General features: G+C 56.3%; 74 protein-coding genes, 5 tRNA genes and 2 pseudogenes. 41 read left to right on the forward strand and 40 right to left on the reverse strand.

The genetic code is table 11. The annotated features are described in order from the left end of the window. From HBA26_RS09765 to HBA26_RS09785, 5 genes are all read right to left on the reverse strand, one after another. Nucleotides 1-158 (reverse strand): GTP-binding protein (locus HBA26_RS09765; RefSeq protein ID WP_227507214.1); only part of this gene is annotated, 158 nt, incomplete at its 3' end. 118 nt (nt 159-276) lie between these two features. Then, a tRNA-Thr gene (locus HBA26_RS09770) sits at nt 277-352 on the reverse strand. 6 nt (nt 353-358) lie between these two features. Beyond that, nucleotides 359-433: transfer RNA gene (locus HBA26_RS09775), tRNA-Gly, on the reverse strand. 117 nt (nt 434-550) lie between these two features. Then, nucleotides 551-635: transfer RNA gene (locus HBA26_RS09780), tRNA-Tyr, on the reverse strand. Between the two features lie 8 nt (nt 636-643). Then, nucleotides 644-719: transfer RNA gene (locus HBA26_RS09785), tRNA-Thr, on the reverse strand. Nucleotides 720-1,036: 317 nt separating this feature from the next. On the opposite strand from HBA26_RS09785, the gene coaA reads away from it, so the two are divergent. Then, entirely contained in the window at nt 1,037-1,987 is a 951-nt protein-coding gene (gene coaA / locus HBA26_RS09790; RefSeq protein WP_032644951.1) for a type I pantothenate kinase, read from the forward strand. Nucleotides 1,988-2,031: 44 nt separating this feature from the next. On the opposite strand, the gene dppF is transcribed toward coaA, so the two are convergent. The 9 genes from dppF to HBA26_RS09835 all read right to left on the reverse strand — a co-directional run bounded on the left by dppF (nt 2,032) and on the right by HBA26_RS09835 (nt 12,455). Next, entirely contained in the window at nt 2,032-3,045 is a 1,014-nt protein-coding gene (dppF, locus tag HBA26_RS09795; protein WP_028015094.1) for a dipeptide ABC transporter ATP-binding subunit DppF, read from the reverse strand. Further along, a complete protein-coding gene (dppD, locus tag HBA26_RS09800) occupies nt 3,042-4,025 on the reverse strand; it encodes a dipeptide ABC transporter ATP-binding protein (protein ID WP_041911597.1) in 984 nt (327 codons plus the stop codon). Before dppD ends, dppF begins: the two co-directional genes overlap by 4 nt. 10 nt (nt 4,026-4,035) lie before the next feature. Next, complete coding sequence (gene dppC, locus HBA26_RS09805; protein WP_028015093.1) at nt 4,036-4,938, reverse strand: dipeptide ABC transporter permease DppC; 903 nt, start codon at nt 4,936-4,938, stop codon at nt 4,036-4,038. A gap of 9 nt (nt 4,939-4,947) precedes the next feature. After that, nucleotides 4,948-5,967, reverse strand: coding sequence for a dipeptide ABC transporter permease DppB (dppB, locus tag HBA26_RS09810; protein WP_028015092.1), 1,020 nt, complete (start codon nt 5,965-5,967; stop codon nt 4,948-4,950). Nucleotides 5,968-6,144: 177 nt separating this feature from the next. Next, nucleotides 6,145-7,752: a dipeptide ABC transporter periplasmic-binding protein DppA gene (dppA, locus tag HBA26_RS09815; RefSeq protein WP_028015091.1), complete on the reverse strand. Its 1,608-nt coding sequence runs from the start codon at nt 7,750-7,752 to the stop codon at nt 6,145-6,147. Between the two features lie 620 nt (nt 7,753-8,372). Beyond that, a tRNA-Pro gene (locus HBA26_RS09820) sits at nt 8,373-8,449 on the reverse strand. Between the two features lie 91 nt (nt 8,450-8,540). Beyond that, nucleotides 8,541-10,235, reverse strand: coding sequence for a kdo(2)-lipid A phosphoethanolamine 7''-transferase (eptB, locus tag HBA26_RS09825; protein ID WP_126345583.1), 1,695 nt, complete (start codon nt 10,233-10,235; stop codon nt 8,541-8,543). Between the two features lie 238 nt (nt 10,236-10,473). Continuing rightward, on the reverse strand, nt 10,474-11,676 hold the full coding sequence (locus tag HBA26_RS09830) for an MFS transporter (RefSeq protein ID WP_041911599.1): 1,203 nt from the start codon (nt 11,674-11,676) through the stop codon (nt 10,474-10,476). 236 nt (nt 11,677-11,912) lie between these two features. Continuing rightward, on the reverse strand, nt 11,913-12,455 hold the full coding sequence (locus HBA26_RS09835) for a lipase (RefSeq protein WP_028015088.1): 543 nt from the start codon (nt 12,453-12,455) through the stop codon (nt 11,913-11,915). A gap of 160 nt (nt 12,456-12,615) precedes the next feature. On the opposite strand from HBA26_RS09835, the gene tag reads away from it, so the two are divergent. Further along, nucleotides 12,616-13,197 carry a DNA-3-methyladenine glycosylase I gene (gene tag / locus HBA26_RS09840; protein WP_028015087.1) on the forward strand — a complete coding sequence of 194 codons (582 nt, stop codon included), beginning with the start codon at nt 12,616-12,618 and terminating at the stop codon, nt 13,195-13,197. After that, nucleotides 13,175-13,621, forward strand: a complete 447-nt coding sequence (locus HBA26_RS09845; RefSeq protein WP_028015086.1) for an N-acetyltransferase — start codon at nt 13,175-13,177, stop codon at nt 13,619-13,621. The genes tag and HBA26_RS09845 overlap by 23 nt, the downstream gene beginning before the upstream one ends. On the opposite strand, the gene HBA26_RS09850 is transcribed toward HBA26_RS09845, so the two are convergent. After that, complete coding sequence (locus HBA26_RS09850; RefSeq protein WP_243854835.1) at nt 13,584-15,863, reverse strand: molybdopterin guanine dinucleotide-containing S/N-oxide reductase; 2,280 nt, start codon at nt 15,861-15,863, stop codon at nt 13,584-13,586. The genes HBA26_RS09845 and HBA26_RS09850 overlap by 38 nt on opposite strands. A gap of 211 nt (nt 15,864-16,074) precedes the next feature. On the opposite strand from HBA26_RS09850, the gene HBA26_RS09855 reads away from it, so the two are divergent. From HBA26_RS09855 to ghrB, 6 genes are all read left to right on the forward strand, one after another. Beyond that, complete coding sequence (locus HBA26_RS09855) at nt 16,075-16,737, forward strand: OmpA family lipoprotein (RefSeq protein WP_008502762.1); 663 nt, start codon at nt 16,075-16,077, stop codon at nt 16,735-16,737. Between the two features lie 114 nt (nt 16,738-16,851). After that, a complete protein-coding gene (locus HBA26_RS09860) occupies nt 16,852-17,868 on the forward strand; it encodes a LacI family DNA-binding transcriptional regulator (protein ID WP_028015084.1) in 1,017 nt (338 codons plus the stop codon). 103 nt (nt 17,869-17,971) lie between these two features. Further along, nucleotides 17,972-18,721, forward strand: coding sequence for a sugar phosphate isomerase/epimerase (locus HBA26_RS09865; protein WP_126345585.1), 750 nt, complete (start codon nt 17,972-17,974; stop codon nt 18,719-18,721). 3 nt (nt 18,722-18,724) lie between these two features. Further along, nucleotides 18,725-19,663 (forward strand): sugar kinase, encoded by a 939-nt coding sequence (locus HBA26_RS09870; protein ID WP_126345586.1) that lies wholly within the window; start codon nt 18,725-18,727, stop codon nt 19,661-19,663. Nucleotides 19,664-19,780: 117 nt separating this feature from the next. Then, nucleotides 19,781-21,061: an MFS transporter gene (locus tag HBA26_RS09875; RefSeq protein ID WP_047366951.1), complete on the forward strand. Its 1,281-nt coding sequence runs from the start codon at nt 19,781-19,783 to the stop codon at nt 21,059-21,061. A gap of 26 nt (nt 21,062-21,087) precedes the next feature. Then, nucleotides 21,088-22,062 (forward strand): glyoxylate/hydroxypyruvate reductase GhrB, encoded by a 975-nt coding sequence (gene ghrB / locus HBA26_RS09880; protein WP_126345587.1) that lies wholly within the window; start codon nt 21,088-21,090, stop codon nt 22,060-22,062. Between the two features lie 58 nt (nt 22,063-22,120). Here the strand turns inward: ghrB and cspA are convergent, their stop codons facing one another. Further along, on the reverse strand, nt 22,121-22,333 hold the full coding sequence (cspA, locus tag HBA26_RS09885; RefSeq protein WP_003860775.1) for an RNA chaperone/antiterminator CspA: 213 nt from the start codon (nt 22,331-22,333) through the stop codon (nt 22,121-22,123). 247 nt (nt 22,334-22,580) lie between these two features. After that, nucleotides 22,581-23,291, reverse strand: a complete 711-nt coding sequence (locus HBA26_RS09890; protein WP_045260020.1) for a DUF3053 domain-containing protein — start codon at nt 23,289-23,291, stop codon at nt 22,581-22,583. A gap of 331 nt (nt 23,292-23,622) precedes the next feature. Here HBA26_RS09890 and HBA26_RS09895 point away from each other — a divergent pair, with 331 nt between their 5' ends. Further along, the gene (locus tag HBA26_RS09895) at nt 23,623-23,910 is read left to right on the forward strand and encodes an HTH-type transcriptional regulator (protein WP_028015078.1); all 288 of its coding nucleotides are present in this window, start codon (nt 23,623-23,625) and stop codon (nt 23,908-23,910) included. Nucleotides 23,911-23,948: 38 nt separating this feature from the next. On the opposite strand, the pseudogene HBA26_RS09900 reads toward HBA26_RS09895, so the two are convergent. Further along, a pseudogene (locus HBA26_RS09900) lies at nt 23,949-25,567 on the reverse strand (ABC-F family ATP-binding cassette domain-containing protein). Nucleotides 25,568-26,362: 795 nt separating this feature from the next. On the opposite strand from HBA26_RS09900, the pseudogene HBA26_RS23110 reads away from it, so the two are divergent. Both HBA26_RS23110 and HBA26_RS09910 read left to right on the forward strand, forming a co-directional pair. Then, nucleotides 26,363-26,587: pseudogene (locus tag HBA26_RS23110) on the forward strand (hypothetical protein); the annotation flags it as partial. After that, on the forward strand, nt 26,548-26,925 hold the full coding sequence (locus tag HBA26_RS09910; protein WP_284733502.1) for a hypothetical protein: 378 nt from the start codon (nt 26,548-26,550) through the stop codon (nt 26,923-26,925). The pseudogene HBA26_RS23110 and the gene HBA26_RS09910, both read left to right, overlap by 40 nt. A gap of 93 nt (nt 26,926-27,018) precedes the next feature. Here HBA26_RS09910 and glyS read toward each other — a convergent pair whose 3' ends face one another. From glyS to HBA26_RS09925, 3 genes are all read right to left on the reverse strand, one after another. Further along, complete coding sequence (glyS, locus tag HBA26_RS09915; protein ID WP_028015075.1) at nt 27,019-29,088, reverse strand: glycine--tRNA ligase subunit beta; 2,070 nt, start codon at nt 29,086-29,088, stop codon at nt 27,019-27,021. Between the two features lie 9 nt (nt 29,089-29,097). Beyond that, the gene (gene glyQ / locus HBA26_RS09920; RefSeq protein ID WP_003860141.1) at nt 29,098-30,009 is read right to left on the reverse strand and encodes a glycine--tRNA ligase subunit alpha; all 912 of its coding nucleotides are present in this window, start codon (nt 30,007-30,009) and stop codon (nt 29,098-29,100) included. 160 nt (nt 30,010-30,169) lie between these two features. Then, complete coding sequence (locus HBA26_RS09925; protein WP_028015074.1) at nt 30,170-30,475, reverse strand: YsaB family lipoprotein; 306 nt, start codon at nt 30,473-30,475, stop codon at nt 30,170-30,172. Between the two features lie 182 nt (nt 30,476-30,657). Between HBA26_RS09925 and HBA26_RS09930 the strand changes: the two genes are divergently transcribed. Beyond that, nucleotides 30,658-31,653, forward strand: a complete 996-nt coding sequence (locus tag HBA26_RS09930; RefSeq protein ID WP_049137198.1) for an acyltransferase — start codon at nt 30,658-30,660, stop codon at nt 31,651-31,653. Here HBA26_RS09930 and HBA26_RS09935 read toward each other — a convergent pair. The 4 genes from HBA26_RS09935 to xylA all read right to left on the reverse strand — a co-directional run bounded on the left by HBA26_RS09935 (nt 31,646) and on the right by xylA (nt 36,047). Further along, nucleotides 31,646-32,566, reverse strand: coding sequence for a helix-turn-helix domain-containing protein (locus HBA26_RS09935; protein WP_045260023.1), 921 nt, complete (start codon nt 32,564-32,566; stop codon nt 31,646-31,648). The genes HBA26_RS09930 and HBA26_RS09935 overlap by 8 nt on opposite strands. Then, entirely contained in the window at nt 32,566-33,105 is a 540-nt protein-coding gene (locus HBA26_RS09940) for an isochorismatase family protein (protein ID WP_028015071.1), read from the reverse strand. Before HBA26_RS09940 ends, HBA26_RS09935 begins: the two co-directional genes overlap by 1 nt. Before the next feature lie 103 nt (nt 33,106-33,208). Then, nucleotides 33,209-34,663, reverse strand: coding sequence for a xylulokinase (xylB, locus tag HBA26_RS09945; RefSeq protein WP_126345589.1), 1,455 nt, complete (start codon nt 34,661-34,663; stop codon nt 33,209-33,211). Between the two features lie 61 nt (nt 34,664-34,724). After that, entirely contained in the window at nt 34,725-36,047 is a 1,323-nt protein-coding gene (gene xylA / locus HBA26_RS09950) for a xylose isomerase (RefSeq protein WP_126345590.1), read from the reverse strand. Between the two features lie 371 nt (nt 36,048-36,418). Here xylA and xylF point away from each other — a divergent pair, with 371 nt between their 5' ends. The 4 genes from xylF to xylR all read left to right on the forward strand — a co-directional run bounded on the left by xylF (nt 36,419) and on the right by xylR (nt 41,396). Further along, nucleotides 36,419-37,411, forward strand: coding sequence for a D-xylose ABC transporter substrate-binding protein (gene xylF, locus HBA26_RS09955; protein WP_126345591.1), 993 nt, complete (start codon nt 36,419-36,421; stop codon nt 37,409-37,411). Nucleotides 37,412-37,483: 72 nt separating this feature from the next. Further along, nucleotides 37,484-39,025: a xylose ABC transporter ATP-binding protein gene (locus HBA26_RS09960; protein WP_041911620.1), complete on the forward strand. Its 1,542-nt coding sequence runs from the start codon at nt 37,484-37,486 to the stop codon at nt 39,023-39,025. Beyond that, nucleotides 39,003-40,184 carry a xylose ABC transporter permease XylH gene (xylH, locus tag HBA26_RS09965; protein ID WP_028015066.1) on the forward strand — a complete coding sequence of 394 codons (1,182 nt, stop codon included), beginning with the start codon at nt 39,003-39,005 and terminating at the stop codon, nt 40,182-40,184. The genes HBA26_RS09960 and xylH overlap by 23 nt, the downstream gene beginning before the upstream one ends. Before the next feature lie 33 nt (nt 40,185-40,217). After that, nucleotides 40,218-41,396 (forward strand): D-xylose utilization transcriptional activator XylR, encoded by a 1,179-nt coding sequence (gene xylR, locus HBA26_RS09970; RefSeq protein WP_047366943.1) that lies wholly within the window; start codon nt 40,218-40,220, stop codon nt 41,394-41,396. 39 nt (nt 41,397-41,435) lie between these two features. Here xylR and HBA26_RS09975 read toward each other — a convergent pair whose 3' ends face one another. Continuing rightward, nucleotides 41,436-42,260, reverse strand: coding sequence for a protein bax (locus tag HBA26_RS09975; RefSeq protein WP_045630274.1), 825 nt, complete (start codon nt 42,258-42,260; stop codon nt 41,436-41,438). 314 nt (nt 42,261-42,574) lie between these two features. Between HBA26_RS09975 and HBA26_RS09980 the strand changes: the two genes are divergently transcribed. Further along, a complete protein-coding gene (locus HBA26_RS09980; RefSeq protein ID WP_063155185.1) occupies nt 42,575-44,605 on the forward strand; it encodes an alpha-amylase in 2,031 nt (676 codons plus the stop codon). Between the two features lie 200 nt (nt 44,606-44,805). After that, nucleotides 44,806-46,062: a valine--pyruvate transaminase gene (avtA, locus tag HBA26_RS09985; RefSeq protein WP_048958461.1), complete on the forward strand. Its 1,257-nt coding sequence runs from the start codon at nt 44,806-44,808 to the stop codon at nt 46,060-46,062. Between the two features lie 4 nt (nt 46,063-46,066). Here the strand turns inward: avtA and yiaJ are convergent, their stop codons facing one another. After that, nucleotides 46,067-46,885, reverse strand: a complete 819-nt coding sequence (gene yiaJ / locus HBA26_RS09990; RefSeq protein WP_041911625.1) for an IclR family transcriptional regulator YiaJ — start codon at nt 46,883-46,885, stop codon at nt 46,067-46,069. 224 nt (nt 46,886-47,109) lie between these two features. Between yiaJ and yiaK the strand changes: the two genes are divergently transcribed. The 8 genes from yiaK to araD all read left to right on the forward strand — a co-directional run bounded on the left by yiaK (nt 47,110) and on the right by araD (nt 54,685). After that, on the forward strand, nt 47,110-48,108 hold the full coding sequence (gene yiaK / locus HBA26_RS09995; protein WP_041911626.1) for a 3-dehydro-L-gulonate 2-dehydrogenase: 999 nt from the start codon (nt 47,110-47,112) through the stop codon (nt 48,106-48,108). Between the two features lie 10 nt (nt 48,109-48,118). Then, a complete protein-coding gene (locus HBA26_RS10000; RefSeq protein WP_045630272.1) occupies nt 48,119-48,586 on the forward strand; it encodes a YhcH/YjgK/YiaL family protein in 468 nt (155 codons plus the stop codon). A 26-nt stretch (nt 48,587-48,612) separates the two neighbouring features. After that, the gene (locus HBA26_RS10005) at nt 48,613-49,539 is read left to right on the forward strand and encodes a DUF4862 family protein (RefSeq protein ID WP_045260032.1); all 927 of its coding nucleotides are present in this window, start codon (nt 48,613-48,615) and stop codon (nt 49,537-49,539) included. Nucleotides 49,540-49,581: 42 nt separating this feature from the next. Continuing rightward, a complete protein-coding gene (locus HBA26_RS10010; RefSeq protein ID WP_041911629.1) occupies nt 49,582-50,901 on the forward strand; it encodes an MFS transporter in 1,320 nt (439 codons plus the stop codon). Between the two features lie 76 nt (nt 50,902-50,977). Next, the gene (locus HBA26_RS10015) at nt 50,978-52,483 is read left to right on the forward strand and encodes an FGGY-family carbohydrate kinase (RefSeq protein ID WP_063155254.1); all 1,506 of its coding nucleotides are present in this window, start codon (nt 50,978-50,980) and stop codon (nt 52,481-52,483) included. After that, entirely contained in the window at nt 52,480-53,133 is a 654-nt protein-coding gene (gene ulaD, locus HBA26_RS10020) for a 3-keto-L-gulonate-6-phosphate decarboxylase UlaD (RefSeq protein WP_063155186.1), read from the forward strand. Before HBA26_RS10015 ends, ulaD begins: the two co-directional genes overlap by 4 nt. A 2-nt stretch (nt 53,134-53,135) precedes the next feature. Beyond that, complete coding sequence (locus tag HBA26_RS10025; protein WP_045260035.1) at nt 53,136-53,996, forward strand: L-ribulose-5-phosphate 3-epimerase; 861 nt, start codon at nt 53,136-53,138, stop codon at nt 53,994-53,996. Continuing rightward, complete coding sequence (araD, locus tag HBA26_RS10030) at nt 53,990-54,685, forward strand: L-ribulose-5-phosphate 4-epimerase (protein ID WP_041911632.1); 696 nt, start codon at nt 53,990-53,992, stop codon at nt 54,683-54,685. Before HBA26_RS10025 ends, araD begins: the two co-directional genes overlap by 7 nt. Here the strand turns inward: araD and HBA26_RS10035 are convergent, their stop codons facing one another. Further along, complete coding sequence (locus HBA26_RS10035) at nt 54,686-55,504, reverse strand: helix-turn-helix domain-containing protein (RefSeq protein WP_063155187.1); 819 nt, start codon at nt 55,502-55,504, stop codon at nt 54,686-54,688. Nucleotides 55,505-55,729: 225 nt separating this feature from the next. Between HBA26_RS10035 and HBA26_RS10040 the strand changes: the two genes are divergently transcribed. After that, nucleotides 55,730-57,130: an MFS transporter gene (locus HBA26_RS10040; protein WP_028015059.1), complete on the forward strand. Its 1,401-nt coding sequence runs from the start codon at nt 55,730-55,732 to the stop codon at nt 57,128-57,130. Nucleotides 57,131-57,140: 10 nt separating this feature from the next. After that, on the forward strand, nt 57,141-59,090 hold the full coding sequence (locus HBA26_RS10045; protein ID WP_126345593.1) for a glycoside hydrolase family 127 protein: 1,950 nt from the start codon (nt 57,141-57,143) through the stop codon (nt 59,088-59,090). 52 nt (nt 59,091-59,142) lie between these two features. Here HBA26_RS10045 and HBA26_RS10050 read toward each other — a convergent pair whose 3' ends face one another. After that, nucleotides 59,143-59,883: a MipA/OmpV family protein gene (locus HBA26_RS10050; protein WP_100171112.1), complete on the reverse strand. Its 741-nt coding sequence runs from the start codon at nt 59,881-59,883 to the stop codon at nt 59,143-59,145. A 117-nt stretch (nt 59,884-60,000) separates the two neighbouring features. On the opposite strand from HBA26_RS10050, the gene HBA26_RS10055 reads away from it, so the two are divergent. Beyond that, complete coding sequence (locus HBA26_RS10055; RefSeq protein WP_126345594.1) at nt 60,001-60,966, forward strand: LysR family transcriptional regulator; 966 nt, start codon at nt 60,001-60,003, stop codon at nt 60,964-60,966. On the opposite strand, the gene aldB is transcribed toward HBA26_RS10055, so the two are convergent. Next, nucleotides 60,963-62,501, reverse strand: coding sequence for an aldehyde dehydrogenase AldB (aldB, locus tag HBA26_RS10060; protein WP_041911639.1), 1,539 nt, complete (start codon nt 62,499-62,501; stop codon nt 60,963-60,965). The two genes, HBA26_RS10055 and aldB, sit on opposite strands and share 4 nt — an antisense overlap. A 165-nt stretch (nt 62,502-62,666) precedes the next feature. Between aldB and HBA26_RS10065 the strand changes: the two genes are divergently transcribed. Further along, nucleotides 62,667-63,551: an ROK family protein gene (locus tag HBA26_RS10065; RefSeq protein WP_166720896.1), complete on the forward strand. Its 885-nt coding sequence runs from the start codon at nt 62,667-62,669 to the stop codon at nt 63,549-63,551. A gap of 3 nt (nt 63,552-63,554) precedes the next feature. On the opposite strand, the gene selB is transcribed toward HBA26_RS10065, so the two are convergent. The 5 genes from selB to HBA26_RS10090 all read right to left on the reverse strand — a co-directional run bounded on the left by selB (nt 63,555) and on the right by HBA26_RS10090 (nt 69,073). Further along, the gene (selB, locus tag HBA26_RS10070) at nt 63,555-65,393 is read right to left on the reverse strand and encodes a selenocysteine-specific translation elongation factor (protein ID WP_126345595.1); all 1,839 of its coding nucleotides are present in this window, start codon (nt 65,391-65,393) and stop codon (nt 63,555-63,557) included. Next, nucleotides 65,390-66,775, reverse strand: coding sequence for an L-seryl-tRNA(Sec) selenium transferase (gene selA / locus HBA26_RS10075; RefSeq protein ID WP_126345596.1), 1,386 nt, complete (start codon nt 66,773-66,775; stop codon nt 65,390-65,392). The genes selB and selA overlap by 4 nt, the downstream gene beginning before the upstream one ends. A 103-nt stretch (nt 66,776-66,878) precedes the next feature. Beyond that, on the reverse strand, nt 66,879-67,487 hold the full coding sequence (locus tag HBA26_RS10080; RefSeq protein WP_126345597.1) for a glutathione S-transferase: 609 nt from the start codon (nt 67,485-67,487) through the stop codon (nt 66,879-66,881). 90 nt (nt 67,488-67,577) lie between these two features. Next, nucleotides 67,578-68,714, reverse strand: coding sequence for an HlyD family secretion protein (locus HBA26_RS10085; protein ID WP_028015049.1), 1,137 nt, complete (start codon nt 68,712-68,714; stop codon nt 67,578-67,580). 2 nt (nt 68,715-68,716) lie between these two features. Continuing rightward, nucleotides 68,717-69,073 carry a DUF3302 domain-containing protein gene (locus HBA26_RS10090; RefSeq protein ID WP_028015048.1) on the reverse strand — a complete coding sequence of 119 codons (357 nt, stop codon included), beginning with the start codon at nt 69,071-69,073 and terminating at the stop codon, nt 68,717-68,719. 634 nt (nt 69,074-69,707) lie between these two features. Between HBA26_RS10090 and HBA26_RS10095 the strand changes: the two genes are divergently transcribed. From HBA26_RS10095 to trmL, 9 genes are all read left to right on the forward strand, one after another. Beyond that, complete coding sequence (locus HBA26_RS10095; RefSeq protein WP_028015047.1) at nt 69,708-71,615, forward strand: PTS mannitol transporter subunit IICBA; 1,908 nt, start codon at nt 69,708-69,710, stop codon at nt 71,613-71,615. 102 nt (nt 71,616-71,717) lie between these two features. Further along, on the forward strand, nt 71,718-72,866 hold the full coding sequence (gene mtlD / locus HBA26_RS10100; RefSeq protein ID WP_166720897.1) for a mannitol-1-phosphate 5-dehydrogenase: 1,149 nt from the start codon (nt 71,718-71,720) through the stop codon (nt 72,864-72,866). Continuing rightward, entirely contained in the window at nt 72,863-73,453 is a 591-nt protein-coding gene (gene mtlR, locus HBA26_RS10105; RefSeq protein WP_028015045.1) for a mannitol operon repressor MtlR, read from the forward strand. Before mtlD ends, mtlR begins: the two co-directional genes overlap by 4 nt. Before the next feature lie 57 nt (nt 73,454-73,510). Continuing rightward, complete coding sequence (locus tag HBA26_RS10110) at nt 73,511-73,873, forward strand: YibL family ribosome-associated protein (RefSeq protein ID WP_008502724.1); 363 nt, start codon at nt 73,511-73,513, stop codon at nt 73,871-73,873. A 273-nt stretch (nt 73,874-74,146) separates the two neighbouring features. Further along, on the forward strand, nt 74,147-75,802 hold the full coding sequence (gene lldP / locus HBA26_RS10115) for an L-lactate permease (protein WP_045630254.1): 1,656 nt from the start codon (nt 74,147-74,149) through the stop codon (nt 75,800-75,802). Next, nucleotides 75,799-76,572, forward strand: a complete 774-nt coding sequence (gene lldR / locus HBA26_RS10120; RefSeq protein WP_028015042.1) for a transcriptional regulator LldR — start codon at nt 75,799-75,801, stop codon at nt 76,570-76,572. The genes lldP and lldR overlap by 4 nt, the downstream gene beginning before the upstream one ends. Further along, nucleotides 76,569-77,756 carry an FMN-dependent L-lactate dehydrogenase LldD gene (gene lldD, locus HBA26_RS10125; RefSeq protein WP_049137167.1) on the forward strand — a complete coding sequence of 396 codons (1,188 nt, stop codon included), beginning with the start codon at nt 76,569-76,571 and terminating at the stop codon, nt 77,754-77,756. Before lldR ends, lldD begins: the two co-directional genes overlap by 4 nt. Before the next feature lie 180 nt (nt 77,757-77,936). Beyond that, the gene (locus HBA26_RS10130) at nt 77,937-79,277 is read left to right on the forward strand and encodes an aromatic acid/H+ symport family MFS transporter (protein ID WP_041911649.1); all 1,341 of its coding nucleotides are present in this window, start codon (nt 77,937-77,939) and stop codon (nt 79,275-79,277) included. A gap of 45 nt (nt 79,278-79,322) precedes the next feature. Then, nucleotides 79,323-79,796: a tRNA (uridine(34)/cytosine(34)/5-carboxymethylaminomethyluridine(34)-2'-O)-methyltransferase TrmL gene (gene trmL, locus HBA26_RS10135; RefSeq protein ID WP_028015039.1), complete on the forward strand. Its 474-nt coding sequence runs from the start codon at nt 79,323-79,325 to the stop codon at nt 79,794-79,796. Here the strand turns inward: trmL and cysE are convergent. The 5 genes from cysE to HBA26_RS10160 all read right to left on the reverse strand — a co-directional run bounded on the left by cysE (nt 79,793) and on the right by HBA26_RS10160 (nt 82,903). Then, the gene (cysE, locus tag HBA26_RS10140; protein WP_008502718.1) at nt 79,793-80,614 is read right to left on the reverse strand and encodes a serine O-acetyltransferase; all 822 of its coding nucleotides are present in this window, start codon (nt 80,612-80,614) and stop codon (nt 79,793-79,795) included. The genes trmL and cysE overlap by 4 nt on opposite strands. 75 nt (nt 80,615-80,689) lie before the next feature. After that, entirely contained in the window at nt 80,690-81,709 is a 1,020-nt protein-coding gene (gene gpsA, locus HBA26_RS10145; protein WP_045630251.1) for an NAD(P)H-dependent glycerol-3-phosphate dehydrogenase, read from the reverse strand. After that, nucleotides 81,709-82,176, reverse strand: a complete 468-nt coding sequence (secB, locus tag HBA26_RS10150; RefSeq protein WP_003860835.1) for a protein-export chaperone SecB — start codon at nt 82,174-82,176, stop codon at nt 81,709-81,711. Before secB ends, gpsA begins: the two co-directional genes overlap by 1 nt. A 32-nt stretch (nt 82,177-82,208) precedes the next feature. Continuing rightward, entirely contained in the window at nt 82,209-82,460 is a 252-nt protein-coding gene (gene grxC, locus HBA26_RS10155) for a glutaredoxin 3 (protein WP_028015037.1), read from the reverse strand. Nucleotides 82,461-82,471: 11 nt separating this feature from the next. Continuing rightward, nucleotides 82,472-82,903: a rhodanese-like domain-containing protein gene (locus HBA26_RS10160; RefSeq protein WP_014882007.1), complete on the reverse strand. Its 432-nt coding sequence runs from the start codon at nt 82,901-82,903 to the stop codon at nt 82,472-82,474. Between the two features lie 246 nt (nt 82,904-83,149). Between HBA26_RS10160 and gpmI the strand changes: the two genes are divergently transcribed. Continuing rightward, nucleotides 83,150-83,977: 2,3-bisphosphoglycerate-independent phosphoglycerate mutase (gpmI, locus tag HBA26_RS10165; RefSeq protein ID WP_166720898.1), on the forward strand; the 828-nt coding region annotated here is incomplete at its 3' end.

The raw sequence follows: 83,977 nt of genomic DNA on the forward strand, positions 1-83,977 counted from the left end.
GCGTTATCGATCTGGTCGAATGCACGAGCAGAACCACCGTAGGTTTTAGCCAGAACGGTAGTGATTGCAGCGGTCAGCGTTGTTTTACCATGGTCAACGTGGCCGATAGTACCGACGTTAACGTGCGGTTTTGTACGTTCAAACTTTTCTTTAGACATCGATTGTCCCTCTAAGACACGGATAAATCGGTGATATCACCACATCAACCAGGCGAAATGCCTGAATTGTTGAATACAGTAAAATTGAAACAGAGAGAAACGGGAAGGAGAAGTGAAGTGGTGCTGATACCCAGAGTCGAACTGGGGACCTCACCCTTACCAAGGGTGCGCTCTACCAACTGAGCCATATCAGCACGTATTGGAGCGGGCAGCGGGAATCGAACCCGCATCATCAGCTTGGAAGGCTGAGGTAATAGCCATTATACGATGCCCGCATCCTGAAACTCGGCTACCCAGTTCTTTCTGTAACAAAAAAAGAGATTTCTCTCTTTTTCAGTTTGAGCTGGCTAATTTTTCCAACCAGCTCCGGCGGCATTTACGCTGCCAGAAAGTGGTGGTGGGGGAAGGATTCGAACCTTCGAAGTCTGTGACGGCAGATTTACAGTCTGCTCCCTTTGGCCGCTCGGGAACCCCACCGGACTTGATGGTGCCGACTACCGGAATCGAACTGGTGACCTACTGATTACAAGTCAGTTGCTCTACCTACTGAGCTAAGTCGGCATCAAGTAGCGCGCATTCTATGGATACCTGCGCGGTCATGCAACTAAAAATTTGCATAAAACGTTCTTTCGCTCACATTTTATGCGAACGCAGCGCTAAGCGATGTAAAAGTAGCCATTCCGGGTCAAATAATCAACATACAGGCATGATTTACATCGCATACACCGTAGCGTGACGGCTTCCGCGTAACGCAGCGCTTTCCATCTTTTTTCTTATTATTCCCGCCATCTGGTGTTAACCTCCTGCCCATTGTCCAAAATTAACTGTGTGATGAGCCACGTCCCGGCAGCATAGCGCTGGCTCACTGAAGCATGCTTATGAGCAAAAAAGAGCAAACGTTAATGACGCCTTATCTTCACTTTAACCGCAGCCAGTGGGCTGCCCTGCGTGATTCCGTCCCTATGACGCTGACGGAAGGTGAAATCGCACGGTTAAAAGGGATAAACGAAGATCTGTCCCTGGAAGAGGTGGCAGAAATTTATCTCCCCCTCTCTCGCTTGCTTAACTTCTATATCAGCTCCAACCTGCGCCGTCAGGCGGTGCTGGAGCAGTTCCTCGGAACCAATGGTCAGCGCATTCCTTATATCATTAGTATTGCGGGCAGCGTGGCCGTGGGTAAAAGCACTACCGCACGCGTGCTGCAGGCGCTGCTGAGCCGCTGGCCGGAACACCGCAGCGTTGAGTTGATCACCACCGACGGCTTCCTGCACCCGAATGAGGTCTTAAAAGAACGCGGGCTGATGAAGAAGAAGGGCTTCCCGCTCTCTTATGATATGCACCGTCTGGTAAAATTTGTCTCTGACCTGAAATCTGGCGTGCCGCACGTCACGGCGCCGGTCTATTCACACCTGATTTACGACCGCATCCCGGATGGGGATAAAACGGTAGTCCAGCCGGATATCCTGATCCTTGAAGGTTTGAACGTGCTGCAAAGCGGCATGGACTATCCTCATGACCCACATCATGTGTTCGTTTCGGATTTCGTCGATTTCTCTATCTATGTTGATGCGCCGGAAGATCTGCTGCAGAACTGGTATATCAACCGCTTCCTGAAGTTCCGCGAAGGGGCATTCACCGACCCGGACTCCTATTTCCACCACTACGCCCAGCTTTCTGAAGAAGAGGCGATTAATGTGGCCAGGGGGCTGTGGAATGAGATCAACTACGTGAACCTCAAAGAGAACATCCTCCCGACGCGCGAGCGTGCGAGCCTGATCCTCACCAAGAGCGAGAAGCACGCCGTCGACCAGATTCGCCTGCGAAAATAGTCAGGCAGACATAAAAAAACCGGCTTAGCGCCGGTTTTTTTTCGTTATGCGTGCGGCTTCTCGCCATTTTCATCCTGATCGACCGCAAAGCAGGCGACCAGCTGACCGCCATAATCCTTCAGCTGCGGCTGAAGCTGGGTGCACGGGCCAAAGCGGCGGCTGCAGCGCGCGTTGAAGGCACACCCCGGCGGCGGATTCAGCGGACTTGGCAGTTCACCCGTCAGCTTAATGCGCTCGCGACGATCGTCCGGGTTCAGACGCGGCGTCGCAGACAGCAGCGCCTGGGTGTATGGATGACGAGGATTACTAAAGATCTGCTCTTTGGTCCCCTTCTCCACGCAGCGTCCCAGATACATCACCATCACTTCATCGGCAATATGCTCCACCACCGACAGGTCATGGGAGATGAAGACATAAGACAGCCCCAGATCCTGCTGGAGATCCATCATCAGGTTCAGCACCTGCGCGCGCACGGACACGTCGAGCGCCGAAACCGGCTCATCGGCAATCACCACATCCGGATCGAGCATCAGCCCGCGGGCGATAGCGATACGCTGACGCTGGCCGCCGGAGAACATATGCGGGTAGCGGTCGTAATGCTCGGTTTTGAGGCCGACCTTCGCCATCATTGCCAGCGCTTTTTCACGGCGCTGCTCTTTGCTCAGATTGCTGTTAATCAGCAGGGGCTCTTCCAGGATCTGTCCCACTTTTTTACGCGGGTTCAAAGAACCGTACGGATTCTGGAACACAATCTGGATTTTCTGGCGGCGCAGCTTCTGCGCCTGCGGGTCGTGCTTGAGCAGATCCTGGCCCTGATAATAAAGCTCACCGCCGGTCGGGACTTCAATCATCGTCAGCAGACGGCCCAGCGTCGATTTCCCGCAGCCTGACTCCCCCACCACCGCCAGCGTTTTACCGCGTTCAAGGGTAAATGACACGCCGTCCAGCGCTTTCACCAGGCGCTCAGGGGCAAAAATCCCCTTTTTCACCGGGTAGTGTTTTTTCAGGTCGATGGCCTGCAACAGCGGTTGTTGCGTGGTGGCCTGTTGCGTACTCATAGTGTTGGCCTCCCGGCATCATCGAGTGGGTAGTGGCATTTTGACTGTCGACCGTCGGCCAGCAGATTCAGCTCTGGCTCCTCTACGCGACATTTGTCCGTGGCATACGGGCAGCGCGGATTAAGCAGACAGCCCTGCGGACGGTCGTATTTGCCCGGAACCACGCCCGGCAGCGACGCCAGACGCGCTTTGTCCTGGGCAAACTCCGGCAGCGCACGCAGCAGAGCCTGGGTATACGGGTGACGCGGCGCGCGGAAGATATCGTGCGAATTTCCGGTCTCGACCACCTGGCCCGCGTACATCACGATGATCTTGTGTGCCGCTTCGGCCACCAGCGCCAGATCGTGCGTAATCAGCACCAGCGCCATGTTCTCTTTCTGCTGCAACTCCAGCAGCAGCTCGATGATTTGCGCCTGAATGGTCACATCCAGCGCCGTTGTCGGTTCATCCGCAATCAGCAGCTTTGGTCGACAGGCAATCGCCATGGCGATCATCACGCGCTGGCTCATCCCACCGGAAAGCTGGTGCGGGTATACGTCCAGCCGCGATGCCGGATCAGGAATACCCACCTGGTTCAGCAGGTCGATCGCGCGCTGGCGACGGGTTTTCTTGTTACCACCCTGGTGCACCTTAATCGCTTCCATAATCTGGAAGCCGACCGTGTAGCACGGGTTCAGGCTGGTCATCGGGTCCTGGAAGATCATCGCCACTTCGGCGCCCACCAGCTGGCGGCGCTGTTTCTCAGAAATGCGCTTCAGGTCCTGACCGTTGAACTGCAGGTTTTCCGCCATCACGCGGCCCGGGTAATCAATCAGCCCCATGATTGCCAGTGAACTCACCGACTTACCGGAACCGGACTCCCCGACGATACCAACCACTTCGCCCTGATTGACGCTGTAGCTGATGCGGTCCACGGCGCGAAACGGGGTGCCTTCGTCGCCGAAGTGCACCGATAATTTATCTACATTTAATAACGCCATCTCGTGCCTCTTACTGCTTCAGTTTGGGATCAAGCGCATCACGCAGGCCATCACCCATCAGGTTAAATGCCAGCACCGTCAGCAGGATTGCCAGACCCGGGAAGGTGACAACCCACCAGGCGCTTTGTGCGAACTGCAACACGTCGGAGAGCATGGTGCCCCACTCCGGTGTTGGCGGCTGCGCACCCATGCCCAGGAAGCCAAGAGCGGCCATATCAAGAATGGCGTTAGAGAAACCGAGCGACGCCTGAACGATCAGCGGCGCAAGGCAGTTAGGGAAGATATTAACGAACATCTGGCGCATCGCACCGGCACCCGCCACGCGAGAGGCGGTGACGTAGTCGCGGTTCACTTCCACCAGCACCGCCGCGCGTGTTAATCGCACGTAGTGGGGAAGCGCCACAAAGGTCAGCGCCAGGGCGGCGTTACCGATCGACGGGCCGAAGATCGCCACCAGCACCAGAGCCAGCAGCAGGCTTGGCAGTGCCAGCATGATGTCGACGATACGCATAATTATGTTATCAACGATGCCGCCGAAGTAACCGGCAACCAGGCCGAGGATGATCCCCATAATCAGGGAGAGCACCACCACCAGACAACCAACCAGCAGCGACAAACGCGCGCCGTACATCAGACGCGACAGCACATCGCGGCCCACATCATCGGTACCCAGCAGGTGCGCCAGGCTACCGCCGTCCTGCCAGGCAGGAGGTGCCAGCAGCGCATCGCGGAACTGATCCGCCGGGTTATACGGCGCCAGAAAGTTCGCAAACACCGCAATCAGGATCATGATAGCGACATACACCAGCCCGACTACCGCGCCTTTATTGCGCTTGAAGTAGTGCCAGAACTCCTGCAGCGGCGTCATTGGAACCGGTGCAGCAACAGCTTTGTTTTCAGAAACCTGTGACATGATGGCCCCTTACTTCTTATGACGAATACGCGGGTTCACCACGCCGTACAGCAAATCGACCAGCAGGTTGACGAGGATAATCATCGTCGCGACCAGCAGCACCCCACCCTGCACCACCGGATAGTCACGGCGTTGCAGCGCATCAATCAGCCAGCGTCCGAGGCCCGGCCAGGAGAAGATGGTTTCCGTCAGGATCGCCCCCGCCAGCAGCGTACCCACCTGGAGGCCGATAACGGTCACCACCGGCAGCATGGCGTTACGCAGCGCGTGGACGATGATGACGCGCATGCGGGTTAAACCTTTGGCGCGCGCGGTACGGATGTAATCTTCACCCAGCACTTCCAGCATGGAGGAACGGGTCATACGCACGATCACCGCCAGAGGAATGGTGCCCAGCACCATGGCTGGCAGGATCATGTGCGCAACGGCATCAATGAAGTTGCCCTCCTCGCCCCAGATGGCCGTGTCGATCAGCATAAAGCCGGTTAACGGATTGGTATCATCAAGGAAGACCATATCGCTGACGCGTCCGGAGACCGGCGTCAGGTTCAATTGCACCGAGACCAGCATGATCAGCATCATGCCCCACCAGAAGATAGGCATGGAATAACCGGTCAGCGCCAGACCCACGGCGGTATGGTCGAAAATAGAGCCACGCTTAACGGCAGCCAGTACCCCAACAGGAATACCCACCGCAGTGGCGAAAATCATGGCGCAGATGCCAAGCTCCAGCGTCGCTTTAAAACGCGGCACGAACTCGTCCCACACCGGAAGACGGCTTTTTAACGAAATCCCTAAGTCACCGTGCATCACGCCCCAGATATAGTGGAGGTACTGCTGCCACATCGGCTTATCGAGGCCGAGTTCAGCCAGCAGCTGCGCATGACGTTCAGGGGAGATACCACGCTCGCCCGCCATAATCATTACCGGGTCGCCGGGGATCATATGGACGAAGGCAAAAGTGAGAAGGGTGATACCGATAAACGTCGGGATAACAAGTCCCAGACGTCGGAGGATGAACTGCAACATAACCCGGATTCTCTCTGATGACGCACGGCCAGTGGCGTGACGTCTGTATTGCTCACAAATCTTATTCCCTCCCCTTTCAGAGAGGCAATAAAGCACTGCTGCCGGGTGGCGCTACGCTTCCCCAGCCTACATACCGTAGGCCAGTGCAAGCGCAGCGCCGCCTGGCGTTGCTTTTAATTATTCAACCGATACGTTTTCGAAGTGGTGTTTGCCCAGTGGATCAACCACATAGCCCTTCACTTCTTTACGCACTGGCTCATACACGGTGGAGTGAGCAACAATCAGCGCCGGAGCCTGATCGTGCATAACAACCTGAGCCTGCTTGTAGAGTTCAATACGTTTGTTGTGATCGTCGGTCGCACGCGCCGGCTGGATCAGGTCTTCAAACGGCTTGTAGCACCAGCGAGAGTAGTTAGAGCCGTCTTTCGCTGCCGCACAGCTGAACAGGGTGGCGAAGAAGTTGTCCGGATCCCCGTTGTCACCGGTCCAGCCCATCATTACCGCCTGGTGCTCACCCGCTTTGGCGCGCTTCAGATACTCGCCCCACTCGTAGGTCACGATCTTGGCCTGAACGCCAATCTTAGCCCAGTCAGCCTGGACCATTTCCGCCATACGGCGTGCGTTCGGGTTGTACGGACGCTGTACCGGCATCGCCCACAGCTCGACGGTAAAGCCTTTATCCTGGCCCGCTTCTTTCAGCAGCGCTTTCGCTTTCTCAGGATCGTAACTGTAGTCCTTAACGTCGTCGTTATAGCCCCACATGGTTGGTGGGATCAGGTTCTTGGCAGCAACGCCCGCGCCCTGGTAAACGGCCTTGATGATCGCTTCTTTGTTCACCGCGTAGGTCAGCGCCTGACGTACTTTCACGTCATCAAACGGTTTCTTCTCGGTGTTGAAGGAGAGATAGCCTACGTTCAGGCCCGCCTGCTCCATCAGGTTGATGTTCTTGTCCTGCTTCATGCGCGCGATGTCTGCCGGGTTCGGGTACGGCATCACCTGGCATTCGTTTTTCTGCAGTTTAGCGTAACGTACGGACGCATCAGGCGTGATGGAGAAGACCAGACGGTCGATCTGCGGCTTGGTGCCCCAGTAGCCCGGGAAGGCTTTATACAGAATACGGGAGTCTTTCTGGTACTGCAGCAACTGGAACGGGCCGGTACCGATTGGGTTCAGGTCCACTTTTTCCGGCGTGCCGGCTTTCAGCATGTTGTCCGCATACTCTTTAGAGAGAATAGAGGCGAAGTCCATGGCCAGGTCAGCCAGGAATGGCGCTTCCGGACGGGTCAGCACGAACTGAACGGTTTTATCATCTACTTTTTTCACTTCGGCGATCAGGTCCGGCAGACCCATCCCTTCGAAGTATTCGTAGCTGCCGCCAGACACTTTGTGGTACGGGTTCTGGGCGTTTTTCTGACGGTCGAAGGAGAACACAACGTCGTCGGCGTTAAAGTCGCGCGTTGGTTTGAATTCTTTGCTGTCCTGCCACTTCACGCCCTGGCGCAGGTGGAAGGTATAGGTTTTGCCGTCTTCGCTGATGTCCCACTTCTCGGCCAGACCCGGAATCACTTCCGTGGTGCCGGTTTTGAATTCAACCAGACGGTTATAGATAGGTACAGAGCTTGCGTCGTAAGTCGTACCAGAGGTAAAGAGCTGTGGGTTAAAGCCTTCCGGCGAGCCTTCAGAACAGTAAACCAGGGTTTTTGCCTGTACGCTTGCTGCCACGGTCATAGCCACCAGGCTCAGACCAAGCTTCAGCATCCCTGACTTCTTCAAGGAAATACTCATTATTCTGCTCCAATGTGATGTTTTGCTTTGTTGTGTTACGCCGCCAGACCTTTATTTATTTTTTACCCGGTCCGGTCGGAGGTGCCCGAAGGCGTTAAAGGGATGGAGAATCCTTTCAGAAGAGCGTTTGAGTTGCAGCGCAGATCGTCCCTGAAATGCCCCTCATGCCCTACAATCTGTCAACAGAATGTGAAAACGTCAATACAGGTGACGGGGATTTGCGCCGAGTGTGAGAAACCGCAAACAAAGATTAAAAAAACCCTGAACGCCAGTTTTCAGCAGGGAAATTTATGCTACTCGCCAACTTGCAGCACAAATATCTTCATATTTCGCAACAATCAGTGATTAACTTTTATTCAGAATGGGTAAATTTTCTTGCAGAATGGTGATTATCTGAGCACTAAATACCGCGAACGTTAAAACGCACAGCGAAAAATGCTGAGGTTATCCATAAGCAACGCGAAAAAAGATCAATCTATATATAAAAAAATACAATGGATTATGTCACAAAATCGTTAACAGGCAGGAAGAAGCGGGGATAAGGGGCATTTTACTGAATCAGGATGAGTAAGCCGTTAATGCAAAAAGGGCTAACCTTGCGGTTAGCCCTTTTCAGAATGTGGTCGGCGAGAGAGGATTCGAACCTCCGACCCACTGGTCCCAAACCAGTTGCGCTACCAAGCTGCGCTACTCGCCGAATGCGGAGCGCATCTTACTGCTGAGGTGCGCCCCCGTCAATCCCTTATTTTCAAAAAGCCATTCAACTGGCGATATTCTCGCCAGAGCAGCTACTGCGAGGCTTTTGCGGTGTTATCAGGGAGTTTACACCAGTTGTTGTTTTCGTTAATCCCACCGTTCGGTGAGGTATAGCCGAGGCAACCCATAATGGTGTCGTACAGCTCAACGTGACGGCGCGGCACCTTCATTTCCGCCTCTTTCTTAAGCTGAGCAAACATCTTCGCTTTCTCCGGATTTTCAAGATACTTATCCGACATCCACATGATCATCGGCACGCGGAACTGCTCGGGCGGTGCCAGCTTGCGCGGCGTACCGTGCAGGTGCTCTTTCTCATTAATGGACTCACCGTGGTCTGCGGCGTAGATAACAATCGCTTTTTTATCACGCAGCTGGTCGATCACCCGGCTCAGGAAGGTATCCACATACAGTACCGAGTTATCGTAGGCGTTGATTAGCTCCTGCTTGCTGCAGTCTTTATTAATGCCTACACACTCAGGCTGCCATTTCGCGAAATCGCGCGTGTAACGCTGGTAATAACTGTAATGCGATCCTTTGGTATGCAGAATGACGAGATGTTTGCCCTGCGGGTGATTCTTCAGAGACTGGGACATCTCCTCAAGCAGCAGCATGTCGTCCACGTTTTTCCCGCGGTTGCGAGGCTCGGCACCAATCTGCTCACGATACGCGATGTTATCTGCCAGCGTGTTGGTGTAGAACCACATCTCACTTTGCATGGCGAACAGATCGGAGCTAAATCCAAGCTGCTTCAGCACGGCAAAGACGTTTTGTTCTTTCAGCGTACGTTGCGGGTTATCGCTCGCCCCGCCTTCACGCACAAACATACAGCGCAACGAGAGCTTCGTGGCGGTATCGCAGGAATAGCCGCGGTAAGCCACCAGATTCTTCTCCTGCGCCAGTTTCGGTGTGGTATCGCGGTCATAACCGAGGATACCCATATGATCCCAGCGCGTCGTTTCACCGATGACAAAGACTACGTAAGTATCATCCAGCCCGTCAGCCGGCGCCTGGTAGGTGAACTTTTTGGTCGGGTTAATCAGTGATTTCACATCGCTGGATTCGTCCGCCTGCGCCCAGGCGTAAAGACCTAACGCGGACAGCCAGTTGGACGGCAGATACGAGTTAGCCACCACGCCGCCATAGCTCGGCATATCCACGCCCGTCGCTTTTTCGATCCGTTTTTGCTGTTTTTCCATCAGGCGAATCGGCGCCCACACCAGCAGGCCCGCCAGCAGAACGACGGCGACGTTGCGGATGCGCTGTCCCCGGGTACGCAGCTGGCGTAACAGGGTATAACGGCAGGTATTACTCCAGATAAAGAAGAGCGGGATCAGGCAGGTCAAAATCGTCCATATGATGAACCCTTGACCCACCACCTCTTTCGAGAGGTCGATGTCCGTGGTCATCACCGAGGCGACAATACCGTAGCCAATGACCACGTTCATGAATGTCATGTAATAGCTTGCGGCGGCAGAGATAATCACCACCAGCGAGGCCAGAATTTGCCATGTACGTCGGCCAAAAAGTGAGAGCAGGCGTAACAGGAAGAAGGTTGCCAGGATAGAGCCAAACACTTCAATGACGGCAAAAATTCCATTTCTTACGCTGAGGTGTTCGAAATAACCTTCCACACGTCTGAACAGTACCGCGCCATTCAGAAACAAACCGATATAGACAGCCAGCATCAGACACAATCTTTGCTGGGTAAGAGACCTAATATATTTCATGCAAACAACCCTGGGGGAAGGGGTATAAAGACCCGCCGAATCTCAGTGAGAAAGCTGACAGAGTAAGTAGATGCGAGCGAAACCGTTATCAGAAACGTCTACAAGCGCGATAAGTAGACCACAGCGGGAAAGAAAAGTGGCAGCAGAGAGTGTGATCGAGGAAATTTTTTACAAAATAACAAGTCCGGAAGTGATGTTGAGATAAAAAAAAGAGGCCCTGAGGCCCCTTTTCATCGAATCATGCATGCGCTTCTTTATACACTTCGCGCTGCGGCTGACGAATCGTTGTGGACAGCGCCAGCGAGATAATCAGCAAGGCAAATATCACGCAGAAGGTTACGTAGAAGCCACCGAACAGCGAGGCAATCAGCGACCCGCAGATACTGCCGATACCGAAGCCGAGATAAATGACGCCGTAGTTTTTCGCCAGATTGTTGAGGCCGAAGAACTCGCTTACCAGCGACGGGAAAACGGTAATGGTGCCGCCGAAGTTAAAGGCGACGCAGGCAATCGCCGCAAAGAAGGTCGCCTCGTTCAGCGGTGCAAACAGCAGCGCCGCCATGCCTACCAGAGAGATGACCTGCCCCAGCGTAATCACGCGGATGCGGGCGATTTTGTCAGACAGGATACCGAGCACCAGACGACCCGAGAGGTTAGCAATGGAGATGACCGTCACCGCATTCGCCGCCGTCGCGGCATCCAGTTTTACCATCCCCTGCGCGATATCTTTTGCCACGCCGATGACATACAGACCGCTCATGCAGGCCGTCAGGAACATCACCGCCAGCATCCAGTACTGCGGTTTACGCATGGACTGCGCGAGGGTGAAATCATTCTCCACCACGCCGTTAACGGTTTTCACTTCCTGCTGCGGGGCATCTTTCATCAGCGTGGCACCAAACAGAATCATCACCAGGACAATTGCCCCCCAGATCATGAACGTTTTTTCGAGGCCAACGGACGCCAGCAGTTGAGAGTCGATAAATTTAAAGCCAAGGCTGCCCAGGCCATAGGAGCCGATAGCAAACGCGGAGATCAAGCCTTTACGCTCCGGGAACCACTTCACGCAGTTCGACAGCGTCAGCAGGTAACCTGCGCCGTCCGCCAGCCCCACCAGCACGCCGGCGCTCAGCCACAGCATCATCAGGTTGCTGGAATGCGCCGTCAGGAAAAAGCCCAGGCCCAGCAGAATGCCGGAGGCCATGGTCACGCGCTTCACGCCGAAGCGTTCCTGAAGTTTGCCCGCCACGGAAGAGGAAATCGCTAATCCAAGACTCAGTAAGCCGAAGGAGAATGCCACCTGGCTTATCGGCGCGCCGAGCTTATCAGACAAGGCGCTGTTAAACAGACTCCAGGTATAAACCGAACCCAGTGCGAACTGGGTAATGATGGTGCCGAATAGCGTCAGCCAGCGCGTGCGGTTATAGGTTGAGGTGTTCATGGCAGTATCCTGCAAGAGAAATTAAGGAAATTCGCTGAGGACACGATAAACAAAACCCCAAAACGCCAGGGGTAAAACGGCATGAAATGCAGGAGAAACGGAATGAAATGCCTGGAAGCGGGAATGAACGACCTTGCCGGAGAAGAAAACGTTTAAAGGTGAGTGACCACTATCACCACACCCCCCGCCGTTATTGTATTAAATATGTTACCGCAGCGTTTAAAAAAGTAACAACCCTAAAATTTGGCGCTTAAGCCCAGGGTATACAAATATTCTTCTTCCGACTGCTGGTTGTAGCTGATCTTCGCCCAGGGGTGTAAATCGCCGTACTGGGTATCAACACGCCACCCCAGCGAGTTCACGCTGGCATGCCAGAGGGGTTCGGTAAGCGACTGCGCGGTGGTTGAATCACTAAACGTATTTACCGTTGAGGGTGGAGTGCCCTCTGTGCGCCACGCCATGACCGGCCCGGTTGTGATATGCCCCGCCACGGGAAAATTCCAGCCAACGCTCAGAACGGTTTCCGCATCCGACCCGGATGGGTCGTTCAGCGCAAAGCCCGCAGCATTCTGCGAATGGTTAATACGCTCCGCGAGAATATCTTCATAACGAGGTTGGTGATCGGCGTCCCATGTATAGCGTTCTGTCGTATTACTTTGTGCATCTGAAACGATATATTCCTGTTGCCACGCAAAAGCGGTGTTACATATAAGCAGGCAGGCTGAAACGCCCACCAGGCCAGAAGCAGCATGGCGACCACTGATTTTTTTTATCATCATCAAAGCGACTCCAGAAAGAGCCGAGTTCGGCGATATATGTCATTGTTCGAAGAGGTATTGGGGCATATAGCCCTGTATTAACTATTGTCTCTTTAGCAGACACGTCAAGCCGGGCAGATTGAAATTTTTGCGTTTATCGTATCAGGAAGGGAGATGACCTATGCAACGTTGCGGTTGGGTAAGCCAGGATCAGCTTTATATCGATTATCACGACAAGGAATGGGGCGTACCGGAGACCGACGGTGAAAAACTGTTTGAAATGATTTGCCTTGAAGGCCAGCAGGCCGGTCTGTCGTGGATCACCGTTCTGAAAAAGCGTGAGAACTACCGCAATGCCTTCCACCGGTTCAATCCGGCTGCGGTGGCCGCCATGACCGACGACGACGTGGAAAGACTGGTTCTGAATCCCGGTATCATCCGCCATCGCGGTAAAATTCAGGCCATTATCGGTAACGCGAGGGCTTATCTGGCGATGGAGCAAAACGGCGAACCCTTCTCAGCATTTGTCTGGTCGTTTGTGGATAACGAGCCGAAGGTGACGCGGGCCGCCACGCTTGCAGAGATCCCAACCTCGACCCCTGCCTCGGATGCCCTGTCGAAAGCGCTGAAAAAACGCGGCTTCAAGTTTGTGGGTACCACCATCTGTTACTCCTTTATGCAAGCCTGCGGGCTGGTCAATGACCATATTACGGGCTGCATCTGCCACCCGGAGGGCAACCATGATCCGCAAATGGCACAGTGAGAATACCGCTCAGCTCCTGAGACTGTGGCTTGAGAGCACCACCGAGGCGCATCCGTTTATCGACGCCGACTACTGGAAAGCGAACGAAGCGCTGGTGCGGGATGAATACCTGCCCGCCGCCGAAACCTGGGTCTGGGAGGAGAACGGCACGCCGCGCGGTTTTATCAGCGTCATACAGTCGCAGTTTGTGGGGGCGCTGTTCGTTACGCCAGCGTATATCGGAAAAGGCATCGGGCGCGCGCTGCTGAACCATGTTCAACAGCGCTTTCCGCACTTAACCCTGGAGGTGTATCAGAAAAATGTCCGGGCGGTGAATTTCTACCATGCTCAGGGCTTTCGCATTGAAGACAGCGCCTGGCAGGATGACACCCAACACCCGACGTGGATCATGAGCTGGCAGGCGGATCAAACGCCGTTAAGGTAAGCTCGGGCCCCTCATATTTCTCGACCCAGGCCAGCGCCGTGTTCCCTGCGCAACCATTCCCCAGCTTCGAGCTGGGGAGATCTTTGGTCAGCACGTTAACCGCCCCGTTTTTACAGATCCCACCTTCGGTGGGCTCAAGGTCGGGCCAGGCTCCCTGATGAATACAGATCACGCCTGGCTTAATCCCGTCGCTGACCACCGCCCCTGCCAGCACCTGTCCACGCTGGTTCCAGACGCGCACCACGTCACCGTCCGCAATCCCACGCGCTTTGGCGTCTAAAGTATTCAGCGTAATTGGCTCCCGCCCGGCGACCGCATACTGCTCGCGCAGAGAGGTGTAATTAAGCTGACTGTGCAGACGATGCGCCGGATGGGCAGACAGCACCTGCAGCTGCTCCGGCTGAGCGTTGCCGTGCCACTCGTCCGGCTCCAGCCACGAAGGGTGTGGCGGACAATCGGCATATCCAAAGCTGGCGATGCGCTCGCTGTAGATCACAATCTTGCCGCTCTCGGTTTTCAGCGGATGGTTTTCCGGGTCGCGACGGAAATCGGCGAAACGGACAAATCGGGCGTTCTGTTCGCTTTCCGGCATTTCGAGAATCTGGTTCGCCTCCCAGAATTCAGCAAATGGCGGAAGCGTCACGCCCTGCGCCGCACCACGCTGTCCGGCGATCTGGTAGAAACTCTCCAGCCACTGCAGGTCATTTTTCCCTTCGGTAAAGCGTTCGCGACCGCCCGCTTCCCAGAGCTCGCTCAGTTCAGCAAACACGTCAAAATCATCACGCGCTTCATCACGCGGGGCCACCACGCGCTTCATCGGCACCATATGCTGGTTGCTGTAATCGCCGGTCATGGTGAGATCGTTACGCTCAAACGACGTGGTCGCCGGCAGCACGATATCGGCATGTTTGGCCGAGGCGGTCCAGAAGCACTCGGAAATCACCACCAGCTCCGGCTTTTGCCAGGCGCGGATCAAGCGATTGGTATCCTGATGGTGCGTGAAGTTTGCCCCGCCCGCCCACCAGACAAACTTAATGTCCGGGAAGTGGCGGTCCAGACCGTTATGCTGATAAAAACCGCCCGGGTTTTCCAGGGCTTCAACGATTCGCGCCACCGGGATTTTATCCACGGCATCCACGCCGCCCTGCACCGAGCCTTGCAGGGACGCCAGCACCGCCGCTTTACGCGTTGGGTTACCGCCATTCGCAAAGTGATAGGAAAGACCAAAACCGCCGCCCGGCGTACCAATCTGTCCTAGCATCGCGGCAAGCGTCACCAGCATCCAGTGTTTCTGCTCGCCGAACTGCTGGCGCTGCATCCCCCAGCCGGACATTAACATCGTGGTATTTTTATGGAACAGTGCCGCCAGTTCGCGGATTTTAGCGGCTGGAACGCCACAAATTTCCGCGGCCCACTCTGCCGTTTTCACTACCCCATCAGATTCGCCCGTCAGGTAGTCGGCGAATTTGTCGAAGCCGGAGGTGCACCGGGCGAGGAAATCGCGGTCGTGCCAGCCGTTCTCCACCAGCGTATGGGCGATACCCAGCATCATCGCCACGTCGGTGCCCATATGAGGAGCAATCCACTCGGCGCTGTCGCCGAAGAAATCCATGGTTTCAGAACGCATCGGATCAATGCAGATGATGCGTTTGCCGCTTTTGCGCAGCGCGTCGAAATACCCAATCCCCTGCTCGTCGCTGGCATTCCAGGCAATTTTCAGCGTGTTCAGCGGGTTGGCGCTCCACAGCACCACCACGTCGGTGTGCTGCAGCACCAGCGGCCAGCTGGTCTGCTGCTGGTACACTTCGTTTCCTCCCACGACGTACGGCATGATCGCCTGCGCCGCGCCGGTCGAATAGTCTCCCAGATGACCGGTATAGCCCCCGGCCAGGCTCATGTAGCGCTGCAGCAGGGTCGAGGCCTTGTGCAGCACGCCGTTCGAGCGCCAGCCATAGGAGCCGGCAAAAATGGACGATGGGCCATAGCTGTCGCGAATGCGCTTATGCTGCGTATGGATCAGCGCCAGCGCATCGTCCCAGCTCACGCGAACAAACTCATCCTGACCACGGATCCCCTGCGGTTTATCCGGCGAGGCCAGAAAACCTTTGCGCACCATCGGCCATCGCACGCGCGTTTTGCTGTGCACCTGATCGCGTACGACGGTCTGTAACGAATTGGGATGTTGTGTTGGCAGTGCCCCACGGGACGACAGAACATTTTCGCCATCGGTTTCGACCAGCATCGACCCCCAGTGGGCGGCGGTCAGAATGGTTTTTGTTGAGGTGCTCAAGCGTGCGCTCCTGGTTGCGTGCAGGTTTACGGCCTTCTCGTTGAGGTCGTTTATGGTTTGTCACAAATTTCAGAGTTATACCCGGAATTTTCTCCGTATCTGGACGTCATAATCAACTGCCACGCTCGCCGTGGCAAAGAATAAAAAGGATTAAGGAAAGAAGATGAAAAAACGCGTACTCGTTATTGCCGCTCTGGTGAGCGGTGCACTGGCTGTTTCTGGCTGCACAACCAACCCTTACACCGGTGAGCGCGAAGCGGGTAAATCCGGCATTGGCGCAGGTATCGGCTCGCTGGTCGGCGCAGGCGTTGGGGCACTCTCCTCCTCCAAGAAAGACCGCGGCAAAGGTGCGCTGATTGGCGCAGCGGCAGGTGCGGCGCTGGGCGGCGGCGTCGGTTATTACATGGACGTGCAGGAAGCGAAACTGCGCGACAAAATGAAGGGAACCGGCGTGAGTGTCACCCGCAGCGGCGATAACATCATCCTGAACATGCCGAACAACGTGACCTTTGACAGCAGCAGCGCCACGCTGAAACCTGCGGGCGCGAACACCCTGACCGGCGTGGCGATGGTGCTGAAAGAGTACAACAAGACCGCCGTGAACGTGATTGGCTACACCGACAGCACCGGCAGCCAGGATCTGAACATGCGTCTGTCTCAGCAGCGTGCCGATTCCGTGGCCAGCTCCCTGATAACCCAGGGCGTTGAAGCAAACCGCATCCGCACCAGCGGCATGGGCCCTGCCAATCCTATCGCCAGCAACAGCACGGCGGAAGGTAAAGCGCAAAACCGTCGCGTAGAGATTACGTTGAGCCCGATTCAGTAATCCCCGAGGGAGAGGGCCGGGGTGAGGGCAACAGACCGCACACCCCGGCATGAACCACTTGCCATCGTTGATTTTCCCGCTAAGGTATTCTCACTAAATTCAGGGAAATCAGCGATGAGCAAACCAGCCCGGGCCACCATCAGCGACGTGGCGAAAGCCGCCAAAACCGGTAAAACCAGCATTTCGCGCTACCTTAACGGCGAGAAACATCTGCTGTCCGACGCATTGCTGGCGCGTATTGAACAGGCCATTGCCGATCTCGACTATCGTCCCAGCCTGATGGCGCGCGGGCTCAAACGCGGTCGCACCCGTTTGATCGGCCTTATTATCGCCGATATCACCAACCCTTACTCCGTCAACGTCCTCAGCGGTATCGAGGCCGCCTGCCGCGAGAAGGGCTTCACGCCGCTGGTCTGTAATACCAACAACGAAGTCGACCAGGAGCTGCACTACCTCGATCTGCTGCGCAGCTACCAGGTGGAAGGGATTGTGGTTAACGCAGTAGGCATGCGTGAAGAGGGCCTGAACCGCCTGCAGCAGTCCTCTCTGCCAATGGTCCTCATCGACCGTAAAATCCCGGAATTCGCCTGCGATGTCGTCGGGCTGGATAACACCCAGGCAGCCACAACCGCGACCGAGCACCTGATCGAACAGGGCTTCGAAGCGATTCTTTTCCTGAGCGAACCGCTGGGCATGGTAAATACCCGACGCGACCGCCTGGCGGCATTTCGCGCCACGCTTGCGCGTTATCCCGGTGCGATCGCCGAAAATGCCGAAACGCCGCTTCACGAAGCCGACCAGATCGACAACACCCTGCGCCAGTTCCATACCCGCCATCGCGGGATGCGCAAAGCCGTTATCTCCGCCAACGGGGCGCTGACGCTTCAGGTCGCCCGCTCGCTCAAGCGCATTGGCCTGCACTGGGGCAGCGATATCGGTCTGCTGGGCTTTGATGAGCTGGAGTGGGCGGAGCTCGCTGGCGTGGGTATTACGACCCTTAAACAACCCACCTGGCAGATTGGCTATGCCGCTGTAGAACAAGTGATTCGTCGTATTGAAGGCACCCGCGATGCCGTACGCGAGCAGGTCTTCTCCGGCGAGCTGATCGTTCGCGGCTCCACCGCCCGTTAATTCCCCCTTGTGATAGCGATCATAAATTCGACATCCTGATCTTTTCTTTGGAACCGGTTCCATCTAGCGTAATAGTATTGATATGTTGCGATGGAGTCCGAAGATGGGCAGGAAAATCATGGTGGTCACCGCCGCGTACGGCGCGGAACAGGTGCGACAGGCAGGCGGTCAGCGGGCGATGCTCCCCGTTATTGCAGGCGCAGGGGCAGACGGCGTGGAGATCCGCCGCGAACTGTTTAACAGCGAAGAGCTGCTGGCGCTGCCTGCACTGAGCGAATCCATCGAGCTAATGGGTCTGCTGGCGTGCTACTCCGCGCCCGCCGCCCTGTTTATGGCCGACGGCACCCTTAACCCGGACCTGCCCCGCTATCTCTCTGAGGCCAACACCCTTAACGCCCTGTGGCTGAAGGTTTCCCTCGGCCATTTCAGCGACACACATCCTCTCGACGCCCTGCGCGCCCTGCTGAATGCCAGCGGTATGGCGCTTGTTGTGGAGAACGATCAGACCGACTGCGGGCAGCTCGCGCCCATGCGGCGCTTCCAGGCCGCCTGTCGGGAAATGGCGTTGCCCGTCACGCTGACCTTCGACATGGGCAACTGGCTGTGGGTCGGCGACTCCCCCGAAGAAGCCGCACGTCACCTGGCCCCTGCGGTGAGCTATATCCACGTTAAAGCCGCCGTGCCGCATAAAGATAACTTCCGCGCCGTGGCGCCGGACCGCGCAGACGCGCGCTGGCTGGATCTGCTCGGCCAGCTGCCTGTAAATGCTCCGCGCGGTATTGAGTTCCCGCTGGAAGGGGCGGATTTAACCGCCGTTACCCGTCATTACGTCAACCTGCTGCGCGAGGAGTAAATCATGCACAAAACGCTGGATGCCATCACGATCGGCGAGGCTATGGCGATGTTTGTCGCGACCGAAACGGGCGAACTGAGCGCGGTAGAGCACTTTATGAAACGCGTAGCGGGCGCAGAGCTGAACGTCGCGACCGGCCTGGCGCGTCTCGGTCTGAACGTCGGCTGGGTCAGCCGCGTGGGGGATGACAGCTTTGGCCATTTCGTTCTCGACTCGCTGAAAAAAGAGAATATTGATGCCGCAGGCGTCACCCTGGACGGACGCTTTCCTACCGGCTTTCAGCTTAAATCGAAGGTCGAAAATGGAACCGATCCCATTGTGGAGTATTTCCGCAAAGGTTCGGCGGCAAGCCATCTCTCAACGGAAGATTACCACGCCGGCTATTTTGCCTCCGCGCGCCATCTGCACCTGAGCGGCGTGGCGGCGGCGCTCTCTGACAGTTCCTATGAACTGCTGGACCATGCGGCAACGACCATGAAGTCGCTGGGCAAAACGATCTCTTTCGATCCGAATTTGCGCCCGGTGCTGTGGAAAAGCGAAGCGGAAATGGTCGAGAAGCTGAACCGTCTGGCGTTCCAGGCGGACTGGGTTCTGCCGGGCCTGAAAGAGGGGATGATTCTGACGGGTGAAAATACGCCGGAAGGCATTGCTGATTTCTATCTGAATCAAGGGGTAAAAGCGGTGGTGCTGAAGACCGGTGCCGATGGTGCATGGTTCAAAACGGCCGACGGCGAACAGGGCGCGGTCGCGGCGGTGAAGGTTGAGAACGTTGTCGACACCGTCGGCGCGGGCGATGGCTTTGCCGTAGGCGTCATTAGCGCCCTGCTGGAAGGCAAACCGCTGCAGCAGGCCGTCGCGCGGGGCAATAAGATTGGCTCGCTGGCGATTCAGGTGCAGGGCGACAGCGAAGGATTGCCAACGCGAGCAGAGCTCGGCGTTTAAATTCCCTCTCCCTGTGGGAGAGGGCCAGGGTGAGGGCAGCATGCCACACCAAATAATTAAGCCACCGTGTACCCTACAGACAACGGCGGTAACAACCTCAACAACAGAGGCAAGCCTATGAACAGTTCGACCAATGCAGTAAAACGCTGGTGGTACATCATGCCAATCGTGTTTATCACGTACAGCCTGGCGTACCTCGATCGTGCCAACTTCAGCTTCGCGTCCGCGGCGGGGATCACCGAAGACCTCGGCATCACCAAAGGTATTTCATCCCTGCTGGGTGCCCTTTTCTTCCTGGGCTACTTCTTCTTCCAGATCCCCGGCGCGATTTACGCGGAACGCCGCAGCGTGCGTAAGCTGATCTTCATCTGTCTGATCCTGTGGGGCGCCTGCGCGTCACTGACCGGCGTGGTGAACAATATTCCTGCCCTGGCGGCCATTCGCTTTATCCTCGGCGTCGTTGAGGCAGCGGTCATGCCGGCGATGCTGATTTACATCAGCAACTGGTTTACCAAATCTGAACGTTCACGCGCGAATACCTTCCTGATCCTCGGTAACCCGGTCACCGTACTGTGGATGTCGGTAGTCTCCGGCTACCTGATCCAGTCCTTCGGCTGGCGCGAGATGTTTATCATCGAAGGGGTACCCGCAATTATCTGGGCATTCTGCTGGTGGGTGCTGGTAAAAGATAAGCCTGCCCAGGCGAAGTGGCTTTCCGAAGATGAAAAAGCCGCGCTGCAGGCGCAACTGGATAAAGAGCAGCAGGGGCTGAAGGCGGTACGCAACTACGGCGAAGCGTTCCGCTCCCGCAACGTTATCCTGCTCTGCGCGCAGTACTTTACCTGGAGTATCGGCGTGTACGGGTTTGTGCTGTGGCTGCCGTCGATTATCCGCAGCGGCGGCGAGAACCTCGGCATGGTGGAAGTGGGCTGGCTCTCTTCCGTACCGTATCTCGCCGCGACCATCGCGATGATCGTTGTCTCCTGGGCGTCGGACAAGCTGCAAAACCGCAAGCTGTTTGTCTGGCCGCTGCTGCTGATTGCCGCTTTCGCCTTCATCGGCTCGTGGGCGGTGGGCGCGAATCACTTCTGGGCCTCTTATACCCTGCTGGTGGTTGCCGGTGCCGCCATGTACGCCCCGTACGGTCCGTTTTTTGCCATCATCCCGGAAATGCTGCCGCGTAACGTCGCGGGCGGTGCAATGGCATTGATTAACAGTATGGGCGCGCTGGGGTCGTTCTGCGGATCCTGGTTCGTCGGCTATCTGAACGGTGTGACCGGCAGCCCATCCGCGTCGTACATCTTTATGGGGGTAGCGCTTTTCGCCTCCGTGTGGCTTACTTTGATTGTTAAGCCTGCTAATAATCAACAGCACCTCGTCGGCGCACGCCACGCCTGAATCCTTAAAAATCAACGGAGATTAGCATGAAGCCGTCCGTCATTTTGTATAAAGCTCTGCCGGAAGATCTGCAGAAACGCCTGGAAGAACACTTCACCGTTACGCAGGTGAAGAACCTGAGCCCGGAGACCGTGGCGCAGCACGCCGATGCGTTCGCCAACGCCGAAGGCCTGCTGGGTTCAAGCGAAAAAGTGGATGTCGCCCTGCTGGAGAAAATGCCGAAGCTTCGTGCTACCTCAACCGTTTCCGTGGGTTATGACAATTTCGACGTGGATGCCCTGAACGCCCGTAAAATCCTGCTGATGCACACGCCGCATGCCCTGACGGAAACCGTGGCAGATACGCTGATGGCGCTGGTGCTCAGCACGGCCCGTCGCGTGGTGGAAGTGGCCGAGCGTGTGAAAGCCGGCGAATGGACGAAAAGCATTGGGCCGGACTGGTTCGGCGTGGATGTGCATGGCAAAACGCTGGGCATCGTGGGTATGGGGCGTATCGGGCTGGCGCTGGCGCAGCGCGCGTATTTCGGCTTCAACATGCCGATTCTGTATAACGCGCGCCGTCATCACAGTGAAGCAGAAGAACGCTTCAACGCGCGTTACTGCGAGCTGGATACGCTGCTGCAGGAAGCCGATTTTGTTTGCCTGATCCTGCCGCTGACGGATGAAACGCGCCATCTGATTGGCAAATCCGCGTTTGAAAAAATGAAGAAGTCCGCCATCTTCATCAACGCGGGTCGCGGCCCGGTGGTGGATGAGCAGGCGCTGATTGAAGCGCTGCAAAGCGGCGAGATCCACGCCGCGGGTCTGGACGTGTTTGAGCAGGAGCCGCTTCCGGTGGATTCCCCGCTGCTGAGCATGCCAAACGTCGTCGCCCTGCCACACATCGGCTCTGCTACCCACGAGACGCGCTACAATATGGCGGCGACGGCAGTAGATAACCTGATAGCCGCGCTTGCTGGAAAAGTAGACAGGAACTGCGTTAACCCGCAGATCCAACAGTAGAAACGAAAAAACCCGCCAGAAGGCGGGTTTTTGAATTTTGTGCTACTGGGTTGGAAGCTTACAGGCTTACAACGTTACCAGCTGCTGGGCCTTTAGCGCCGCTTTCGATGGTGAAGGAAACTTTCTGACCTTCGTCCAGAGATTTGTAGCCATCGTTCTGGATAGCAGAGAAGTGTACGAACACGTCTTTAGAGCCATCGTCAGGAGTGATGAAGCCGAAACCTTTATCAGCGTTGAACCATTTAACCAGACCAGTCATTTTAGCAGACATAGAAATTACCTTATTAACAAATATATTGTGCCTTCCGGCTTGATGGATTGCGTTACAGATTTTTAAGCGATGAAGGAAGGGTCACTACGAAGGGTATCTATGGATAACAATCTGGACTGCTTTACTAAACTGCTTTAGGTCTGTGTAACAAACCGACGCGAACAGTTATACCGATGTGGTAGAGGAATGACAAGCGTTATTTTCTGAATGCCGAAAAAAAACCCCGCCTGAGGCGGGGTTTTTCGGTTTATTCTGTGGCAGCGACTGCTGCACCCCACGCCTGGCTAAAGGCCTGGTGCTGGGCGGCCAGCGGCCCAATCAGCGTATTGTACTGACTTGCCTGCTGCGAGGTTGGGAACTGAATGCCGTTGGCAACAAAGCTCACCTGTGTCCCCTGCTGCGAGATGAAATCCCCGACCTGAACCAGCTGCTGAGTGAAGACCTGCGCGGCCGGAATCAGCGGTTGTATCGCTTCAGACGGTTTCGTCACTACTTTCTCATACACTTTATCGAAGACCGGTTTGAGATCCTCGCCCTGCTTCAGCGCAGAACGTGACGCGTCAGCCTGCATTTTCGCATTTTGCAGCTGCTGGCTCAGCACGCCGAGCGCACCGTTGGACTGGCGCAGCGGCTCGCGCTGAGTCATATAATCCTGGGGAACACGGATGGCGTTCACGCTATCCACTACCGGGCGGATACCGGAGTCCATCGCCTGGCTCACCTGCTGTGAATACCCATAAAGAATGGCGTAATCGGACACAAAGGGGCCAAACTGTTTTTTCTGATCCGCAGTCAGCGTCGGCAACCGCTCGCCGCTGCGCATCACTGTATTCTGCAGAAAATCGATAAACGCTTTGCGCTGATCGCCTTCTTTATCAAAACACCCACTCAGGCTAACAACCATCAACAACGCCGCAATAGGCGCAAACCAGCGAGAGCAGGACTTTCCTGTCGCCATTTTATTACTCCTTTCACCCAAAAAAGCGCACACCGGCACACGCGTGCCCGACGCTGACAAGGATAGTCCAGGTCAGCCTTGCAAGATACTCTTTTCATGTAAAACGGCTATTGCCGATTTATTTCTTACTATTTACAAAAAAATACCTGGCGAAGCCGACATATGGTTAATCAGGGAATTAGCATAACTATCCAGATAGCTGAATCGCGTAAAGCGATCGTTACCGCACGATTAATCACAGCCGTGACGATCCTTGGTTTGTATTAGGGACTATTCTTAATTGGCTCTCTGATGTTCTTGATCACGATGTGAGATTTAAGAGGAGTTCTCAATGGAATATAAAGATCCTGAGTTTGAGCTGCTGAGCAGTCTGGAACAGATCGTTTTTAAAGATGTACCGCAGGCCATTACCCTGCAACAAAAATCCAATCCCTTTACAGAATATGAGCAATTGCGCAAAGGGACAGGACTGAAAACTGAAGAATTCGCCAGAGCGATGGGTGTCAGCGTGGCTATGGTGCTGGAGTGGGAGTCAAAACGAGAGAAACCCACCCCAACCGAGTTAAAGCTGATGCGCCTGATTCAGGCCAACCCTGCACTCAGCAAACAGATAGCGTAGTAAAGTTTGAACGCCCCCGCCTCTGCGGGGGCTTGTGTTTAAAGGCTCTCGAAACGCCAGCCCGTCTCTTCCCACACCATCTCGTGCGTCAACGTTAACCCTTTTAAAAACGCATCATCGTGTGACACCACCAGCAGCGCGCCGGGGAAACCAGCCAGCGCCGCTTCAATAGCCTGCACTGAAGCCAGATCCAGATGGTTGGTCGGTTCATCCAGCAACAGGAGCTGCGTGGCCTCCCCGCGCCAAAGCACGCAGGCCAGCGCAGCCTTCAGACGCTCACCGCCGCTCAGTTCCGCCAGCGGGAGCGAGACTTTGTCGGCCCCCAGCTGAAGCTGGGCTAAACGGGTGCGTAACATACCCTCTTCCAGGGGCGTATTGCCCAGGTTGAGGTGCGTCATGACCGACTGCGACAGATCGAGCCGGGAAAGATGCTGATCGAGATAAGCACAGCTGACCGATACCTTGCAGGTTCCTGAGCGTGGACTAATGTCACCGAGGATGGCTTTCAACAGCGTCGATTTCCCGCAGCCGTTCGGACCTTTTAGCGCCACGCGCATTGGCCCATCCATCCGCCAGCTAAGCGGAGAAACAGGCACATGCGGTAACACCAGATCTTCCAGCACCAGCACCTGTTTACCTTCCGGGATCTGACTCCCCGGCAGGGTAAACATCACCGGGTTATCTTCCTCAACCCGCTCACGCGCCTTGTTTACCGCGGCATTCAGGGCTTCATTTTGCTCGCTGTGCTGTTTTTTCCAGGCGCCGATACGTTCCTTTGCCGCGCCTTTGTATTGACGCGTTCAAACGACGCGATATTCAGGGTATCGACGGTGCGTAATGTTTTTGCCGAGCGCCGCTGGCTGTCGTCATGCTCTTTTTGCATACGAGCGCGGGTGCGTTTGCGCTCCGTGGCCGCATGTTCCAGCGCCGCGCGGGCCGCCTGCTGTTCGGCATCGCGCTGGGTTTGATAATCCGCATAATTCCCGCCGTAGCTGCGCAGGCCACCGCTGCTCAGCTCAAGAATACGCGGCACCTGCGCCAGCAGCTCACGGTCATGGGAGGCGACGAGCACGCCGTCCTGATAACGGGCAAGCTGGTCGTAGAACCACGCCCGTCCTTGTCGATCCAGATGGTTAGTCGGTTCGTCCAGCAGCAGGAAATCCGCTTCAGCCGTAAACGCCCCGCACAGCAGCGCGCGAATACGCTCGCCGCCGCTGAGCTCACCGGCTGGCTTATCTGGATCAAACGGCGGAAGTTTCGCCCGGACAAACGCCTCGCCAAGACGTTCAGCTAAATCCCAGAATCCATCAAGCATTTCCAGATCGTCAGGCTGGTAATCGCCGCTGTCGATACGCGCTCGCGCCGCGAAGATGGCCTCGTACCCGAGCAGCTCAGCCAGCGTCGTGTGCGGCAAAATGTCCTGCTGCTGAGCCACATAGACATGTGTTCCGGTACGTTCAATATGCCCGCTTGCAGGCTCATCAAGCCCCGCCAGCAGACGCAGCAGACGCGTTTTCCCGCTGCCGTTGCGGCCAACCAGAGCGCACAGAGACGGCTCAAGAGAAAAACTCAGCGGACCAAAAAGGGTATCGCCCGTCGCAAACTGACAGGTGACCTGATGCAAAATAAAAGAAGGGGACTGCGCAAAATGAGCCATAAGCACTCCTGAATGAAATCAAAATATCCCCTGCCCACGCGGTGGCGTTTAGCAAGGATCGAAATTCATCAGTCGTGTTTGTTCATTTTTGGGGGGCGCTCCAGAGCGAGAAATTTAACGGAGATAAGGATAGCGGTAATGGGTTGACCATTTCAAGGTTAAATTTTGGACGATTTGTACTCCCTCTCCCTTTGGGCTGAGGGATCCCCACCAAATATTGCTTGCACAGACGGCCCCCTCTCCCTTGAGGGAGAGGGCTGGGGTGAGGGGAAGCATACGATTCTGGTGGTCATTCCGTTCACTTTATGTTCCTTGCTACTCTGTAACGACAATACCCGTGAACGTGCCAGGGTGGCTCAATCGCCACCACCCTGGCTACCCGGGCTCCCGGCGGTAAATCGCCGCTACGCGGTACCTTCGGCTTATTCCTTCCGGCTTATCGGGGACGGGCGGAGGTAACATCCCTGTAAAGCCCACCCTCTCGGCGCATCCATGCGCCTCGCCCCGGCCTGCAGGAAACGCCTCAGCGATTTACAGCCGGACCATAGCGTCGCTGTAAGACCTCTGCCCGCAGTATGCTTTTCATTGCGGTAATTTTGCGAGTCTCTTTCCAGAAATGGTAATATCCTCAGTGGCATAGCTCAAATCTATTGCCGCCTGTTTTGATGAGCAGTAAGTTCTCTTTGCACCTGCAAAATCAGGTGCCGGGTTTAGCATCCTGGCTTATCTTATCGGCGGCACATTATGTGCAGCATGCTTTGCTACATCTCAATGGTGGGCTGAGCAGGGGCATCGAAAGATGCGCCGGTATCCGATAAGGCCGGTAATGCTAACTCTGTTCAGTCCACCACCAGCGAAGTTAGCATTTCCGGTGGTGGAAGCTTTATCACTTATCGGAGGCTGCCAATATGGCTACTACCTCAACCCAAGCTCATTCTTTATTCACCCTGCCCTTCAACCACGCCACCGACTTCACCGAACTGGCGGATAACTGCGAACGTTTTACCGACGCACTGGTAGATTGCGAAGAACCCGCCCCAAAAATGGCGCTTTACGGCAGACTTTATGCCTGTCTGAATCTTCTGCAACCCACGCTTCTGGAACCTGTTCCGGACGCTTTAAAAGCCAGCCTGACCGTGAAGGAACTCCCGTCACGCGTTCCGGCTTTCGAACCCGAATGCGATCAGCTGGGGCGCTACTGTCAGGAGCTTACGCAGATGCTGATGAACGGCTCACTGTCGCGACAATCTGAAATCGTGATGGAAGATTTGCTGTGCGAGCTGGTCAGCTACTTTGCTGATACGCTGAAGGCACCGCGCTGGCTGCAGACAGACGAAGGCACAATCGCGATCGGCTAAACCTGCCGGATGGCGCTGCGCTTATCCGGTCTACAAAAGACCCATAAAAAAACCCGCCGAAGCGGGTTTTTAGCATTTGTTACAACGGGCACATTACTGCAGCAGCGAAATATCCGCCACGCGCAGGAACAGCTCGCGCAGTTTTTCGAGCATGGAGAGACGGTTAATACGCAGTTCTTTATCTTCTACGTTCACCATCACTTTCTCGAAGAAGGCGTCGATCACGTCACGCAGCTCCGCCAGCTCCACCAGCGCTTCCTGGTAGCGACCTTCCGCGAAGTACGGCTCGAGCTTGTCGCGCAGCACCACAACCTGCATCGCCAGGGCGATCTCTTCCGGCTCTTTCAGCGTCGCGGCGTTTACGCGCTCGTTCAGCGTCTCGTCGGATTTCGCCAGGATGTTGGATACACGCTTGTTGGCCGCCGCCAGGGCAGATGCCGCTTCCAGCGTACGGAAGTGGGAAACCGCCTTCATACGCGCATCGAAATCAGCCGGACGGGTTGGACGACGCGCCAGCACCGCCTGAATGGTGTCGACGGTGTAACCTTCGTCCTGATACCACGCGCGGAAACGGCCGAGCATAAAGTCGATCACGTCATCCACAACGTTCGCGTTGGTCAGCTTGTCGCCGTACAGACGCACCGCTTCTTCGGTCAGGGTCTGCAGATCAAGGTTCAGGTTCTTCTCAACGATGATGCGCAGCACGCCCAGCGCGGCACGACGCAGCGCAAACGGGTCTTTATCGCCTTTCGGATGCTGGCCGATGCCGAAGATACCCGCCAGGGTGTCCATCTTATCGGCAATCGCTACAGCGCAGGCAACCGGGTTGGACGGCAGATCGTCGCCCGCAAAGCGCGGCTGATACTGCTCGTTCAGAGCTACGGCCACGTCTTCCGCTTCGCCATCGTGACGCGCGTAGTGCATGCCCATTACGCCCTGGGTGTCGGTGAATTCGAACACCATGTTGGTCATCAGGTCGCATTTGGAGAGCAGGCCCGCGCGGGTCGCGTGGTTAACGTCGGCACCGATTTCACGGGCGATCCAGCCGGACAGCTCCGCGATACGGTCGGTTTTGTCGCGCAGCGTACCCAGTTGCTGCTGGAACAGCACGGTCTGCAGGCGCGGCAGGTTATCTTCCAGACGCTTTTTACGGTCGGTATTGAAGAAGAACTCGGCATCCGCCAGACGCGGGCGCACCACTTTCTCGTTACCAGAGATAATCTGGCTCGGATCTTTCGATTCGATGTTCGCCACGAAGATGAAGTTTGGCAGCAGCTTGCCGTCGTTGGCGTAAACCGGGAAGTACTTCTGGTCACCCTTCATGGTGTACACCAGCGCTTCTGCCGGAACGGCCAGGAATTTCTCTTCGAATTTCGCGGTCAGCACAACCGGCCATTCCACCAGAGAAGTGACCTCTTCCAGCAGGCTGTCGCTCAGGTCGGCATTACCGCCAATCTTACGCGCCGCTTCTTCCGCGTCCGCTTTAATTTTGGCTTTACGCTGTTCGTAGTCGGCAATAACTTTACCGCGTTCCAGCAGGATCTGCGGATACTGGTCGGCATTGTCGATGGTGAACTCTGGCTCGCCCATAAAGCGGTGGCCGCGGATCACGCGATCGGACGCCACGCCCAGAATGGTCGCCGGGATAACGGTGTCGCCCAGCAGCAGGGTCACGGTGTGTACCGGACGCACGAAGTGTACGTCAGACGCGCCCCAGCGCATCAGCTTAGGAATCGGCAGCTTCGCCAGAGAAGTGGCGATCATGTTTGGCAGCAGCGCTTCCGCGCTTTCGCCTTTCACGTGGGCACGGTACAGCAGCCATTCGCCTTTATCGGTGGTCAGACGCTCGGCCTGATCGACGGTGATGCCGCAGCCGCGCGCCCAGCCTTCGGCAGCCTTGCTTGGCTTGCCTTCCGCGTCAAACGCCTGGGCAATCGCCGGGCCACGTTTTTCAACTTCACGATCCGGCTGAGACGCCGCCAGATTTGCCACTTTCAGCGCCAGACGACGCGGTGCAGCAAACCACTCAATTTTACCGTGCGCCAGGCCAGCGTTATCCAGCTCGGCGGTCACGTTCGCAGCAAAAGATTCAGCCAGGCTGCGCAGGGCTTTTGGTGGCAGCTCTTCGGTGCCGATTTCCACCAGGAAAGTTTTCTCAGACATGGCCGCCTCTTATTTGTTTCGGTTGCACATCGGGAAGCCAAGGGCTTCACGGGACGCGTAGTAAGCTTCTGCAACGGCTTTGGTCAGGGTACGAATACGCAGAATGTAGCGCTGACGTTCAGTCACGGAGATCGCTTTGCGGGCGTCCAGCAGGTTGAAGCTGTGGGCGGCCTTCAGAATACGCTCGTAGGCAGGCAGCGGCAGCGGAGTTTCCAGCGCCAGCAGCTGCTGTGCCTCTTTCTCGTACTGCTCGAAGCAGGTGAACAGGAAATCCACGTCCGCGTATTCGAAGTTATAGGTGGATTGCTCCACTTCGTTCTGATGGAACACGTCGCCGTAGGTGGTTTTACCCAGCGGGCCGTCGCTCCAGACCAGGTCGTAAACGCTGTCTACGCCCTGAATGTACATGGCCAGACGTTCCAGACCGTAGGTGATTTCACCGGTGATTGGCTTACATTCCAGACCGCCAACCTGCTGGAAGTAGGTGAACTGGGTCACTTCCATGCCGTTCAGCCACACTTCCCAACCGAGACCCCAGGCACCCAGCGTTGGGTTTTCCCAGTTGTCTTCCACGAAACGGATGTCGTGGATGGTTGGATCCATACCCAGCTCTTTCAGCGACCCGAGATACAGTTCCTGAATGTTGTCGGGTGATGGCTTAATCACAACCTGGAACTGATAGTAATGCTGCAGACGGTTCGGGTTTTCACCGTAACGACCATCGGTCGGACGACGGGAAGGCTGCACATACGCGGTCGCCATTGGCTCTGGGCCCAACGCGCGCAGGCTGGTCATCGGGTGTGAAGTGCCGGCGCCGACTTCCATGTCCAAAGGTTGAACAATGGTACAGCCCTGACGAGCCCAGTAATCCTGTAAGGTCAGGATCAGGCCCTGGAAGGTCTTGGTATCAAACTTTTGCATAGTATTTCGTGCTGGATACGTGTGGTTTTAAATGGAAGGGACCAGTATACCCGCTGGCTGCAAGATATACAGTACGAAACGGGGTTGTTTAGGGAAAATTGGGAAATAAGCCTTCCGGCCAGAACGCTGGCGGCGTCTGGTTGTTGATTATGCGAGCAGGCTAGCGCATGGAGAGATGTAAAAACTGACCGTCCGCATCAAACGAGCAGACAAAGCCCTCTTTACGCGCAGTATACCCTCTAAGCTCATAGCTGCCCTGAAAGCGCTCGAATCCGATGACGTTAATTTTCTGAACGTCCGAGTTATAGCGCCGAGCGGCCCGCTCTTTACAGAGCGCTTCCATATTCAGCGAACGCTCTGGGCTTATTTTTCCCTGCTGCGCTTTTTGCACGGGGACTTCCTGTGGCGCACTGCATCCTGCCAGCATCAACAGCAGAAAGAGTGATGCCACACGCTTCATCATCATTTTTATTACCGTCCTGGTCAGCGGCTGTTATTTTTAATATCAACACTTTTATAGATTAAGGTCTGCCATTCTGCGAATCTCGCGGTCTCCCGGCAAGCCTGCGCATAAAACTCAGAATTTTCCAAACGAAGACTTTTGGACAATGGGAGTCCCACTCACTTTACAGGGAATAAGAGGAACTGATGCCGTCAAAAATTAACTGGATTGATAACCTGCGAGGAATAGCGTGTCTGATGGTGGTCATGATCCACACGACGACCTGGTATGTCACGAATGCCCACAGCATCAGCCCCGTTAACTGGGATATTGCCAATATCCTCAACTCCGCGTCGCGCGTCAGCGTGCCGCTGTTTTTTATGATTTCCGGCTTTCTCTTTTTTGGCGAGCGTAGCGCGCAGCCGAGGCACTTCATCCGCATCGCGGCCTGCCTGGGGTTCTACAGCGCCGTTGCCCTGCTCTATATCACCCTGTTTACCTCCATTAACGCCGGGTTATCCCTCAAATATTTGCTGCAAAAACCGGTTTTCTACCACCTGTGGTTCTTCTTCGCCATCATCGTTATCTATTTGGTCTCTCCGCTCATTCAGGTGAAAAACGTCAGCGGGAAAATGCTTCTGGCCCTGATGGTGGTGATTGGCATCGTCGCCAACCCGAACACGATCTCGCAGAAAATCGACGGTTTCGAATGGTTGCCGGTAAACCTCTATATCAACGGCGACACCTTCTACTACGTGCTTTACGGCATGCTGGGGCGCGCCATCGGGATGATGGACACGCAAAAGCGCGGTCTGAACTGGCTCTGCGGAGCGCTGTTTATCGCCGGCGTGGCGGTGATTTCACGCGGGACGCTACATGAGCTTCAGTGGCGCGGCAATTTTGCCGATACCTGGTATCTGTATTGCGGGCCGATGGTCTTTATCTGTGCCGTATCGCTGCTCACGCTCGTTAAAAACACCTTGAACGCGCGTCCCCTTCCCGTGCTGGGCTTTATCTCGCGGCACTCGCTGGGAATTTACGGTTTTCACGCGCTGGTGATCCACGCCCTGCGAACAAGGGGCGTTGAGCTCAAAAGCTGGCCGGTGCTGGATATCGTCTGGATTTTTGCCGCTACGCTGGTTATCAGCCTGTTGCTGTCGATGCTGCTGCAAAAAATAGATACCCGCAGCTTCGTCAGCTAACGCTGCGCTGCCGGGCGCGGTGGTACTGGCGCGGGGAGGAGAAGCCTGCCGCCAGCGAGGCCTGTTCCACGCCGCGCCCCTGCATCAGCCACTGCTCCGCCACCGCCAGACGCAGCTGCTCCAGATAATCGCGGACGCTAATCCCTAAATGCGTCTGGAAAAGCCGGGTGAGATGGCGCGGGCTGACGTGCGCCAGTGCGGCGATATCAGGCAAGCTCCACGTTTTTTGCGGCTCGGCGGTGAGCGCATCCTGCGCCCGATGGATCGCCGGATGAAGATGGTTGCGATAGCGCAGCCACGGTGAAAGCTGGGGATCGTCACCGGAACGGCGGAACCAGACCACCATCTCGCGCGCCACGGCCAGCGCCTTTTCGGGACCGCACAGGCGGTTAATCATATGCAGCGCCAGATCGATGCCCGACGTGATCCCCGCGCTGGTCCAGATATTCTCGTCCTGTACAAAGATGCGGTTTTCTTTAATCGTCGCCGTGGGAGCCACAGTGCGTAAACGGCTGATAACGTCATGATGGGTTGTGCACTGTTTGTTATTCAGCAGGCCCGATTTCGCCGCCAGCAGTGCACCAGAACAGACGCACATCACCGTGATATCCCGGCGCTGAATGACCGGCTGCAGACGCATTAGCCAGTGCTGGATCTGCTGCGCCTGCGGCGTTGAGAACTGAACGCGGGAGTCGCTCACCCCCGGCAGGACCAGCAGACTCCCCGGAGGCAGACTTTCCGGCAACGGCTGGATGCCGCCCATCGTCAGGCCTATCGACGTCGGCACGTCCGGTTGCGGCCCAATGTAATGCAGACGAAACGCGTCGCCAGCCAGCACAAAGGTCTCCGCCGGGCCTGACATATCCAGTGCCAGTACCCCGGGTAACATCACGAACCAGACGTCGATGCGCATTATAGTGACTCCAGCGTCTCCGCTACCGTTTTAATTTCGGCAAAACGCCCGGCCAGTACCGTCTCGGTACGATGGCGAATTTCCGCTGCGCTCAGGGTAATGCCCTTGTACATCATGGGAAACGTCAGCGTTGCCTCGCTCACAAACGTCACAGCATAACCCAAATCGGATGCTACCCGAGCGGTGGTTTCACAGCATTGTTCCGTACGAATGCCGCAGATAATCAGCTGGTTGATATCACGCTCGCGCAGCCAGCGGTCAAGCCCGGTATCCGTGAAGGCATTATGGACGTGTTTCTGGAAAACCACATCCGGCTGATGACGCAAAAAGGCCATCGGTTTGACATAGCCGCTTTGCAGCGTGAAGGGGCCGTCTTCATCCACATGAAAAATATCAACGACTGGAATACCGCGCGCCTGGCAGCCTTCAATCAGCCCCAGCATCGCCTGCTGAAAGGCAGGAATGTCGCCCTCCTGCCAGTAAGGGCGATGATGGAAGGACTGCTGAGTATCAATATTGATGAGTGCAATGCGTGACATGATAAATCTCCTCGCCAGTGGGTGTGTCACCATACTGGCAAGGAAAGAGAGGCACGCACAGACCAAAAAAGGACATCCTCGTGCCTCTGTCGGACAAGCGAGTTTATGACATCAGCGGCAGCAGCTGCTGATAGATTTTGCGGAACACCTCGCGCCTTTCTGCATAACGGGCATGTCCTGCCGCGTCAGGCACATGCGCCTGTTCAAGCGTAAGCTGCGGCAGCAGCTGCGAAAGCGGCTTTTCCGGGTTCATAGCGATCTGCGCCAGACGCGCGGCGCCGAGCGCGGGGCCAACATCCCCTCCCGTGCGGAAATCCAGCTGCAACCCGCTGATATCCGCCAGCATCTGTCGCCAGTAAGGGCTTCGCGCGCCGCCACCAATCAGGGTGACGCTCGCCGGTTTCAGGCCGCAGTCGTGCACTACATCCATTCCGTCGGCCAGTGCATACCCCACACCTTCCAGAACCGCACGCGCCAGCTCTGCCGGGCCGTGCTGATGGGTTAGGCCAAAGAATACCCCTTTCGCTTCCGGGTTGTTGTGCGGCGTACGCTCGCCAGAAAGATAGGGTAAAAACCAGACGGTACTCGCCGCGTCATCCGCCTGCTGCGCCGCCGCGATGAGTGCCGGAACGTCCGCCATGCCGGTAAGCTTCGCCGCCCAGTCCAGGCAGGATGCCGCGCTCAGCATCACCGACATCAAATGCCATTTTCCCGGAAGCGCATGACAGAAACTGTGCACAGCGCTTTCGGGATTGCTGCGATAGCCGTCGCTGACGGCAAAATAGACCCCAGAGGTTCCCAGCGACAGCATCGCCTGCCCCGCCTCAACCATCCCAACACCCACGGCACCCGCCGCGTTATCACCGCCCCCGGCCACCACCGATACGGCAGGCATATTCCAGCGTTCCGCAACGTCTGGCAGCAGCGTACCCGTCACCTCACAGCCTTCGAACAGCGCGGGCATATGTTCCCGGGTCAGATGGCAGGCATCCAGCATCGCCTCGCTCCAGTCGCGCTTCGCCACGTCGAGCCACATCGTGCCGGCGGCATCGGACATGTCGCTGGCGAAATCGCCCGTCATGCGAAAACGCAGATAGTCTTTTGGCAACAGGACTTTCGCCACCTGACGGAAAATCTCCGGCTCGTGGCGCTGTACCCACAAAAGTTTTGGTGCGGTGAAGCCCGGCATCATCAGGTTGCCCGTAACCTCGCGGGACGTGGGCACACGCGCTTCAAGGATTGCGCACTCTTCCGCACAGCGGCCATCGTTCCAGAGAATAGCCGGGCGCAGAACGCGATGCTGGCTATCCAGCATCGTTGCACCATGCATTTGTCCGGCAATGCCCAGCGCTTTCACGTCGCGCAGGCTGTGCTGCTCGCCTAAGGCTTTCATCGCGCGATCCGTCGCCTGCCACCACTGCTCCGGGTCCTGCTCCGACCACAGCGGATGCGGGCGTGAAACCTGCAGCTTTTCAGTCTGCGTTGCTAACACGTCGCCCTGCTCGCTTAACAGGATGGCTTTCACACCCGATGTGCCAAGATCGATCCCGATATACATTGTGGTGACTCCTTTGACAGAAATGCCCGGTGGCGCTTCCGCTTACCGGGCCTGCATGCTGTTATTTATCGAACAGGTATTGATTAACCAGGTTTTCCAGCAATTCCTGATGCCCGCTCTGGTGCTGCGGCGCCAGCTGCTGTTGTTCAGCGTACTTCGCGATGTCCGCAAGCGATAACTGACCCTTCAAAATTTGCTGGCCCAGCTCACTGTTCCAGCCGCTGTAGCGCTTCGCCACGCGCTTATCCAGCTCGCCGTCTTCAATCATACGCGCCGCCACTTTCAGCGCCAGCGCCATGGTGTCCATCGCGCCAATGTGGCCGTAGAACAGATCGTATTTGTCGGTGCTCTGGCGACGCACCTTGGCGTCAAAGTTAAGGCCGCCGGTAGTGAAACCGCCCGCTTTGACGATCTCGTACATCACCAGCGCATTCTCTTCCACGCTGTTCGGGAACTGGTCGGTATCCCAGCCCAGCTGCGGATCGCCGCGGTTCGCATCTACCGATCCGAAGATGCCCAGCGCAATCGCAGAGGCAATTTCGTGATGGAATGAGTGGCCCGCCAGGGTAGCGTGGTTAGCCTCAATATTCACTTTGATCTCTTTTTCCAGACCAAACTGCTTCAGGAAGCCATACACGGTGGCGACATCATAGTCGTACTGATGCTTGGTTGGTTCCTGCGGTTTAGGCTCGATCAGCAGCGTGCCGCGGAAGCCGATTTTGTGCTTATGGTCGACAACCATCTGCATAAAGCGGCCAATCTGCTCGCGCTCCTGGCGCAGGTCGGTATTGAGCAGGGTTTCATAGCCTTCTCGGCCGCCCCACAGGACATAGTTTTCGCCGCCCAGCTGATGCGTAGCGTTCATTGCCGTCACCACCTGCGTAGCCGCCCAGCTAAACACTTCCGGATCCGGGTTGGTGGCCGCACCCGCACCGTAGCGTGGGTTGGTGAAGCAGTTTGCCGTACCCCAGAGCAGCTTCACGCCGCTTTGCTGCTGTTTTTCTGCCAGCACGTCCACCATCTGCGCAAAATTGTTCAGGTACTCTTTCAGCGACGCCCCTTCCGGCGATACGTCAACATCATGGAAGCAGTAGTACGGCACGTTCAGCTTGTGGAAGAACTCAAACGCCACGTCGGCTTTGCGTTTTGCCAGCTCGATGGCCTCACCCGGCTGTTGCCACGGACGGTCAAAGGAACCCACGCCGAACATATCGGCGCCGTTCCAGCAGAAGGTATGCCAGTAACAGGCGGCAAAGCGCAGATGATCTTCCATGCGCTTACCCAGCACCAGCTCATCCGGATTGTAGTGACGAAATGCTAAAGGATTGGTCGTTTTTGGGCCTTCGTAACGAACGCGATCGAGTTGGTCGAAATAAGCTTGCATATTGAGCTCCATAATCAGGGTATGCGGCGAGTCGTTGATTCAGGAGTAATAGTGAATAGACATTTTGGGTTGCTCAATTACGTTATTTCACACTGCTATTGAGAGAATGCACAACTGTGCGCTGGCTCGCAAAATAATGCGCAGACAAACTATTTTTCGGCGCGCATTCCAGAATCAAATGTAATTAAGGCGTTGCGAATTTTAAAATCCGATCGCGGTCATAAATTCAGAAATAAACCAAATATCGTAATGAGAAGATAAAAATCTGTAATTGCCAGCCCGCCTTTCCGCGTTAAAAATTTGCTGCGACCCAGCAGTGAATGTTTCTTTTATCTCAGCGACACATACCCCTACAAAAAGGCCTAATAATTATGAAGATAAAGAACCTGACCCTAACGCTCTGCACTACGCTCCTCCTTGTAAGCTTTGCAGGGCATGCCAAGGAGGTCAAAATTGGCATGGCGATTGATGACCTGCGTCTGGAGCGCTGGCAAAAAGATCGCGATATTTTTGTGAAAAAAGCGGAATCACTCGGTGCGAATGTGTTTGTTCAGTCGGCTAACGGCAATGAAGAAACGCAAATGTCGCAGATCGAGAATATGATCAACCGGGGAGTCGATGTTCTGGTCATTATCCCTTATAACGGCCAGGTATTAAGTAACGTGGTGAAAGAAGCGAAGCAGGAAGGCGTAAAAGTTCTCGCTTATGACCGCATGATTAATAACGCCGATATTGATTATTATATTTCCTTCGACAATGAAAAAGTGGGCGAATTACAGGCGCAAAGCCTGATCGACAAAGTGCCTCAAGGCAATTATTTCCTGATGGGCGGTTCGCCGGTGGATAACAACGCCAAACTGTTCCGCGAAGGGCAAATGAAGGTCCTTAAGCCGTACATCGACAGCGGCAAAATTAAGGTGGTCGGCGATCAGTGGGCCGACGGATGGTTACCAGAAAATGCCCTGAAGATTATGGAAAATGCGCTGACGGCCAATAACAACAAAATTGATGCTGTCGTGGCTTCCAACGATGCCACAGCAGGCGGGGCTATTCAGGCTCTGAGTGCCCAGGGACTGGCCAGTAAAGTCGCGATTTCTGGTCAGGATGCCGACCTGGCGGGCGTAAAACGCATTATCGCAGGTACTCAGACCATGACGGTCTACAAACCGATTACCGAACTTGCCAATACGGCGGCGGAAATTGCCGTTGAGCTGGGCAACGGTAAGCAACCTAAAACAGATGCAACGCTGAATAACGGCCTGAAAGACGTTCCGGCTCGCCTGCTCACGCCAATTGAAGTCAATAAAGAGAACATTGACGCCACCGTTATTAAAGACGGTTTCCACAAGAAGAGCGAACTGTAATCCGGCGCAGCCCCTGCTCTGCGGGGGCGCATCACGTTGTACTGTTCTTCCCTCGGGTTATGTGGAGCAGTTATGCCTTATTTACTTGAAATGAAAAGCATCACCAAGCGCTTCGGCGCGGTGAAAGCCGTCGACAACGTCAGTCTCCGGTTGAACCCTGGCGAAGTGGTTTCGCTGTGTGGCGAGAATGGTTCGGGCAAATCAACGCTGATGAAAGTCCTGTGTGGGATCTACCCGCACGGCAGTTACGAAGGCGAAATTGTCTTTGCCGGTGAAGTCATCCAGGCGACGCACATTCGCGACACCGAACGTAAAGGCATCGCCATCATCCACCAGGAGCTGGCGCTGGTGAAACATCTCACCGTGCTGGAGAACATCTTCCTCGGAGCCGAGATTTCCCGCCACGGCGTGCTGGATTACGACACCATGACGCTCCGCTGTGAAAAGCTGCTGGCGCAGGTGAGCCTCAACATTTCACCGGATACCCGCGTGGGCGATCTGGGGCTGGGGCAACAGCAGCTGGTCGAAATTGCGAAGGCGCTGAATAAACAGGTCAGGCTGCTGATCCTCGATGAGCCAACGGCGTCACTCACCGAACAGGAAACTGCGGTTCTGCTCAATATTATCCGCGATCTGCAAAACCACGGTATCGCCTGCATCTACATTTCGCACAAGCTGAACGAGGTAAAAGCCATTTCGGACACCATCTGCGTGATCCGCGACGGGCAACACATCGGCACGCGTGAAGCTGCGGGCATGAGTGAAGATGACATCATCACCATGATGGTGGGCCGCGAGCTGACCGCGCTCTATCCGAATGAGCCCCACAGCCAGGGCGATGAAGTGCTGCGCGTGGAAAACCTGACCGCGTGGCACCCCGTTAACCGCCACATTAAGCGGGTCAATAACGTTTCGTTTTCCCTTCACAGCGGCGAAATTCTTGGGATTGCTGGGCTCGTCGGTGCCGGGCGCACCGAAGCCGTGCAGTGCCTGTTTGGCGTGTGGCCAGGGCGCTGGGAGGGCACGATATATATAGACGGCCAGCCCGTGAGAATCGACAACTGCCAGCAGGCGATTGCCCGCGGCATTGCCATGGTGCCGGAAGACCGCAAAAAAGACGGCATCGTACCGGTCATGGCGGTGGGTAAAAACATCACCCTTGCGGCACTCGATCGGTTCTCCGGCGCGCTGAGCAGCCTGGATGATGCCGCCGAGCAGCAGTGCATCCTCCAGTCGCTTGCCCGTCTGAAGGTCAAAACCTCCTCGCCGGAACTGGCGATTGGTCGACTGAGCGGTGGTAACCAGCAGAAGGCGATTCTGGCGCGCTGTCTGCTCCTCAATCCACGCATATTAATCCTTGATGAGCCGACGCGCGGGATCGATATCGGTGCCAAATACGAAATCTACAAACTGATTAATCAGCTTGTACAGCAAGGGATTGCCGTCATTGTCATCTCGTCTGAGTTACCCGAAGTGCTCGGCCTGAGCGACCGCGTGCTGGTCATGCACGAGGGGAAACTGAAAGCCAACCTGATTAACCAGAACCTGACGCAGGAGCAGGTGATGGAAGCCGCTTTAAGGAGCGAACGTCATGTCGAAAAGCAATCCGTCTGATATCAAAGTCGCTGTTCCGACGCCCGGCGCGTTCGCGGGGCTAAAAGCGCTGAACCTGCAGGTTTTCGTGATGATCGCGGCGATTATCGTCATCATGCTGTTCTTCACGTGGATGACGGATGGCTCGTACTTAAGCGCGCGTAACGTCTCAAACCTGCTCCGCCAGACCGCCATCACCGGCATCCTGGCCGTGGGCATGGTGTTCGTGATCATCTCTGCGGAAATCGACCTGTCGGTCGGGTCGATGATGGGTCTTCTCGGCGGCGTGGCGGCCATTTTTGACGTCTGGCTCGGCTGGCCGCTGCCGCTGACCGTGGCGGTGACGCTGGTACTGGGGCTGGTTTTAGGGGCCTGGAACGGCTGGTGGGTTGCCTATCGGAAGGTGCCATCGTTTATCGTCACCCTGGCGGGAATGCTGGCCTTCCGCGGGATCTTGATCGGTATCACCAACGGCACGACCGTCTCCCCGACCAGCGCGGCGATGTCCCAAATTGGCCAGAGTTACCTCCCGGACAGCATAGGCTTTACGATCGGCGTGGTGGGACTGCTGGCGTTTGTCGCGTGGCAGTGGCGTGGACGTATGCGCCGTCAGGCGCTGGGTCTTGCGTCGCCAGCGTCAACGTCCGTGGTCGGACGTCAGGCGCTGACGGCGGTCATTGTGCTGGGCGCCATCTGGCTTCTTAACGACTATCGCGGCGTTCCGACGCCGGTACTGCTGCTGGCGCTGTTACTGCTCGGCGGCATGTTTATGGCGACGCGCACCGCGTTTGGACGTCGTATTTATGCCATCGGCGGCAACCTTGAAGCTGCTCGCCTGTCGGGTATTAACGTCGAACGTACCAAGCTGGCGGTTTTCGCCATTAACGGCCTGATGGTCGCTATCGCCGGGTTGATCCTCAGCTCGCGTCTGGGGGCAGGCTCTCCTTCCGCCGGTAACATCGCTGAGCTGGATGCTATCGCTGCCTGCGTCATCGGTGGCACCAGCCTCGCAGGCGGTATCGGTAGCGTGGCGGGCGCGGTCATGGGGGCATTTATCATGGCGTCGTTGGATAACGGGATGAGTATGATGGACGTCCCGACGTTTTGGCAGTATATCGTCAAGGGGGCCATTCTTTTACTGGCAGTCTGGATGGACTCTGCCACCAAGCGACGAGCCTGATAACCGCATTGTGACTTAATTGGGAAGCGAGCCATGTTTGAAAAGCGTCACCGCATTACGTTGTTATTCAATGCCAACAAAGCCTACGACCGTCAGGTGGTAGAAGGCGTGGGTGAATATTTGCAGGCGTCGCAATCCGAATGGGATATTTTTATTGAAGAAGATTTCCGCACCCGTCTGGAGAACATCAAAGACTGGCTGGGTGATGGCGTTATCGCCGACTATGACGATCCCATCATCGAGCAGCTGCTAACCGACGTCGACGTGCCGATTGTGGGCGTCGGCGGCTCGTATCATTCACCCGAACACTACCCGCCGGTCCACTACATCGCCACCGATAACCATGCCCTGGTCGAGGCCGCCTTTCTCCATTTAAAGGAGAAAGGCGTCCATCGCTTCGCGTTTTATGGTTTACCCACCACCAGCGGCAAGCGCTGGGCCGTGGAGCGTGAACATGCGTTTTGCCAGCTGGTCGCACAGGAGAAGTACCGCGGCGTGGTCTATCAGGGGCTGGAAACCGCACCGGAAAACTGGCAGCACGCGCAAAACCGCCTGGCGGACTGGCTGCAAACGCTGCCACCGCAAACCGGCATTATTGCCGTGACGGACGCCCGCGCCCGACACGTGCTGCAGGTCTGCGAACATTTGCATATCCCGGTGCCCGAAAAACTGTGCGTGATTGGCATTGATAACGAAGAACTGACCCGCTACTTGTCCCGCGTGGCGCTCTCCTCCGTAGCACAGGGCACACGTCAGATGGGCTATCAGGCGGCAAAGCTGTTGCACCGTCTGCTGGATAAAGAGGCTCTGCCGCTTCAGCGCCTGCTGGTTCCCCCCGTCCGCGTCGTTGAGCGTCGCTCAACCGATTATCGCTCCCTAAGCGACCCGGCCGTCATCCAGGCCATGCACTATATCCGCAACCACGCCTGCAAAGGGATTAAGGTCGATCAGGTCCTGGACTCGGTGGGCATTTCCCGCTCGAATCTGGAGAAGCGATTCAAAGAAGAGGTGGGCGAAACCATTCATGCCGTCATTCATGCGGAAAAGCTGGAGAAGGCCCGCAGCCTGCTTGTCTCCACGTCACTGTCGATCAACGAAATCTCGCAGATGTGCGGCTATCCGTCGCTGCAGTATTTCTATTCGGTGTTTCGCAAAGAGTATGACACCACGCCGAAAGAGTACCGGGATCGCCACAGCGAGGTGCTGATCTAGAAAAGGAAACGCCTTCCACTGGAAGGCGTTTTTTTGAGATTACATATGGGCGGCAATTAAGCGCTGGTTATCCTGGTACATAGCGAACAGATAGTTGTTATAGCTATTTCCCTTCGTCGAATACCCTTTTAGCTTGTGAATCATTGCGCTGGCCGTTACTTCCTGATCCGCTTTACGCAACTGAGCGCGTGATTTACGGAACGATGAGTAGGCCGGGTGCGTATTAAGATTTACCGCGTAAGCATTCACGGAATCTTTTACTGATTCAAACTGAGAATAGCCCTTCACTTTGCCGGGCGCATTATTACAACGCCCTTTCGCACATTTCATGCCGAACAGGTTGTTGTTATTACGCGCAAGCTTAGACGTTCCCCAGCCGCTTTCGGCTGCTGCCATGGTCGCTACCATGCTGCCTGGGATAATGTCCACACGCTCAAGGAGAGCATTCCACGGTACGCGACGCGTGTTACCGTTCCAGCTCAGTTTGTAGCGCTTCGTGATGTCTTTCAGACGCGCGCGTTCAGACGGCGACCAGCGGCTATCGTACTGTTTTGAAATTAACCAGTTACGATCCGCCGTAATCGCGGCATTTTGACTTGTTATGTAAGGCATTACCGTCCGGAGAAACGCTTTTTTTCTTGGTGTTCCGGAAGGGTATTTTCGCAAATCAGGAAGTGAACTACTCTTTGCACTATTGCGAGAATACTCTTGTTTACTGCTAACCTTACTACTTGTCGTCTTTATTACGTGGGCTTTCTTACTCGTTGTATCCGTGTGCGTCTTCGCAAGCACCCCACCCGAAAATGTCGTGGTGAGTAACATGAGTATCGCGGCCCCATATCGTCGAATGGGAGTCGATATCATTAGGTCTCCTGGTCGGATGTAATCATCCCAACACCTTATTTTTTTCACAAATTTGAGAGCGGAATCTCAAATCATATCAAAAATAGACTTCAAGAGCACGTATAGAAATAGTCCAAATCCGAAACTATGTCACCTGAAACTTGCTCATAAAAACATCATTCCTGAAAAAATGTGTGCGATATCGCAGATAACTGTCTCATTTCGCGCGGGATCACTCATCCTCACAGATCCTCCCGACAGAAAGCGATGGGGGATGAGTTTTTAACCACAACCTGATGGCACACTGGTCAAAAATGCCGCGACAGGAAAATGGAATGAAACGCACCGCATTAGCTTTTCTGATGTTACCCGCTCTGGCACATGCCGACTGGTCATCGCCGGGGTTTGACGCATTTCGCGCCGAAGGCACCGGGGTTTTCACCAGCCAGGCAAAGCTTGCGAAGGGTACGCGTCCTCTGACGCTGGGTTTTGACAAGACGTGCTGGCAGCCTTCGGAGGCGATAAAACTCAATGAGATGCTGTCGCTCAAGCCCTGCGACGGGTCTCCGCCGCAGTGGCGCCTTTTCCGCGACGGTGAATACCAGATGCGGATTGATACCCGATCCGGCACGCCCACGCTGCTGCTGACAATTCAGAGCACCGCAGAACAGCCGGTTGCAAGCGTTATCCGCCAGTGCCCGAAGTGGGACGGTAAACCGCTGACGCTGGACGTCAGCCATACCTTCCCGGAAGGCACCGTGGTGCGTGATTTCTACAGCAAACAGACCGCGACGGTGCAGAACGGAAACATAACCCTGCAGCCAGCCGCCAGCAGTGGTGGCCTGCTGCTGCTTGAGCGCGCCGAAACCGACAAACCAGCGCCGTTTAGCTGGCAGAACGCCACCGTCTATTTTGTGCTAACCGACCGCTTTGTGAATGGCGACCCGGGCAACGACAACAGCTACGGTCGCCACAAAGACGGCATGCAGGAGATTGGCACCTTCCACGGTGGCGATCTTAAAGGGCTCGCCAGCAGGCTCGACTATTTACAGCAGCTGGGGGTGAACGCGCTCTGGATAAGTTCCCCGCTTGAGCAGATCCACGGCTGGGTAGGCGGTGGCACCAAAGGGGACTTCCCACACTATGCCTATCACGGCTACTACACCCAGGACTGGACGAAGCTCGATGCCAACATGGGCACCGAGGATGATCTGCGCCATCTTGTTGATGAAGCGCACAGGCGCGGCATTCGCATCCTGTTCGATATCGTCATGAACCACGCGGGCTACGCGACACTTGCGGACATGCAGGAGTACCAGTTTGGCGCGCTGTATCTGCAGGGTGATGAGCTGAAAAAGACCCTGGGCGACCGCTGGACGGACTGGAAGCCGGGCGCGGGCCAAAGCTGGCATAGCTTCAACGATTACATCAACTTTAGCGACAAAGCCGCATGGGAAAAATGGTGGGGCAAGAAATGGATCCGCACCGACATTGGTGATTACGACAACCCCGGCTTCGACGATTTAACCATGTCGCTGGCGTTCCTACCGGATCTGAAAACGGAATCCACCGCCCCTTCCGGATTACCCAACTTTTATCAGCATAAGCCCGATACCCACGCGAAAGCCATCCCGGGATATACCCCGCGCGACTATCTCACCCACTGGCTCAGCCAGTGGGTGCGCGACTACGGCATTGACGGTTTCCGGGTGGATACCGCGAAGCACGTCGAGCTTGCGGCCTGGCAACAGTTAAAGGACCAGGCTAGTCAGGCGCTGGCCGCGTGGAAAGGGGCCAACCCGGACAAAAAGCTCGATAACGCACCGTTCTGGATGACCGGCGAGTCCTGGGGTCACGGAGTGATGCAAAGCGACTATTACCGCCACGGTTTCGACGCGATGATCAACTTTGATTATCAGGAGCAGGCGGCAAAAGCGGTGGATTGCCTGGCCGATATGGATCTCACCTGGCAGCAGATGGCGGAAAAGCTGCAAAGCTTCAACGTGCTGAGCTATCTCTCCTCCCATGACACACGCCTGTTCCGCGAAGGAGGCCAGCGCGCTGCGGAGCTGCTCCTGCTGGCACCGGGCAGCGTACAAATCTATTACGGTGATGAATCCGAGCGTCCGTTTGGCCCGACGGGGTCTGACCCGCTGCAGGGTACCCGCTCGGATATGAACTGGCAGGACGTGACGGGCAAGCAGGCCTTAACCGTCGCCCACTGGCAAACGCTGGGCCAGTTCCGCGCCCGCCATCCGGCGATCGGTGAAGGCAAGCAAACCACGCTGTCGCTGAAAGAGGGGTACGGCTTCGTGCGCGAGCATAAGGGCGATAAGGTGATGGTGGTATGGGCGGGTAATCAATAATTATCCCCCCCTCACCCTGGCCCTCTCCCCGCATGGGGAGAAGGCCGGGGTGAGGGGTGAAACCCAACAGAACTATTCACTACACAAATCCCTCTCGACCATACAAAACAACAAATCCGACCACATCTCCCGATTTGCACCAGCACAGTGCTAGCGTTATGGTTACCCACTTTCAAAATAAGCTCGATAGAACACCTGCTATGACGTTTTCACTTTTTGGCGACAAATTCACCCGCCATTCAGGCATTACTCGCCTGATGGAGGACCTCAACGACGGGCTGCGCACACCGGGCGCCATCATGCTCGGCGGCGGAAACCCGGCGCAAATTCCGGAGATGACAACCTATTTCCAGACGCTGCTCGCGCAGATGCTGGAAAACGGCAAAGCGACCGATGCGCTCTGCAATTACGACGGTCCGCAGGGTAAAACCGAGCTACTGACTCTCCTTGCCAAAATGCTGCGTGAAGAGCTGGGCTGGGATATCGAACCACAGAATATTGCACTAACAAACGGCAGCCAGAGCGCGTTTTTCTACTTGTTTAACCTCTTCGCAGGGCGTCGTGCCGACGGCACCACCAAAAAGGTGCTGTTCCCGCTGGCACCGGAGTATATCGGCTATGCTGATTCCGGCCTGGAAGAGGATCTGTTCGTCTCCGCGCGCCCGAACATCGAGCTGCTGCCGGAAGGCCAGTTCAAATATCACGTCGATTTTGAACACCTGCATATTGGTGAAGAGACGGGGATGATCTGCGTATCGCGCCCGACGAACCCAACGGGCAACGTGATTACCGACGACGAACTGATGAAGCTGGATGTCCTGGCGAACCAGCACGGCATCCCGCTGGTGATCGACAATGCCTACGGCGTGCCGTTCCCGGGCATTATCTTCAGCGAAGCACGTCCGCTGTGGAACCCGAACATTGTCCTGTGCATGAGCCTCTCCAAGCTGGGTCTGCCGGGCAGCCGCTGCGGCATCATCATCGCCAACGAGAAAATCATCACCGCCATTACCAATATGAACGGCATTATCAGCCTTTCACCGGGCGGTATCGGTCCGGCGATGATGTGCGAAATGATCAAGCGCAACGACCTGCTGCGTCTGTCTAATGAAGTCATCAAACCGTTCTATTACCAGCGCGTTCAGGAGACGATTGCGACGCTTCGCCGCTACTTACCGGAAGAACGCTGCCTGATCCACAAACCTGAAGGCGCGATTTTCCTGTGGCTGTGGTTTAAGGATTTGCCGATCACTACAGAACTGCTTTATCAGCGACTGAAAAAGCGTGGCGTGCTGATGGTGCCGGGCGATTACTTCTTCCCGGGTCTGGATAAGCCATGGCCGCACACCCACCAGTGCATGCGCATGAACTACGTGCCCGATCCGGCAAAAATCGAAGCGGGCATCAAAATTCTCGCCGAAGAAATTGAAAAAGCGTGGCACGAAGGCAGCCAGTAACACGCTACCCCTCACGCACGTTAAAACCCAGCTCTTTTGATATCGCCTCTGCCGTTTCGCGCAGAGGCTTGAGCAGGTTTTTCTCGCCAACCTGCTTCATGCGGGACGTCGACAGCGAAATGGAGATCGCATACGGCACGCGACCATGAATATCAAACACCGGCACGGCGATACAGGAGACACCCAGCTCGTTCTCTTCTTTATCCATTGCCATGCTGCGATCGCGAATTTCCGCCAGCTCATCGTACATAGCACTCAGTTCAGTGATGGTATTGCGCGTCAGCGGTTGAATCTGTTCCTGATGGCTTTGCCAGTAGCTGGCCACGTAATCCTGATGACCAAAGGCCATATAGATCTTGCCCATTGCAGAACAATAGAGCGGCATATGCTGTCCGATGTAAGCACGCGTACGCAGCATGCCGGTTGTCGGCTCGAGCTTATAAATTAGGATCGCGTGGTCATCTTCCCGACTGGAAAAGTTTACCGTTTCGCCAGTGGCAATGTTCAGCGCCTCAAGATGCGGGGCCGCCACGTGAATAATGTTGAGCGATGACAGCGCCTTTTGCCCGACAGCAATGAATTTAGTGGTCAAACGATAGCTGCCCGCCGCTGGCGCCGGGGTAACGTACCCGCACGACTGCAGACCCTGGAGTAACCGGTGGACGGTGCTCTTATTCAAACCTGCCAGTTCCGATAAATGCGCAAGCGGACACCCGTTCGGGTAGTTGCTGAGGATCTCAATCAGCATCAGGCCGCGAAACAGGCTCTGGCTGCCCGCTGGCCTCTCTTTTTCCTGCGTTATTTCGCTCTCTTTCATGCTCATCAAATCGCTCCTTTTTATCGCGCTCCTGATGGTAGCGCAAAGTGTGGTTTAGTTCACGATCTCAACAGAAAAAACACAACCAGTTGATTTTAATGCTTTTTGAAAAACGTGAATGTCGTTGATCTGATAAAAATTGATCGTTATATTTGAAATCAGATTTCGCATAGTGAAATTTAACGATAAAAAAGCGTTCGCACTTGCCCCTAAAAAACAGGAGAACAGGGATGAAAGTGACCTTCGAAGAGTTGAAAGCGGCGTTCAATCGGGTTCTGCTCGATCGCGGCATAAAAGTGGAGACTGCCGATGCCTGCGCAGAGATGTTTGCCCGCACCACCGAGTCCGGTGTCTACTCGCATGGCGTAAACCGCTTCCCGCGTTTTATTCAGCAACTGGATGCGGGCGACATCATCCCTGACGCCCAGCCACAACGGGTGACCTCATTGGGTGCCATCGAACAGTGGGATGCCCGACGCTCCATCGGCAACCTGACGGCGAAAAAGATGATGGATCGCGCTACCGAACTGGCATCCGACCACGGTATCGGCCTGGTGGCGCTGCGTAACGCCAACCACTGGATGCGCGGCGGCAGTTACGGCTGGCAGGCGGCTGAGAAAGGTTACATTGGAATTTGCTGGACCAACTCCATTGCAGTAATGCCTGCGTGGGGATCAAAAGAATGCTGCATCGGCACAAACCCGCTGATCGTCGCTATCCCGTCGAATCCTATCACCATGGTCGACATGTCGATGTCGATGTTCTCCTACGGCATGCTGGAAGTGAACCGCCTGGCCGGGCGCGAGTTGCCTGTAGATGGCGGCTTTGACGACGAGGGCAATCTCACCCGAGAGCCTGGCGTGATTGAGAAAAACCGCCGTATTCTGCCGATGGGCTACTGGAAAGGTTCAGGCTTATCCATCGTGCTCGACATGATCGCTACCCTGCTCTCTAACGGCTCTTCCGTCGCAGAAGTGACCCAGGACAACAGCGACGAATATGGCGTATCGCAGATCTTTATCGCTATTGAAGTGGATCGCCTGATCGACGGGCCAACCCGCGATGCCAAACTGCAACGCATCATGGACTTCATCACTACCGCCGAACGCGCTGATGAGAATGTTGCCGTTCGTTTGCCGGGACATGAATTCACGCGTCTGCAGGAAGAGAACCGTCGCAACGGCATAACCATTGACGACAGCGTATGGGCGAAAATCCAGTCTCTGTAAGGAGGGGATGATGATATTCGGACATATTTCGCAGCCCAATCCGTGTCGCCTGCCGCTGGCGATTGAAAAAGCGCTTCATTTTCTGCGCACCACGGATTTCACCACCCTGGAGCCAGGCGTGGTGGAAATTGAAGGCCGCACTATTTTTGCCCAGGTGCTCGACCTCACCACAAAGGAACAACACGAAAACCGTCCTGAAGTGCACCGCCGCTATCTGGATATTCAGTTTCTGGCCTGGGGTGAAGAGAAAATCGGTATCGCTATTGATACCGGCAATAACAAAATAAGCGAATCATTACTGGAACAGCGAGATATTATTTTTTATCACGACAGCGAAAATGAGTCGTTTATAGAAATGGTACCTGGCAGTTATGCCATATTTTTCCCGCAGGATGTTCATCGTCCTGCCTGTATTAAAAACAAGGAAACGGTAATTCGTAAAATTGTGGTGAAAGTGGCAATCAGCGAATTATTGTAATTTTCTGACGAATACAGGAACGCGAAATGACCAACACCGGTTTTATTATTGGTGCGTACCCCTGCGCACCCTCGTTTCACCAGAAAGGGGAACAAGAAGAACAATCCTTCTGGCGGGAACTTTCCGACACACCGTACATACGCGGGCTGGAACAACCTTGCCTGGAAAACCTTCATCCTTTCGGTGACGAGTGGCTGTTCCGTCATACGCCGGACGAGTGGCAAATCGTGGTCACGGCGGTGATGGAAACCATGCGCCGTCGTGGCACGAACGGCGCATTTGGTCTGGCATCAGCAGACGAAGAACAACGTAAAGCATGCGTTGAATTTTACCGGCATCTACACCAGAAAATTGACGCTGTAAATGTGCGTTTTCCGGGAAAAGTCATAGCCCTGGAGATGCAGGCGGCGCCGCAGGCCGGGAATGCATCCGTCGAACAGGCCACCGAGGCATTCTCCCGCTCAATCCGCGAAATTGTGAGCTGGAACTGGTCCTGCGATCTGGTGCTGGAACACTGCGATGCCATGACCGGACCTGCACCGCGTAAAGGTTTTTTACCCTTAGAACAGGTGCTGGAGGTGGTAAACGGAACCGACATCAGCGTCTGCATCAACTGGGCACGGTCGGCCATTGAAGGCCGTAATTCCACCGTTCCGCTTGAACACGTTCAGGCCGCATGTAAAGCCGGAAAATTGGGCGCGCTGATGTTCTCTGGCACCACCACACGCGGCGAATATGGCGAGTGGCAGGATCTGCACGCGCCGTTTTCTTCGTTCTGTGCCGACAGTTTAATGACGACTGAACAGGCTACATCACTCTTTACTGCGGCGAGCGCCGCAACATTGAAATTCTCCGGTATTAAATTACTGGAAATAAATGCTAATGCTGATGTCAGCCATCGCATCGCCATTTTGCGTGACGGCATTAGCGCTATGAATAAAGCGACACAATAAAAATAAAAACATATTCCGATTACATTCACAGAGACATTAACTATGAATATTTCAACGAATGCTCTACATGCGGATATTCCGCGCCAGCGCTGGCTAAGAATCATTCCACCTATTCTTATCGCCTGCATTATCTCTTACATGGACCGCGTAAATATCGCCTTTGCGATGCCCGGAGGTATGGATGAAGAACTGGGTATTTCCGCCACCATGGCAGGCCTGGCAGGCGGGATCTTCTTTATCGGCTATCTGTTCCTGCAGGTTCCGGGCGGCAAGATTGCTGTTCATGGTAGCGGCAAGAAGTTTATCGGTTGGTCCCTGGTCGCCTGGGCAGTCATCTCAGTCCTGACCGGTATTGTCACTAACCAGTATCAGTTGCTGGTGCTGCGCTTCTTACTCGGCGTGGCGGAAGGCGGGATGCTGCCCGTTGTGTTAACGATGATAAGCAACTGGTTCCCGGATGCCGAACGTGGCCGCGCCAACGCGATTGTGATCATGTTCGTGCCGATTGCCGGGATCATCACCGCGCCACTTTCTGGCTGGATTATTACCGCGCTCGACTGGCGCTGGCTTTTTATCATTGAAGGTTTGATGTCCATAGTGGTGCTGGTGCTGTGGGCGTTCACCGTTTACGACCGTCCGCAGGAAGCACGCTGGATCTCAGAGGCCGAGAAAAACTATCTGGTGCAAACGCTGGCCGCTGAACAGCAGGCCATCGCCGGAAAAGAGGTGAAAAATGCCTCATTGAGCGCCGTACTTTCCGATAAAACCATGTGGCAATTAATCGCCCTGAACTTCTTCTACCAGACCGGGATTTACGGTTATACCCTTTGGCTGCCCACCATCCTGAAAGAGCTGACGCACACCAGCATCGGCCAGGTAGGGGTGCTCGCCATTCTGCCTTACATCGGTGCCATTGCGGGGATGTTCCTGTTCTCTACGCTTTCTGACCGCACCGGCAAGCGCAAGCTGTTTGTCTCCCTGCCGCTGATTGGCTTCGCACTTTGCATGTTCCTCTCCGTGGCGCTGAAGGCAAACACCTGGCTGGCCTATGCCGCGTTGGTCGGCTGCGGATTCTTCCTGCAGTCCGCCGCTGGGGTGTTCTGGACGATTCCTGCACGTCTGTTTAGCGCCGAAATGGCAGGCGGTGCGCGCGGTGTGATCAATGCGCTTGGTAACCTCGGCGGATTCTGCGGCCCTTATGCGGTAGGCGTACTGATAACGCTGTACAGCAAAGATGCGGGAGTTTACTGCCTGGCGATTTCTCTGGCACTGGCGGCGCTGCTGGCACTGCTGTTGCCAGCGAAATGTGATGCCGGAGCAGAACCTAATCCCACGGTGAATCCGCATAAACGTGCGGCCTGATGCCCTCACCCAACCCACTAAACCGAACCGTAGGCCGGGTAAGCGAAGCGCCACCCGGCGAATAAGTGAGATGAAGATGAGTGAAAAAGAGCCCTTCTGGCTGGGTATCGATTGTGGCGGTACTTATCTGAAAGCCGGGTTATACAACCGCCAGGGAAAGGAAATGTGTATCGAACGTCGCTCGGTTGCCACGCTCAGCCCACGCGCAGGCTATGCGGAGCGGGATATGCACCAGCTCTGGCAGCACTGCCACGCTACCGTCGCCACGCTGCTCAAACGTTCAGGCGTAGACGGAGAGCAGATCAAAGGCGTCGGCATTTCTGCTCAGGGCAAAGGACTGTTTCTACTCGATAAACAGGATCGGCCCCTGGGCAACGCCATGCTCTCTTCTGACCGCCGGGCGCTGGAGATTGTGCAACGCTGGCAGCAGGACGGCATTCCAGAAAAACTCTATCCGCATACGCGCCAGACGCTGTGGACCGGGCATCCGGCCTCGCTTCTGCGCTGGGTAAAAGAGAATGAGCCTCAGCGCTTCGAGAAAATTGGCTGCGTGATGATGGCGCACGATTATCTTCGCTGGTGCCTCACCGGCACCAAAGCCTGCGAAGAGAGCAACATTTCGGAGTCCAATCTCTACAATATGAATACCGGCCAGTACGACCCACAGCTCACACGCTGGCTCGGTATCAGCGAAATTGACGGCGCCCTGCCGCCGATTGTCGGTTCAGCAGAAATTTGCGGGGAAATCACCGCTCAGGCAGCCGCCCTGACCGGTCTCGCGGCGGGTACGCCCGTCGTTGGTGGACTGTTTGACGTGGTTTCCACCGCGATCTGCGCCGGGCTACACGACGAACATACGTTGAATGCCGTAATGGGCACCTGGGCCGTCACCAGCGGGATTGCGCATGGCATTCGCGACAGCGAGCCGTTTCCCTACGTCTATGGCCGCTACGTTCATCCGCAGCAGTACATCGTTCACGAAGCCAGCCCGACTTCCTCCGGCAACCTGGAGTGGCTCACCGCGCAGTGGGGCGATATGTCATTCGATGAAATCAACCATGCCGTCGCCGGTCTGCCAAAAGCCGGAAGCGATCTGATTTTCCTGCCCTTCCTCTACGGCAGCAACGCGGGTCTGGAGATGACCAGCGGTTTCTACGGCATGCAGGCGCTACACGCCCGCGCGCACCTGCTGCAGGCGGTTTACGAAGGCGTGGTATTCAGCCACATGACCCATCTTAACCGCATGCTTGAGCGCTTTACCGAGGTGAAGGCACTGCGCGTCACGGGTGGCCCGGCCCATTCGGACGTGTGGATGCAGATGCTTGCGGACGTCAGCGGTCTGACAATTCAATTACCCCAGGTAGAAGAGACTGGCTGTTCCGGTGCAGCGCTGGCCGCACTGGTCGGTACAAGCATCTATCCCGATTTCCACACGGCGCAACGCGCCCTTAAACATGACATCCGGGTGATTGAACCCGACATGGACGCCCATGCGGCCTATCAACGCAAATATCACCGCTATCAGTTACTGATTTCAGCATTACAGGGCTATCACGCCCAGGTTAAGGAGCACGACCTATGAGCCGACCATTACTGCAGCTGGCGCTCGATCACACCTCACTTCAGGCCGCGCAGCGCGATGTTGCCCTGCTTGTGGATCACGTCGATATCGTCGAAGCCGGTACCCTTTTATGTCTGACCGAAGGACTAAGCGCCGTCCGCGCGCTGTGCAAACAGTGCCCGGAGAAAATTATCGTGGCGGACTGGAAAGTGGCCGATGCCGGAGAGACGCTGGCAGAACAGGCGTTTGGCGCGGGCGCGAACTGGATGACCATTATCTGCGCCGCTCCGCTGGCGACCGTTGAGCGAGGCCACGAGGTGGCACTGCGCTGCGGAGGAGAAATCCAGATAGAGCTCTTTGGTAACTGGACGCTGGACGACGCGCGCGCATGGCAACGTATCGGCGTAAAACAGGCGATATACCACCGGGGAAGAGACGCGCAGGCCAGCGGTCAGCAGTGGGGCGAGGCGGATCTCGCCAGAATGAAAGCCCTCTCGGATATCGGTTTACAGCTTTCGATTACCGGCGGCATCACGCCTGCCGATCTCCCCCTGTTTAAGCAAATCAACGTCAAAGCGTTTATCGCCGGGCGCGCGCTGGCGGGCGCGGATAATCCGCCGCAGGTGGCACAGGCATTCCATTCGCAAATCCGCGATATCTGGGGAGCGTAACCATGCGTCAGCATCCGTTAGGTATTTATGAAAAAGCGCTGCCGAAAGATCTCTCCTGGCCGGAACGCCTGGTCCTGGCGAAGAGCTGCGGATTCGATTTCGTTGAGATGTCGGTTGATGAAACCGACGAGCGTTTATCGCGCCTTGAGTGGAGTACCACGCAGCGCGCCTCTCTGGTTGAAGCGATGCTGGAAACCGGGGTGTCTATCCCTTCTATGTGCTTGTCTGCCCACCGTCGCTTCCCGTTCGGCAGCCGCGACGAAACGGTGCGCCAGCGCGCCCGTGAGATCATGACCAAAGCCATCAGGCTGGCACGCGACTTAGGTATTCGCACCATTCAGCTTGCGGGTTATGACGTCTATTACGAAGAGCACGATGAAGGTACTCAACAACGTTTTGCCGAAGGACTGGCATGGGCCGTCGAGCAGGCCGCCGCCGCACAGGTGATGCTGGCGGTCGAGATCATGGATACCGCATTTATGAATTCCATCAGCAAGTGGAAAAAGTGGGACAGCATGCTCGCCTCGCCGTGGTTCAGCGTTTACCCGGACGTTGGCAACCTGAGCGCGTGGGGTAACGACGTTACCGCCGAGCTGACGCTGGGCATTGACCGCATTGCGGCTATTCACCTGAAAGATACCCAACCCGTTACCGCGCAAAGCCCCGGACAGTTCCGCGATGTACCGTTTGGCGATGGCTGCGTCGATTTTGTCGGCGTGTTTAACACGCTGAATAAGCTGAACTATCGCGGCGCGTTTCTGATTGAAATGTGGACCGAAAAAGCCAAAGAGCCGGTGCTGGAGATTATCCAGGCACGCCGCTGGATTGAAGCCCGTATGCAGGAAGGAGGCATGACATGTTAGAACAACTCAAAACCGAGGTACTGGCGGCAAACCTGGCGCTGCCAGCCCACCAGCTGGTGACCTTTACTTGGGGCAACGTCAGCGCAATAGATCGCGAAAGCGGTATGATGGTCATCAAGCCGTCCGGCGTGGAGTACGACGTGATGACGGCGGAGGATATGGTGGTGGTGAACATTGCCACCGGCCTGGTGGTCGAAGGCAGTAAAAAACCCTCCTCTGACACACCAACCCATCTGGCACTGTATCGCCGTTATCCGGAGATTGGCGGCATCGTACATACCCATTCCCGCCACGCCACCATCTGGTCGCAGGCGGGACAGGATTTACCCGCCTGGGGCACGACGCACGCAGACTATTTCTACGGAGCGATCCCCTGCACGCGGCTGATGACCACGGCAGAAATTGCCGGGGAATACGAATACCAGACGGGCGAAGTGATCATTAAAACCTTCGAGGAGCGCGATCTCAGCCCAATGCAGGTCCCGGCGGTACTGGTTCACTCCCACGGCCCGTTCGCCTGGGGCAAAGACGCTGCCGATGCGGTCCACAATGCCGTCGTGCTGGAAGAGTGCGCCTATATGGGCCTGTTCTCACGCCAGCTCGCACCACAGTTACCGGCTATGCAGCAGGCGCTGCTGGACAAGCATTATCTGCGCAAGCACGGGGCGAACGCCTATTACGGGCAGTAATCAACCGGAATTAATATGCTCTTTACAGTACCGCCGTTTCCAGACGGCGGGGGTTAACCCGGTATGCTTCGAAAATATCTGTCGGAAATATCCCACGTCGTTAAAGCCGCAGCGCGCTGCGACCTCGGTTAATGACGCAGCGTCGTTGAGCAGGAGTTTTTCCGCCGCCCTGACGCGCTGGCGATGTATCGCCTCCGTCAGGGTTAAATGGAAAGTCCGGCGAAAGACGCGCCCGAGATAATCTGCATTACAGTGCAACGCTTTTGCCAGCTGCGAGGTGGATATCGGTAAATGAAACTGCGTGCGAATAAGCTGTTTTGCCTTCCATGCCATCGCCGCGCCGGCCTGATCTGCGCTGTCTTCATATCCTGAAGAGTTTGACACCTGCTGTAAAATCAATAATAAAATCATCTCCAGCGCCAGGCTTCGCCGTAATTTCTCCTGCTCGCTGAGGAATTGACGAAAGAGCGCAATCACATATTCCGCATCCCTTACGCGGCAGTGTTGTTCTATTGCCAGAGGAGCAGCGTTGGGTAACGTTAGATCTTGCGGCTCCACCTCAAAATGCAGCCAGTAAAAGCGCAGGTCCGCCGGGAAATCCTCCACGCCCACATGCCGACGCTGCGGCCAGAGCAACAAACTCTCTCCCGCATTAACATCAAAAACATGATTTTCTTCCTGGATCGTTAAAGTCCCTTTTTCGACAAAAATAACCTCCCACGATGTTAATTTTCGCGCAGGGTGGCGGCCCACTCCGCGGGAGATAAATAGCCCGCCATTTTGAACCTTAACCGGAAGCGCTATGGATAATTCGAGCATGGATATTCACCATTCCGCTTTTATTGTCGTTAATATTCGACTTACCCGTTGATTATTAATCAATATTAAAATATCTGTCCGATCGGAATCACATTTTTATCATCAGGTCGGAATCGTCACCTTTTTATACTTTTCCCTTCCCTTGTTGGCCTTCCCGTTCGATGCAGAATAAAGAGGTACCCAGCATAAATACGATAATAAATTCGATCTCCGAGGAGTTACTTCATGACTTCCACACCGATTACAGACGCAGACGCTGCAAAACAGAAAGTCGATGACCGGCTGTCCGTCCGCGAGAAAATGGGCTACGGCCTGGGCGATGCGGGCGGCACGGTGATTACCTGCCTGATCATGAACTTTCTGACCTTTTTCTATACCGATGTATTTGGTCTCACCCCTGCGCTGGTGGGCACGCTGTTTATTGCCCTTCGCGTGTTTGACGCCATTTCCGATCCGGTGATGGGCGTCATTGCTGACCGCACGCAGAGCCGCTGGGGCCGATTTCGTCCCTGGCAGCTGTGGGTCGCCGTCCCAATAGGCATTATCGGCGTAATGACCTTCACCGTTCCGGAAGCCAGCATGGGCGTGAAAATCGCCTGGGCGTTCGGCACCTATTTGCTATTGTCCGTGGGCTATACCGCCATCAACGTGCCCTACTGCGCGCTGATCAACACCATGACCACCCGCCACAACGAGGTGATCGCCTGCCAGTCCTGGCGCTTTGTGCTGTGCGGCGTGGCGGGCTTTCTGGTCTCCGTTGGCCTGCCGTGGCTGGTAGCGGAGCTGGGTCAGGGCGATGCCGCGAAGGGTTATCAACTGGGCGTTGGCGTGCTGTGCGCTATCGCCGTGGTGATGTTCTTGTGCTGCTTCTTCTGGGTTCGCGAACGCGTTCCGCTGGCGCTGATGGGCAAATTCACCCTGCGCGAGCACCTGGCGGGCCTGCGTAAAAACGATCAGCTGCTGCTGATGTTGTTGATGTCGTTTCTGCTGATCAACGTCTTCAACATTCGCGGCGGTGGATATATGTACTTTATCACTTACGTGCTTCAGGGCAGCACGGCGTACACCTCGCTGTTTTTCACCATGGTGACCTTTGCCGCTATTCTGGGCGCAGTGATCGTCAGCCCGCTGTCGCGCCGTATTGATACCGTCAAACTCTACTACTACACCAACCTGGTGCTCGCTGCGCTTGCGGTGGGCATGTGGTTTCTGCCGGGTGGCCCGGCGCACCAGACGCTATGGCTGATCGTCATTTTAAGCAACGGCGTGATCCTGGGCTTCACCCTGCCGCTGCACTTCTCGCTAATGGCTTTTGCCGATGACTACGGCGAGTGGAAAACCGGCGTGCGTTCGTCGGGCATGAACTTCGCCTTCAACCTGTTTTTCATCAAGCTTGCGTGGGCATCCAGCGCCGGGATTATCAGCCTGGTGTTTATTGCCGTGGCCTATCAGCCAGGCGCGGGCAACCAGACGCCAGCCTCACTGCAGGGCATCACCGCCATGGAGACGCTGCTGCCTGCCCTTTTCCACCTGCTGCTGGCGGTCGCTATCCGCTGGTGCAGGCTTAATAACCCAATGATGTCGCGCATTTCCACCGACCTGCGCCAGCGTCACGTACCGTCCTGAGGAGAACGCTATGTTCATAATGGAACCCGACCTGCACCAGCTGAAAATCAACGATCCGTTTCTCGGGCAATATCAACGGCTGGTCCGTGACGTGGTGATCCCTTACCAGTGGGATGCGCTAAACGACCGCGTGGCGGAGGCCGAACCCAGCCACGCCATCGCCAACTTCCGCATCGCGGCCGGGCTGGAACAGGGGGAGTTTTACGGGATGGTATTTCAGGACAGCGACGTGGCGAAATGGCTCGAAGCCGTGGCGTGGTCGCTGTGCCAGAAGCCGGATGCAGATCTGGAAAAAACCGCCGACGAGATAATTGAGCTGATCGCGGCGGCGCAGTGTGAAGATGGCTACCTCAACACCTACTTTACGGTAAAAGCCCCCGAGGAACGCTGGACGAATCTGGCCGAATGCCACGAGCTGTACTGCGCCGGGCATATGATTGAAGCGGGCGTGGCGTATTTCCAGGGAACCGGAAAACGTCGCCTGCTGGACGTGGTGTGCAGGCTGGCGGACCATATCGACAGCGTGTTTGGCCCGGGAGAAACACAGCTGCACGGTTACCCTGGTCACCCGGAAATCGAGCTGGCGCTGATGAGGCTGTACGACGTCACGCAGGAGCCACGCTATCTCAATCTGGTGAAATACTTTATTGAAGAACGCGGCGCGCAGCCTCACTTCTACGATAGCGAATACGAGAAGCGCGGCAAAACATCTTACTGGAACACCTATGGTCCGGCGTGGATGGTCAAGGACAAAGCCTACAGCCAGGCGCATCTGCCCCTTGCAGAACAACAAACGGCCATCGGCCATGCCGTGCGTTTCGTCTATCTGATGGCGGGCATGGCGCATCTGGCGCGCCTGAGCAACGACGAGGGGAAACGCCGGGACTGTCTGCGGCTGTGGAGCAACATGGCGCAGCGCCAGCTGTACATTACCGGCGGGATTGGCTCGCAGAGCAGCGGCGAGGCGTTCAGCAGCGATTACGATCTGCCCAACGATACGGTGTACGCCGAAAGCTGCGCCTCAATCGGCCTGATGATGTTCGCCCGCCGGATGCTGGAGATGGAGGCAGACGGCCACTACGCCGACGTGATGGAGCGCGCGCTGTACAACACGGTGCTGGGCGGGATGGCGCTGGACGGTAAGCATTTCTTTTATGTCAATCCACTGGAAGTGCATCCGAAAACGCTGGCCTTTAACCATATCTATGACCACGTGAAGCCGGTGCGTCAGCGCTGGTTCGGCTGCGCCTGCTGCCCGCCGAATATCGCCCGCGTGCTGACCTCGCTGGGGCACTACATTTATACCGTTCGCCCGGATGCGCTGCTGATAAACCTGTACGTGGGGAACGACGTCGCCATTCCGGTAGGCGATAACGCCCTACAGCTGCGCATTAGCGGTAACTATCCGTGGCAGGAGCAGGTGAAGATCGAAATCACTTCGCCGGTTCCGGTCACCCACACGCTGGCACTCAGGCTGCCGGACTGGTGCGCGGAGCCTGCCGTTTCGCTGAATGGCGAAGCCATTACCGGTGAAGTGTCACGCGGATATCTCTACCTCTCCCGCTGCTGGCAGGAAGGCGACACCCTGACCCTGACGCTACCGATGCCGGTCCGCCGCGTGTACGGTAACCCCCAGGTGCGCCAGCAGGCGGGTAAAGTCGCGCTACAGCGCGGGCCGCTGGTTTACTGCCTGGAAGAAGCTGATAACGGCGCCAACCTGCATAACCTCTCCTTGCCCCGAGATAGCGAGTTCCGGGTGTGTGAAGGCAAAGGCATTTTCGCGCATAAGATGCTGATACAGACAGAAGGGATTGGGTGTCACATGAAGGAAACGGATGCACTGTGGCAGTACGACCGCTCGCCGGTACAGCGCCAGCCCCGGACGTTGACCTTTATTCCGTGGTTTAGCTGGGCTAACCGGGGAGAAGGGGAAATGCGGATATGGGTGGATGAAGGCTGAATAGTCACCCAGCCCTCTCCCACGGGAGAGGGAGTAAACCGGCTTTACCCCATCAGAAGCGCCAGGTCAGGCCGGTCATTAGCGTGAAGCTATCATCGCGGTCGATCATCGGGCTGTTCTTCACGTCATCAGGCAACACGGTGTAGACCGCGCTGGCGTTGAGGTACAGCTTCTGGGTTAACTGATATTTAGCTACCAGACCAACGTAGGGCGTCCAGCTGTCGCCGGCGGTGTATTGATCCAGACCTGAGCGGCGTGACTCGCTGCCGGATACGCCGTAGTAGTAGTCGTTATAGCTCTCGTCGCTGTAAAAAACACCGACAGAAGGCGTCAGGGTCAAACGCTCCATCCTGATTGGACGGAAGTAGGATACCTCGCCCACCACGCCGCCGCTTTCATCCGTGGCATCGCCTGAGACCGCCACTTTCAGAGAACCCCAGCTTTCGTGGCGGTAGTACGCACCGCCGAGGAACGCAGAGGCTTTACGCTCATCAAGCTGCTTCATCTGGTGGTCGTCGTTATCATCCGGATCAAAATGCAGCGGCATCCAGGATGCGGTCAGGCTGAGTTCATTTTTTGCGTCTTTCCACAGGATCCATCCGCCCGTGGTCTGGCGAACATAGAAGCGATCGCTCTCATAGCTAATTAACGGCACCGCGGTGGTATTTTCGTTATAGCCTTTATAAGGAGACTCATTAAATACGGCCCCCGCGCCAAGTGAAAAATCACCGGCCATTGCAGAAGAGGTTGCAAATAACGTGGCAGCAATCAGTAAATTGTATTTAATAGTCATGTGAAGTAATCCATTTATACGCCAAATAAGCGGGGCGAATAATAATGGTTACGAATTTGCCTGTGCAACGCTGCAGTTTATATAATATTATATATAAAACCATATAGATGGGTGCGCATGATGAATAAATTACAGCTAAAGCCACGCGAGTTAAAAATAATCTCCGTCATCGCAGCCACCCACAGCATTGGTGATGCCGCCGCCCTGCTGGGCATGGCGCAGGCCAACGTCAGTAAATATCTCTCGGATTTTGAAACGCGGGTTGGGCTTAAGGTTTTTGAGCGCACGACCCGCCAGCTCGCTCTGACGCAGTTCGGTGAAGCATTACTCCCTTATGTCGACGCCACGCTGGACAAAAACACGCAACTTATTAATTTCATTGCCGATTATAAGCATGAAAAGCGTGGAAAAGTCACGATTTACGCTCCAACGGGCATTGTGACCTATCTCGCGCGCCACGTGATCCACCAGATAAAGGACATCGGGGACATTCGCATTTCCCTGAAAACCTACAACCTGGACCGCAACGAATATTCAGAAGGTGTGTCCTTCCCGGATGACTGTGATATTTTAATTACCTATGCTCAGCCAAAAGATGAAAGTCTGGTCGCCAGCGTGTTAGCAAAATATTCCGTCACTGCATTCGCAACCCAGGAATATTTAAATAAACATCCTTTAACCGGACCTGAAGATTTAAGTAATCACTCCTGTATTCTGATCGACTCCATGCTGGTCGATGATGCCAACATCTGGCGTTTTCGCATGCATGGCAGTGATGATGTGCATGATTATCGGGTAACCGGAAACTATATTTGCGACAATACCCAGACGGCCCTGGAACTGGCAAGAAATAACCTTGGCATTGTGTTCGCGCCGAAAGAAAGCCTGAAGAAGGAATTAACGCAAGGTACGCTGATCCCCTGTTTCCCGCATCAGGAAGAGTGGTGGCTCGATCTGACCGCCATCTTCCGCAAGCGCGAATATCAGCCCTGGCGTGTACAATATGTTCTGGATGGTGTCCTCAACTGCCTGCGCCAGCAAATTGCTCAGGCCGTCCATGGACGGCCTGAGCTGGGCGATTAGAACAGCCCCAGCGGTTTATCGGAGTAGCTGACAAGCAGACATTTCGTCTGCTGGTAATGCTCCAGCATCATCTTGTGCGTTTCACGCCCGATTCCCGACTGCTTATACCCGCCAAATGCCGCGTGAGCCGGATAGGCGTGGTAGCAGTTGGTCCATACGCGTCCCGCCTGAATGCCTCTGCCCATTTTATAGGCCAGGTTGCCGTTGCGGCTCCAGACTCCCGCCCCCAGGCCATACGGCGTGTCGTTGGCAATCTCCAGCGCCTCCTCCATCGTTTTGAAGGTAGTCACCGCCAGCACCGGTCCGAAAATCTCCTCCTGGAAGACGCGCATGTTGTTCTGCCCGAACAGGATCGTCGGCTCAAGGTAATACCCTTCCTGCAGATCCCCGCCGAGCACCTTACGGCGACCGCCGGTCAGGATATCCGCCCCTTCCTTCTTGCCGATATCGATGTAGTTGAGGATAGTCTCCAGCTGGCCATGCGAGACCTGTGCCCCCATCTGCGTAACGTTATCGAGCGGGTTACCGCTGCGGATAGACTCGACGCGGCGAATGGCCCGCTCCATAAAGCGCTCGTAGATGGACTCCTGCACCAGCGCGCGGCTTGGGCAGGTGCAGACTTCGCCCTGGTTAAAGGCAAACAGCGCAAACCCTTCCAGCGCCTTGTCGAAGAAAGCGTCCTCTTCCTCCATCACGTCCGCGAAGAAGATGTTCGGGGACTTCCCGCCCAGCTCCAGGGTCACCGGAATAATGTTTTGCGTGGCGTACTGCATAATCTGCTGGCCCACTTCCGTCGACCCGGTAAACGCCACTTTAGCGATCCGTTTTGAGGTGGCCAGATATTCCCCTATCTCACCGCCCGCGCCGTTCACCACGTTAATCACCCCCGGCGGCAGAAGATCGGCAACAATTTCCATCAGCAGCAGGACAGAGAGCGGGGTTAAACGCGCCGGTTTAAGCACAATGCAGTTCCCGGCGGCCAGCGCGGGTGCCATTTTCCAGCTCGCCATCAGCAGCGGGAAGTTCCACGGAATAATTTGCCCGACGACACCCAGCGGCTCGTGGAAGTGGTACGCCACGGTGTCGCTATCTACCTCGCTTATTCCGCCCTCCTGCGCGCGAATACAGGAGGCAAAATAGCGGAAGTGGTCGATAGCCAGCGGCACGTCTGCCGCCATCGTTTCCCGGATCGGCTTGCCGTTATCCCAGGTTTCCGCCGTCGCCAGCAGCTCCAGGTTCTGCTCCATCCGGTCGGCGATTTTGAACAAAATGGCCGCGCGCTCCTGAACGGAGGTATGGCCCCATTTATCTTTCGCTTTGTGCGCCGCATCCAGCGCCAGATCGATATCCCGCTTGCCGGAGCTGGCAATCTCGCACAGCGGCTGGCCGGTAACGGGCGTCAGGTTGGAATAGTATTCGCCGTCGACGGGGGCCACCCAGTCGCCGCCGATAAAATTGTCATAACGGGGCTTCAGCTTGAGGGGAAAACCATACTCGCCGGGCTGGATACGCGAAGAGGGAGGATTGTTTGTCATGACCGTCTCCTTGCTGTTGGTGTACAACAAGGGTAGTCCCGGCTGGCGGTTTTCTCGCCAGTGGGTGACGGGTTTACGAGCCGTATCACGGATTACCGTACTTTACGTTTCGTTTCTGCCACTGAGCCATACTTAACAGCTCAAGGGCTCATGAGGAACGATGCGATGCAGCTGTTTATCGGTTTTGACGTAGGCGGAACCCACATCAAACACGGCGTGATTGATGAAAATGGCAAGGAGCTGACGACGGACGAGTACGATACTCCTGAGGATAAAAACACCTTCAAAAAGAAGTGGAAAGCGGTAGTTGAAGCGTATCAGGACGAACACGACATTGTCGGTATCGGCGTGAGCTTTCCCGGCCATATTAACCACCACAGCGGCGAAGCGGCAAAAGCGGGCGCGCTCGACTATCTCGACGGCGAAAACCTGTGCGAACTCTTCGCCGGGCTGACCGTCCTTCCCGTCACCGTGGAAAACGACGCCAACTGTGCGGCGCTGGGCGAGCGCTGGCAGGGCGCGGGTAAGGACTACGAGCATTTCGTCTGCATCACCATCGGCACGGGCATCGGTGGCGGGATTGTGATGGAAGGCGATCTTTATCGCGGGTCGCATTACCGCGCCGGCGAATTTGGCGTGCTGCCCGTGGGTAATAACGGCGAACCCATGCATGACGTGGCGTCGGCCAGCGGCCTGATGAAAGCCTGTCGTCGCGCGCTGGCCGTATCAGAAGAAGAGATGCCTGACGGCGAGGAGCTGTTTAAACGCATGGAGAGCGACGTGCATCTGCGTGAGGCCATTGAGGAGTGGGCCCATTGCCTCTCGCGCGGCGTTTACAGCGTAATCTCGATGTTCGATCCACAGGCAGTGCTGATTGGCGGCGGGGTAAGCGAGCAGGAGAAAATCTATCTCCTGCTCGATAAGTACCTGCAGCGATTCGAGGAGTGGGAGGCGCTCAAGGTGCCCATTCTGCCCTGCGAGCTGGGTAACCAGGCGGGAAGGCTGGGCGCGGTATGGCTGGCAAAACAAAAACTCTCCCGCCGCACGTAGCGCTCAGGGGAACAACTGCGCGTCGCGAAGCAGATGGTCATTACCCCGGCGACGCGTAAAACCGATGCGGTTGAAATATTCCAGGATCTGGATCGCCAGCTTGCGGCCAACGTTCAGCCGGTCGCGGAAATCGGCTGCGCAGGTGGAGCCGCGCGCCTGATCCAGTTCGCGGATCAGGTTAGCAAACGCCACAATGCGATCGTTACGGTAATAACGATCTTTCACGATCGCGACTATCAGCCCCTGCTGCGCCGCATGGCGCAATACCTGGCGCATCATCTGCTCGTCGGTATTCGTTTCACGCGCCAGATCGCGAACCCACCAGGGTTCATCGCCAAACAGCGAGGCCACTTTTTGCCAGATTGCCTCCTGCTCTGCGGTGAACCCGGCTTTGTGATCCGGCAGATGCAGCCAGCCGTGATGGCTTTTAATCACCCCGCTTTCGCGCATGTTTTCAATCAGCAGCAGCACCAGCGCATCGTCTTCCATCGGCAGCGCCATGCGTCGCAGGCGCTCGCGACCAGGACCGGGTTCATCCTGATGCTGTTCATGGTAAGTGGCGAGCGTGTTCAGGATCTTACGCTGCCAGTTTGCCGCAACCGGCGCATCGAGCAGGCTGTTGCCGGCCTGAATAAAGCCCGGCTGTTGGGTCAGCTGATGCAATCCTTCGCCGCTCAGCTGGCGTGCCCATGCAAAATCACTCAGGCTCACGGCCCCGCGCTCAAGATGCACCCGCAGCGCGGCGTTATCATCCTGAGCCTGTGCAAGCGCAGCCAGCCATTGCAGGTATTCAGGCTTACGCTTGCCGCGTCGCGGCGGGTTCAGCGTCACTACCCGCGCCCCGGCCAGCGTTTCCCGTGCGGAAATGTCCCGCAGTACCAGACGGTCGTTATCCGCCAGCCAGAGCGGCGAATCAAAAACCAGTTCGGCAAGATCGTTTTCCAGCAGGGACACGCGCCCGGTGATATGGCTGGCCGCGTGGTGAATATGCAGCGGCTGCCATTGGGTCAGCGGGACGTTTGTCTGCAGGGAGACGATGACGCGTTCAGACGGCTCCGGCGGGGCGTCGGCCAGCAGCCAGTCGCCGCGGTTAAGCTGCTCTTTTTCCGCATCCCCGGCAATGTTGAGCGCGATCCGCTGCCCGGCGTGGGCGTGCTCCGCAGGCTGATTTTGCGCATGTAAGCCGCGCACGCGCATCGGTTTATTAACGCCCGTCAGCCAGAGGCTATCGCCCACCTTCACTTCACCGCTTAACGCCGTACCGGTGACCACCAGCCCAGCACCTTTGACGGTAAACGCCCGGTCAATCGCCAGACGGAAGCGGTGATGGCTGGCGTGGTCTCGCGACAAAAGCTGCTGCAAATGGTGGCGAAGTTCGCCGATACCGCGCCCTTCTGTCGCTACGGTGACAAAAAGCGGTGCATCGGCAAAACCATATTCTCGTAAGGTCGCCTGCACCGCTTCGCGCACCTCGCTGACGCGCGCGTCGTCAACGCGATCGGCTTTAGTCAGCGCCACGGTCAGCTGCGGGTTGCCTGTCAACTGGAGGATCGCCAGATGCTCACGGGTTTGCGCCATCACGCCGTCATCGCAGGCCACTACAAGCAGGGCATGATCGATGCCCCCCACGCCCGCCAGCATGTTGGAAAGAAATTTTTCATGCCCCGGAACATCAATAAAGCCCAGCACGCGGCCATCGGGCTGGGGCCAGTAGGCATAGCCAAGATCGATGGTCATGCCGCGCTTTTTCTCTTCCGGCAGACGATCGGCGTTTATGCCGGTAATTGCCTGCAGTAACGTGGTTTTTCCGTGGTCGACGTGACCGGCGGTGGCAATAATCATTTCAACAACATCTCCAGAAATCGCTCTTCATCTTCAAGGCAGCGCAGATCCAGCCACATGCGGCCGTCGTAAATCCGTCCGATAACCGGCGTCGGCAGGCCACGCCAGCGCAACGACAGGGCCTCAAGGCGGCTACCGCGCCCGTCACGCGGGGTGAAGGTGAGCGCTTGACTCGGCAGCCTGTCCACCGGCAGCGAACCGCTGCCAATTTGCGACTGGCAGGGCTCAATGCGAACGTCAAAATCGGGGTAGTGCGGGGCAACGCGCGGCAGCAGCAGTTCGGCCTGGTCGCGAATCGAGGCGGCATCCCGGCTTAACAGGCGCAGCGTGGGCAGGCGGTCAGCCAGTTTCTCCGGGTGGAGATAGAGGCGCAGCGTCGCGTCCAGCGCGGCAAGGGTCATTTTATCGGCGCGCAGGGCGCGTTTGAGCGGGTGCTGCTGCAGCTGCGCAATCAGCTCGCGCTTGCCGACGATAATTCCGGCCTGCGGCCCGCCCAGTAGTTTATCGCCGGAAAAGCTGACCAGGCTCACGCCCGCGGCAATCATCTCTTGCGGCATCGGCTCTTTAGGCAGCCCGTACTGGCTGAGATCCACCAGCGAACCGCTGCCGAGATCGGCAATCACCGGAATATTCAGCTCGCGCCCAATCGCCGCCAGCTCGGCCTCTTCAACCGTTTTGGTGAAGCCTTCAATATGATAATTGCTGGTGTGGACCTTCATCAGCAGGGCGGTGCTTTCATTCACCGCCGCGCGATAATCTTTCGCATGGGTACGGTTAGTCGTACCCACTTCATGCAGCGTGCAGCCCGCCTGGCGCATCACGTCCGGGATGCGAAACGCCCCGCCAATCTCCACCAGCTCGCCGCGGGACACCACCACCTCTCTGCCGCTCGCGGTCGCCGCCAGCATCAGCAGCACCGCCGCCGCGTTGTTATTCACAATGCAGGCATCTTCCGCACCGGTTAGCTGGCAGAGCAGATCCGCCAGCGCGCGATCGCGATGCCCGCGCCCGGCGCCGTCCAGATCGTACTCCAGCGTCACCGGTGAGCGCATGGCCTGCATGACCGCAGCCACCGCCTCTTCCGCCTGCTGGGCGCGTCCCAGGTTGGTGTGCAGCACGGTCCCCGTCAGGTTGACCACCGGGCGTAACGCGCTTTGCGCCTTCTCACCCAGCCGATGCTCAACTTCCTGCTCCCACGCTGCGCACCAGTCGGGCAAGGCGTTTTCGGCCTGGATATGGCCTCGGGCTTCATCCTGAAGCAGACGTAACATCTCCACCGTCGCGGTATGGCCGAAGCGCTCAACGGCAGCGTGAATGCGGGGCTCGCGAAGAAGTCGGTCGGTCGCGGGGATCTGGCTGTACAGCGAATGATGAGTAGTCATGGAAGCGCCTGGCGAGTAAATATCTTCCCCCCTCCCGACGGGAGAGGGAGTTAACATGTGGAGGGATTGTACCGCCTCCGACGCCGAAGTGTTATAACCCGCGTCAAGCCTTTGGCGGTTCGGTGCGGGCAAAGCTCTCGCGGCTAAAGAGCGTTTCTGCGAGTTTCACCAGCAGCGGACGGTCGACGCACCAGCCAGGGGACACCCGGCGGAAGTTGAGATAGCCGATGGCGCAGGCGATGGCGATGGTTGCCAGGTCCAGGCTGTCGGTGTGGATCTTGCCCTCCCGGATAAGCTTTTCACACATATCCAGACTGCGGCTGATTTTTTCCCGCTGGCGCAGCAGCTCGTTTTCTGACTGCTGGGCGGCGGGCCTTGCCTGCTCGCGAACGGAGGTGAGTGCTGCATCCATAATGCCGTCGGCCAGGGCTTCAATTTGCTTCACCGCCAGCGCCGCTTTAGGGTCAGACGGCAGCATTGCCGGGGCAATGCCCAGCTGTTCGACATACTCCGCAATAATGGGGGAATCGAACCAGCATTCGCCCTCGTCCGTCACCAGCGCCGGAACTTTCCCCAGCGGGTTATACTGCGCGACGCCGTTTTCGGCGTTGTAGGGCTGTTCATTAACGAATTCAAATTCAATCCCTTTCTCCAGCAGAAGAATCGAGATTTTTCGCACGAAGGGACTGGTGTAGCTACCGATGAGTTTCATTGCCTGATCCTTGATGCCGGGAAAAAGTCAGTATGGATCAAGCGATGAAAAAAGGGCAGATATGCGTGTCGCATTCCCGCCCCGGAAGAATTAGTGATCGAGATAGAGGTAGTGCATCCAGCTGGTCATACGCAGCAGCACTTTACGCATCACCGAGACGTGGGCGAAATGATCCGAATAGACCGCCACCTGGGCATAAATACCGTCCGGCAAAGCATCGACGTCGGCGTTAGGCTCCAGTTCAATCAGCGCCTGTACCCCATCCGTACCCGGCGCAACGGTCAGTGCCTGCAAGGCACCCTGCGCCTGATACGACCCGCCCGGCACTACCGGCAGAACGCTGGTGAGCTTACCGGTGAACACCTGGCCCGGCAGCGCGTTAAATACCACTTCCGCTTCATCGCCCGGCTTCAGACGCAGCAGCGAGTTCTGACGGAACTGGGCCACAATCTGGCGCTTCTGTTCAGGAATGAAGACCATCACCGGGCGCAGCGGCAGCGCGGCGGCATAGGTTCCCGGACGAATCAGCACCTGAGTGATGTAGCCATTGCTCGGCGCGCGCACCACGGTCTGATCGAGGTTGTATTTCGCTTCAGCAAGCTGGGCGCGTAACGAGGCAATCTGCGACTGCTCGCCGTTCACCATGCTGTCCAGCTGGCTTTGAATCTGCGTCTGTTCAGCAACGGAGCCTTTCACCATGGCATCCTGCGCCAGATAGTTCTGCCGCGCGTTATCAATATCGCTTTCAGAGAACGGATTCACCTTCGCCTGGCTGCCTTTGAGGTAGCGCTGATAATCTTTATAGAGTCGATCGCGCTCAGCGGAGACGCGTGTCGTATTGGCAACCGCTTCCGAAAGCTGCGCTTTCAGAGTGTCGATATTGTGCGTCGCGGTCACCAGGTCCGCCTTCAGTCTGTCGACGCGCGCCTGATAGCGGCCCGGATCCAGTTTAAATAACACTTCGCCTTTTTTAATGAGCTGGTTATTTTTATCGGTCACTTCAGTAACCACCCCCGTGACCTGCGGCGTAATCGGAATGGAAATTACCGCTTTTTGCGCCGTAAAGGTATACGGATGGTTATAGTTCATTAGCAGAATGAGTCCGGCAACAATAAACACCCCGCCTAACGTCGCAGTAGCAAGCGTCCACTGATTTACCGGAATACGGAATATTTTAAAGATTGCCCAGGCAAATGCCACATAGGTCAGAATAATCAACAGATCCATGATTAGCGCTCCAGCGTGTTTTTATCATCAGAGGGCTGAACCGCTGCCAGCTTGTGTTCTAACTCGGCCACGCGTTTGGCCAGCGCATCCATCCCCGGAACCTCATCAGGCTTAGTAATGTGGTTCTGCATGCCCCAGCCGCGATCTTCGCGATACAACGTGGCCCAAATCCACAGGAACGGCCAGATGGCATGGAGCGTAAACAGGCTTATCCAACCTGCCGTATGAATAGCATCGGCATGGGGATGATTACGCTTTTTAGCCATATTATAGGGGATGTCATGGATGGCGATGATTCCGTAAAAAAGAACCAGAAATACAAAAATCAACACACCCAGCGCAAAATAGTTGAGAAACATAGTCTCCTCACTTAAACAACGTCAACTCATTACATTAATAAAACAGCACGCAGCCTAATTAATTTATTTTTAAATTTAAAAGGCACACTGATTATTTCAGAGCCGGGGAGTATCGGTTTTTATAATATCTCCACGCAAGTTTATAAGCGTGTCAAAATATATCCTGAATAATAATATACTCAACCTTACATAATGAGCGTAATTCAGGTTTCAACTTTCCGCCATACTACATATGAAAACTGTTTTATTAGCTTTCCGTGTTACTCGAGGCCGTCCTGACGCCGATCTCAGTCGGAGAAATCCGCATAAAAATATTTTGTGAAACCAGTCACAATCCAGAAACAAACCCGCAAAAACAAAATGTGATATCAATCACATAAAGAGGTGGTTTTTGCTCTATTTTTCGCCATCGTATTTTTTTTACTCGCCTATTTTGTGACTCAGATCACTTCATTCAACGCCACACCCCCTACATTTACGTGACATGCATCACACAGAATTCCGCTATCTGGACAGTTGAACGATTCAGTGCCAGATTTCACAGCATCAGAACAGGGTCCGGCTACCTCTGCCGCCTCATTAACAATAAACCTCGGGCCGCAAGCCTAAGCGTAAACAGAAGAAGGGGTGTTTTATGTCATCCGATTTCAAGATCAAAGTTCAAAGCTTTGGTCGTTTCCTCAGCAACATGGTGATGCCAAATATCGGCGCGTTTATCGCGTGGGGTATTATCACCGCATTGTTCATTCCGACAGGGTGGTTGCCTAACGAAACGCTGGCGAAACTTGTTGGCCCAATGATTACCTATCTCCTGCCGCTGCTCATCGGTTATACCGGTGGTCGTCTGGTGGGCGGTGACCGTGGTGGCGTCGTGGGTGCCATCACAACCATGGGCGTGATCGTCGGCGCGGATATGCCGATGTTCCTCGGTGCGATGATTGCCGGTCCTCTGGGCGGCTGGGCGATTAAGAAATTCGACGTCTGGGTTGATGGCAAGATCAAGTCCGGCTTCGAAATGCTGGTGAACAACTTCTCTGCGGGCATCATCGGGATGATCCTCGCGATTCTGGCGTTCCTTGGCATTGGTCCGGCTGTTGAAGTGCTGTCCAAACTGCTGGCGGCGGGCGTTAACTTCATGGTGGCGCACGACATGCTGCCGCTGGCGTCTATCTTTGTTGAACCGGCGAAAATCCTGTTCCTGAACAACGCCATTAACCACGGTATCTTCTCGCCGCTGGGTATTCAGCAGTCTCACGATCTCGGCAAGTCCATCTTCTTCCTGATTGAAGCGAACCCGGGTCCGGGTATGGGCGTTCTGCTGGCGTACATGTTCTTTGGTCGCGGCAGCGCGAAGCAGTCTGCTGGCGGCGCGGCTATCATCCACTTCCTGGGCGGTATCCACGAAATTTACTTCCCGTACGTGCTGATGAACCCACGTCTGATCCTGGCCGTTATCCTCGGCGGTATGACTGGTGTGTTCACCCTGAGCGTGCTGGGCGGCGGTCTGGTCTCCCCTGCTTCTCCAGGCTCTATCCTGGCGGTGCTGGCGATGACGCCGAAAGGCGCGTACTTCGCGAACATCGCGGCGATCTGTGCGGCGATGGCGGTCTCCTTCGTGGTCTCTTCTATCCTGCTGAAAACCAGCAAGGTGAAAGAAGACGACGATATCGAAGCGGCAACCCGTCGTATGCACGACATGAAAGCCGAATCCAAAGGTGCGACCCCACTGGCGGCTGGCGATGTTTCTAACGACCTGAGCCACGTGCGTAAAATCATCGTTGCCTGCGACGCCGGTATGGGTTCCAGCGCAATGGGTGCCGGCGTGCTGCGTAAGAAAGTGCAGGATGCGGGCCTGACCAACATCTCCGTAACCAACAGCGCGATTAACAACCTGCCGCCGGACGTTGACCTGGTCATCACGCACCGCGATCTGACCGAGCGCGCTATGCGTCAGGTACCGCAGGCACAGCACATCTCGCTGACCAACTTCCTGGACAGCGGCCTGTACACCAGCCTGACCGAACGTCTGGTTGCCGCGCAGCGTCACGAAGACAACGAAGTGAAGGTGCGCACCAGCCTGCAGGACAGCTTTGACGAGAGCAACGCTCACCTGTTTAAGCTGGGCGCGGAGAACATCTTCCTCGGCCGTACCGCGAGCACCAAAGAAGAGGCGATTCGCTTTGCCGGTGAACAACTGGTGAAGGGCGGCTACGTTCAGCCAGAATACGTTGACGCGATGCTGGAACGTGAAAAACTGACGCCAACCTACCTGGGTGAATCCATCGCGGTTCCGCACGGTACGGTTGAAGCGAAAGACCGCGTGCTGAAAACCGGCGTGGTGTTCTGTCAGTATCCTGACGGCGTGCGCTTCGGTGAAGAAGAGGACGACATCGCCCGTCTGGTGATTGGTATCGCCGCTCGCAACAACGAGCATATTCAGGTGATTACCAGCCTGACCAACGCGCTGGATGATGAGTCCGTCATCGAGCGTCTGGCACAAACTGAAAGCGTTGAAGAAGTTCTGGCCCTGCTCAACAAATAGCAGCGCCTCTTCCCTCTCCCCTTCGGGGAGAGGGCTAGGGTGAGGGGGAAACGTTCCTCACCCCAGCCCTCTCGGGTAAAAACATTGATGAAGGTTAACACTATGAAAGCATTACATTTTGGCGCAGGTAATATCGGTCGTGGCTTTATCGGTAAACTGCTGGCAGACGCGGGCATTACCCTGACATTCGCCGATGTGAATCAGGTGGTTCTGGATGCCCTGAATGCCCGTCATAGCTATCAGGTTCATGTGGTGGGTGAAAACGAACAGGTTGAAACCGTCTCTGGCGTTAACGCGGTCAGCAGCATCGGCGACGACGTGATTGACCTGATCGCCAGCGTTGATCTGGTGACCACCGCCGTGGGTCCGGTGGTGCTTGAACGTATTGCTCCTGCGGTCGCGAAAGGCCTGACGAAGCGTAAAGCACAGGGCATTGAAACACCGCTGAACATCATCGCCTGTGAAAACATGGTGCGCGGCACCACGCAGCTGAAAGGCCACGTTATGGCGGCCGTGGCTGAGGAAGATAAAGCCTGGGTTGAAGCGCACGTCGGGTTTGTGGATTCCGCTGTAGACCGTATCGTTCCGCCTTCCGAATCCGCCACCAACGATCCGCTGGAAGTCACTGTTGAAACCTTCAGCGAGTGGATCGTCGATAAAACTCAGTTCAAGGGCGCGCTGCCGACCATTCCGGGAATGGAACTCACTGATAACCTGATGGCATTTGTCGAACGCAAACTCTTCACGCTGAACACCGGGCATGCTATAACCGCGTACCTCGGAAAGTTGGCCGGTCATCAGACCATTCGCGACGCGATCCTCGATGAGCAGATCCGCGCGGTGGTGAAAGGGGCAATGGAAGAGAGCGGCGCGGTGCTGATCAAACGCTACGGTTTTGATGCTGATAAACACGCAGCATACATCCAGAAAATCCTCGGTCGTTTTGAAAACTCGTATCTGAAAGATGACGTTGAGCGCGTGGGCCGTCAGCCGCTGCGTAAGCTGAGCGCGGGCGACCGCCTGATTAAGCCGCTGCTGGGCACGCTGGAATACGGTCTGCCGCACGCCAACCTGGTGAAAGGAATTGCTGCCGCGATGCACTACCGCAGCGAGCAGGACCCGCAGGCGATTGAGCTGGCTCAGCTGATTGATGACAAAGGCGCGCAGGCTGCGCTGGCGCAGATTTCCGGTCTGGACGCCAGCAGCGACGTGGTTGCGGAGGCGGTTAACGCATACAACGCAACCAAATGATGCAGAATCCGGCGCAGGTAAGCCTGCGCCCGAATAACAGATTGTCAGATATGCAGGCAATAATGGAACAAACCCAGGCCTTTGAAAATCGTGTGCTTGAGCGTCTGAATGCTGGCAAAACCGTACGAAGTTTCCTGATTGCCGCCGTCGAGCTGTTAACCGAGGCGGTGAATATCCTGGTGCTTCAGGTGTTTCGCAAAGACGACTACGCGGTAAAATATGCTGTAGAACCGTTACTGGACGGAGATGGACCGCTGGGCGATTTATCCGTGCGTCTGAAGCTGATTTATGGTCTTGGCGTGCTGAACCGACAAGAGTATGAAGATGCAGAGCTGTTAATGGCGCTGCGCGAAGAACTCAATCATGACGGTAACGAATACACCTTTACCGACGATGAGATCCTGGGGCCGTTCGGCGAGCTGCACTGCGTCACCGCCCTGCCTCCTGCTCCCCATTTTGATAACAGCGATCCTGAACTGTACGCGATGCAAAAGCTGCGCTATCAACAGGTTGTCCGTTCCACGATGGTCCTCTCCCTGACTGAGCTGATTTCTAAAATCAGCTTAAAAAAAGCGTTTCAGAAGTAAGCCCGTTCACATTGGTGTATCCTTCCCTGTAATTCCCCCGATTTAGAGTCAATTGTCATGAAAGAAGTCGAAAAGAACGAAATTAAACGCCTGAGCGACCGTCTGGATCTGATCCGTCACCAGATGGCTGGCCTGTCTCTGGTTGATTCCGCCGAGAAATATGCCGAGCTGGAAAAAGAGACCGCGAAGCTGGAAGCGGAGATTGAGCGCCTGCGCGAAGTGAAAGGCCAGAAGCTGAGCAAAGAAGCGCAGAAGCTGATGAACATGCCGCACCGCCGCGCGATCACCAAAAAAGAGCAGGCCGATATGGGCAAGCTGAAGAAAAGCGTCCGTGGTCTGGTGGTGGTACACCCGATGACTGAGCTTGGCCGCGAAATGGGCCTGAAAGAGATGACGGGTTTTTGTAAGACCGCATTCTGATTTCATGCCGGGTGGCGCTGCGCTTACCCGGCCTACTCTTTTCCCCCCTTCGCGTGAATTGGTCCAACCAATAGCGCAATCAATCCTCCCCCGGTTCACAATTCCATTATTTGCGCTCACAAAACCATTGCCACTCCATAACATCTGGTTAACCATTCATTGTCATTAACCCTACAACACAATATTGGCAGGACCACTTTTACACAGCTTGTGACGCAGAGTTGAGCGGAGACTCACCCGCAGCACAGGCTGTCTGGTCCCCAGGAGACCTGCATGAGCCTCTGGCAACAAAACTACGACCCGGCCGGCAATATCTGGCTGTCGAGCCTGATCGCATCGTTACCGATCCTGTTCTTCTTCTTTGCGCTGATTAAGCTCAAGCTGAAGGGCTACCTCGCCGCGACGTACACCGTTGCCATCGCCCTGCTGGTGGCGCTGTTCTTCTACAAGATGCCGGTCGATCGCGCGCTGGCCTCCGTCGTCTACGGTTTCTTCTACGGCCTGTGGCCGATTGCGTGGATCATCATCGCCGCGGTCTTTGTCTATAAAATCTCGGTAAAGACCGGGCAGTTCGACATCATTCGTTCGTCGATTCTCTCCATCACCCCGGACCAGCGTCTGCAGATGCTGATTGTCGGCTTCTCCTTCGGGGCGTTCCTTGAAGGCGCGGCAGGATTCGGCGCACCGGTGGCGATCACCGCCGCGCTGCTGGTCGGGTTGGGCTTTAACCCGCTCTACGCCGCTGGCCTGTGCCTGATTGTGAACACCGCACCGGTGGCGTTTGGCGCGATGGGGATTCCGATTCTGGTGGCCGGACAGGTGACCGGGCTGGACAGCTTTGAGATCGGCCAGATGGTTGGCCGCCAGCTGCCGTTCCTGACCATTATCGTGCTGTTCTGGATCATGGCGATTATGGACGGCTGGCGCGGCGTGAAGGAGACCTGGCCTGCGGTGATGGTGGCAGGCGGCTCGTTCGCGATTGCCCAGTACCTCAGCTCGAACTTCCTTGGCCCGGAGCTGCCGGACATCATCTCTTCGCTGGTGTCGCTGGTCTGTCTGACGCTGTTCCTGAAACGCTGGCAGCCGGTGCGCATCTTCCGCTTTGCCGACATGGGCGCGTCGCATGTGGATCAGACCCTCGCCCGCACGGGCTATACCGCAGGACAGATCGTCCGCGCGTGGTCGCCGTTCCTGTTCCTGACCGCCACCGTGACGCTGTGGAGCATACCGCCGTTTAAAGCGCTGTTCGCTCCCGGCGGCGCGCTGTACGACATGGTGATTAACATCTCCGTGCCGTTCCTCGACAAGATGGTTGCCCGTATGCCGCCGGTCGTGCACGACGCCACCCCGTATGCGGCAGTGTTTAAGTTTGACTGGTTCTCCGCCACCGGTACGGCCATCCTGTTTGCGGCACTCCTTTCCGTGGTGTGGCTGCGCATGAAGCCTGCCGCCGCGGTACAGACTTTTGCGGCAACGATTAAAGAGCTGATGCTGCCGATCTACTCCATCGGCATGGTGCTGGCGTTCGCGTTTATCTCGAACTACTCCGGCCTGTCGTCGACGCTGGCGTTAGCGCTGGCCCACACCGGACACGCGTTCACCTTCTTCTCGCCGTTCCTCGGCTGGCTGGGGGTGTTCCTGACGGGTTCAGATACCTCGTCTAACGCCCTGTTTGCCGCCCTGCAGGCGACGGCTGCGCAGCAGATTGGCGTGTCGGACGTGCTGCTGGTCGCCGCGAACACCACCGGCGGCGTGACCGGCAAAATGATCTCCCCGCAGTCCATCGCCATTGCCTGCGCGGCGGTGGGACTGGTGGGAAAAGAGTCGGACCTGTTCCGCTTTACCGTGAAACACAGCCTGATATTCACCTGCATGGTGGGCGTGATCACCACCCTGCAGGCCTATGTCTTAACCTGGATGATCCCATGATAGTCATGCCCAGACGCCTGTCCGACGAGATTGCCTCTCGCGTGCGGGCGCTGATTGAAGAACAACAGCTGGAAGCGGGCATGAAATTGCCCGCCGAGCGCCAGCTTGCCGCCCAGCTTGGCGTATCGCGTAACTCATTGCGCGAGGCGCTGGCGACGCTGGTCAGCGAAGGCGTACTGGTGAGCCGTCGCGGCGGCGGCACCTTTGTGCGCTGGCAGCATGACGACTGGTCCGAGCAAAACATCGTTCAGCCGCTGAAGACGCTGCTGGAAAACGACCCGGACTACAGCTTCGACATTCTTGAAGCGCGTCACGCCATCGAAACCAGTACCGCATGGCACGCAGCGATGCGGGCAACCGAAGCCGACAAAGAGAAGCTCAAAGCCTGCTTCGAAGCCACGCTAAGCAGCGACCCGGACATCGCCTCCCAGGCGGACGTGCGTTTCCATCTGGCAATCGCCGAGGCGTCGCACAACGTGGTGCTGCTCCAGACCATGCGCGGGTTCTTCGACCTGCTGCAATCGTCCGTGAAGCAGAGCCGCCAGCGCATGTATCTGGTCCCGCCGGTCTTTGCCCAGCTGACCGAACAGCACGAGGCGGTGCTCAACGCCATTCTGGCCGGCGATGCCGAAGCCGCGCGCAAAGCGATGATGGCGCATCTCGGCTTCGTGCACACCACAATTAAACGATTTGATGAAGACCAGGCCCGACAGGCGCGTATTACCCGTCTGCCTGGCGACAGTGATATTTCCAGGGAGAACAAAGCATGATTATTTCAGCAGCCAGTGACTATCGCGCCGCGGCGCAGCGCATTTTGCCGCCGTTCCTGTTCCATTACATCGACGGTGGGGCGTATGCCGAATACACCCTGCGCCGCAACGTGGAGGATTTGTCAGAAGTGGCCCTGCGCCAGCGCGTGCTGAAGAATATGTCTGACCTGAGCCTTGAGACGAAACTGTTCAACGAAACGCTTTCCATGCCGGTAGCGCTCGCGCCCGTTGGCTTATGCGGCATGTACGCCCGCCGGGGTGAAGTGCAGGCCGCCGCCGCGGCAGATGCCAAAGGCATTCCGTTTACCCTCTCTACCGTGTCCGTCTGCCCGATTGAAGAGGTCGCCCCGACCATCAAGCGGCCGATGTGGTTCCAGCTGTACGTCCTGCGCGATCGCGGCTTTATGCGTAACGCGCTGGAGCGCGCTAAAGCGGCGGGCTGCTCCACGCTGGTCTTTACAGTCGATATGCCCACGCCCGGCGCGCGCTACCGCGATGCGCACTCCGGCATGAGCGGCCCGAATGCCGCCCTGCGCCGCTACTGGCAGGCGGTAACGCATCCACAGTGGGCGTGGGATGTGGGTCTGAACGGCCGACCGCACGATCTGGGGAACATCTCGGCCTACCTTGGCAAACCGACCGGGCTGGAGGATTACATCGGCTGGCTGGCGAACAATTTCGATCCGTCGATCTCGTGGAAAGACCTGGAGTGGATCCGTGAGTTCTGGGACGGCCCGATGGTGATCAAAGGGATCCTCGACCCGGAAGATGCCCGCGATGCGGTACGCTTTGGTGCAGACGGGATTGTGGTCTCTAACCACGGCGGACGCCAACTCGACGGCGTGCTCTCTTCTGCCCGCGCCCTGCCGGCCATTGCCGATGCGGTGAAAGGCGATATCGCGATACTGGCCGACAGCGGGATCCGCAACGGGCTGGACGTGGTGCGCATGATTGCCCTGGGCGCTGACAGCGTGCTGCTGGGCCGCGCGTACCTGTACGCGCTGGCCACCAGCGGCCAGGCGGGCGTGGCAAATCTGCTGAACCTGATCGAGAAAGAGATGAAGGTGGCGATGACCCTGACCGGCGCGAAGTCGATCAGTGAAATCAGCAAGGATTCGCTGGTGCAGGAGTTGAGTAAACTGCCAGCGGCGCTGGCTCCGCTGTCACATGGCGACGCGGCCTGATCCTCTCCCGTTACCCCACCTTTCCCATGCGTCCGATTCCCCCCTCGGGCGCTTTTTTTGTCGAAAATAACACCTACGTAACATTCTGGATAAGAAAATTTGACACATCCCTCCCGTTCGCAATTGTATAGACAAGCAAATACAAGAACACAAAAACAACATCACATCGGAGGGGAGCGTATGACCTATTCAGGTAAGGTGGATATTCAGCAGGTGATCGACGAGAGTCCTTTTTCAGGGTTTCACTGGCTTCTTATCGTGCTGGGCTTTCTGGTTCTGGCGATCGATGGTTTTGATACGGCAGCGATGGGCTACATCGCGCCTACGCTGTCGGCGGAGTGGGGAATACACAAACAGGATTTGGGGCCAGTGCTGAGTGCGGCACTGCTGGGGCTGTCGCTGGGAGCCCTTATTGCAGGTCCGGTATCGGACCGGATGGGACGCAAGCGCGTGCTGGTCTTCTCGTGCCTGTTCTTCGGCCTGGCGAGCCTGGGGACGGCCTGGGCGCAAAGTCTGAATACCCTGACGCTGTGGCGCTTTCTGACGGGTCTCGGGCTCGGTGCCGCGATGCCAAACGCCATCACGCTGATCTCAGAGTTTGCCCCCCAGCGCTGCCGCGCCATGGCGATTAATACCATGTACTGCGGCTTCCCTCTGGGCGCTGCGGGCGGCGGCGCGATCTCTTCCTGGCTTATTCCCCACCACGGCTGGCGAAGCGTGCTGCTGACTGGCGCGATTGCGCCGCTGATTTTGACCGTGCTGCTGGCGCTGCTGCTGCCGGAATCGGTGAAGTTTCTGGTGCAGCGTGGGAAAGACGTCGCGCAGGTTCGCCGCATTGCCAGCCGGTTCAGCCGCAGTACGCTGGAGAGCGTTACGGGCTTTTTCCTGGCGGAAGAGAAAGCCGCGTCTAAAAAAGGGAGCGTGGGGCAGCTGTTTTCCATGCCCTGGCTACCCGGCACCCTGATGCTGTGGGTGACTTATTTTATGGGGCTGGTGATTTACTACGTCCTGCTTAGCTGGATGCCGACGCTGATGCAGGGGATGGGTTATGCCCTGGCGGAATCCGCCTGGCTCACCTCGCTGTTTACCTTCGGCGGCACCGCAGGCATTCTGCTCGCGGGCTGGATGATGGACCGCTGGGAAGCGCACAAGGTGGTCGCAGGTGGTTTTGTGCTGACGATGGGCCTGATTCTTTTGCTTGGCCTTGAGCATAACCATATCGCCCTGTTTGGCGGGCTGATTTTCCTGATGGGGATCGCGATGAACGGCGCGCAGTCGGGCATGCAAACCCTGGCCGCCACCTTTTACCCTACCGAGTGCCGCGCGACGGGTATCGCCTGGATGCAGGGCATCGGCCGCTTTGGCGGCGTGGCGGGAACCATGACCAGCGCCCAGCTTCTTTCCATGCAGTGGCAGGCAGACAGTATTTTAATGATCCTCAGCGTGCCCGCCCTGCTGGCCGCGGCGGCAACCGTCTACAAAATGCTGTATAGCCGCTCGCAGGAACCCGGCGTCGCGTAGTTCCTCTCTTTTCTGCTATTCTGCCCCCGCAATTAAGGGGGCAGCATGCTTAACATCGTTTTATTCGAACCAGAAATTCCGCCGAACACCGGCAATATCATCCGCCTGTGCGCCAACACCGGTTTTCGTCTGCACATCATTGAGCCGATGGGCTTTACGTGGGACGACAAACGCCTGCGCCGCGCGGGGCTGGATTACCATGAATTTACCGCCGTGGTTCGCCATCACGATTACGCCGCGTTTCTGGAAGCAGAGAAGCCGCAGCGCATGTTCGCCCTGACCACCAAAGGCACGCCAGCGCACAGCGCCGTGAGCTATCAGGAGGGTGACTATCTGATGTTTGGCCCGGAAACCCGCGGCCTGCCGGCCACGATCCTGGATGCCCTGCCCGCTGAGCAGAAAATCCGTATTCCGATGATGCCGGACAGCCGCAGCATGAACCTGTCGAACGCGGTGTCGGTGGTGGTGTATGAGGCCTGGCGCCAGCTGGGTTACCCGGGCGCCATTCTCAGAAGTTAAATGCCGTCACCATACTCGAAGGTATGGTGAATGCCGTTGAAGTGCTGATCCATATCCATCGACGGCTTATCGCTGTCTGGCTTACCAACGATGCGCGCCGGTACGCCAGCGGCGGTGGTGTGCGGTGGCACGGGCTGGAGCACAACCGACCCCGCGCCAATCTTCGCGCCGCGCCCGACTTCGATATTGCCGAGGATTTTGGCGCCTGCGCCAATCATCACCCCTTCACGAATTTTCGGGTGGCGATCGCCGCTGGTTTTCCCGGTACCGCCCAGGGTAACGGATTGCAGGATCGACACGTCGTCTTCAATCACCGCCGTTTCCCCGACAACGATCCCGGTGGCGTGGTCGAGCATGATCCCGCGGCCAATCTTCGCCGCCGGGTGAATATCAACCTGAAACGTCACGGAAACCTGGTTTTGCAGGAAGATCGCCAGCGCGCGGCGGCCTTCATTCCACAGCCAGTGGCCAATGCGGTACGCCTGCAGCGCGTGGAAGCCTTTCAGGTACAGCAGCGGCGTGGAGTATTTATCGACCGCCGGGTCACGGGTGCGCACGGCCTGGATATCACAGGCGGCAGAGGCGATCATTTCCGGGTCGGCGGCGTAGGCCTCTTCCACTACCTCACGAATGGCGATAGCAGGCATGATGGAGGAAGCCAGCTTGTTGGCGAGCATATAGCTCAGGGCGCTGCCGAGGTTTTCGTGCTTGAGTAGCGTCGCGTGATAGAAACTGGCCAGCATAGGCTCACAGTCCGCCAAAGCGCGGGCTTCGGCTTTAATATTATTCCAGACGATATCCAGTTCTTCACACGGCATTGCTAACTCCAGACGATAGTTAATGACCAGCCAGTTCTGCGCTGGCTGGGTCATTCAGGTGACGATACTTCCCGGCTAATTGCTGCTGCGCTCGTCCTTGCGCGCACGACCTAATAGGGTCAATGCTGCCTCGCGCGCATTTTTTCCGCAATACAATACCTGATAAATTTCCTCGGTTATTGGCATTTCGACACCAAACCGGTGCGCCAATTCGCGGACTTCTTTGGTATTGCGGTAGCCTTCCACCACCTGTCCAATCTTCTCCTGCGCGCTTTTTACATCGCTGCCCTGTCCGAGCATCATGCCAAAGCGGCGGTTACGAGACTGGTTATCGGTACAGGTCAGCACCAGATCCCCCAGACCCGCCATCCCCATAAAGGTGGCCGGATCGGCACCCAGCGCTTCGCCCAGACGGGACATCTCGGTTAAGCCGCGGGTAATCAACGCCGTACGCGCGTTGGCGCCAAAGCCAATACCGTCAGACATCCCGGCCCCGATGGCAATCACGTTCTTCACCGCGCCGCCCAGCTGCACGCCGATAAAATCGGGGTTGCTGTAGACGCGGAAGCTCTTGCCACAGTGCAGCAATTGCTGGAGATCGTCGGAGAAGGCCTGATCGGTGGATGCCAGCGAGATCGCCGTCGGCAGGCCCGCAGCCAGCTCTTTGGCAAAGGTCGGCCCGGAGATGACCGCCAGCGGGATCTCATCCCCCAGCGCTTCGCGGGCAACGTCCTGCAGCAGACGTCCGGTTTCCGCTTCCAGCCCTTTGGTCGCCCAGACGATACGCGCATCCGGGCGCATCAGCGGCTTGATCTGATTCAGCACGTCGCCGAAGACATGGCTTGGCACCACAATCAAAATGTTGCGGCTGGCCGCCAGCGCGGTTGCAAGATCGCTTTCCAGGTGCAGGGTGTCAGGGAACGGAACGTCCGGGAGAAACGCCACATTGCAACGGTCGCGCTGCAGCGTGGCGATATGTTTTGGATCGTGGCCCCACAGGACCACGTCGTGACCATTTCTTGCCAGCGTGATGGCAAGAGCGGTGCCGTATGAGCCGGCACCGATCACAGTCATTGACGCATTAACAGTGCTCATCAGGCATCCTGATGTTGTTCGGCACCTTCGCCAGCCTGCTGCTGCAGATAGTTCATGAACAGCGCATCAAAGTTCACTGGCGCAAGGTTCAGTTGCGGGAATGTACCGCGAGAAACCAGGCTGGTGATGCATTCACGGGCATACGGGAACAGGATGTTCGGGCAGTATGCACCCAGGCAATGCGCCATCTGGTTGCCTTCGATGCCGCCGATGGAGAAGATACCGCCCTGCTGTACTTCGCACAGGAATGCAGTTTCTTCGCCCAGAGAGGCGGTCACGGTCACACGCAGTACGACTTCATACACGTCATCCGCCAGTTGGGTGGATGCGGTATCCAGATCAAGTTTAACCTCTGGCTGCCAGTCTTTCTGGAAAACGTGCGGCGCATTTGGCGCTTCGAAAGAGACATCCTTGGTGTAGATACGCTGGATCTGGAAAGTCATTTCGGTGTTGTTTTGTTCTGACATGGAAATACCCTTTTTAATTGTCCTAAAGTCTCTTAGCTCAGCAGCGGATCGAGTCCACCACGGGCGTCGAGCGCATACAAGTCATCACAGCCGCCAATGTGCTGCGCATCAATAAAAATCTGCGGAACCGTCGTACGACCACTACGTTGGATCATCTCTTCGCGTTTGATCGCGTCACCGTCGATCGGCAGTTCCTGGAACGTGACGCCTTTGCTGCTCAGCAGCGCTTTCGCACGGTGGCAGAACGGGCACGTCGCTTTGGTGTAGATCTCAATATTGGCCATGACTGAACTCCTTATTTACCGCGAACCAAAGGAAGATTTTCCCCGCTCCAGCCGGAAATCCCTTCTTTCAGTACCGTTACGTTTTCGAAGCCCGCTTTGTAAAGCGCGCTGGCAGATTCCTGCGCCTGCATACCGGTCGCATCCACAACGATAATGGGCTGGGCTTTGTGTTTCTCAAGCTCACCAACGTTGTTGGCTTTGATTTCAGCTGGCAACAGGTTGATTGCGCCGGCAATGTGACCTTTACGGAAATCGTCACGCTGACGCAGATCGACAACGACGGCATCTTCTTTGTTAATCAGACGCGTCGCTTCACCACGGGTGATAACCTTAATCTTAGACGTCAGGCTCTTAAATGTGGTGAACAGCACAGCAGCCAGCAGGCCAATCCACGCGATGCTCAGTACCGGATGGCGGCTAACGAATTGCATAATTTCTTGCATGGAGGGTAACTACTCCCGACTAAGTGATAAAAAAACCAGGACAGGAGTATACCTGTGCGTTCTGGCAAATACAGCCAGCGACCATAACCTAATCCATTTTCTGCGGCATGCCACCTAAAAAAATGCCTCAAAATGGTCCGGTCAGCATCTTGCCCCCGCGTTTTCTTTGATCTTCTGCGGCTATTTGATCGATTCAGCTGTAGTAAAATTACGCAAATTTTGACTCTTGAGCATGAGGTTGTTGCAATGTCGGTTTCTAAAAAACCTATGGTACTGGTGATTCTGGATGGCTATGGCTACCGTGAAGACAGCCAGGATAACGCTATTTTCAACGCAAAAACCCCGGTCATGGATGCACTGTGGGCAAAACGTCCGCATACCCTGATTGACGCATCCGGTCTGGAAGTGGGCCTGCCGGATCGCCAGATGGGCAACTCCGAAGTTGGCCACGTTAACCTCGGCGCGGGTCGTATCGTGTATCAGGATCTGACCCGTCTGGACGTCGAAATCAAAGAACGCACCTTCTTCGCTAACCCGGTTCTCTGCGGTGTGGTAGATAAAGCCGTTGCGGCAGGTAAAGCGGTGCACATCATGGGTCTGCTCTCCGCAGGCGGCGTGCACAGCCACGAAGATCACATCATGGCGATGGTTGAACTGGCCGCTGAACGCGGTGCGGAAAAAATCTACCTGCACGCCTTCCTGGACGGTCGCGACACGCCACCGCGCAGCGCAGAAGGGTCCCTGAAAGCTTTCGAAGACAAATTCGCTGCGCTGGGCAAAGGCCGCGTGGCCTCCATCATTGGCCGTTACTACGCTATGGACCGCGACAACCGCTGGGATCGCGTTGAACAGGCCTATGACCTGATGACTCTGGCAAAAGGGGAATTCCTGTTCCCGACTGCGGTTGAAGCGCTGGAAGCCGCTTACGCGCGTGATGAAAACGATGAATTCGTGAAAGCAAGCGTGATCCGCGCTGAAGGTCAGGCCGATGCCGCAATGGAAGATGGCGACGCGCTGATCTTCATGAACTTCCGCGCCTGTCTCTTATACACATCTGACGCTGCCGACGACGGA

The sequence above is a fragment of the Enterobacter sp. 725m/11 genome, from assembly GCF_011683705.1.
Taxonomy (GTDB): domain Bacteria; phylum Pseudomonadota; class Gammaproteobacteria; order Enterobacterales; family Enterobacteriaceae; genus Enterobacter; species Enterobacter bugandensis.

Bases quoted from the DNA above. Each gene is read 5' to 3' on its own strand.
- xylH (WP_028015066.1), top strand. From the start codon at position 39,003: ATGTCGAAAAGCAATCCGTCTGATATCAAAGTCGCTGTTCCGACGCCC.
- HBA26_RS09830 (WP_041911599.1), bottom strand. From the start codon at position 11,676: ATGAACACCTCAACCTATAACCGCACGCGCTGGCTGACGCTATTCGGC.
- xylA (WP_126345590.1), bottom strand. From the start codon at position 36,047: ATGCAAGCTTATTTCGACCAACTCGATCGCGTTCGTTACGAAGGCCCA.
- dppD (WP_041911597.1), bottom strand. From the start codon at position 4,025: ATGGCGTTATTAAATGTAGATAAATTATCGGTGCACTTCGGCGACGAA.
- dppC (WP_028015093.1), bottom strand. From the start codon at position 4,938: ATGTCACAGGTTTCTGAAAACAAAGCTGTTGCTGCACCGGTTCCAATG.
- glyQ (WP_003860141.1), bottom strand. From the start codon at position 30,009: ATGCAAAAGTTTGATACCAAGACCTTCCAGGGCCTGATCCTGACCTTA.
- HBA26_RS10050 (WP_100171112.1), bottom strand. From the start codon at position 59,883: ATGACTATTAAATACAATTTACTGATTGCTGCCACGTTATTTGCAACC.
- HBA26_RS09980 (WP_063155185.1), top strand. From the start codon at position 42,575: ATGAAACGCACCGCATTAGCTTTTCTGATGTTACCCGCTCTGGCACAT.
- trmL (WP_028015039.1), top strand. From the start codon at position 79,323: ATGCTTAACATCGTTTTATTCGAACCAGAAATTCCGCCGAACACCGGC.
- grxC (WP_028015037.1), bottom strand. From the start codon at position 82,460: ATGGCCAATATTGAGATCTACACCAAAGCGACGTGCCCGTTCTGCCAC.
- yiaK (WP_041911626.1), top strand. From the start codon at position 47,110: ATGAAAGTGACCTTCGAAGAGTTGAAAGCGGCGTTCAATCGGGTTCTG.
- xylR (WP_047366943.1), top strand. From the start codon at position 40,218: ATGTTTGAAAAGCGTCACCGCATTACGTTGTTATTCAATGCCAACAAA.
- HBA26_RS10090 (WP_028015048.1), bottom strand. From the start codon at position 69,073: ATGTTTCTCAACTATTTTGCGCTGGGTGTGTTGATTTTTGTATTTCTG.
- HBA26_RS10010 (WP_041911629.1), top strand. From the start codon at position 49,582: ATGAATATTTCAACGAATGCTCTACATGCGGATATTCCGCGCCAGCGC.
- mtlD (WP_166720897.1), top strand. From the start codon at position 71,718: ATGAAAGCATTACATTTTGGCGCAGGTAATATCGGTCGTGGCTTTATC.
- ghrB (WP_126345587.1), top strand. From the start codon at position 21,088: ATGAAGCCGTCCGTCATTTTGTATAAAGCTCTGCCGGAAGATCTGCAG.
- ulaD (WP_063155186.1), top strand. From the start codon at position 52,480: ATGAGCCGACCATTACTGCAGCTGGCGCTCGATCACACCTCACTTCAG.
- aldB (WP_041911639.1), bottom strand. From the start codon at position 62,501: ATGACAAACAATCCTCCCTCTTCGCGTATCCAGCCCGGCGAGTATGGT.
- HBA26_RS09860 (WP_028015084.1), top strand. From the start codon at position 16,852: ATGAGCAAACCAGCCCGGGCCACCATCAGCGACGTGGCGAAAGCCGCC.
- lldR (WP_028015042.1), top strand. From the start codon at position 75,799: ATGATAGTCATGCCCAGACGCCTGTCCGACGAGATTGCCTCTCGCGTG.
- cysE (WP_008502718.1), bottom strand. From the start codon at position 80,614: ATGCCGTGTGAAGAACTGGATATCGTCTGGAATAATATTAAAGCCGAA.
- gpsA (WP_045630251.1), bottom strand. From the start codon at position 81,709: ATGAGCACTGTTAATGCGTCAATGACTGTGATCGGTGCCGGCTCATAC.
- HBA26_RS10040 (WP_028015059.1), top strand. From the start codon at position 55,730: ATGACTTCCACACCGATTACAGACGCAGACGCTGCAAAACAGAAAGTC.
- HBA26_RS09975 (WP_045630274.1), bottom strand. From the start codon at position 42,260: ATGATATCGACTCCCATTCGACGATATGGGGCCGCGATACTCATGTTA.
- HBA26_RS09865 (WP_126345585.1), top strand. From the start codon at position 17,972: ATGGGCAGGAAAATCATGGTGGTCACCGCCGCGTACGGCGCGGAACAG.
- dppA (WP_028015091.1), bottom strand. From the start codon at position 7,752: ATGAGTATTTCCTTGAAGAAGTCAGGGATGCTGAAGCTTGGTCTGAGC.
- HBA26_RS10000 (WP_045630272.1), top strand. From the start codon at position 48,119: ATGATATTCGGACATATTTCGCAGCCCAATCCGTGTCGCCTGCCGCTG.
- HBA26_RS09960 (WP_041911620.1), top strand. From the start codon at position 37,484: ATGCCTTATTTACTTGAAATGAAAAGCATCACCAAGCGCTTCGGCGCG.
- dppF (WP_028015094.1), bottom strand. From the start codon at position 3,045: ATGAGTACGCAACAGGCCACCACGCAACAACCGCTGTTGCAGGCCATC.
- HBA26_RS09850 (WP_243854835.1), bottom strand. From the start codon at position 15,863: ATGCTGGTCGAAACCGATGGCGAAAATGTTCTGTCGTCCCGTGGGGCA.
- HBA26_RS09855 (WP_008502762.1), top strand. From the start codon at position 16,075: ATGAAAAAACGCGTACTCGTTATTGCCGCTCTGGTGAGCGGTGCACTG.
- HBA26_RS09925 (WP_028015074.1), bottom strand. From the start codon at position 30,475: ATGATGATGAAGCGTGTGGCATCACTCTTTCTGCTGTTGATGCTGGCA.
- HBA26_RS09845 (WP_028015086.1), top strand. From the start codon at position 13,175: ATGATCCGCAAATGGCACAGTGAGAATACCGCTCAGCTCCTGAGACTG.
- yiaJ (WP_041911625.1), bottom strand. From the start codon at position 46,885: ATGAGCATGAAAGAGAGCGAAATAACGCAGGAAAAAGAGAGGCCAGCG.
- HBA26_RS09875 (WP_047366951.1), top strand. From the start codon at position 19,781: ATGAACAGTTCGACCAATGCAGTAAAACGCTGGTGGTACATCATGCCA.
- HBA26_RS10085 (WP_028015049.1), bottom strand. From the start codon at position 68,714: ATGGATCTGTTGATTATTCTGACCTATGTGGCATTTGCCTGGGCAATC.
- xylF (WP_126345591.1), top strand. From the start codon at position 36,419: ATGAAGATAAAGAACCTGACCCTAACGCTCTGCACTACGCTCCTCCTT.
- HBA26_RS10005 (WP_045260032.1), top strand. From the start codon at position 48,613: ATGACCAACACCGGTTTTATTATTGGTGCGTACCCCTGCGCACCCTCG.
- HBA26_RS10110 (WP_008502724.1), top strand. From the start codon at position 73,511: ATGAAAGAAGTCGAAAAGAACGAAATTAAACGCCTGAGCGACCGTCTG.
- xylB (WP_126345589.1), bottom strand. From the start codon at position 34,663: ATGTATATCGGGATCGATCTTGGCACATCGGGTGTGAAAGCCATCCTG.
- HBA26_RS10025 (WP_045260035.1), top strand. From the start codon at position 53,136: ATGCGTCAGCATCCGTTAGGTATTTATGAAAAAGCGCTGCCGAAAGAT.
- lldP (WP_045630254.1), top strand. From the start codon at position 74,147: ATGAGCCTCTGGCAACAAAACTACGACCCGGCCGGCAATATCTGGCTG.
- HBA26_RS09870 (WP_126345586.1), top strand. From the start codon at position 18,725: ATGCACAAAACGCTGGATGCCATCACGATCGGCGAGGCTATGGCGATG.
- HBA26_RS10160 (WP_014882007.1), bottom strand. From the start codon at position 82,903: ATGCAAGAAATTATGCAATTCGTTAGCCGCCATCCGGTACTGAGCATC.
- HBA26_RS10035 (WP_063155187.1), bottom strand. From the start codon at position 55,504: ATGCTCGAATTATCCATAGCGCTTCCGGTTAAGGTTCAAAATGGCGGG.
- HBA26_RS09930 (WP_049137198.1), top strand. From the start codon at position 30,658: ATGCCGTCAAAAATTAACTGGATTGATAACCTGCGAGGAATAGCGTGT.
- HBA26_RS10045 (WP_126345593.1), top strand. From the start codon at position 57,141: ATGTTCATAATGGAACCCGACCTGCACCAGCTGAAAATCAACGATCCG.
- HBA26_RS09890 (WP_045260020.1), bottom strand. From the start codon at position 23,291: ATGGCGACAGGAAAGTCCTGCTCTCGCTGGTTTGCGCCTATTGCGGCG.
- tag (WP_028015087.1), top strand. From the start codon at position 12,616: ATGCAACGTTGCGGTTGGGTAAGCCAGGATCAGCTTTATATCGATTAT.
- mtlR (WP_028015045.1), top strand. From the start codon at position 72,863: ATGATGCAGAATCCGGCGCAGGTAAGCCTGCGCCCGAATAACAGATTG.
- coaA (WP_032644951.1), top strand. From the start codon at position 1,037: ATGAGCAAAAAAGAGCAAACGTTAATGACGCCTTATCTTCACTTTAAC.
- HBA26_RS10095 (WP_028015047.1), top strand. From the start codon at position 69,708: ATGTCATCCGATTTCAAGATCAAAGTTCAAAGCTTTGGTCGTTTCCTC.
- cspA (WP_003860775.1), bottom strand. From the start codon at position 22,333: ATGTCTGCTAAAATGACTGGTCTGGTTAAATGGTTCAACGCTGATAAA.
- glyS (WP_028015075.1), bottom strand. From the start codon at position 29,088: ATGTCTGAGAAAACTTTCCTGGTGGAAATCGGCACCGAAGAGCTGCCA.
- araD (WP_041911632.1), top strand. From the start codon at position 53,990: ATGTTAGAACAACTCAAAACCGAGGTACTGGCGGCAAACCTGGCGCTG.
- selA (WP_126345596.1), bottom strand. From the start codon at position 66,775: ATGACTACTCATCATTCGCTGTACAGCCAGATCCCCGCGACCGACCGA.
- secB (WP_003860835.1), bottom strand. From the start codon at position 82,176: ATGTCAGAACAAAACAACACCGAAATGACTTTCCAGATCCAGCGTATC.
- dppB (WP_028015092.1), bottom strand. From the start codon at position 5,967: ATGTTGCAGTTCATCCTCCGACGTCTGGGACTTGTTATCCCGACGTTT.
- HBA26_RS10080 (WP_126345597.1), bottom strand. From the start codon at position 67,487: ATGAAACTCATCGGTAGCTACACCAGTCCCTTCGTGCGAAAAATCTCG.
- HBA26_RS09895 (WP_028015078.1), top strand. From the start codon at position 23,623: ATGGAATATAAAGATCCTGAGTTTGAGCTGCTGAGCAGTCTGGAACAG.
- HBA26_RS10065 (WP_166720896.1), top strand. From the start codon at position 62,667: ATGCAGCTGTTTATCGGTTTTGACGTAGGCGGAACCCACATCAAACAC.
- HBA26_RS09835 (WP_028015088.1), bottom strand. From the start codon at position 12,455: ATGATGATAAAAAAAATCAGTGGTCGCCATGCTGCTTCTGGCCTGGTG.
- HBA26_RS10015 (WP_063155254.1), top strand. From the start codon at position 50,978: ATGAGTGAAAAAGAGCCCTTCTGGCTGGGTATCGATTGTGGCGGTACT.
- HBA26_RS09935 (WP_045260023.1), bottom strand. From the start codon at position 32,566: ATGCGCATCGACGTCTGGTTCGTGATGTTACCCGGGGTACTGGCACTG.
- selB (WP_126345595.1), bottom strand. From the start codon at position 65,393: ATGATTATTGCCACCGCCGGTCACGTCGACCACGGAAAAACCACGTTA.
- HBA26_RS09940 (WP_028015071.1), bottom strand. From the start codon at position 33,105: ATGTCACGCATTGCACTCATCAATATTGATACTCAGCAGTCCTTCCAT.
- lldD (WP_049137167.1), top strand. From the start codon at position 76,569: ATGATTATTTCAGCAGCCAGTGACTATCGCGCCGCGGCGCAGCGCATT.
- avtA (WP_048958461.1), top strand. From the start codon at position 44,806: ATGACGTTTTCACTTTTTGGCGACAAATTCACCCGCCATTCAGGCATT.
- HBA26_RS10130 (WP_041911649.1), top strand. From the start codon at position 77,937: ATGACCTATTCAGGTAAGGTGGATATTCAGCAGGTGATCGACGAGAGT.
- HBA26_RS10055 (WP_126345594.1), top strand. From the start codon at position 60,001: ATGATGAATAAATTACAGCTAAAGCCACGCGAGTTAAAAATAATCTCC.
- eptB (WP_126345583.1), bottom strand. From the start codon at position 10,235: ATGAAATATATTAGGTCTCTTACCCAGCAAAGATTGTGTCTGATGCTG.